The sequence below is a fragment of the Sporolactobacillus vineae DSM 21990 = SL153 genome (assembly GCF_000377985.1).
Classification (GTDB): Bacteria; Bacillota; Bacilli; order Bacillales; family Sporolactobacillaceae; genus Sporolactobacillus; species Sporolactobacillus vineae.
This window is the reverse complement of record NZ_KB899043.1, coordinates 56916-172258: the sequence shown is the minus strand read 5'-3', so window position 1 is coordinate 172258 and position 115343 is coordinate 56916. Positions and strand designations below refer to the sequence as shown.

At 51.7% G+C, this 115343-nt stretch carries 119 protein-coding genes, 1 tRNA gene, 1 other RNA gene, 1 pseudogene and 1 other annotated feature (2 of these 123 cut by a window edge); of the genes and pseudogenes, 91 read left to right on the top strand and 31 right to left on the bottom strand.

Annotation, left to right across the window (positions count from 1 at the left end):
- From D889_RS0103085 to D889_RS0103065, 5 genes are all read right to left on the bottom strand, one after another.
- Positions 1–406, bottom strand: the 5' portion of a protein-coding gene (locus D889_RS0103085) for a DUF2975 domain-containing protein (protein WP_010630366.1). 56 nt of this gene lie to the left of the window's left edge; the window shows 406 of its 462 coding nt (coding positions 1–406); it begins with the start codon at positions 404–406; the stop codon falls past the left edge of the window.
- 229 nt (positions 407–635) lie between these two features.
- Positions 636–737 carry a YjcZ family sporulation protein gene (locus D889_RS15350; RefSeq protein WP_018962131.1) on the bottom strand — a complete coding sequence of 34 codons (102 nt, stop codon included), beginning with the start codon at positions 735–737 and terminating at the stop codon, positions 636–638.
- A gap of 111 nt (positions 738–848) precedes the next feature.
- On the bottom strand, positions 849–1523 hold the full coding sequence (locus D889_RS0103075) for an SOS response-associated peptidase (protein WP_010630365.1): 675 nt from the start codon (positions 1521–1523) through the stop codon (positions 849–851).
- A gap of 36 nt (positions 1524–1559) precedes the next feature.
- Positions 1560–1796 carry a hypothetical protein gene (locus D889_RS0103070; RefSeq protein WP_010630364.1) on the bottom strand — a complete coding sequence of 79 codons (237 nt, stop codon included), beginning with the start codon at positions 1794–1796 and terminating at the stop codon, positions 1560–1562.
- A 170-nt stretch (positions 1797–1966) separates the two neighbouring features.
- Positions 1967–2356, bottom strand: coding sequence for a hypothetical protein (locus D889_RS0103065; RefSeq protein ID WP_010630363.1), 390 nt, complete (start codon positions 2354–2356; stop codon positions 1967–1969).
- A 185-nt stretch (positions 2357–2541) separates the two neighbouring features.
- Here D889_RS0103065 and D889_RS0103060 point away from each other — a divergent pair, with 185 nt between their 5' ends.
- Positions 2542–2832 (top strand): hypothetical protein, encoded by a 291-nt coding sequence (locus tag D889_RS0103060; RefSeq protein ID WP_010630362.1) that lies wholly within the window; start codon positions 2542–2544, stop codon positions 2830–2832.
- Positions 2833–2954: 122 nt separating this feature from the next.
- Here D889_RS0103060 and abc-f read toward each other — a convergent pair whose 3' ends face one another.
- A complete protein-coding gene (gene abc-f / locus D889_RS0103055) occupies positions 2955–4469 on the bottom strand; it encodes a ribosomal protection-like ABC-F family protein (RefSeq protein ID WP_018962130.1) in 1515 nt (504 codons plus the stop codon).
- Between the two features lie 567 nt (positions 4470–5036).
- On the opposite strand from abc-f, the gene D889_RS0103050 reads away from it, so the two are divergent.
- Positions 5037–5456, top strand: coding sequence for a hypothetical protein (locus D889_RS0103050; protein WP_141629361.1), 420 nt, complete (start codon positions 5037–5039; stop codon positions 5454–5456).
- Between the two features lie 259 nt (positions 5457–5715).
- On the opposite strand, the gene D889_RS15345 is transcribed toward D889_RS0103050, so the two are convergent.
- The 3 genes from D889_RS15345 to D889_RS0103035 all read right to left on the bottom strand — a co-directional run bounded on the left by D889_RS15345 (position 5716) and on the right by D889_RS0103035 (position 7187).
- Positions 5716–6105, bottom strand: a complete 390-nt coding sequence (locus tag D889_RS15345) for a YmaF family protein (protein ID WP_081498648.1) — start codon at positions 6103–6105, stop codon at positions 5716–5718.
- A gap of 231 nt (positions 6106–6336) precedes the next feature.
- Positions 6337–6410, bottom strand: a tRNA-Arg gene (locus D889_RS0103040).
- A gap of 120 nt (positions 6411–6530) precedes the next feature.
- The gene (locus tag D889_RS0103035) at positions 6531–7187 is read right to left on the bottom strand and encodes a TIGR01906 family membrane protein (protein WP_010630358.1); all 657 of its coding nucleotides are present in this window, start codon (positions 7185–7187) and stop codon (positions 6531–6533) included.
- A gap of 243 nt (positions 7188–7430) precedes the next feature.
- Here D889_RS0103035 and D889_RS0103030 point away from each other — a divergent pair, with 243 nt between their 5' ends.
- The gene (locus D889_RS0103030) at positions 7431–8594 is read left to right on the top strand and encodes an iron-containing alcohol dehydrogenase (RefSeq protein WP_010630357.1); all 1164 of its coding nucleotides are present in this window, start codon (positions 7431–7433) and stop codon (positions 8592–8594) included.
- 249 nt (positions 8595–8843) lie between these two features.
- Positions 8844–9338 carry a hypothetical protein gene (locus D889_RS0103020; RefSeq protein WP_010630356.1) on the top strand — a complete coding sequence of 165 codons (495 nt, stop codon included), beginning with the start codon at positions 8844–8846 and terminating at the stop codon, positions 9336–9338.
- A gap of 10 nt (positions 9339–9348) precedes the next feature.
- On the opposite strand, the gene D889_RS0103015 is transcribed toward D889_RS0103020, so the two are convergent.
- Positions 9349–9696 carry a YolD-like family protein gene (locus tag D889_RS0103015; RefSeq protein ID WP_010630355.1) on the bottom strand — a complete coding sequence of 116 codons (348 nt, stop codon included), beginning with the start codon at positions 9694–9696 and terminating at the stop codon, positions 9349–9351.
- Positions 9693–10919, bottom strand: a complete 1227-nt coding sequence (locus tag D889_RS0103010; protein ID WP_010630354.1) for a DNA polymerase IV — start codon at positions 10917–10919, stop codon at positions 9693–9695. Before D889_RS0103010 ends, D889_RS0103015 begins: the two co-directional genes overlap by 4 nt.
- Before the next feature lie 215 nt (positions 10920–11134).
- On the opposite strand from D889_RS0103010, the gene D889_RS0103005 reads away from it, so the two are divergent.
- The 3 genes from D889_RS0103005 (at position 11135) to clpX (ending at position 15360) form a co-directional block, all read left to right on the top strand.
- On the top strand, positions 11135–12157 hold the full coding sequence (locus D889_RS0103005; protein ID WP_010630353.1) for a tetratricopeptide repeat protein: 1023 nt from the start codon (positions 11135–11137) through the stop codon (positions 12155–12157).
- 213 nt (positions 12158–12370) lie between these two features.
- Positions 12371–13726, top strand: a complete 1356-nt coding sequence (gene tig, locus D889_RS0103000) for a trigger factor (RefSeq protein WP_010630352.1) — start codon at positions 12371–12373, stop codon at positions 13724–13726.
- 359 nt (positions 13727–14085) lie between these two features.
- A complete protein-coding gene (clpX, locus tag D889_RS0102995; protein WP_010630351.1) occupies positions 14086–15360 on the top strand; it encodes an ATP-dependent protease ATP-binding subunit ClpX in 1275 nt (424 codons plus the stop codon).
- 112 nt (positions 15361–15472) lie between these two features.
- On the opposite strand, the gene D889_RS0102990 is transcribed toward clpX, so the two are convergent.
- Positions 15473–15718: a hypothetical protein gene (locus D889_RS0102990; protein WP_010630350.1), complete on the bottom strand. Its 246-nt coding sequence runs from the start codon at positions 15716–15718 to the stop codon at positions 15473–15475.
- 343 nt (positions 15719–16061) lie between these two features.
- Between D889_RS0102990 and lonB the strand changes: the two genes are divergently transcribed.
- The 7 genes from lonB to D889_RS0102945 all read left to right on the top strand — a co-directional run bounded on the left by lonB (position 16062) and on the right by D889_RS0102945 (position 24440).
- Complete coding sequence (lonB, locus tag D889_RS0102980; RefSeq protein ID WP_010630348.1) at positions 16062–17780, top strand: ATP-dependent protease LonB; 1719 nt, start codon at positions 16062–16064, stop codon at positions 17778–17780.
- A gap of 164 nt (positions 17781–17944) precedes the next feature.
- A complete protein-coding gene (yihA, locus tag D889_RS0102975) occupies positions 17945–18583 on the top strand; it encodes a ribosome biogenesis GTP-binding protein YihA/YsxC (RefSeq protein WP_010630347.1) in 639 nt (212 codons plus the stop codon).
- Between the two features lie 159 nt (positions 18584–18742).
- Positions 18743–20041, top strand: coding sequence for a glutamate-1-semialdehyde 2,1-aminomutase (gene hemL / locus D889_RS0102970; protein WP_010630346.1), 1299 nt, complete (start codon positions 18743–18745; stop codon positions 20039–20041).
- 129 nt (positions 20042–20170) lie between these two features.
- Positions 20171–20857, top strand: a complete 687-nt coding sequence (locus tag D889_RS0102965; protein WP_010630345.1) for a DUF421 domain-containing protein — start codon at positions 20171–20173, stop codon at positions 20855–20857.
- A gap of 145 nt (positions 20858–21002) precedes the next feature.
- Positions 21003–22466, top strand: coding sequence for a LysM peptidoglycan-binding domain-containing protein (locus tag D889_RS0102955; protein ID WP_018962126.1), 1464 nt, complete (start codon positions 21003–21005; stop codon positions 22464–22466).
- Complete coding sequence (locus D889_RS0102950; RefSeq protein ID WP_010630343.1) at positions 22459–23376, top strand: hypothetical protein; 918 nt, start codon at positions 22459–22461, stop codon at positions 23374–23376. Before D889_RS0102955 ends, D889_RS0102950 begins: the two co-directional genes overlap by 8 nt.
- A 23-nt stretch (positions 23377–23399) precedes the next feature.
- Positions 23400–24440 (top strand): protein kinase family protein, encoded by a 1041-nt coding sequence (locus D889_RS0102945; protein ID WP_010630342.1) that lies wholly within the window; start codon positions 23400–23402, stop codon positions 24438–24440.
- Positions 24441–24442: 2 nt separating this feature from the next.
- On the opposite strand, the gene D889_RS0102940 is transcribed toward D889_RS0102945, so the two are convergent.
- Complete coding sequence (locus D889_RS0102940) at positions 24443–24625, bottom strand: hypothetical protein (RefSeq protein ID WP_010630341.1); 183 nt, start codon at positions 24623–24625, stop codon at positions 24443–24445.
- 175 nt (positions 24626–24800) lie between these two features.
- Positions 24801–25056, top strand: a binding site (T-box leader).
- Positions 25057–25180: 124 nt separating this feature from the next.
- On the opposite strand from D889_RS0102940, the gene D889_RS0102930 reads away from it, so the two are divergent.
- The 18 genes from D889_RS0102930 (at position 25181) to obgE (ending at position 43527) form a co-directional block, all read left to right on the top strand.
- Positions 25181–27817 carry a valine--tRNA ligase gene (locus tag D889_RS0102930; RefSeq protein ID WP_010630340.1) on the top strand — a complete coding sequence of 879 codons (2637 nt, stop codon included), beginning with the start codon at positions 25181–25183 and terminating at the stop codon, positions 27815–27817.
- A 96-nt stretch (positions 27818–27913) separates the two neighbouring features.
- Positions 27914–29236, top strand: a complete 1323-nt coding sequence (locus D889_RS0102925; protein ID WP_010630339.1) for a bifunctional folylpolyglutamate synthase/dihydrofolate synthase — start codon at positions 27914–27916, stop codon at positions 29234–29236.
- Positions 29237–29432: 196 nt separating this feature from the next.
- Positions 29433–31127: a sensor domain-containing diguanylate cyclase gene (locus D889_RS0102920; protein WP_010630338.1), complete on the top strand. Its 1695-nt coding sequence runs from the start codon at positions 29433–29435 to the stop codon at positions 31125–31127.
- Positions 31128–31251: 124 nt separating this feature from the next.
- Positions 31252–32280: a hypothetical protein gene (locus tag D889_RS0102915; protein ID WP_010630337.1), complete on the top strand. Its 1029-nt coding sequence runs from the start codon at positions 31252–31254 to the stop codon at positions 32278–32280.
- Between the two features lie 201 nt (positions 32281–32481).
- Complete coding sequence (radC, locus tag D889_RS0102910; protein ID WP_010630336.1) at positions 32482–33168, top strand: RadC family protein; 687 nt, start codon at positions 32482–32484, stop codon at positions 33166–33168.
- Between the two features lie 110 nt (positions 33169–33278).
- Positions 33279–34322, top strand: coding sequence for a rod shape-determining protein (locus tag D889_RS0102905; RefSeq protein WP_010630335.1), 1044 nt, complete (start codon positions 33279–33281; stop codon positions 34320–34322).
- 39 nt (positions 34323–34361) lie between these two features.
- Entirely contained in the window at positions 34362–35225 is an 864-nt protein-coding gene (mreC, locus tag D889_RS0102900) for a rod shape-determining protein MreC (protein WP_010630334.1), read from the top strand.
- A 13-nt stretch (positions 35226–35238) separates the two neighbouring features.
- The gene (mreD, locus tag D889_RS0102895; RefSeq protein WP_238537522.1) at positions 35239–35745 is read left to right on the top strand and encodes a rod shape-determining protein MreD; all 507 of its coding nucleotides are present in this window, start codon (positions 35239–35241) and stop codon (positions 35743–35745) included.
- Between the two features lie 119 nt (positions 35746–35864).
- Complete coding sequence (gene minC, locus D889_RS0102890) at positions 35865–36557, top strand: septum site-determining protein MinC (protein ID WP_010630332.1); 693 nt, start codon at positions 35865–35867, stop codon at positions 36555–36557.
- A gap of 27 nt (positions 36558–36584) precedes the next feature.
- On the top strand, positions 36585–37382 hold the full coding sequence (gene minD / locus D889_RS0102885; RefSeq protein ID WP_010630331.1) for a septum site-determining protein MinD: 798 nt from the start codon (positions 36585–36587) through the stop codon (positions 37380–37382).
- A gap of 147 nt (positions 37383–37529) precedes the next feature.
- Entirely contained in the window at positions 37530–38315 is a 786-nt protein-coding gene (locus tag D889_RS0102880; protein WP_010630330.1) for a M23 family metallopeptidase, read from the top strand.
- Positions 38308–39174 (top strand): M50 family metallopeptidase, encoded by an 867-nt coding sequence (locus D889_RS0102875; protein WP_010630329.1) that lies wholly within the window; start codon positions 38308–38310, stop codon positions 39172–39174. Before D889_RS0102880 ends, D889_RS0102875 begins: the two co-directional genes overlap by 8 nt.
- 58 nt (positions 39175–39232) lie before the next feature.
- On the top strand, positions 39233–40375 hold the full coding sequence (locus D889_RS0102870) for a ribonuclease E/G (RefSeq protein WP_010630328.1): 1143 nt from the start codon (positions 39233–39235) through the stop codon (positions 40373–40375).
- 177 nt (positions 40376–40552) lie between these two features.
- Positions 40553–40861: a 50S ribosomal protein L21 gene (gene rplU, locus D889_RS0102865; RefSeq protein ID WP_010630327.1), complete on the top strand. Its 309-nt coding sequence runs from the start codon at positions 40553–40555 to the stop codon at positions 40859–40861.
- Positions 40862–40872: 11 nt separating this feature from the next.
- Positions 40873–41229 (top strand): ribosomal-processing cysteine protease Prp, encoded by a 357-nt coding sequence (locus D889_RS0102860; RefSeq protein ID WP_010630326.1) that lies wholly within the window; start codon positions 40873–40875, stop codon positions 41227–41229.
- Positions 41216–41512, top strand: a complete 297-nt coding sequence (gene rpmA, locus D889_RS0102855; RefSeq protein WP_010630325.1) for a 50S ribosomal protein L27 — start codon at positions 41216–41218, stop codon at positions 41510–41512. The genes D889_RS0102860 and rpmA overlap by 14 nt, the downstream gene beginning before the upstream one ends.
- A 195-nt stretch (positions 41513–41707) precedes the next feature.
- A complete protein-coding gene (locus D889_RS0102850; protein ID WP_010630324.1) occupies positions 41708–42256 on the top strand; it encodes a Spo0B C-terminal domain-containing protein in 549 nt (182 codons plus the stop codon).
- Positions 42241–43527, top strand: coding sequence for a GTPase ObgE (gene obgE, locus D889_RS0102845; RefSeq protein WP_010630323.1), 1287 nt, complete (start codon positions 42241–42243; stop codon positions 43525–43527). Before D889_RS0102850 ends, obgE begins: the two co-directional genes overlap by 16 nt.
- Before the next feature lie 63 nt (positions 43528–43590).
- Here the strand turns inward: obgE and D889_RS0102840 are convergent, their stop codons facing one another.
- Positions 43591–44127: a transcription repressor NadR gene (locus tag D889_RS0102840; RefSeq protein ID WP_026038960.1), complete on the bottom strand. Its 537-nt coding sequence runs from the start codon at positions 44125–44127 to the stop codon at positions 43591–43593.
- Between the two features lie 213 nt (positions 44128–44340).
- Here D889_RS0102840 and D889_RS0102835 point away from each other — a divergent pair, with 213 nt between their 5' ends.
- The 9 genes from D889_RS0102835 to yajC all read left to right on the top strand — a co-directional run bounded on the left by D889_RS0102835 (position 44341) and on the right by yajC (position 51862).
- Positions 44341–45678: a LysM peptidoglycan-binding domain-containing protein gene (locus D889_RS0102835; protein WP_010630321.1), complete on the top strand. Its 1338-nt coding sequence runs from the start codon at positions 44341–44343 to the stop codon at positions 45676–45678.
- 99 nt (positions 45679–45777) lie between these two features.
- On the top strand, positions 45778–46341 hold the full coding sequence (locus tag D889_RS0102830; RefSeq protein WP_010630320.1) for a YhcN/YlaJ family sporulation lipoprotein: 564 nt from the start codon (positions 45778–45780) through the stop codon (positions 46339–46341).
- Positions 46342–46532: 191 nt separating this feature from the next.
- Positions 46533–47258 carry a YebC/PmpR family DNA-binding transcriptional regulator gene (locus tag D889_RS0102825; protein ID WP_010630319.1) on the top strand — a complete coding sequence of 242 codons (726 nt, stop codon included), beginning with the start codon at positions 46533–46535 and terminating at the stop codon, positions 47256–47258.
- A gap of 216 nt (positions 47259–47474) precedes the next feature.
- Positions 47475–48065, top strand: a complete 591-nt coding sequence (gene ruvA, locus D889_RS0102820) for a Holliday junction branch migration protein RuvA (RefSeq protein ID WP_010630318.1) — start codon at positions 47475–47477, stop codon at positions 48063–48065.
- Positions 48058–49083, top strand: coding sequence for a Holliday junction branch migration DNA helicase RuvB (gene ruvB, locus D889_RS0102815; protein WP_018962124.1), 1026 nt, complete (start codon positions 48058–48060; stop codon positions 49081–49083). Before ruvA ends, ruvB begins: the two co-directional genes overlap by 8 nt.
- A gap of 30 nt (positions 49084–49113) precedes the next feature.
- Positions 49114–49290 carry a DUF2905 domain-containing protein gene (locus D889_RS0102810; RefSeq protein WP_428834898.1) on the top strand — a complete coding sequence of 59 codons (177 nt, stop codon included), beginning with the start codon at positions 49114–49116 and terminating at the stop codon, positions 49288–49290.
- Positions 49291–49313: 23 nt separating this feature from the next.
- Positions 49314–50360, top strand: a complete 1047-nt coding sequence (gene queA, locus D889_RS0102805) for a tRNA preQ1(34) S-adenosylmethionine ribosyltransferase-isomerase QueA (RefSeq protein WP_010630315.1) — start codon at positions 49314–49316, stop codon at positions 50358–50360.
- The gene (gene tgt / locus D889_RS0102800; protein ID WP_010630314.1) at positions 50360–51502 is read left to right on the top strand and encodes a tRNA guanosine(34) transglycosylase Tgt; all 1143 of its coding nucleotides are present in this window, start codon (positions 50360–50362) and stop codon (positions 51500–51502) included. The genes queA and tgt overlap by 1 nt, the downstream gene beginning before the upstream one ends.
- A gap of 21 nt (positions 51503–51523) precedes the next feature.
- Positions 51524–51862 carry a preprotein translocase subunit YajC gene (yajC, locus tag D889_RS0102795; protein ID WP_010630313.1) on the top strand — a complete coding sequence of 113 codons (339 nt, stop codon included), beginning with the start codon at positions 51524–51526 and terminating at the stop codon, positions 51860–51862.
- Between the two features lie 82 nt (positions 51863–51944).
- On the opposite strand, the gene D889_RS0102790 is transcribed toward yajC, so the two are convergent.
- Entirely contained in the window at positions 51945–52328 is a 384-nt protein-coding gene (locus D889_RS0102790; protein WP_010630312.1) for a TIGR04086 family membrane protein, read from the bottom strand.
- A gap of 162 nt (positions 52329–52490) precedes the next feature.
- On the opposite strand from D889_RS0102790, the gene D889_RS0102785 reads away from it, so the two are divergent.
- Entirely contained in the window at positions 52491–53024 is a 534-nt protein-coding gene (locus tag D889_RS0102785) for a YetF domain-containing protein (protein WP_010630311.1), read from the top strand.
- On the opposite strand, the gene spoVB is transcribed toward D889_RS0102785, so the two are convergent.
- Positions 53025–54581, bottom strand: a complete 1557-nt coding sequence (spoVB, locus tag D889_RS0102780) for a stage V sporulation protein B (protein ID WP_010630310.1) — start codon at positions 54579–54581, stop codon at positions 53025–53027. It abuts the gene before it with no gap.
- Positions 54582–54854: 273 nt separating this feature from the next.
- On the opposite strand from spoVB, the gene D889_RS0102775 reads away from it, so the two are divergent.
- The 10 genes and pseudogenes from D889_RS0102775 (at position 54855) to ssrS (ending at position 67351) form a co-directional block, all read left to right on the top strand.
- A complete protein-coding gene (locus D889_RS0102775; RefSeq protein ID WP_010630309.1) occupies positions 54855–55142 on the top strand; it encodes a post-transcriptional regulator in 288 nt (95 codons plus the stop codon).
- 102 nt (positions 55143–55244) lie between these two features.
- Positions 55245–57486, top strand: a pseudogene (gene secD, locus D889_RS15170) (protein translocase subunit SecD).
- A 33-nt stretch (positions 57487–57519) separates the two neighbouring features.
- Positions 57520–57870 carry a lipopolysaccharide assembly protein LapA domain-containing protein gene (locus tag D889_RS0102765; protein WP_010630306.1) on the top strand — a complete coding sequence of 117 codons (351 nt, stop codon included), beginning with the start codon at positions 57520–57522 and terminating at the stop codon, positions 57868–57870.
- A gap of 48 nt (positions 57871–57918) precedes the next feature.
- Complete coding sequence (gene recJ / locus D889_RS0102760) at positions 57919–60285, top strand: single-stranded-DNA-specific exonuclease RecJ (protein WP_010630305.1); 2367 nt, start codon at positions 57919–57921, stop codon at positions 60283–60285.
- Entirely contained in the window at positions 60263–60775 is a 513-nt protein-coding gene (locus D889_RS0102755; RefSeq protein ID WP_010630304.1) for an adenine phosphoribosyltransferase, read from the top strand. Before recJ ends, D889_RS0102755 begins: the two co-directional genes overlap by 23 nt.
- A gap of 159 nt (positions 60776–60934) precedes the next feature.
- A complete protein-coding gene (locus tag D889_RS0102750; RefSeq protein ID WP_010630303.1) occupies positions 60935–63109 on the top strand; it encodes a RelA/SpoT family protein in 2175 nt (724 codons plus the stop codon).
- Positions 63110–63129: 20 nt separating this feature from the next.
- A complete protein-coding gene (gene dtd, locus D889_RS0102745) occupies positions 63130–63588 on the top strand; it encodes a D-aminoacyl-tRNA deacylase (RefSeq protein WP_010630302.1) in 459 nt (152 codons plus the stop codon).
- 439 nt (positions 63589–64027) lie between these two features.
- A complete protein-coding gene (hisS, locus tag D889_RS0102740; protein WP_026038958.1) occupies positions 64028–65296 on the top strand; it encodes a histidine--tRNA ligase in 1269 nt (422 codons plus the stop codon).
- An 18-nt stretch (positions 65297–65314) separates the two neighbouring features.
- Positions 65315–67087: an aspartate--tRNA ligase gene (gene aspS, locus D889_RS0102735; protein WP_010630299.1), complete on the top strand. Its 1773-nt coding sequence runs from the start codon at positions 65315–65317 to the stop codon at positions 67085–67087.
- A gap of 78 nt (positions 67088–67165) precedes the next feature.
- Positions 67166–67351, top strand: a non-coding RNA gene (gene ssrS / locus D889_RS15340) — 6S RNA.
- A 193-nt stretch (positions 67352–67544) separates the two neighbouring features.
- Here the strand turns inward: ssrS and D889_RS0102730 are convergent.
- Genes D889_RS0102730 through D889_RS0102695 form a run of 8 tightly spaced genes read right to left on the bottom strand, consistent with a single transcriptional unit; the run spans position 67545 to position 74956 of the window.
- Positions 67545–68294 (bottom strand): hypothetical protein, encoded by a 750-nt coding sequence (locus D889_RS0102730; RefSeq protein ID WP_238537520.1) that lies wholly within the window; start codon positions 68292–68294, stop codon positions 67545–67547.
- 2 nt (positions 68295–68296) lie between these two features.
- Entirely contained in the window at positions 68297–68854 is a 558-nt protein-coding gene (locus tag D889_RS0102725) for a hypothetical protein (protein ID WP_010630297.1), read from the bottom strand.
- On the bottom strand, positions 68851–69801 hold the full coding sequence (gene pilM / locus D889_RS0102720) for a type IV pilus biogenesis protein PilM (protein ID WP_010630296.1): 951 nt from the start codon (positions 69799–69801) through the stop codon (positions 68851–68853). Before pilM ends, D889_RS0102725 begins: the two co-directional genes overlap by 4 nt.
- Positions 69802–69819: 18 nt before the next feature.
- Entirely contained in the window at positions 69820–70575 is a 756-nt protein-coding gene (locus tag D889_RS0102715) for a prepilin peptidase (RefSeq protein ID WP_026038957.1), read from the bottom strand.
- Between the two features lie 5 nt (positions 70576–70580).
- The gene (locus tag D889_RS0102710; RefSeq protein WP_010630294.1) at positions 70581–70994 is read right to left on the bottom strand and encodes a prepilin-type N-terminal cleavage/methylation domain-containing protein; all 414 of its coding nucleotides are present in this window, start codon (positions 70992–70994) and stop codon (positions 70581–70583) included.
- 14 nt (positions 70995–71008) lie between these two features.
- Entirely contained in the window at positions 71009–72220 is a 1212-nt protein-coding gene (locus D889_RS0102705; RefSeq protein WP_010630293.1) for a type II secretion system F family protein, read from the bottom strand.
- A 6-nt stretch (positions 72221–72226) separates the two neighbouring features.
- Positions 72227–73261: a type IV pilus twitching motility protein PilT gene (locus D889_RS0102700; RefSeq protein WP_010630292.1), complete on the bottom strand. Its 1035-nt coding sequence runs from the start codon at positions 73259–73261 to the stop codon at positions 72227–72229.
- Between the two features lie 30 nt (positions 73262–73291).
- On the bottom strand, positions 73292–74956 hold the full coding sequence (locus tag D889_RS0102695; protein ID WP_010630291.1) for a GspE/PulE family protein: 1665 nt from the start codon (positions 74954–74956) through the stop codon (positions 73292–73294).
- Between the two features lie 106 nt (positions 74957–75062).
- Between D889_RS0102695 and D889_RS0102690 the strand changes: the two genes are divergently transcribed.
- From D889_RS0102690 to D889_RS0102680, 3 genes are read left to right on the top strand one after another with little or no spacing between them, the layout of a single operon-like run.
- The gene (locus D889_RS0102690; protein ID WP_248676826.1) at positions 75063–75473 is read left to right on the top strand and encodes a type IV pilus modification PilV family protein; all 411 of its coding nucleotides are present in this window, start codon (positions 75063–75065) and stop codon (positions 75471–75473) included.
- 13 nt (positions 75474–75486) lie between these two features.
- Positions 75487–75948 (top strand): type II secretion system protein, encoded by a 462-nt coding sequence (locus tag D889_RS0102685; protein WP_010630289.1) that lies wholly within the window; start codon positions 75487–75489, stop codon positions 75946–75948.
- A complete protein-coding gene (locus tag D889_RS0102680; RefSeq protein ID WP_010630288.1) occupies positions 75945–77147 on the top strand; it encodes a bactofilin family protein in 1203 nt (400 codons plus the stop codon). Before D889_RS0102685 ends, D889_RS0102680 begins: the two co-directional genes overlap by 4 nt.
- 132 nt (positions 77148–77279) lie before the next feature.
- Here the strand turns inward: D889_RS0102680 and D889_RS0102675 are convergent, their stop codons facing one another.
- Positions 77280–77981 carry an RsfA family transcriptional regulator gene (locus D889_RS0102675; protein WP_010630287.1) on the bottom strand — a complete coding sequence of 234 codons (702 nt, stop codon included), beginning with the start codon at positions 77979–77981 and terminating at the stop codon, positions 77280–77282.
- 150 nt (positions 77982–78131) lie between these two features.
- On the bottom strand, positions 78132–79469 hold the full coding sequence (locus tag D889_RS0102670; protein ID WP_010630286.1) for a replication-associated recombination protein A: 1338 nt from the start codon (positions 79467–79469) through the stop codon (positions 78132–78134).
- A gap of 263 nt (positions 79470–79732) precedes the next feature.
- On the opposite strand from D889_RS0102670, the gene cymR reads away from it, so the two are divergent.
- The 23 genes from cymR (at position 79733) to D889_RS15550 (ending at position 100782) form a co-directional block, all read left to right on the top strand.
- Entirely contained in the window at positions 79733–80155 is a 423-nt protein-coding gene (gene cymR, locus D889_RS0102665; protein WP_010630285.1) for a cysteine metabolism transcriptional regulator CymR, read from the top strand.
- A gap of 154 nt (positions 80156–80309) precedes the next feature.
- Positions 80310–81476 (top strand): cysteine desulfurase family protein, encoded by a 1167-nt coding sequence (locus D889_RS0102660; protein WP_010630284.1) that lies wholly within the window; start codon positions 80310–80312, stop codon positions 81474–81476.
- Positions 81473–82606, top strand: coding sequence for a tRNA 2-thiouridine(34) synthase MnmA (gene mnmA, locus D889_RS0102655; RefSeq protein WP_010630283.1), 1134 nt, complete (start codon positions 81473–81475; stop codon positions 82604–82606). The genes D889_RS0102660 and mnmA overlap by 4 nt, the downstream gene beginning before the upstream one ends.
- Positions 82607–82636: 30 nt before the next feature.
- On the top strand, positions 82637–83314 hold the full coding sequence (locus tag D889_RS0102650; RefSeq protein WP_010630282.1) for a tetratricopeptide repeat protein: 678 nt from the start codon (positions 82637–82639) through the stop codon (positions 83312–83314).
- Between the two features lie 43 nt (positions 83315–83357).
- Entirely contained in the window at positions 83358–85673 is a 2316-nt protein-coding gene (recD2, locus tag D889_RS0102645) for an SF1B family DNA helicase RecD2 (protein ID WP_010630281.1), read from the top strand.
- Positions 85674–85887: 214 nt separating this feature from the next.
- Complete coding sequence (locus D889_RS0102640; RefSeq protein ID WP_010630280.1) at positions 85888–86085, top strand: hypothetical protein; 198 nt, start codon at positions 85888–85890, stop codon at positions 86083–86085.
- Positions 86086–86161: 76 nt separating this feature from the next.
- Positions 86162–87223 (top strand): AI-2E family transporter, encoded by a 1062-nt coding sequence (locus tag D889_RS0102635; protein WP_010630279.1) that lies wholly within the window; start codon positions 86162–86164, stop codon positions 87221–87223.
- Between the two features lie 215 nt (positions 87224–87438).
- Positions 87439–90081: an alanine--tRNA ligase gene (alaS, locus tag D889_RS0102630; protein WP_010630278.1), complete on the top strand. Its 2643-nt coding sequence runs from the start codon at positions 87439–87441 to the stop codon at positions 90079–90081.
- A gap of 76 nt (positions 90082–90157) precedes the next feature.
- Positions 90158–90418 carry an IreB family regulatory phosphoprotein gene (locus tag D889_RS0102625; RefSeq protein ID WP_018962122.1) on the top strand — a complete coding sequence of 87 codons (261 nt, stop codon included), beginning with the start codon at positions 90158–90160 and terminating at the stop codon, positions 90416–90418.
- Entirely contained in the window at positions 90415–90858 is a 444-nt protein-coding gene (gene ruvX / locus D889_RS0102620; protein WP_010630276.1) for a Holliday junction resolvase RuvX, read from the top strand. Before D889_RS0102625 ends, ruvX begins: the two co-directional genes overlap by 4 nt.
- Positions 90845–91159, top strand: coding sequence for a DUF1292 domain-containing protein (locus tag D889_RS0102615; protein WP_010630275.1), 315 nt, complete (start codon positions 90845–90847; stop codon positions 91157–91159). The genes ruvX and D889_RS0102615 overlap by 14 nt, the downstream gene beginning before the upstream one ends.
- A 128-nt stretch (positions 91160–91287) precedes the next feature.
- Entirely contained in the window at positions 91288–92379 is a 1092-nt protein-coding gene (gene mltG / locus D889_RS0102610) for an endolytic transglycosylase MltG (protein ID WP_010630274.1), read from the top strand.
- A complete protein-coding gene (locus tag D889_RS0102605; protein ID WP_010630273.1) occupies positions 92361–93098 on the top strand; it encodes an O-methyltransferase in 738 nt (245 codons plus the stop codon). The genes mltG and D889_RS0102605 overlap by 19 nt, the downstream gene beginning before the upstream one ends.
- The gene (udk, locus tag D889_RS0102600; RefSeq protein ID WP_010630272.1) at positions 93095–93730 is read left to right on the top strand and encodes a uridine kinase; all 636 of its coding nucleotides are present in this window, start codon (positions 93095–93097) and stop codon (positions 93728–93730) included. Before D889_RS0102605 ends, udk begins: the two co-directional genes overlap by 4 nt.
- A 57-nt stretch (positions 93731–93787) precedes the next feature.
- Entirely contained in the window at positions 93788–94258 is a 471-nt protein-coding gene (gene greA / locus D889_RS0102595) for a transcription elongation factor GreA (protein WP_010630271.1), read from the top strand.
- Between the two features lie 269 nt (positions 94259–94527).
- Positions 94528–95115 (top strand): YrrS family protein, encoded by a 588-nt coding sequence (locus D889_RS0102585; RefSeq protein WP_010630270.1) that lies wholly within the window; start codon positions 94528–94530, stop codon positions 95113–95115.
- Between the two features lie 352 nt (positions 95116–95467).
- Positions 95468–96112, top strand: coding sequence for a class I SAM-dependent DNA methyltransferase (locus D889_RS0102575; RefSeq protein WP_010630268.1), 645 nt, complete (start codon positions 95468–95470; stop codon positions 96110–96112).
- Positions 96113–96138: 26 nt separating this feature from the next.
- Complete coding sequence (gene mtnN, locus D889_RS0102570) at positions 96139–96885, top strand: 5'-methylthioadenosine/S-adenosylhomocysteine nucleosidase (RefSeq protein ID WP_010630267.1); 747 nt, start codon at positions 96139–96141, stop codon at positions 96883–96885.
- Between the two features lie 121 nt (positions 96886–97006).
- Positions 97007–97921 (top strand): PLP-dependent cysteine synthase family protein, encoded by a 915-nt coding sequence (locus D889_RS0102565; protein ID WP_010630266.1) that lies wholly within the window; start codon positions 97007–97009, stop codon positions 97919–97921.
- 27 nt (positions 97922–97948) lie between these two features.
- Positions 97949–99085 carry a bifunctional cystathionine gamma-lyase/homocysteine desulfhydrase gene (locus tag D889_RS0102560; protein WP_010630265.1) on the top strand — a complete coding sequence of 379 codons (1137 nt, stop codon included), beginning with the start codon at positions 97949–97951 and terminating at the stop codon, positions 99083–99085.
- Between the two features lie 150 nt (positions 99086–99235).
- On the top strand, positions 99236–99460 hold the full coding sequence (locus D889_RS0102555; protein ID WP_010630264.1) for a YrhC family protein: 225 nt from the start codon (positions 99236–99238) through the stop codon (positions 99458–99460).
- 59 nt (positions 99461–99519) lie between these two features.
- Entirely contained in the window at positions 99520–100308 is a 789-nt protein-coding gene (locus D889_RS0102550) for an SDR family oxidoreductase (protein WP_010630263.1), read from the top strand.
- A gap of 333 nt (positions 100309–100641) precedes the next feature.
- A complete protein-coding gene (locus D889_RS15550; RefSeq protein ID WP_018962118.1) occupies positions 100642–100782 on the top strand; it encodes a hypothetical protein in 141 nt (46 codons plus the stop codon).
- A 136-nt stretch (positions 100783–100918) separates the two neighbouring features.
- On the opposite strand, the gene D889_RS0102535 is transcribed toward D889_RS15550, so the two are convergent.
- Both D889_RS0102535 and sigK read right to left on the bottom strand, forming a co-directional pair.
- Positions 100919–101209 (bottom strand): acylphosphatase, encoded by a 291-nt coding sequence (locus D889_RS0102535; RefSeq protein WP_010630262.1) that lies wholly within the window; start codon positions 101207–101209, stop codon positions 100919–100921.
- A gap of 109 nt (positions 101210–101318) precedes the next feature.
- Positions 101319–102014, bottom strand: a complete 696-nt coding sequence (gene sigK / locus D889_RS0102530; protein ID WP_010630261.1) for an RNA polymerase sporulation sigma factor SigK — start codon at positions 102012–102014, stop codon at positions 101319–101321.
- 203 nt (positions 102015–102217) lie between these two features.
- Here sigK and D889_RS15335 point away from each other — a divergent pair, with 203 nt between their 5' ends.
- A complete protein-coding gene (locus D889_RS15335) occupies positions 102218–102310 on the top strand; it encodes a YjcZ family sporulation protein (protein ID WP_018962117.1) in 93 nt (30 codons plus the stop codon).
- Positions 102311–102444: 134 nt separating this feature from the next.
- On the opposite strand, the gene D889_RS14825 is transcribed toward D889_RS15335, so the two are convergent.
- Positions 102445–102585: a sporulation histidine kinase inhibitor Sda gene (locus D889_RS14825; RefSeq protein ID WP_141629360.1), complete on the bottom strand. Its 141-nt coding sequence runs from the start codon at positions 102583–102585 to the stop codon at positions 102445–102447.
- 379 nt (positions 102586–102964) lie between these two features.
- Here D889_RS14825 and D889_RS0102515 point away from each other — a divergent pair, with 379 nt between their 5' ends.
- From D889_RS0102515 to rsfS, 6 genes are all read left to right on the top strand, one after another.
- On the top strand, positions 102965–103480 hold the full coding sequence (locus tag D889_RS0102515; protein WP_010630259.1) for a YqeG family HAD IIIA-type phosphatase: 516 nt from the start codon (positions 102965–102967) through the stop codon (positions 103478–103480).
- Positions 103481–103483: 3 nt separating this feature from the next.
- Complete coding sequence (gene yqeH, locus D889_RS0102510) at positions 103484–104584, top strand: ribosome biogenesis GTPase YqeH (RefSeq protein WP_010630258.1); 1101 nt, start codon at positions 103484–103486, stop codon at positions 104582–104584.
- A gap of 62 nt (positions 104585–104646) precedes the next feature.
- On the top strand, positions 104647–104982 hold the full coding sequence (yhbY, locus tag D889_RS0102505) for a ribosome assembly RNA-binding protein YhbY (RefSeq protein ID WP_345938772.1): 336 nt from the start codon (positions 104647–104649) through the stop codon (positions 104980–104982).
- Complete coding sequence (locus D889_RS0102500) at positions 104979–105557, top strand: nicotinate-nucleotide adenylyltransferase (RefSeq protein WP_010630256.1); 579 nt, start codon at positions 104979–104981, stop codon at positions 105555–105557. The genes yhbY and D889_RS0102500 overlap by 4 nt, the downstream gene beginning before the upstream one ends.
- Entirely contained in the window at positions 105547–106125 is a 579-nt protein-coding gene (gene yqeK / locus D889_RS0102495; RefSeq protein WP_010630255.1) for a bis(5'-nucleosyl)-tetraphosphatase (symmetrical) YqeK, read from the top strand. The genes D889_RS0102500 and yqeK overlap by 11 nt, the downstream gene beginning before the upstream one ends.
- Positions 106122–106475: a ribosome silencing factor gene (rsfS, locus tag D889_RS0102490; RefSeq protein ID WP_010630254.1), complete on the top strand. Its 354-nt coding sequence runs from the start codon at positions 106122–106124 to the stop codon at positions 106473–106475. Before yqeK ends, rsfS begins: the two co-directional genes overlap by 4 nt.
- A 94-nt stretch (positions 106476–106569) precedes the next feature.
- On the opposite strand, the gene comER is transcribed toward rsfS, so the two are convergent.
- Positions 106570–107397: a late competence protein ComER gene (gene comER, locus D889_RS0102485; RefSeq protein ID WP_010630253.1), complete on the bottom strand. Its 828-nt coding sequence runs from the start codon at positions 107395–107397 to the stop codon at positions 106570–106572.
- A 140-nt stretch (positions 107398–107537) separates the two neighbouring features.
- On the opposite strand from comER, the gene D889_RS0102480 reads away from it, so the two are divergent.
- The 3 genes from D889_RS0102480 (at position 107538) to holA (ending at position 111904) form a co-directional block, all read left to right on the top strand.
- Entirely contained in the window at positions 107538–108197 is a 660-nt protein-coding gene (locus D889_RS0102480; RefSeq protein WP_010630252.1) for a helix-hairpin-helix domain-containing protein, read from the top strand.
- Between the two features lie 18 nt (positions 108198–108215).
- Positions 108216–110573, top strand: a complete 2358-nt coding sequence (locus D889_RS0102475; protein WP_010630251.1) for a DNA internalization-related competence protein ComEC/Rec2 — start codon at positions 108216–108218, stop codon at positions 110571–110573.
- Between the two features lie 296 nt (positions 110574–110869).
- Entirely contained in the window at positions 110870–111904 is a 1035-nt protein-coding gene (gene holA, locus D889_RS0102470) for a DNA polymerase III subunit delta (protein ID WP_010630250.1), read from the top strand.
- 85 nt (positions 111905–111989) lie between these two features.
- Here the strand turns inward: holA and rpsT are convergent, their stop codons facing one another.
- Positions 111990–112256, bottom strand: coding sequence for a 30S ribosomal protein S20 (gene rpsT, locus D889_RS0102465; protein ID WP_010632236.1), 267 nt, complete (start codon positions 112254–112256; stop codon positions 111990–111992).
- A gap of 221 nt (positions 112257–112477) precedes the next feature.
- Between rpsT and gpr the strand changes: the two genes are divergently transcribed.
- The 3 genes from gpr to lepA form a co-directional block, all read left to right on the top strand.
- A complete protein-coding gene (gene gpr / locus D889_RS0102460) occupies positions 112478–113557 on the top strand; it encodes a GPR endopeptidase (RefSeq protein WP_010632235.1) in 1080 nt (359 codons plus the stop codon).
- Between the two features lie 90 nt (positions 113558–113647).
- Positions 113648–113977 carry a hypothetical protein gene (locus D889_RS0102455; protein WP_010632234.1) on the top strand — a complete coding sequence of 110 codons (330 nt, stop codon included), beginning with the start codon at positions 113648–113650 and terminating at the stop codon, positions 113975–113977.
- A 122-nt stretch (positions 113978–114099) separates the two neighbouring features.
- A protein-coding gene (lepA, locus tag D889_RS0102450; RefSeq protein WP_010632233.1) for a translation elongation factor 4 crosses the window boundary here: on the top strand, positions 114100–115343 show its 5' portion. It continues 580 nt past the right edge of the window; 1244 of the gene's 1824 nt are visible here — the first part of the coding sequence; the start codon lies at positions 114100–114102; its stop codon lies off the right edge, out of view.

Below are 115343 nucleotides of genomic sequence, written 5' to 3'. Positions count from 1 at the left end.
CAAGGATGATCGAAAAAAATCCGGCAATGACAAAGACCATGACGAGAATGACAGTCAGAAAGGAATTAAAAAAAATCATCTTGACGATATAGCCGGCGGCAATCAGGAACGATGCCACGGCTATTTTTCTGAGACTATGGACATTATCCCACTGGAACGGGTCATGTCGGTTCAGTGTCCGGAAAATCCGGATCAGTTCATAAACAATCGTCAATGCAAATAAACCGGTAATCGCAAAGAAGGCCAGCAGAAACGCATAGTTCTCTGACGATTCGTAGGGCAGTACGTTCATGTACCATTTAACCGACCAGGGCAGGCTGACAAAAATGACGGCGCCCCCGAGCAAAATCAGATGCAGCAGCCCGTTGACGAGTCCGGAAAGCCCGTTTTGATCCAATATCTTCATCTGCACTCACCTCTCCATTAAATTCCAGAAAGAGTATACCATATTATATATCGAAAAACAGTATAAAATTATCGATAAACGATAAATAAATATTGATTAGCAGAAAAATAAGTTCGTTATTCGGATCGTGGAGCAATTACGGACGGACGAAAAAGGCACCCGGGTGCGCGGGTGCCTTGATTCTGGAGGAGGTACTGAAGGTTTCAGGCGGCAGAGCGGATGTGTTCGCTTAATAAATGAAAGCCGTACCGACAATAATCAGGAGAATGAACAGAACGACAATCAGTGCAAAGCTGTTCCCGTGGCTGTAGCCACCACCATCATAGCTCAAAAGTGACACCTCCTCGTTGCGTGATACGGTATTATATGGCCGTAAGAGGGTCGATGAACGGGACAAATCACTCAATTCGCCATAACTTAGCCAACATAGCAGGTAACAGGCTCAGATACGGTCGATCAAATGGGCGTCATCGTGACGCGGTGAATTGACATCCCTGGAGACCTCATAGGCTTCCATTTCTTTACTGGCATACGGCTTCAGAAAGAGGCTCAGCTGCTCGCTTTGCTGAACGGACGGATCAATCCATTTCTGTTCATCTTCTTTTCTGAGTATTACCGGCATCCGGTTGTGAATCGGGGCCATCAGCGCATTGGCATCCGTTGTGATAATCGCAGCCGAATGGGTGACTCCGCCCTCAGGGGACCGCCATGCTTCCCAGAGTCCGGCCATGGCAAACAAGTCGCCGCTTTTCAGTTTAAAACGAAAGGGCCGCTTGTTTTTTGGATTGTCATGGGTCCATTCATAGAAACTGTCGGCGATAATCAGACAGCGATGTTTTCGGAATGCTTTTTGAAAGCTGGGTTTGTCGGCGACCGACTCGGCCCGTGCATTGATCAGTTTGTAGCCGATTTTCGGATCTTTTGCCCAGGGCGGAATCAGTCCCCATTTTAAATCGCCGAGCCGATTCTGCGAGCCGTCACTGACTACGGCCATGATCTTCTGGCCGGGAGCGACATTGTAGCTCTGCCGGAATTCGAATTTCGGTGCACTGCGCTTAATAGCGAACCGATAAATGACGTATTCATAAGGGGCGATAATTGTGAACCTGCCGCACACTGCACTCACCTCGGATTGCAAGAGTCATTTCCATGATCAAAAAATGATATCCACTTCAGCATTTTTCCAGATATCGGCGAGCCGCTTTCCTTGAATCCGGTGCTGCGTGAAAAGGGCTTCACCGGATTGATAATCCATCCATAAGCCGTGATGGGTGATTTCTTTAGCGTTGCCCAGATGGGTGATCGAATACGTCTCGCCCTGATAGGTGAAGTCCAGTTCTCTGCCCTGGTCGATCAGTTGAATTGCCTGGTTGACCGATATATCGTTCACATTACTCACCGTCTCTTTCAGACTGCATTGATGCAGCGTCTTACACTTTAAATTGTATAAGAGACAGACCGGATGTCAACTGTCCGGAAGTTCAGCTGAGTCCGGGCATACAGACAAAGCGTGTATGAACGGTCCATACACGCTTCGTCCGATTTGGCTGCCATACCCGGTTAAATCCAGAAGAACGGAAAAATAAATGGTGAGAAGAAGGGCGGGGCGAAAAAAGGAAAAGGGAACCGAAAGGGCGTGAATCGAAAAAATCCGGGAAAACGCCCAAACTGCCGGCTGTCGTCATCTCTCGGTAAGGCATTTTTTTCAACAATAAGCAGAGTGACCGCTTCATGATCTGCACCGAGAATGATCCCCTCAATAATCCTTCCGTCCTTTAAATGACCGGTAACATAATGATTCTGGTATTTTTCAGCCAATGCTTTGAGCTGTCTGTGATCCGGAAGCATTGCCGGGTTCCCCTGCATCGCATTGTTCACCGGATGGTTCGCCGCATTATTCGGCGCACGGTACGATTCGTCGTTATCATACTGATAGGCATCCTGATCCATTACTGCATTCCTCCCTTGCAAGAACAGGGTATTCAACCAGGGAGGAATGCGTTCCCTTCTCCGGACGTAAAGGTTCCGGGCGGAAAGGCAGTCCAAAGGTAGCCGGTCAGGCTGTCGGTGAATATGCTGTAGAGAGAAACATACCAGTCGGCCATGGATCATGATTCATAGTGAGGCGATGAACCATGAAAATCGGGGAATGGGTCCATACGAAATATTTGGGGAAACATCATTGCATCGGATTTATTACGGCTTTGTATCCCGGCTTTCAGCGCTGTAAACTGCGGGTGACGCAGTGTGACCGATATCCGGGTATGAAGTGGCTTGAAATTTCTTATGATGATGTGATCGGCGAGAAGGGCTATCGCTTCTCCCCGGGCGAGATCGACAGCATGATCGATCTGGCGCTGGCCACCCGTGACAGAAACTGGTTCGAGAATCTGATGGTCCTGCGCTCTGTCCGGGGGCGATCCTGAAAGCTGATAAAAAATCCACGTGAAGCCAATGACAGCGATACCGCCGGTCATTGATCCGTGGATTGTTTTTTGATGGAAATTTTGATTACCGGCGTTCCGGATGAAGTGAAACAATAACCGCTTTACGGCACGGGATCAAGAACGATATTCCGCGTAGCGACGGTATTAATAAAATCAAGGTCATGGTCGACGATGAGCATCGTCGGCCGGACCTCAGAGATGACCTGCCGGATCTGCTCACGGGTGATGACGTCCAGATAATTCAGCGGTTCATCCCAGATATACAGCTGTGCCGGCTCACAGAGCGATCGGGCCAGAGCCAGTTTCCGCTTCTGTCCCATACTCATCTTTTCGATCCGGTCATGGAACAGATCGCGTTCAAAACCCAGTTTCCTCAAGATCGTCAGCAGCAGCGTATAGGGTACATGACGTTCCTCAACGAAGTTTTCAATCGTCCCTGAGAGGCCGGCAAAATTCTGCGGTAAATAAGAGAACCGCACGCCGCGGTGCACCCGGGCAACACCGCTGCGGATCAACGGGCTTTGCCGGTGATCAAGGAGTGCGCGAATCAATGTTGATTTTCCTGCACCGTTGACCCCGGTCAGTGCGATCCGCTCACCGGTTTTCAACGTGAAACTCAAAGGGCGGTTCAGTGCCTGCCCGTTCTGCTCAAGCACGAGATCTTCAACGGTGATCAGCGTCTGTCCGGTTCTTGCCGGTTGATAGGGCAAGGTTAACGGCGCCCTATCATCAACATTGTTCAGCAGTTTTCGCTTGTCGCTGATGGCTTTATGGCTGCGCTTTTCCAGCGATACCGAGCGTTTCATGACTTTTGCCGCCCGGTGTCCGACAAAACCGCGATCGATATCACTGTGATCGCTGCGTCCGGTCCCTGCGTATTTTCCGCGCTCGGCGTTTCTCGACCACTGTTCCTTCTGACGCGACGCCTTTTCCAGACGCTTGATTTCAGACTTCAATTCCGCGTTTTCCCGCTGTTCCAGCGCGTCCTGACGGGCTTTCGCGGTAAACCATGTGTCAAAATTTCCGTTATAGACCGAGATGCCGGCGCGATCAAGTGAGATGACGTGGTCGATGATCTGATTCAGAAAGTGCCGGTCATGACTGACTACGATGAATCCCTTCTTCTGCCGCAGATAGCCGGCCACACGATTACGCCCGGTCTGGTCCAGATGGTTTGTGGGTTCATCAATCAGCTGAAAGTGCCGGTCATCGATAAACAGCGCGGCCAGCAGGATCTTCGTCTGTTCGCCGGGGCTCAGCGCGTTAAACGGGCGGTACAGTACACCGGCGTCCATGTCCAGACGCGTCAGTTCCCGTTCAGCCTTCCAGACTTCATTTTCAGCAACCTGACCTGTATCGATTAAGACGTTCCGTGTCATTTGCGCCGGATCCTGAATCGGCAGCGGAAAATAGGAGAATTTCAGATTCGTTTCGATCATCCCAGAATAAGTCAGCTGGTGCTGCAAGAGTCGAAGCAGCGTGGTCTTCCCGCGGCCATTGCGGCCGATCAGGCCGAGCCGCCAGCTTTCATCAATCTGCAGGGTGACATCGTCAAAAAGCGGTTTTTCCATTGTCTCATAGCGAAAAGTTAAGTGACGTATTTGAATGGTTCCCATGTTCTCACCTCATATTTATTTGATGAGGCCGGAAAGGGCTGCTTCATGAAAGCGGTAATGAGCGTACAAAAAAGCAGGCACCGAATCGGCGTCTGCCGGCCATACATATGGGAAGACTCAATACTGAAGAAATGCTGAAGCAAAACCTCAGCCTCCCCGTACTGGAACCTTGTATGGATTGAAAAATGACAGCAAACCGTTCATGAAGACAGCCGGAAGAAGAAATTGTCCTGCATTCCGGCCTGTATTCAATTAATGACGGTTTGCTTTTTTCAACCCCATACACATCCCTTCCGTTTATTCTGATTTCATTATACGCAAGGAACCGGAAGAAGGGCAAATGGAACACGTACAGCGTGTGGAGCCCCGCATTAAGTCCGGTGAATCCATGACCCCAATGTTCCTGCACCGCAGACATGTCCCCTTCCGACTGATATACTGAATCTGGCTGATATATTCTCAGATCGGCTGATAAATCCTGAAATCGGCTGATATTCACGGATTGACGGCGTGTGATCGGCCTTTTACAATAATAAGGCAAAAAACATGGGAGAGATGGGTCAGAAAATGAAGAAAGATCATCAGGAAGTGCTGAAACAGGATACATTTTTAAGTTCGCTGGTCATGCTGGCGAACAGCGGTATGGAGACCGGGATCACACTGAATGTGAGCGGTACGGTGATTTCCGGTATGCTCATTTCCGGCGAGACTTATTTTAAAGAACTGGCGGCTCAATTTGCCTCATTACCGCAGACCGAATTCATTGAAACATTAATCCGCACATTAAACACGAACGCCGACCGTTTTAAAAAGAGCATTGAAGCGGACAGAAAGAATCAGACGATCAGGCCGCCGCACTATCTTCACCTTAGAGATTGCTGCTTTCTGAACACGGATCGCAAGAATTCTACCCAAAGACAATTATGGCGAGGACTGCTCACCAGTGTTGATGGGTTCTCAGTCGGAGTTGCCGAAACAGATCGATAAAGTCTCTGACTTCATTCATACACATTTCTAAGTTTCACACGCCTTTTTAAGTAAAAATTAAGCATGACCGATTAGTATCATGGATGAAGCTTAATCACAGCTTTCTCCTGATGCGGTGCTTAGGACCGCATATCTTGAATTTTTCAGGCAAGCCTCCCCTTTGAGCCTCTTCAACGTCACGACTTCCATGCCTGAATCCGTGAAGGATGGGAACAGGTAAAAGAAAAGAAATGGTGAAAAAGAATCCCATTTCAAGATGTCATCGCCTATTTAAATTTCTTGAGGTATTTCCGGAATAGTGATGAGAGTGAGGGTTGGCGCCGCTAATAGTAGTCGTACCCCTAAACTCGTGGTAATGACCTCCGCCTGGAATTGGAATGGCTGGACCTGTTACACCTCTAATCTCATGACGGTGACCATCGTCGACAGAAGTAAAAGTAAAATACCTATGTGTATGAGGAATCCCGCTCGGAGCCGGTTCGGTCGTGCCGGCATAATGGTGAGCGTGCCCGATCTCAAAAGAGGTGACCCCGCGAAATTCGTGAACATGAACTTGCCGGCCATCCCAACTCGTTATAAAAAGTTGATGAGAATGAAGTGGGTCTGAATCATCAGATTGGAACACGAAACCAGTAACAGGGATATCCATTTATTACGCCTCATTTTCACGTGGGATTTTGAAACAGTAATTCATATTCAAAAGGAATCGATCTAGAACAGTGCCAAAAATTTAATCAGATGCTAAAAAGGGCATCCATTTTTTATAAAAAAGAGCAGAAAAATAATATTCTGCCCCATTTCTGCTCCACGATCATCTTATTTATCATTAATATAATCTGTAAATATAATAAAAAGCCTTGAACACCAAGGCTTTTCGCTATGCCCAAGCAGGGATTCGAACCCTGGACCCACGGCTTAGAAGGCCGTTGCTCTATCCAGCTGAGCTACTTGGACAATTGATTCTATCGATCTCAAATGACGACCTTTATATTTTAGAGGTTCAGTTTTCTCCTGTCAATGCCTGTAAGGGGCAAAAGATAAGCGGAACGGTTGCGGAAACTTCGAAAAACCGTCTTAATCAGCAGTTTTCCTGCTCTGTCCGGATAACTTTTTAAAGGAAACAATCAGGATAATCATTCCGATGATGATCAGTCCCAGCGCAAGCAGAAAGGCGTGCATGAAAAAGGTCTCCGGCAGGATCGTGATGACGGGATCGGTTGCCGCATCGAAGATCCAGTAATTATTCCGGAAAAAGATTTTATGAAAAAGAATAAACGAATCGTTAAAGTCGAGCAGAAAGGCGATCAGCGGTACCGCTGTGAACAGGCCCATAGCGGTCGCGGCGATTTTTAAAAAGTAATAGTCTTTGTTCCTGAACTTGTAAATGATTCCGGTGATACTGATGATACCGGCCACGGCAAACAGAAGATCAACGAAGACAAACAGCCTTTTGACGTCTTCAAAATGAATGCGCCCGTGAACGGAGTAGGTGAGGGATGGCAGGTGAAAGGTCTGGGGCAGCGGGTTGAGTAAGTACTGGATCATGTAGTTGTAATTTTCAATAATCCGTGAGTAGCTGAGACCGGTTTGCGCCGTGAGCTTCAGGTAGCGAACGTCAAAATAGTAAAGCGGTGTGAACAGCAGCGTCAGCAGGACGGACAGAGCAATCACGAACAAGGCGAGCGACAGGGCAATGACGAGCTGAACGATGTGATAGCGGGAAAAGTTCAATCAGGACACATCCAATGCTTGGTATTTGGCCTTCAGGACAATATATTTATCATATCAGACAGGGTGGGAAACAGGCAGGAAACTGCCTTCTTTTTTATGAATCCTCTTGAACTTATCTGTTGATTTCCGCTGCAGGCGCCTGGCTGTGACCGATTGCGTGCAAAGCGGAACGGCTCAAGTCTATAATGGCAGTGGAAAGACCTTTCTTTCAAAAGCAGGAATCTATAAACGGGGTGATCTGTTTTGGACAAGTTTACGTTTCATAATCCGACAAAACTGATTTTCGGGAAAGGACAGCTGGAACAGCTGAAAAATGAGATCCCGAAATATGGACGAAGGGTGCTGCTGGTCTATGGCGGCGGCAGCATCAAACGGACCGGTCTCTATGATCAGGTGCGCGGGATTCTTGACGGGCTGCATGCCGAAGTTTCCGAACTGTCCGGAGTAGAACCCAATCCGCGCCTGACCACCGTGAAACGCGGAATCGACATCGTGGCCACAAAGGACATTCAGTTTCTTCTGGCTGTCGGCGGCGGTAGTGTTATCGATTGCACGAAAGCGATCGCCGTCGGCGCCAGATTTGACGGCGATCCGTGGGATCTCGTGACACGTAAGAAACCCGTGCACGACGCATTGCCCTTCGGTGTTGTCCTGACGCTGGCGGCAACCGGTTCGGAAATGAATCCGAACTCGGTCATTACGAACTGGGATACGCATGAGAAGTACGGCTGGAACAGTCCCTATTCTTACCCGGCCTTTTCGATTCTTGACCCGACATTCACTTTCTCTGTGCCGAAGAATCAGACGATCTACGGTATGGTCGATATGATGGCTCATGTATTTGAACACTATTTCCATCCGACCCCGCATACGCCGCTTCAGGACCGGCTCTGTGAGTCGATTCTGAAAACCGTGATCGAAACGGCACCGAAACTGGTCAATGATCTGCATAATTACGATCTGCGTGAGACGATTCTCTACTGCGGGACAATGGCGCTGAACGGTATGGTTTCAATGGGTTTCAACGGCGACTGGGCATCGCATAATATCGAGCACGCTGTTTCCGCCGTCTATGATATTCCGCACGGCGGCGGTCTGGCCATCCTGTTCCCAAACTGGATGAAGCACAATCTGGATGTCAATGTCGGCCGGTTTAAGCAAATGGCTGTCCGTGTTTTTGATGTCGATCCGAAAGGAAAATCGGATCGTGATGCGGCCCTTGAAGGGATCGAAGCATTGCGCCGTTTCTGGACGAGCATCGGGGCACCGAGCCGGCTGGCCGACTATGACATTGACGACAGCAAGCTGGATTTAATTGCCGACCGTGCGATGGCCCGGGGCGAATTCGGCCAGTTCAAGAAACTGAACAAAGAGGATACACTGGCGATTCTCCGCGCTTCCCTCTGATCTTTTGCCCGGGAAAAAGGGATATCATTCCTGATTCCGAGTCAGAATACATGTACCCGGCGTTTCCCGTTACGAGGACCGGAAGCGCCGGGATGTCTTTCCAGGACAATGAAAGCGGCTGCCCATCACGGGCGGCCGCTTTTAAATATATCCAAAAAATACCTGATTTCGGTATGGAAAAACGGATAATCAGGATACTAATGGCAGTTGCAGCCAGTAAAACATAACCGAATGAGGTGTCACTAACTCATGAATAGCATCGTCAAAAATCTCGATCTGTTTTCCCGGGGCATCTGGTTTCCCATTACAGCCGCCTGTTTTCTGATCCTGTTCGTCCTGTTCATGAAGAAAAAGTATCTGAATTGGACACAAATCTATGTCACCTATGGCATCATCGGTCTTACCGCCTGGATGCTGGATACGCTGACCGGCGTTTTTCTGGATCTGTATGATGTCGGGAAACCGAGCATTGGTCTGGCGGATTTTATCGCCTTTGCTTTCATCCCTTCATCTTTGTCGGTCATTTTTCTGAATTTCCGGACGAAAAGAAACAAGTGGCTGCTGACTGCGCTGTTTACACTGATCTCTCTGATCATCTACTGGGTCAGCGAGTGGGCCGGCTATTTCAAGGATAAAGGATGGAACAGTATCTATTCACTGATTGCATTTATCCTGGTTTATACACTTCTCCTGCCGCTGCACGGATGGATCATACGTCGGCCGGACCGTGAGAATAGATTCTGACGGAACGGATTCAGTCGGCCTGTACGGCGATGAGATCCCGGAACGCTATCTTCCAGGAAATGCCGGGCGGGTCACAGATCCGCAGAGGTTCGCCCGGTATGTCGGGCAGGGAAAGGTGTCCATGCACCGCCCGGATGAATCCGTCTTTATAATAGCGGACTGTGACCGCCCGCCCTTCTTCTGCGGCAATGCGCAGCATCCGGTTGATCTCTGCCATTTCCTGTTCGTCAAGCTGCGGCCGGTCCGTTTTCTGAAGCGTGTGCAGATGCTGACGCAACGCCTGGACATGTTCGGGAAGGATCATCCGGCTGGACTCCCAGCGCATATTCGACCCTTTCGTCAGTTTATTTGCTGTCATTTGAAATGACCTCCGATCTTGGCGGACCGCGTCCAGAGCTGACTGGAGGTTCGGAGCAGCGGCCCGCGGAATATGGCTGTTTTCCCGTACTTGCGTGAGATCGCGTCAACAGCGGCACTCAGTTTCTCCTTTTCTTCCAGTCGTCCGAACAGATCGAGCTGACAATTGTCTGCAGGCTGCAGAGCCGTCAGAGCTACTGAAGCGCTGCGCACCGGCAGCCGGTCCCAGCTCTCCATAAACAGCCGTTCGGCGGCCCGGTAGATATCCAGACCGAAGCTGGTGCAAAAGGGCAGTGTTGTCTGCCGCTGAAATCCGGTGTGGCGGTCGAAACTGCCGGATATGCCGACGGAAACGACACTGCCGGCATAGTTTTTGGCCCGTGCCCGGGCGGCGACTTCTTCGCTCAGTTCGAGCAGAACGCCGCGGATATCGGCCGCATCGGCAAAATCATAGGGCAGTGTCATGTGGTGGCCGACTGCTTTCTGCGTCCTGAATGTACTGCCGGAAACCGGAGAAGTATCCATTCCATGTGCCGTCATCCACAGCAGTTCGCCGTTGATGCCCCATCGCCTGCGAAGCTGTTCCGGCGGATAGTGGGCCAGATGGCCGATTTTTCGGATCCCCATGCCGATCAGATGCTGCTCCATCCGGTGGCCCACACCGAACAATTCACCGACCGGCAGCGGCCAGAGTTTGTTTTCAATGTTTTTCTGATTAAGTTCGGCGATGCCACTCATATTTTTTTTACCAAAATGATCGCAGGCCATTTTGGCAAGGACTTTATTCGGTCCCATGCCGATCCGGGCGCGGATGTGTGTCGTATTCATGATCTCATCCTGGATAGCGCGGGCCAGTGCGGCCGGTGACGCATAGAAATGCAGGCTCCCGGTCACATCAATAAATTGTTCGTCGATCGAATAGGGTTCCACCTGATCTGTATAGTGTTCCAGAATCCGGGTGATCTGCAGGGACACGTCAATATAATGCTGCATCCGCGGCCGGATAATGACCGCCTGCGGGCATTTGATTCGTGCCCGGCCGAGCGGCTCCGCCGTAGATACACCCTGGCTTTTGGCAATGCGGCAGGCGGCCAGCACGATGCCGCTGCGCTGTTCCGGATCGCCGGCAACAATCAGCGGCCGGTCCCTGAATTCCGGATGATCCGCCTTCTCACAGGATGCGTAGAAGGTTTCCATATCGACAAGAAAAATCATGCGGTTCATCGCCCGTCACCTCTCAGCTTATTCTGATCTTATTATACACGAATATATGTTCGATATCACATGATCATCAAAACAGGAAACACATGCGTTCTGTCCGCTCAATCAGGGAAACAGGAGACGGAGAACCTGCGGCACGGAGGAATACGGCGATGCATTGCGAACGCGGGGTGAAACTGATATTCTAATCACAAAGACACATGGACGGGAATGGGAAAATGAAAAAAAGAGAAAAAAAGCCGGTTCCCGGCAACAAGATCATTTTGTTCCCCGATCTGGAGGCGCGGCTGCTGGACAAGGCAACGGGGCTGGTTACGGAGAAAAAATATAAGGAAGCCCGGTCTCTGTTTGGAAAAATGCTTGAACTGGACAGGGAGAACATGAAGGGTTTGTATGGATGGGCAGTCTGTTCGGTGGAACTAGGGGACTATTCGCTCGCCGAGGAGGCGGTGCGTCAGCTGCTGTCAATAAACACGCCTTATTACAATGATGTCTTTCGTCTCTATCTGACCATTCTGATCGAGAAAAAAGATTACCGTCAGGCACTCAGTGAAATTCGTCGTGCGAGCGGACGCAAGGGCCTTCCACCTGAATCCAGGGCATTTCTGCGCCAGATGAAGAAATTCTGTGAGCTGCGGCTGCGCGAACCATCGCGGGAAACCGGAAACCGGGCCGAACCGGAGCAGACTGCTTCGAGAGCGGACTGGAAGAGACTGGAGGCGGCGGATCCGAAGCAGCAGCTGCTGCTCATTCATGATGTCGGAGACCGGCTGACGAAGCGGGATCTGCCTCAGGTTGAGGCTTTCCTTCTTGATGAGCGCCAGAATCCGGAAATCAAGACGATGCTGCTTTGTGCCGTCAGGGAGAAACAACTGGCCGGCCAGATTGATGTCCGGAAGTTTGGCAAAGTGTATCATGTCGTCTTCGACAGTGAGTTCCTGCATAAAGGATTTACCGACCGGGTGGAACGGCAGATCCGGCAGGTTCTCAATTCACAGAACCCGACGCTGGCCGACCTGGCAGTCGATATGGAGCGCTTCTTTATGATGACCGTCTATCCGAAACCAATGGTCCCTTCATCGGTCAGTGTCTGGGCGGCAGCGTTTTCGGCACAGGCAGCGCATGCCGGCCAGATGAGTGAACAGGCAGAAGACATGCCGGAACTTTTTGATGTCCGCACCGACGCGTTCGAAGCAGCCTGTCGGGAGATTGCTGCCGTTACTGACGACGAAATACGCTGAATTTTTCCGGGATTCGTGTCTGATTTGCCTGATATGCCGACAATTTAAGGCAAACTGGTTTTTTCAGTATAATTCTTATGCTATAATAACAGAGCTGCATTATTTTAATGTACGTGAGAAAGACATTCCGGTCGCTGAAGGCAGGGCACAGCAGTCTGCTATCAGCAGCCGGCAGCTATAAAGTATGAAGATAGATGTTGGAGGTAAGCATAAATGACTGTAAAAGCAAGCTGGGAAAAGAAAGAAGGCAGTGAAGGCACACTGACTTTTGAAGTGGATGCCGACAGTTTCAATACGGCACTGGACAAGGCCTTCAGGAAAGTTGTCAAAAAGGTCAATGTACCTGGATTTCGTAAGGGCCGTGTGCCGCGTATTCTGTTTGAACAGCGTTTCGGCGTAGAAGCGCTGTATGAGGATGCCGTTGACTTTGTGCTTCCGGATGCATATTCCGAAGCCATTGATCAGACAGGCATCGAACCGGTGGATCGTCCTAAAGTCGATGTCAAGGAAATCGGCAAGGGAAAGAAGCTCGTGCTGACGGCCGACGTAACGGTTAAGCCTGAGGTAAAACTCGGTGCATATAAGGGGCTTGAAGTCGAAGAAAAGAGTACGGAAGTCACCGATGCCGATGTCGATCACGAAATCAAACATCTGCAGGAACGCTATGCCGAACTGGTCGTTAAGGACGACGGACAGGTTGAAAAAGGCGACACGGTTGTTCTCGATTTTGACGGCTATGTCGACGGCAAACAGTTTGAAGGCGGTAAAGCCGACAACTATTCGCTGGAAATCGGCTCCGGCTCGTTCATTCCGGGCTTTGAGGATCAGCTGATCGGCTTGAAGGTCAATGAGGAAAAGGACGTTGTCGTCACTTTCCCGAAGGACTATCATGCGGAAGACCTGAAGGGAAAAGAAGCAACCTTTAAAGTTAAGATCCATGAGATCAAGCAGAAGCAGCTTCCGGCACTCGATGATGAGTTTGCCAAGGATACCGACGAAGATGTTGAAACATTTGACGCACTGAAAGAAAAGATCAAGGCCCGTCTGATCGAACATAAGGAAGCCGACGCCAAATCAAGCAAGCGCGAGAGCGTAGTTGAGCAGGCTTCTGCGAATGCAGAAATCAATATTCCTGAAGTCATGGTTTCCAATGAACAGGACAACATGGTTAAAGAATTTGAACAGCGTCTGCAGCAGCAGGGTCTCAATCTCGAAACGTACAGCAAGCTGACCGGTACGGATCAGAGCGCGCTTCGTGATCAGATGAAGGACGATGCGGAGAAACGCGTTCGTACCAACCTGACACTCGAGGCCGTTGCCAATGCGGAGAACATTGAAGTATCGGAAGACGAGATTAATGAAGAACTGAAGAAAATGGCTGATTCTTACAAGATCAAGGTGGATCAGCTGAAAAAGGCGCTTGGCAGCACCACGCTGGTCGAAGGAGACCTGAGACTGCGCAAGGCACTGGACTTCCTTGTCGATAACAGCAAGCCGAAAGCTGCAGAGAAGCCTTCAGAAAAAGCAGATTCTGAAAAGAAAGAAACAGCTGCCGACGATAAAAAATAAGGTTCGGTGTTAGACTACTGAACCGTACAGGCGGGCAGACACCGATCAGTGCCTGTCCGCCTGCGGTGTTTAAAGGGACACGGATATGGCCGGTCCCGTGATACATAAATGTACGGAGTAAGGCATATAGCTTATCGGCAGACTTCTTTTATGTTACAATGCCTACATAAACATGGAGACAGGCGTGTAACTGTTGATTTGCGTACACGGAAACAGGAGTGTCATGTTCCTGTCTGACTGAGGGAAAGATAATGGAGAACTGAGGCAACCGTCCGCGTCAGCGATCAGCCTGAGAATGAGTAAATGCTTCGTTCTTGCCCGGTAAAGTGTCGGACGATAGAATGAATAGGGGTGAAAACATGTTTAAATTTAACGAAGAAAAAGGACAGCTTAAATGTTCGTTCTGCGGAAAAACCCAGGATCAGGTTCGCAAGCTCGTTGCCGGACCTGGTGTTTATATTTGCGACGAATGTATTGAATTATGTACAGAGATTGTAGAGGAAGAACTGGGAACGGATGAAGAAGTCGAATTTAAGGATATTCCGAAACCTCAGGAAATCTGTTCCATTCTTGACGATTATGTGATCGGTCAGGACGAAGCGAAAAAGAATCTGTCCGTTGCCGTTTATAATCACTATAAAAGAATCAATACCAAGCAGAAACCGGATGATGTCGAGCTCTCCAAGAGCAACATTATGATGCTCGGGCCGACAGGCAGCGGGAAAACTTTGCTGGCCCAGACACTGGCACGGATTCTGAATGTGCCGTTTGCCATTGCCGATGCCACGTCGCTGACCGAAGCCGGATATGTCGGTGAAGATGTGGAAAACATTCTGCTGAAGCTGATTCAGGCGGCAGACTACGATGTTGAGAAAGCAGAAAAAGGGATTATCTACATCGATGAAATCGACAAGATTGCCCGTAAATCGGAAAACCCGTCAATTACCCGTGATGTTTCCGGTGAAGGTGTCCAGCAGGCACTGCTGAAAATTCTTGAAGGCACGGTAGCCAGCGTTCCGCCGCAGGGGGGACGCAAGCATCCGCATCAGGAATTCATTCAGATTGATACGACGAATATTCTGTTTATCTGCGGCGGTGCATTTGACGGCATTGAGCAGATTATCAAGCGCCGGCTCGGCAAGCAGGTGATCGGTTTCGGTGCTGGGATCAAATCTCAGGAAATCGACCGGGACAACGCATTGAAGAATGTCCTTCCGGAAGACTTGCTGAAGTTCGGCCTGATCCCGGAATTTATCGGCCGTCTTCCGGTCATTACGACCCTGAAGCAGCTTGATGAAGATGCACTCGTGGATATTCTGACCAAACCGAAAAACGCGCTGATCAAACAGTATAAAAAGCTGATGGAACTGGACGACGTCACGCTGGAATTTACGGATGACGCACTGCGTGCCATTGCCAAGCTGGCGATTGCCCGCAAGACCGGTGCCCGCGGGCTGCGTTCCATTATTGAAAGCATGACGCTCGATCTGATGTATGAGATCCCGTCCCGTGACGACATTGAAAAGTGCATTATTACCAAGGCAACCGTTGAGGGTAAGGAACAGCCGACGCTGCAGTTGAGTGACGGCACGACGGTCATCAAAAATGGCGAGACGCCAAAGGAAAGTGCATAACGCTCCTGATTTTCAGAACCAGAAAATAAAATGTAGTATTAAAAGGCCTCCGGCGAAGCAATAACTTCACCGGAGGCTTTTTTTAAGTTAATCGTCAGGGGGCTTCACTTACTTAAATACCATGGTTCAGCTGCGCCTGTTTCCGCGGTCTCCAGGAACGCATGTACTGCGCAACGAAGTAGGAACCCAGTACGAACAGCACAGCAAGAATCTGAGCCGTGATGCCTTCCACATTCGGGAAAATAGCGAACCACAGGCCGATCCAGTCCGGAATCGGCAGGGCAATCTCCGTTGTTGCAAGCCATCCTGCCAGCTGCATCTCCTGTACTTCCTCGCCGACCATGACGATCAGGACCATTCCCAGGAGGATTCCGGTGAGCACCAGCATCTTTTTGTAAGGGAGCTTGCGCTGGGCGACAAAGTTCAGCGCCGCAACGATCAGCGTGAGCGTTTAACGTATAAATGGACGGTCATGAAAGTACCTCCTGCAGTAATGATGATATTGATAATCATTTCCAATTAAAAATTCTGGACCGTGTTCATAAAATTGTCAATCTATTTTTTGGAAGCACATTCATTTTTTTCTCATGTTATTTCATTGCAGGTATAGTTTATTCCGAGATCCGCTTGGAAATACTGCCCAGTAAACAGGAGACCGGAGGCTGCGGCGCCGGATCTCAGCAGAGAGGCAGGTAATCCGGGTGAGCTGGATGTTTCTACTGATCATTACTCAGATTTTTTTTGGCGCGATTATTGGTTTGTATTTCTGGAATTTATTGCGCGGTCAGCATGTGCAGCGCGTGTCGATCGACAGAGAATCGAAAAAGGAACTGGATCGTCTGGCCAGAATGCGCGGCATGTCGCTTACAGAGCCCCTTTCCGAACGGATACGTCCGAGAATACTGGAGGATGTCATTGGCCAGCAAGAAGGGATTCAGGCACTCAAAGCAGCACTCTGCGGAACAAATCCGCAGCATGTGATTATCTACGGACCACCGGGAATCGGTAAGACCGCTGCGGCACGGCTTGTGCTTGAAGAGGCAAAACAGAATCCTGATTCACCGTTCAGAAAAGATGCTCCGTTTGTCGAAATTGACGGCGCAACGGCACGCTTTGACGAGCGGGGTATTGCCGATCCGCTGATCGGATCGGTGCACGACCCGATTTACCAGGGGGCCGGTTCGATGGGCCAGGCAGGGATTCCGCAGCCGAAGGAAGGTGCCGTGACGCATGCGAATGGAGGCGTGCTCTTCATTGATGAAATCGGAGAACTGCATCCGATTCAGCTGAACAAATTGCTGAAGGTACTTGAAGATCGTAAAGTGTTTCTGGAGAGCGCCTACTATAACGAAGAAAACCGTCAGATTCCGGCCTATATCCATGAAATTTTCCAGCAAGGGCTTCCGGCCGACTTTCGGCTGATCGGAGCGACGACCCGGCGCCCGGAAGAGATTCCGCCGGCAATACGTTCGCGCTGTCTCGAGATCTTTTTTAACGATCTGAGCCGGGCGGATGTCCGAAAAATTGCCGCACGTGCTGCGGAGAAACTTAATCTGAAGGTGCCTGAAGTCTGTTTCGAAAAGATTTCCGATTATACGAAAAACGGTCGTGAGGCGGTGAACATGATGCAGATTGCCGCGGGAATGGCCGTCTTCCGCCATGGCGACGCCGGAAAGATCAGTCTGGCGGAAATCGAATGGGTGATCCGGGCCAGCCGGATGACGCCGAAACCGGTCCGGAGAGTTCCGGCGAGACCGCAGATCGGCAGAGCCAGCGGGCTGGCTGTTTATGGTCCGGGTCAGGGGGCGCTGCTTGAAATTGAAGCGGTGGCGGTAAAGACGCGCCGTGAAGGAAGCCTGACGATTACCGGTATTGCTGAAGAGGAAACGATGAGTACCTCCGGACGGTCGGTGACGCGAAAAAGCATGGCGCGCGGATCGGTTGAAAATGTGCTGACGGTGCTGAACAGCCTCGGTTTTGCCACTTACAGGTACCATCTCCATGTCAATTTTCCCGGCGGGGCGCTCGTCGATGGTCCGTCGGCGGGAATATCGATGGCTGTTGCCATTTGTTCGGCCATCCTTCGCCGCCCGGTCTGCCCGGATCTGGCACTTACCGGAGAACTTGGGCTCTACGGGCAGGTTAAACCGGTCGGCGGAATCATGGCTAAAGTAGCGGCGGCATCGGAAGCCGGTGCCGGCCGGGTCATGATTCCCCGCGAGAATATGCAGGAGGCATTGAAAGAGCTGAAAAAGGTCGAGATAATCCCGGTGGATTCGTTCCGTGAAGTTCTGGACCGGGCATTATTGCCGGCAGAAAAGTTCCCGCGGGAAAACAGCCAAAGCGCTTATCCGGCACTTGCCGACAGGCCATTTTCCGCACACCCGGCCGGGCAGGCGGAACGAAAAGAAGGATCGTAAAAGAGAGACCTGTTTCATCAGCGGCCGGCGCAGACCGGCTGCTTTTTTTCCCTGAAAGGAGGCAGTATATCATTAGACACCGGCGGCATCTTAAGATAGAATGGTGATTACATGAGCAGGTTAAAATGGCGTATGGTGTCGAGATACGCCGGGGAGAACAGATGATGAAAATTAATCAGGCTGAATATATCATCAGTGCAGTCGGCCCGGGACAGTACCCGAAGGACGGGCTGCCGGAAATCGCTCTGGCCGGACGCTCCAATGTCGGAAAATCTTCGTTTATCAATAAAATGCTGGGGAGAAGAAATCTTGTCCGGACATCGGAAAAGCCTGGGAAAACGCAAAAACTGAATTATTTCAAAATCAACCGGTCGTTCTATTTTGTCGATGTACCGGGGTATGGCTATGCGAAAGTTTCAAAACAGGACAAGGCTGCCTGGGGACGTATGCTGGAGGCGTATTTTTCCGAACGTGAGATGCTGAGTGCGGTGGTTCATGTGGTCGATCTGCGGCATCCGCCGTCCAAAGACGATGTGACGATGCATGACTACCTGGCTTACTTCAATCATCCGGTGATTACCATCGCGACGAAAGCGGATAAGATAAAGAAGGGCCAATATCAGAAAAACCGGCAGATCATCGCCCGTGATCTCAAACTGAGCCCTGACGATCCGCTGATTCTGTTTTCGTCCGTCACCGGGATGGGAAAAGATGAAGCGTGGAAGGCGCTTGAGCCTTATCTGAAAGTATCGCGCACAGGATCCGCAGTGGAACACATCTCCGGATCAGCGGACCCCGATTAATCTCCGGCCGGAAGTTTTTGTCATTTGCAGACAGGGAAAAGACGGAAACCTGCGTATCCGTCTTTTTTGGTTGTGCCGAATCAGCCGGCGTCCTTAGCAAAAACAACCGCCGAGTTTAACAGAGAAAAATCAAAAAGAGCAACAGGAAGAAGGAGAAACATGGATTTCAGCAAATCAATTGCTGCGTTTGCAGAAGCAAAAAAAGTGATGCCGGGCGGCGTAAGCAGTCCGGTCCGGGCCTTCCCGTCGGTCGACCTGAACCCGATCTATATGGACCATGGGAAGGGTTCTAAAATTTATGATCTGGACGGCAATGAATTTATTGACTATGTGCTGAGCTGGGGACCGCTGATTCTCGGTCACGCCGATGAAAAGGTCATCGAATTTCTCAAGGAGACAGCAGAGAAGGGCACCAGTTTCGGCGCCTCCCACGTACTCGAAACAAAGCTTGCCGAACTTGTGGTCGACCGTGTCCCGTCCGTCGATGTCGTCCGGTTTGTCAATTCAGGGACAGAAGCGACGATGAGCGCGATCCGGCTCGCCCGCGGCTACACAGGCCGGGATAAAATTCTGAAGTTTGAAGGCAGTTATCACGGCAGTTCGGATTCGCTTCTTATTAAAGCCGGATCCGGTGTGGCGACTCTGGGACTGCCCGACAGCCCGGGTGTTCCGGCACAGCTTGCCAAAGATACACTGACGGTACCTTATAACGATGCTGATAAAGTGGCTGATGTATTCCGTCAGTACGGGCACGACATCGCCTGCATTATTGTCGAACCTGTCGCCGGAAATATGGGCGTTGTACCGCCTGTACCCGGTTTTCTCGAAGCGTTGCGCAGGATCACCAAAGCCTATGGTTCGCTGTTTATTTTTGATGAGGTCATGACCGGCTTCCGTGTCGCTTATCACTGTGCCCAGGGCTACTTTGGTGTGACACCCGATCTGACGACGCTCGGCAAGGTCATCGGCGGTGGTCTTCCGGTCGGTGCGTACGGCGGCCGCCGGGATATCATGAAGCTGATTGCTCCTGAAGGCCCGGTGTATCAAGCCGGTACGCTTTCCGGCAATCCGCTGGCCATGGCGGCAGGCTATATGACACTGTCGCAGCTGACCCCGGAGGATTATCCGGAGTTCCGGAAAAAAGCGGACCGTCTGGCTGAAGGTTACATGAATGCTGCCCGCAACTACCATATTCCTCTGACGGTGAACCAGGCCGGGGCGATGATGGGTTTCTTCTTCACCGATCAGAAAGTCACAAACTTCAAACGGGCCAAGTCGTCGGACTTGAACCACTTCAGAAAATATTTTGCCGCAATGATCGAGCAAGGTGTTTCACTGCCGCCGTCTCAGTTTGAAGGTGTCTTTTTATCCACAAAACATTCGGATGAAGATATTGAAAAGACAATTCAGGCTGCGGAGCATGCCTTCCGGCAGATTGCCGAATCGGAAAAAAGATGAAACGATTCAAATAATGGCGACTCTCTGCATCAGCAGAGGGGCGTTTTTTAGTCTGTCCGATTCATAATTTTTCGGCCGCAAGTCATACTAAAAGAGGCTTGACATTCTGGTTTCTGAAGGTGACGGAACATGCATTTTATACACATCGCCACGGAACTGATCATCGGTTTTGCCGCACTGTTTCTCCTGACGAAAATTCTGGGAAAGGCAACACTTTCCCAGGTCACTGCCTTCGATTTTATTTCGGCCATCGTTCTTGGTGAGTTCGTCGGAAATGCGCTTTATGATAAGGAGACAGGTGTCCCTTCGATCCTGTTCGCCATTGGGTTGTGGGGGCTGATGATCTATTTGGTGGAATGGTGCACGCAGAAGTTCAAGGCGACCCGAGGCTTTCTGGAAGGAAAACCGGCGATTGTGATCCACAACGGGCATCTTGAGCGGGAGACGATGAAGAAGGAGAAGCTTGATCTGAATATGCTTCAGAATCTTCTGCGCCAGAAGGATTGCTTTTCGATCCGGGAGGCAGCATTCGCGGTACTTGAAACAGACGGAACGATCAGTGTGATGAAAAAGTCAGGTTATGCGGCGCCGACGAATGAAGCCATACAGCAACCGCAAAAGCCGGTTTATTTACCGGTTACGATCATTCTCGACGGTGAAGTGGACTGGGAGAACCTGAAACGGGCAGGTCTTAATGAAGCCTGGCTGCAAAGCGAGCTGAAAAGCCATGGCGTAAAACGGGCCGAAGATGTTTTCTACATGGAATGGAAACCGGATGAGGGGACATTTCTTGAAAAACTTGATCAGTCGTCCTGACCCGTGTCTGTTCTTATAATTTGACAGGAAGGAAACCCGGAAGCTGAAAAGCTTCTTTTTTTGTCTGTTCTGAAACCAGGGTGTCCGCATAAACTGGCGACAGCCGCATAGACCTTTATTAAGAATGGATGAGAGGGTGGAAAGCATGTCTCAAACTTCGGATGATCGACTGCAGTTTTCAATAAATGAATCGGTGTGGCTGAAGGACGACGCACCGGCCGAAGAAATTCTGTCAATGGCTCTGGAGCCGGACATCACGGTGGAAGAGAACCGGAACGATGTGACAATCCGCGGCTATCTTCGGCTGAGCGGGGAATACAGGCCGGGAGCACCTTCGCAAACACCGGATCAATTCCAGCCGGCACCCTTCCGGAAGATTGATGAAATTATCGAGACAAACGAGGGGACCGCTGTTCTGGAACATCATTTCCCGATTGATATCACCATTCCGTCGGATCGTGTGCCGGATTTGGAGAATCTGTACGTGACGATCGAATCATTTGATTACGAACTGACCGGTCAGCGGCATATTCAGCTGCAGGCGGATATCGCCATTACCGGACTGGACAATACGGTGTCCGAACGTAAAGAGAAACCGGCTGCTAAAGCAAAGCCGGCGGAGAAGGCTGTCCCGCCCGCGGCACCGCCGAAACCGGTTAAAGCAGAAAAAGCTGCTCCCGCGGCACCGCCGAAACCGTTTAAAGCAGAAAAAGCTGCTCCCGCGGCACCGCCGAAACCGATTAAAGCAGAAAAAGCTGCTCCCGCGGCACCGCCGAAACCGGTTAAAGCAGAAAAAGCTGCTCCTGCGGCACCGCCGAAACCGATTAAAGCAGAAAAGTCGGCGCCTGCAGAAAAATTGAAACCGGCCAAGGAAGAAAAGAAAGCGCCTGTGAAAAAAGCGGAGAAAGCAGCGGTAAAGCAGGAAAGTGCGCAACCGGCACCGCCGGCCAAATCCGCGGTTGAAGCACCGACAGCGGCACAAAAGGGTAAGGAAGCGGTGAAACCGGCCAAAGCGGAAAAAGCCCAGACAAGTCCCGCCCAGGAAGCGCCGCAGCCATCCGCTCCTGTTGGGAAAGCAGGGAAAAAAGCAGCTGCGAAAGCATCCAAAATCAAACGGTCTGACACACCGGAAGAAGATCCGGCATTCCAATTCCAGGGTGAATTTCCGGAAATGCCGACCGACCGTCCGTTTCACGACGACGATGACGAACCTGCAGAGTTCCAGTACGAAGCTTTCCGGAAACCGGAAGCACCGGAAGCAGGCGAAACGTCGCCGCTGATTGCTTTTTCGGAACGCAGCGAACAAGCGTCACAGGTTTCCGGACAGGAATCTTCTGAACCGTCTCCGGAACCTGCAGCGGAAGAAACAGAAAAAGTAGCCGGCAGTCAGTATTTGACAAAAGTTCTGTCCGGAGAGGAATCCGAACAGCGCACCGCGGTGAAGATCTGCATCGTCCAGTCCGGAGATTCGCTGGAAAGCATCTCTGAACGCTATCATGTTCCGGTGACGAGCCTGCTGCGGAAAAATGAGCTTGCTTCAGCCAATATCGCTGCCGGAGAGATCCTCTACATTCCCCGGACGAACAAAAAAGGCATCAGGGATGAATGAGGAAACCGCTTTACTGATGTCGGTACTGAGCCGGAACTATCACTTCCGTGAGATCCTGGTGACGCACTGGGATCCCGTTCTGATTGAAACGAACCGCGGAATGAAACGTCTTCGGTTCTGGTCGGATGAACGTCTTCTCAGAAACCATATTGACTGGCGGAAGCAATTATCCGGAGGTACCTTTTTCGTTGACCGGATGTACGTGACGGTCTCGGGAAGCCCATTTGTGCGTTTTGGCCGGTATGCAATAACCTGTCATGATGCACCCGCGGAGCCCGCTTTGGTGCAAGGTTATGAACCGCTCTGGAGCGAAGTGGTCGATGCCCTGCTCCTGAAGAGCCAGGGCGAAAGCAGACAGCCGATGGAACAGCCGGCACAGGAACGGCTGGCATCGATGCTCCGCCGGATGGAGCGGACGTCTGCTCTGAATCCGGGCGAAGGAGAAAAATTGCTCCGGCTTTGCTATCCTGAAGCGGAGGCGCGTGCAGCGCGCTGTGATGAACTGCGGTTTGCCCGGAGCCGTCACGGAAAAGTTTTCATGCTTCCTTCAGATTTCCGGCTGTATCCCAGCAAGAAACTGCTGGAAACGCTGTTTGTCGAATTCGGACAGTCAGAACGGGTCAGTGGTTATCCGCAACTGGCCGATTTTTTTATAGAATCAATGGACAATGAAGGTGACGCTGTTGTCAGACGGCTCTTTATGGATCTGATACAATCACCGCATGCCGAACGGGAAACAGCAGATCTTCTGCAAGCCGCCTGGTATGAGCCCGGAGAATGGCTGTCACTTGCTGAAGCGTCACTCCGCAGCCAGCTGACTCCGGAGGCGATTAAGGTGTTCAAGAAAAACTGGGATCAAAAAACAAGGATAATCAGCCTCTTTCAATCGGTTTCTTCCGGAACAGGCTGAAGCGGCAGGGCAGGTGACCGGCGATGGACAGCAGCAATAGTCGAATCAGGCGGTTTCTTTTTCAGTATGATCTTTTTCCGTACCGGATCGATGATCAGAACGGACTGATCCGGATCACCGCGTCAGGCGGTGTATTCGCGTTGAAAGAAAAGAAGCTCGATGAGGAGCAGCGCATAAGCCTTACCAGGGCGTATCGTCTCGCCCGAAGTCTGACGATTGATGCGGTATGCCCGCTCCCGTCAAAATACGGTGATCTGTTTCTCCATGATGGTGAAAGTGACTGTTATTTGATGCCGTGGATCGAGGAGACGGTTCCGGAGTCCGACCTTACGGAACGCTACCGCCGCTTGTTTGTGAAAGCTGGTCAGCTGCACCGTCAGACGATGAAAGGTAAAGAGGATCCGGCAGCTTTATTCCGGACGGCCGGTCAGCTGGCCGGCGTGCGGAAGGCAGAATGGGAGCAGTTTCTGAGCGGGGCGGAGCATCATGTCTATCCTTCTCCCTTTGAACAGGTGGTTCTGAACACAGCGCCGGGTTACCTCACGCCCATGGAACAGAGCGGTGTGTTTTTTTTCGGCGGACCGGAGAAAGATGAAGCTGGACACATCACAGGTCTGCGCCGGGCGCTGTGCCATGGCCGGCTGAACCCGCTCCACCTGCTGGCTGCCGGAGAGCAAAGCTATCTGACCAATTTTGAAAATTGCCATGAAGACTTCTTCATTATCGAAACCGCTGCCCTGTTCGACCAGGCCAATGTCATGCTGCCGGCTGACAGAGGTTTGTGGCACAGCCTGATCCGTTCTTATGTCACGGCTTGTCCGCTGACGGACCAGGAAGATGCGTTTCTTTTTCACTATCTGCTGACACCGGCGGTACCGGTCGACCTGTTCCGCGAATATGTCACAAATCACGGAAAAAGTGAATTATGGTTTATACGGAAATGGAACCGGTTTACAAAAGCGCGGGGCAATCTGCTCAGCTGCCTCAGTGACTATGTAAATGAAAAAAGGCGAAAAAAAGAAGCGAAAGAGCAGGGTGAAAAGGCCGGGACGAAAGCCGATTAGGTTCAGAACCATTTCTTCAGAAAGGCGATATAGACAAAGAACAGGAGGGCACAAAGAAGAACATCGAAAGTAGTCGGAATAAAAATTGTCCGGATCAGCTGAAAGCAGGCCAGCGGCAGCACAATAATGCTCAGGCCTTCCCGGCACTTTTTCATAAATGGGCTAAATTTTCCTTTTTTGAACATAAGAGGAGCTCCTTTCAGTCCGGATAAGTTTGATTCGGCAATCGATCCGGGTTGCCCTTTTTTTACTCTATGCCGGGTTTCAGCCGCCTGTGCACCGGGGACAGAAAAGAAAACCGGACCTTGACGGCGATCCTGATCAACGGGTATAATAACATTTAATCCATTTATTTAAACAGATAATGCAAAGACCGGGAGTAGTATGCCTCTTTATGCCGGAGAAAGCTGCGGATGATCTGCCGCTTTCGTAAGAGAGGGGAATTGTTGCGCTGAGAGATTCCCCAGGCTGCCGGAGCAGAAGTTGCCCGCAAGCAGAATTTCTGAAAAGCTGCCGCTGAGTAGGAAATTACGGGAGTCCCGTTATCCAGATTGAGTCTGCGTCTGATGATTGACGCAAATTAAGGTGGTACCACGGAGCTTTCTTCGTCCTTTCGATGAAGAAGGCTCTTTCTATTTGTAAGGCTCTGTGACGCCTGAATGTCGCGATTATTGCTCTGTGAATCGGAGCGAAGGACGGCAGACCGGGCCGGAAGAGCCATTATGAAGGGGCGTTTAGTTATGGCACAGGAAGAAATGGCCAAGAAATACGATCCGAGCAAGACCGAGGCCAAATGGTATCAAACGTGGCGGGAGAAAGGGTTTTTCAAAGCAGTCAGCGATCCGGCGAAAAAACCTTATTCGATCGTTATTCCGCCGCCGAATGTCACGGGCAAGCTGCATCTCGGGCATGCCTGGGACACAACCATGCAGGATCTGTTAATCCGTTTCAAACGGATGCAGGGTTACGACACTTTATATTTACCGGGAATGGATCATGCCGGCATTGCGACGCAGGCTAAAGTCGATGCCAAACTTCGTCAGGAAGGAAAATCCCGTTATGACCTCGGGCGTGAAAAATTCCTTGAGGTCGCCTGGGAATGGAAGAAGAAGTATGCCGACTATATCCGGAAACAATGGGCAAAGCTTGGCCTTTCCCTCGACTATTCACGGGAACGGTTCACTCTGGACGACGGCCTGTCGAAAGCGGTCCGCAAGGTGTTTGTCAGCCTGTACAACAAGGGCCTGATCTATCGCGGCGCCTACATCATCAACTGGGATCCGCAGGCGCGGACGGCATTGTCGGACATTGAAGTCATCTACAAGATGATTCCGGGACATCTGTGGCATGTCAATTATCCGCTGTCTGACGGTTCCGGATCGATTCAGATTGCCACGACCCGTCCGGAGACCATGCTCGGCGATACGGCGATTGCGGTTCATCCGGATGATGAACGGTACAAGGGTGTGGTTGGCAAAACAGCGATTCTGCCGCTGGTCGGCCGGGAGATCCCGATCATTGCCGACAGTTACGTCGACCGGTCATTTGGTACCGGTGCCGTGAAGATTACGCCGGCACATGATCCGAACGACTTCGCAGTCGGCAACCGTCATCATCTGCCGCGGATCCTGGTCATTGATGAAGCAGGCAAAATGAATGAAAATGCCGGAAAATATCAAGGCCTGGACCGTGATGAATGCCGGAAGCAGATTGTCAAAGATCTGGAAGCGGACGGCTCGCTGGCCTATGTGGAGGATCATGAACACGCGGTTGGCCATTCTGAACGGACCGGTGTCGTTGTCGAACCGATTCTGTCCACACAGTGGTTTGTTAAAATGAAGCCGCTCGCTGAGGCCTCGCTGAAAATGCAGCAGACCGATGATAAAGTCAACTTCATTCCGGAACGTTTTGAAGGGACATACAGACACTGGATGGAGAATATCCGCGACTGGTGTGTCTCACGTCAGCTCTGGTGGGGCCACCGCATTCCCGCCTGGTATCACAAGAAGACCGGTGAAGTTTATGTCGGCATGGAAGCTCCGAAGGACATCGAGAACTGGAAACAGGACGAGGATGTTCTGGACACCTGGTTCAGTTCGGCACTGTGGCCGTTTTCGACGTTGGGCTGGCCGGATGAACAGTCCGCTGATTTCAAACGCTATTTTCCGACGAATGCGCTGGTTACCGGTTATGACATCATCTTTTTCTGGGTAGCGCGGATGATGTTCCAGTCCACAGAATTCACTGGAAAGAGTCCGTTCCGTGATGTTCTGATTCATGGCCTTGTCCGTGACGAACAAGGGCGCAAGATGAGTAAATCGCTCGGGAACGGTATTGATCCGATGGATGTCATCGATAAATATGGCGCCGATGCCCTTCGGTATACCCTGGCCACGGGTACGACACCGGGGCAGGATCTGACCTTTCAGTGGACCAAAGTGGAAGCCAACTGGAACTTTGCCAATAAGATCTGGAACGCTTCCCGGTTCACCATCATGAATCTGGACGGCTTTACGCTCGGCGATCTGGATCTTTCGGGGAAGAAATCGCTGGCCGACCGCTGGATCCTCGCCCGGCTGAACGAGACGATCCGTAAAGTCACCGAACTGTATGAGAGCTACGACTTCGGTGAAGCCGGACACCATCTGTATCAGTTTGTCTGGGATGATTTTTGCGACTGGTATATTGAGATGGCCAAACTGCCTCTGTATGGAGAGGACGAAGCAGCCAAAACGGCGACAAAATCGGTATTAACCTATGTGCTCGATAAAATTGTCAAACTGCTTCATCCGATCATGCCGTTCATCACCGAAGAGATATGGCAGCACCTGCCGCATCAGGGCGAGACGATTATGCACAGCGACTGGCCGCAGCCGGTCGCAGAATGGGATGATCCGGAAACAGAGAAGGAAATGACGGTGCTGCAGAGCATCATTCGCTCGGTCCGCAACATTCGCGCCGGGAAGAACGTGGCTCCGAAAAAACCGGTTGCCCTGCTGATCAAGACGGAATCCGATGAAGTCACCGACCGGCTGAACCGGAACAAATTTTATCTGGAGAAGTTCTGTAATCCTTCTTCGCTGGAGATCGGTCCGGATGTCGAAGCTCCGGAAAAGGCAATCTCTGCCGTTGTCACCGGGGCGGACGTCTTCCTGCCGCTTGCCGGACTGATCAATCTTGATGAAGAGATCGGCCGGCTCGACAAGGAGCTGGAAAAGATGAATGCGGAAGTGACACGGGTTCAGAAAAAACTCAGCAATTCACGATTCGTCGGAAAAGCGCCTGAAGCGATTGTCCGGAAAGAACGGGAGAAAGAACGGGACTATCTGCAGAAACGCGATAAAATTCAGAAAAGAATTGCTGAATTAAAAGCCTGACTGTGGACAAACAGGTTTTGCTGACCCACAATAACGGTGACTGGTTTAAAATCAGCCGCCGTTTTATTTTGACGAACCGGGGGATGAACAGAAGAAATGTTTACAAAAATAGACGAAACGCTCCAGTGGATTCACGGCCTGATTCCGCACGGGATGAAACCGGGCACCCAGAGGATGGAATGGATGCTGGCCCGGATCGGCAATCCCGAACATCGCATCCGTGCCGTGCACGTCGGCGGAACGAACGGCAAGGGTTCGACAGTCAGCTATCTGCGCCATATCTATCAGCAGGCGGGGCTGAAAGTCGGCACCTTCATTTCACCGTATATTACTTCCTTCAATGAACGGATCATGATCAACGGCGTGCCGATCAGTGATGAAGATCTCATTAAAGCGGCGAATATCGTCTATCCGCTGACGAAAGCCGTGGAAGCGGAAACTGATCTCGGCCTTCCTGCAGAATTTGAGACGGTCACCATGCTGAGTTTTGTGTATTTCGGGAAAATGAATCCGTGCGACCTTGTGATCTATGAGGTCGGACTCGGCGGCCGTCTGGATTCAACAAATGTCATTCACCCGCTGGTATCGGTGATTACCAACGTCGCGATGGATCACATGAAACAGCTCGGGAATACGATTACCAGCATTGCCCGCGAGAAGGCGGGAATCATTAAAAACGGCGTCGGCATCATCACGACGGCCGAACATCCTGACGCGCTTAAGGTGATCCGTGAACAGGCAAAAGCAAAACAGTCCAATCTGTACGTTTTCGGCAGTGAGTTCACCGTGACGGCGACAGGTCATGATGCCGATGGCGAGCATTTTAATTTTGATGCCACCTATCTGCATGAAAAAGATCTGATCCTACAGATGAGAGGGGTGCATCAGCTGAAGAATGCCGCGGCCGCACTGATGACCGTTGACTATCTGGACACCTTCTTCGGCATTCACGCTGAAGATCAGGAAATCCGTAACGGTCTGAGGGACACCGCCTGGCCGGGCAGATTTGAACAAATGTCGGACAAACCGAGAATTATTATTGATGGTGCACACAATGTCCAGGGCACTGAAGCGCTCGTGGAGACCGTGCATCGCTATTATCCCGGCCGGGCCATTCATGTTCTGTATGCTGCGCTGAAAGACAAACAGTATGAGAAGATGGTGCAGCTGATCGAGACCGTTGCCTCTGAAATTACACTGACGACGATTCCATTTCCGCGTGCGGCCGGCAGCCGTCTGCTGTATGATGCATCCCGCCACCCGCTTAAAAGAGAGGATCCGGACTGGAAGCATGCGCTGAACGTGATGATTAACGGCACAGGCGATCAGGAAGTTTTGCTGATCTGCGGGTCGCTTTACTTCATTTCACTGGTTCGCGCCGAACTGCTCAGCCGGAGAAAAGCAGCACAGAGCCATTGACAGGAACGTAAGAGGGAAACTATGATCGGGCGGTTCTGCAGCGCGGGAAGGCTGGGCTGCACCGTCCGGCCTGCCTGAGACTTTTTTGAAATTTTGAAAAATGCTTTTCTTCATATAGGGTTCTTGTTACAATGAAACTAGTCAAATAGTATGATTTTTACAACAAATCCGGTGCGGCGGAGGAGGGGGTGTGAGATTGAGCAAAACCAGAAAAAGAGCGGTCTGGCTCGTGTGGCTGGTTATTGTGTCGATTTCACTGCCACTGATGTATCTGGCCGATCCGCCGAAAAGTGACTCGTTCTCCACAATTGTTGCCGTCTGCGCGGTCTTTATGATTACAGCCCTGTTCAATTTCCGTGTCAAGGGCACAGATATCATCGTTCTTCAGGGAATCGGCCTGGCTGCCTTTCTCATTTTCGGGTTGTTTGTCGAAGCCCTGATGACACAGTTCGGCATCATGGTTTATCTGGCTTCCCAGCGCCTCGGGAAAAGCGATCTTTACCGGATTCCGTTAAATTCAGTGATGTTTCTTGCGGTTTCGGCATCGGCTGCCGGGGTTTATTATGGCCTTGGCGGCAAGACAGAAATGATGGGTTCGCACCTCTTCTCGCTCAACCTTGTACAGGTATTCGGCTTTTATCTTGCCGCCTATCTGGTGAATGAGATTTTCATTTTTTCCATCCGCCGCTGGCTGTTTCAGGAACCGGTAAGCAATAAATGGTTTGACAAGGATATGATCTGGGAAGCAGTCATCACGATCATGATGATGCCGCTTGGGATCGCTTTCTATACGATGTATGCGACAAGAGGGCTGACCGGTATGTTTATGATCGCCGTGCCGATGGTCGCATTGTCGATTATTATCCGGCTGATTAATACGAGTCAGGATCTTGTCCAGTTTTTGCAGAAAGTCAACCATCTGGGCCAGAAACTGACGGAAGAACTGTCACGTAATCATGTCGTTGATCTGCTCACCAGAAAAGTACCGGAGATGCTCCCGGTAGATTATCTTTATATCGTCAGTTACCGGTTACCGGATAAACCAAAAGTCATTCATCTTTATCGAAAATCGGAGTCCGACAATTTTATTCCTTTTCAGCAGGAGGCGGATATCAGTCCGTCTGTATATAGAGAAGGCAAGTCGGTCATCGGTCTGAGAAGTAAGGAGAGCTATCCATTCCTGCAGGCGATCTCCGACGGTCAGGCCAAATCCTTCCTGTCCGTGCCGATGATGTATCACGGGCAGGTGACAGGCGTCCTAACCGTTGCTTCTCACCAATCCAAGGCCTATGCCAAATCAAATCGGATCGGCATGGAAATTGTCGGCGATTTTCTGGCGATTGCCCTCGAAAACGCCAGAAACTTTGAAATCCGAAAAAAACAGAGCGAACATGACCCGCTGACGGATCTGTACAATTACCGTTTTTTGATGAAAACGCTCGATCAATTGTATGACGACCTGTCCGTTGATGTATTCAGTGTAATCATGATGGATATCGATGACTTCAAACTGATCAACGACTCTTTTGGCCATCAGAACGGTAATGCCGTACTGGTCGGTGTGGCAAACCGACTGCGCAGCACGGTTAAAGATCTTGGCATTATTTCCCGGTTCGGCGGTGAAGAGTTTACGGTAGTTTTGCCGAAAATCAACAGAAATGTCGGATTTGCTGTTGCCGAGTCGATCCGCCAGGCTGTGGCAGATGATCCCTTTCTCGTTTATATCGAGGAAGAACGCAGATACAGGCAGATTCATATTACCATCAGTATTGGCGTCTCCACGGCACGGTTGGACGGGTCGAGCCCGTCGGAACTGCTCACGAATGCCGATCATGCCATGTATATCGGTGCCAAGAGAAAAGGAAAAAACAAAGTTGCCCGTTATATCTGAGTGATACAACTGAAAATAAACACGAAAAAAAGTTGGGACAGGACGACAGAAGTCTTGTCCCTTTTCAGTAGGGTTATGTTATCCTGCAACGAAAGAGTCCTGCAATGAAAACGGGAGGGCCGTCATGGATAACAAGAAGAGCCATAAGACGGGCACGATCATTCGCTTTAATGGTGCGAAATATAATCTGGACGAATGGACGGCACGTGAGGAAGCCGCCGAGAAGGAGCGTCAGCTGGACTGGCAGCATGCCTTTTCCGATCATGGTGAGGAAAAAAGGAGCACGGAGCGAATCGATCCATCCCTGCCGGACCGAAGAAAAAAGGCACAGCCAACAATGGGCAAGCTGAAGCAGACTGCCGGACGAAATGCCGGTTTTACAGGGGCCGTCCGGCGTTTCAAAAGGTACTGGCTGCCCGGCGCAGCTGCCCTGGTTGTCGGTCTGGCTATCGGGCTGAGTCTGCTCAGTGTCTTTTCAGGAACAAATAGCGTTGCCGGTTCTGTCTGGCCCAGGAGCCCTGCTGCTTCCCCCGTTTCTGCCGGAAGCATTGCGATTCAGGCGGGCAGCCTGTCTCAGACGTTCACCGTCATTCAGACCGGCGTTTTCTCTACCCGAAAGCTGGCAGACGTTGCTGTAACAGGTCTGAAACAACAGGGCTTTGCGGCCGTTGCAGCAGGGGAAAAACCGGTTTCTGTCCTGATCGGTACTTCTGTATCAGCGCAGAGCGCGGATGATTTGCTGAACAAATACCGGAGCCGCCACCTTCCTGTCTATAAAAAGCAGATCCGGATCGGACCGAAGTCAGGCAAGAAACTCCTGAAGGGACCGTCTGCTGCATATGCCGAGAAAGCGAACCTTCTGCTCAAAGATCTTTACCAGGCGTCCGACCGGCTGGCATCGGGGAACAGGAACGCACAACAGAATCTTTTCAGTCAGGTTCAGGGCAGCCGTGCGGCTCTGAGACAGATTAATGTCTCCGGACTGAAAACGGCAGACTTGAACCGGCTGACCTTATTTGATCAGGATGCCGATCATGCGGTCCGAATCCTGGAATCGACATTGAAAAACGGCAGAGAGACAGATTTCACGGCGCTTCAGCAATCTCTTCTGGAACTTATCGCCGCTTATCAGGATCTGGTGCTCCATCTCTGAAATGAAAATATTTCATCTGCTTTCATCTTTTATATTGTCATAAATGCTGAAATATCGTCGAAAATAATAGATGACTCGTGATTCGTGCTTTTTTTTGCAATTTTCTCCTGATGCAGAACAATTTCCCGGCAGTTATGGTTAAGATGCACGTATTTATCCGGACTGCGGAGCGTGACTGAGTTCCTGATGGAGGGAATCAAAATGGGCGATCAAATCATGATGAGGGATGTACCGCAAGAAGACAGACCGAGGGAAAGACTGCTCCGTTACGGCAGACAGGCATTGTCCGACCGTGAACTGGTGGCTGTTATTCTTGGCTCCGGGAGTCGCAATGAATCCGTGCTTGAGCTGTCCGGACGGCTGCTCAGCCATTTTGAGGGCTTTGAGTTCCTCAGGGAGGCCAGCATAGAGGAACTCAGAAAAATTAAGGGCATCGGCACCGCCAAAGCAGTCCGGATTCAGGCGTGTATCGAATTCGGCAGCCGGGTGGCCGGTCAGCGTCGCGATCATCGCTACACGGTCCGTTCACCGGAAGACGGTGCTGATTTTGTAATGGAGGAAATGCGTCTGTTACATCAGGAGCACTTTGTCGCTGTTTTCCTGAATACGAAGAACCAGGTGATCCATAAGTCAACAATTTTCATCGGCAGCCTTAATGCGTCGATTGTCCACCCGCGTGAGGTCTTTAAGGAAGCCGTGCGCCGGTCGGCAGCATCCATGATCTGCTTTCATAATCATCCGAGCGGCGATCCTTCGCCGAGTCAGGAAGATATTGATGTAACGAAGCGGCTGGTGGCCTGCGGGAAAATGATCGGAGTGGATGTACTGGACCATATTGTGATCGGTGACCGAAAATTCGTCAGTCTGAAGCAAAAAGGATTGATGTAGCGATCTGAACCAGAGGTTTGTCTTCTGGTTAGGGTTAGGTCTATAATTTTTATCCTAAGTAAGATATAATTAATTTTATGAGTTCTGAGAACTGAAGGGAGATTACATAGATGTTTGGCGGATTTTCAAGAGATATGGGGATTGACCTCGGAACAGCGAACACGCTGGTATATGTAAAAGGAAAAGGTGTTGTGCTCCGGGAGCCGTCTGTTGTCGCCCTGCACACAGATTCAGGTCTGGTTGAAGCGGTGGGCACCCCTGCAAAGGATATGATCGGCAGAACACCGGGCAACATCGTCGCCGTTCGTCCGATGAAAGACGGTGTGATCGCCGATTTCGATACAACTGCGACGATGATGAAATATTTTATTAATGAAGCGCAGAAACAGCGCTCTATTTTCTCACGGAAACCAAATATCATGGTTTGTGTGCCTTCAGGCATTACCGCCGTTGAGAAGAGGGCCGTTGAGGATGCAACCAAACAGGCCGGTGCCCGTGAAGCCTACACGATCGAGGAACCATTTGCCGCAGCAGTCGGAGCCAATCTTCCTGTATGGGAACCGACAGGCAGCATGGTTGTCGATATCGGCGGCGGGACAACCGAAGTCGCCATCATTTCACTGGGCGGAATTGTCACCAGCCAGTCGATCCGGATTGCCGGTGACGATATGGACGAAGCTATTGTACAATATATTAAGAAAAACTATAATCTGATGATCGGCGAACGAACCGCGGAGACACTGAAAATCGAAATTGGTTCTGCCGGCGAAGACGAAACGGTTCAGAGCAAGACAATGGACATTCGCGGCCGTGATTTACTGACCGGACTGCCGAAAACGATTGAAGTCACCGGCAAGGAGGTCGCCACGTCCCTGAAGGATACGGTCGGGCAGATTGTTGAAGCCGTTAAAGTAACGCTGGAACAGACGCCTCCGGAACTGGCTGCCGATATCATGGACCGCGGTATCGTTCTGACCGGCGGCGGTGCGCTGCTGAATAATCTTGACCACTTACTGAGCGATGAGACAAAGATGCCGGTCATCGTCGCCGAAAATCCGCTTGACTGTGTGGCGATCGGGACAGGCCGGTCACTGGAAAATATCCATCTGTTTCGCTCAAAATCGCGTTTAAGCGCCGCTGCGAACCGGAAGTAACTAAATAAAGAAATTGTGACGGATTAAGCAGGTGTGTTTATGCCTTCATTTTTTTCAAATAAAAAGTTAATTGTACTGCTTTCAAGTCTGATTATCCTGATCGCTCTGATCAGCTATTCATTGAGACAGGGAGACCGTTCCAGCTGGATTCAGCAGTTCACCGGCGACACTGTCGGCCTGTTTCAGAATATCGTTAATGTTCCCGCCCAGTATACGGCGGGTTTCTTTCAGAACGTCAGTGATATCAGGAACGCCTATTCGGAAAATAAGAAGCTGAAAGCCAATCTTGAAGACTATGCCCGGGTCCAGCAGCAGAATGAGGATCTGACACAGCGGAATAATCAGCTGCGGCAGATGCTGAACATCGGAAAGGATCCGGTGCTTGCATCATACAAAAAGTATCCGGCGTCCGTAATCAGCCGTTCAGCCGATCAGTGGAATCAGCAGCTGACCGTGAATAAGGGACGCATTAACGGAATAAAAGCAGGGATGCCGGTGATCACTTCTTCGGGACTGATCGGAAGCATCTCAAAAACCGGTAATTTCACCAGCCAGGTGTCCCTGATCTCCAACCAACAGAATGTCAATCAGATTTCGGCGATGATTCTGACTAAAAAGTCGAAAATCTACGGTATGATCGAGGGCTACAACGCACATAAGGGCGTATTGCTCTTTCAGAAAATCCCGATTAAGGCCAATCTGAAAAACGGCCAGGTTGTGACAACTTCCGGACTTAGCGGAATGTATCCCCCGGGTCTCCTGATTGGAAAGATTACTTCGGTATCGACGGATCCCTACGGCTTGACTAAGGCTGCCGAAGTCAAACCTTTTGTCAGTCTGAACGACATCAACTATGTGATGATCATCCAGAAAAGCAGTACGGCTGCCGGAAACGGGGGCTGAGCGATTGAAACAGGTGAAGCTGTTTTTTATTCTGTTTCTTCTTTTTCTTATCGAAGGGACGGTCCTGCCGCATGTGCTTCCCCTGCAGACCGGTGACCATTTTGAAATTGTCCCGGCATTTGTGATGGTTGCCGTGCTGCTGATCGCTTTTTTTGCCAATGTCCGCTGGGGCATGCGGTATGCCATTCTTTTTGGCCTGCTCAACGATATTGTCAACACCTCGGTGATTGGTGTCTATGCGTTTAGCATGGGGCTGTCTCTGTATCTAACCTATCTGTTGTCTAAATGGGTCAATCTGAACCTGATGACAGCTCTCGCGCTTTCTGCTTTCGGCGTTCTGCTCTGCCAGATCGAGGTGTATCTGATTTACCTGATGATCGGCGTGACGACCCAGCCGGTGACGGCATTCCTGATCTGGCGGTTACCGCCGACACTTGTACTGAACATCATATTCACATTGATCTTCTATTTTCCGTTCTGGCATTTTCTGTCCGGTATGGATGAAGAGGACGTCCGGTAACGGCAACTTCCTGTGGCGTTCTCCGGCAGATTTATTTTATTTCTTTTCAAATCTGCCGGTTCGGAGCAGGATTTAGCGCGTCGCTTATTGAATAAAAGTGATTGAGGTGAATCATTTCCATGTCTCTCAACCGGCCGCTCGTCACATTGATGGGAAAAAAAGATGGCTTTGTTCTGGTTCTTGACGATACGTGCGCTTTTGATGCACTGCTCGAAGAACTGAAGCAAAAGCTGTCGCAAAATCAGACACGGTATCGTGAAGGTCCGACCATTACGGTTAAAGTTCAGGCAGGTGACCGTTACCTTAAACCGGAACAGCGTGATGAGCTGACACGTGTGATCTCTTCTTTTCACCATCTTAAGGTGGCGGCAATTGAATCAAATGTCATGACACAGAAAGAATTTGAAGAAAAACGCGTCCGGGAGCAGCTCGTGTCGGTCAACCGGGTGATCCGGTCCGGTCAGGTCCTGTCCATTCAAGGGAACCTGCTCCTGATTGGCGACGTGAATCCCGGCGGTACCGTTACGGCAACCGGGAATATTTATGTTTTTGGCGCACTGCGCGGCATCGCCTGTGCCGGTACCGGAGACAGCAATCCGCAGGCTGTGATCGCCGCATCGATCATGGAGCCTACCCAGCTCCGGATCGGCGACCGGATCAGCAGGACCGATGAAAGCCAGCTGGATGAGTTAAGAAACGATCATTTTCTGGAATGTGCCTATGTCGATCCTGATGTTGATAAAATTGTTATTGATAAGCTGCACCAGATCCAGCAGAAACAGATTATACCGGTCATGAATGCAGATATGTAAATTCTATTGATCAGAGGGGTGTCATCTATGGGGGAAGCTATCGTCGTAACTTCTGGCAAGGGCGGTGTCGGTAAAACGACAACGTCGGCGAATATCGGTACAGTTCTGGCGCTTCAGGGAAAAAAGGTCTGCCTGGTCGATACGGATATCGGATTGCGTAATCTGGATGTCGTCATGGGACTGGAAAACCGGATCATCTATGACCTGGTCGATGTGGCTGAAGGACGATGCAAACTGAATCAGGCGCTCGTAAAAGACAAGCGTTTTGATTCCCTCACTCTGCTGCCCGCTGCACAAACGACCGATAAAATGGCTGTGAAACCGGAACAGATGAAAAAAATGGTTGATGCACTTAAAGAAGACTATGATTACGTGATCATTGATTGTCCGGCCGGTATTGAACGCGGTTTCAGAAATGCCGTGGCCGGTGCGGATCACGCCATTGTCGTGACCACACCGGAAATCTCCTCTGTTCGTGATGCCGACCGAATTATCGGACTGCTCGAACAGGAGAAGCAGCTGACCCCGCCGCGTCTGATTATTAACCGGATCCGTCAGCATATGATGAAAAACGGCGGTATGCTGGAAATCGATGAAATCATGAATATTCTGGCCATTGACCTTCTTGGCATCGTGCTCGATGATGATGAGGTCATTTCTTCGTCAAATAAAGGTCAGCCGGTGGCGATGGATCCTAATTCCAAAGCGGCACAGGCGTATCGTAATATCGGACGGCGGATTCTCGGAGAAACCGTACCGCTGATGGCGATTGAAGAAAAGCCCGGTTTGATTCAAAAAATAAAAACATTGCTTCGCATGCGGTAAGCGAAATCAGGAACGTCGCAGAAGGGACAGGCCTTCCGGCGTTTTTTTTTACGCTTTTTTACGTTATTCCGCCTTTGCTGCCGATTTCATATTTGCGGCTCATCCGCATAAGATCCTTATAAAAGGACAAGCGGACGGAGGTGCGCGATGAATAAACTGGAAGCATTGCGGCAAAGGCACAAAGAAAGGAAAAGCAAGATGATTGAATCTGCCGGACAGCCTCGCCCTTTTCAGGAACCGGACAGGTATTCACAGACGTACAACCGTCCGTTCGGTCCGGAATATCGGGATGCCGGCCAACCGAAACAGCCGGAGAAAAATCGACCGATGCGCAGCCTGGCTATTCGCCTGACACTGGCAATCATTCTGTTCGGGGCCGCTTTCTGGGCAGAGAACGGCCATAGTCCGGCAATGCAGCCGGTTCGCCAGTCACTGGTCACGGCCATGACACAGGAATTTCAATTCACAGCGGTTTCTTCCTGGTATGAGCAACATTTCGGCAACCCGATGGCCTTTTTACCGGGGCTCGGCAATACCGGGAACAGTACTTCCGGCACCCGGAATACGTCAGGAACCGGCTCTTCCAGTTTTGCCGCGCCGGTCAGCGGGCAGGTAGCCACACCTTACAGCAGCCGGACACGCGGCGTTACGGTCAAAGCACCTTCCCACTCGGAAGTTAAGGCCTTCAGGGACGGGCTGGTCGTGTTTGTCGGGAACAAAAAAGGGACAGGCCGCACGGTGATTATCCAGCACAAGGGAAACGATGAATCCTGGTACGGGAAGCTGGATCAGGTGGATGTGAAAATTTATGATGAAGTGAAACAGGGACAGAAAATAGGCACCACTTCAGCTGGAAAGGGAGGCACATTCTACTTTGCACTGAAAAAAGGGCAGAAATTTATTGACCCTATTCAGGTGATGTCCTTTGATTAGCCTTCTGTTTACGAAGTTTCGTATCCATCCCTTATTCTGGCTGATCATTGCGGCAGGTATGGCGACCGGCCATCTTTGGGAAGCAGCGATCGCTTTTTTCATTGTACTGATCCATGAATGCGGACATGCCGCCATGGCACTGCATTTCGGATGGATCGTGAAGAAAATTGAGCTGCTTCCCTTCGGCGGTGTGGCAGAATTAGATGAAAACGGAGATGACTCGTTCCGGCGGGAGAGCGCAGTGATTCTTGCCGGACCACTGATGAACGTTGTCCTGGCACTGATCGGTCCGTTTCTGGTTCTGCTTCCTTTCTGGGGAACGGCGCAGCAGGAGATTTTTCGCAATCAGAATCTGGCAATTCTGCTGTTCAATCTGCTCCCCGCCTGGCCGCTCGACGGCGGGAGGCTGCTCCATCTGGTTCTTCAGCAGTTCTATCCATTTAGACAGGCCTATCGATATATTCTCATTTTTTCCTGGGTTGTGTTAATTCTCTTCAGTGCGCTGATGCTCTGGCTCTTTTCCTTTTCGGCAAGTTTTGTTGTCGTTGCACTGTTTCTCACAGTTGTCATCTTTAAAGAATGGCGGGCCATTCCGCTGCACTTTATTCGCTTCCTGCTCGCGCTGAGCCGCAGGACGCATCCGGCGGCAAGGATCCGTAATCTGTATCTTCGTCCGGAGACGCGTCTCGTCACTGTTTTTTCCATGTTTTACCGGAACAGTGAGCATCACATTTTTATTACAGGAAGCCGGGACGGGCCGCTCGAGGGCCGGCGCCTGGTCACAGACTATCTTCTGGGACGCCATCCGGGACCGCTGCTGGGAGACTGCCGGGATCGTCCGGCCGACCGATTCATCTGATTGCACCGCCCGGCCTGGTTTGCGATAATGGTCTCAGTGTAAAGGGCGGGGTGGTCAGATGCAGGATCAGGGACCGGTCATTGTGGTGGACGGCAAAGGGAACAGCACGCGCGCTGCCTACCTTGAGGACGGGGAAGTAAAGTCTTTTTATCTGTCGGCAGGTGTGCACCGGATCGGCGATATCTATAAAGCACGAATCGGCAGCGACCGAATGCGCGGGATCGGCTGGTTTTTGAAACTTGGTGACCATGAGACGGGATTCTTACCGAAAAGTGAGCGTCTCTCTGAAAATGTGCCTGCCTCCGGGAACGATTGCCTCGTTCAGATTCAGAAGGAAGCGCGGGCCGGAAAACCGGCACAGGTAACCAGACAGATCCAGATCGTCGGCCGCGGACTGATCTATCTCCCTAACGGCGGCTATACCGCCGTTTCCCGTCGGATTGACGCGGGGACGCGGGAGACGCTGCGCCGGCTGGCATCAGACTGGTGCACCGGTGCGGAAGGTGTGATCATCCGCACGTCGGCCGTTAAAATGACGGCGGCGCGTCTGGAACGTGAACTGAAGACATGCCGGGATCAGTGGAAAAAAATACAGGAATGTGCGCTGCGGGCGGCCGGACCGGGACGGCTCTGGCGGCAATTTTCGTTTATTGAATCCATCCTTAATGAAAATCACTTCCCTTGCGGATGCACGGTTTATAGTAATATCCCGGTTGACGGCCCCCCGCTCCCCGCAGATGTCCGTTTTATCTGCCGGCCCGGTGAAGCGCTCTTCTCAAGCTGGAACCTGGATGCCGCGTTTAAGGAAGCACAAGGCGCCAGAGTCCCCGTCCGGGGCGGCGGCTACCTTAATATCGAACACATGGAAACGCTGACCGCCATCGATGTGAACTCAGGCTCGGCGGCATCCGGCAGCGATTGGGAAAAGACCGCTCTGAAGATCAACCGGGAAGCAGCCGGGGAAATTGCCCGACAAATCCGACTCAGGGGAACCGGAGGCATGATCGTCATTGATTTCATCCGGCTGAAAAATCTTGAAGACAGGGAAACGATTCTGGACGCGCTGAAAGCAGCTTTTGCCGAGGATCCGTCTGCCATCCGTCTTTATGGCTTTTCTCCGATGGGACTCGTTGAACTGACGCGAAAGCGGCAACGGACAGGGCTGAACAGATTGTCGGCGGGTTATCGATCCGGGTATTGACAGAAAACAGCATAATGCGGTAAAATAAAACTCGTTATTGTATGAACAGATACAGACATGGAGCCTCTCGCTCCAACCGCTCAGAACAGGGCGGAAACAGACACTTATCCGTTTCCGAAAATGCCGGAGGGCTGCCCGTACTGGCGAGTCTGAGTTCTATTAAGGAGGTGCATCAGAATGTATGCTATTATCGAAACAGGCGGCAAACAGCTGAAGGTTGAGGAAGGAAAGACGATCTTTGTCGAAAAGCTTGCTGCTGAAGCCGGTGAAACGGTCACTTTTGACAAAGTTCTCTTCGTTGGCGGTGACGACGCAAAGGTCGGCACACCGACTGTTGACGGTGCTACGGTAACCGGCAAGGTCGTTGAACAGGGACGCGCAAAGAAGATCATCGTGTTCAAGTTCAAGAGAAGAAAGAACTATCGCCGGAAGCAGGGTCACAGACAGCCGTTCACAAAGGTCACCATTGAAAAAATCAACGCCTGAGGGGATCGGTTATGATCTCCTTAAGGGTGGCACGGTGTCCGGACGGGAATATCTGCGGGTTTGAAATGAAGGGCCATGCAAACAGCGGACCCTACGGATCAGACCTTGTCTGTGCCGGAGCGTCAGCCGTATCATTCGGCGCACTGAATGCGATTGAACAGCTGACCGCTGTGGCGCCTGAAGTCCGGCAGTCACCTGACGGTGGGCGGCTCAGCTGCCGCCTGCCGAAAAAGGACAGTGCCGGTGATCTCGGTAGGGCCCGGCTGATTCTGGAAGCTATGCTTGTATCGATGCAAACAATCGAACAGTCATATGGTCAATATATTCATATTTATGATGAAGGGGGTACCGGACATGTTGAAGCTTGATCTTCAGTATTTCTCATCCAAAAAAGGTGTCGGCAGTACAAAGAACGGCCGTGATTCCATTTCCAAGCGTCTCGGCGCGAAGAGAGCAGACGGACAGCTGGTAACTGGCGGTTCGATTCTGTACCGTCAGCGCGGCACGAAGATTTATCCCGGAACGAATGTCGGCCGCGGCGGCGATGATACACTGTTCGCAACGACAGACGGTGTTGTCAAGTTTGAAAAATTCGGCCATGACCGTAAAAGAGTCAGTGTTTATCCGGTCGAAGCTGCACAGGAAGCCTGATTCGCTGATTCCGGCGAAGCCTTAACGGCTTTTTCAGATGCTTTTTCGAAGAGAACAGCCAGTGGTTTTTTGCAGATGCAGGAGACCCCGGCTGTTTTTTTGTTTTGACGATCAGTGATGAGAGACGGATCACTAATCGGGTAACGCTTTCTGATATACTGAATGTACCCAATGCCATAAGCGGGAGGGTCATCAATGTCATTCAATGAAGCGGACGGGCTGAAACTGATCAGTTCGGCAAGACATGCCCTGCTCAATGATTTGCAGCTGATCAAGGGCTACCTTTTTCTGAAGCGGACTGAAAAAGCAAATGAACTGATGGATCAACTGACGGACAGGCTGAGAGTACAGGCACAATTGTCTCATTTGCAGATACCGGAGTGCGCTTTCTATCTGATCACCTATAGTTGGGCGGCACATCCGTTCCGATTTTCAGTCGGTGTCGATGGCGGGGAGACAGATCTCTCAGCAAGAGATCATCAGCTTGTCCGATTCTTTGAACACTTCTTTGATATTCTGGAGAAATTTGCGTCAGACACAGGAACAAACAGAGCAATGGTCACATTTCATCTGAATACTCCTGCGTTTAGCGTGACGGAACGGTTCGAAGGGACGCTGACAGATGCGAAACAGGCTCGTGAACGGATGGCTGCCTCGTATCGAACGCTCCCCTGTGTCGAACACTATGAAGCAGATGACTCAGTGCCCAATAAAGTGAGGTGGCAATATTGTTTGTCGATTTAGTAAAGATCTATGTTAAAGGCGGTGACGGCGGCAACGGCATGGTTGCTTTCCGGCGCGAAAAATACGTACCCGACGGCGGCCCTGCAGGCGGCGACGGCGGGAAGGGCGGCGATGTGATCTTTCAAGTCAATGAAGGACTCAGAACGCTGATGGACTTCCGCTATAAACGTCACTTTAAGGGAGACAAAGGTGAAAACGGCCGGCCAAAGAACCAGCACGGCAAAAATGCCTCTCCGCTGGTCGTTCAGGTTCCGCCGGGTACGCTGGTTAAAGAAGCGGAAACCGGCAAAGTGATTGCCGACCTGACCCAAAACGGCCAGCGCGCGGTAATCGCTGCCGGGGGACGCGGCGGCAGAGGAAATTCACGTTTTTCGACGGCTGCCAATCCGGCACCTTATATCTCCGAAAATGGAGAACCGGGCCAGGAACGCGAAATTCAGCTGGAACTGAAGCTGCTTGCCGATGCCGGCATGGTCGGGTTCCCAAGTGTCGGTAAATCGACTCTGCTTGCCGCCGTGACTTCGGCAAAGCCGAAAATTGCGGCCTATCACTTCACAACGCTCGTCCCGAATCTTGGCGTGGTTGCGGTTGATGAGGGTGAAAGTTTTGTTCTCGCCGATCTTCCCGGCCTGATCGAGGGGGCAAGCCAGGGTGCGGGTCTGGGTTACCAGTTCCTCAGGCACATCGAACGGACACGGGTGATCGTTCACATCGTGGATATGTCGGGAAGCGAAGGCCGCGACCCTTATGAAGACTACCTGAAAATTAATGAGGAACTGAAGAATTATCAGCTTCGGCTGAGCGAGCGGCCGCAGATCGTGGTCGCGAGTAAAATGGATTTGCCCGGGGCACAGGAAAACCTCGACGTGTTCCGGAAAAAAGCGGGTGCGGATGTTCCGGTCTTTCCGGTGTCGGCAGTCACCCATGAAGGACTGAAACCGCTGGTCGCTCAGATTAATGAGCGACTAAAAAACACACCGTATTTTCCGCTCGATCCGGTTGAAGAGCGTTCAGACGACAAAGCAGTGTATCGTTTTGAAGATGCAGAGGAAACCTTCCACATTACCCGGGGAAGCGACGGCGTGTTTGAAGTTTCCGGTCCGAAGGTTGAGCTGCTGTTTAAAATGACCAACTTCCATCATGATGAAGCCGTCCGGCGCTTTGCCCGCCAGCTGCGCAGCATGGGCGTCGATGAGGCGCTTCGGAAACGCGGCGTTGCCGACGGTGACACGGTAAGAGTCATGGACTTTGAATTTGAATACACCACCTGAGCGCATCATAACAAAAAAGAAATGCAAGTATTTTCAGGTTTAAAAAATTGAGAAAAGAGCAGGTCAGAGTAAATAGCCTGCTCTTTTTAATGCCTTCATGGCATTGTCAATCTGTACTTCAGAAGGTGCCTCAAGCAGATGCAGATGGATCCCGCCGGTCAGCGACGAAAGCAGTGCGGCACCGGTTGTTTTCAGCCGGGTGATAAAATGAGCGACATCGGAACGGCTGCGGATCATCAGTGAACCGGTCATCTCCCCATAGAGCGGATGTTCGACGGTGACGTTAACGACTGTCACACCGCAGTCGACAATCAGATTCAGCTCATGTTCTGTTTCTTCGATCGTATGGCGGCATGCGATCGTCCGTGTTTTCCATTCAGGGCTGTTCTTACCAATGAACAGATAGCCCCGAGACGTCGCGATGATCGGAACATTCTTCGCTTTGATCAGTGAAATGTCCTGAACGATGACCTGGCGGCTGACATGCATCTGTTCGGCCAGCTCACTTCCGGTAATCGGATCGCTGGCTCCCTGCAGATGCTCCAGAATCAGCCGGCGCCGGTCCTTTGCGCGAATAGGTTTTACTCCGTTTTTTTCCATTGACGACACTCCGACAATTTTTGTGTTCCGAACGAATCGGACCCGCTTGATTTTGTTTTTATTATAGTCAAATCCTGGCGATGTTGCACGTATGCCGCGAATCCGGCGATGCGGATGCACCGTTCCGCCCGGGTAAAAACTGTCCCTGTTTCCATCTTCAGTGACAAAACGCCCAGAACAGCCATATATATATTAACGACATTCACAGGAGGGATGGATACCGTGAAATTATATGTGGTTCAAAGCGGCGATTCAGTCGCCGGAATTGCCGGAAAGCATCATATGTCAGTTCCTGAATTCAGAGCACTGAACGACGGGATTCTTGATGAAAAGCTGGTTCAGGGAATGAAAGTCAGGGTGTCCGCAGCAGCTCAGCCTCTGAAAGTGCAGCGTTCGGAAAAGATCAAACAGCAGGCGCCTGAAGCGGCAGCACCTGTGACCGAGGTGAAAGTTCCGGAGGTAAAGGCTCCTGAAGTTAAGATGCCGAAACCGCAGATACCCAATCCGCAGCCGGCAGCTGCTGAAACCAAACAGCCCGCGCTTCAGGAACCCGCGCCGCAGGAAAAAGCAGGCGAGTATAACACTATTTTCTACCCTGCCGTCAGTACGTTGCCCAATCTGGCGGGTGCTGCCAAACCGCCTCAGCCGCAGCCTTACGGGGCGCAGTTCCACAGTCCTGCAGCTTCGGCACCACAGTGGCCGGCGCCAGGTTATTCGCCCGCACCGGCGATGCATCCGACTCAGACAATAAATCCTTACGCCAATTACTCCGGGCATCCGGCGGCTCCGGCAAAAGTCAATTATCCGAACAATCCGGGATTCTACGCGCCGTCAGGCTTTACGCCGATGCCGCCGGCTCAGCACTATTTTCCGCAGGCTCCCGTTCATGTGAATCCTTATCCGGCCTATAGTCCAGCCCAGATGGCGCCGGCAGCAGCGGTGAATCATCCACCGGCTGCAGTCAGTCCTGCTCAGGCCCCGGTTTCCGGTGCTGCGGCCGCAAATCCTGCCCCGGCAGCACCGGTGTCGCCGGCCGCAACCGGAAAAACCGGTAAGAAGAATGAATCGGCCGTTAAACCTGCCAAGAAGGCATCCTATCCGTTTCTTCCCGCAGGGTCGATTCATCTCAACGCGCCAGTGGGTGCACAGGGCAACGCCCCGGCCGCGCCAGTTTCTCCGTGGCCGCAGTCCGCAACTTCTCCGGCAGCCAATGTTCCGGTGAAACCAGCAGCCAATGCTCCGGTGAAACCGGCGAACAAGGCGGCGGCGATGCCGGGGATGAAGCCGGCGGCGAATAAAGGGAGCGCCGTCGCACCCGAAAATATCGGCGGTTATCCGCAACCTTTCATCCCGGAAAAGCAGGCGGGAAAACCATGCGGATGCGGGGGACCGGCGCCTTATTCGTATCCCTACTCGCCCTTCGGTACATCGCCGCAGATCGGCTACTATGGCGGCAACCGGCCGCCGGAAGAAATTCCGTACTCGGCGCTTTCACCGGCGACGCCGCCTATTTATCAACCGGCAGGGAGAAACAATCAGGCAGGTCGTTAAGTGGACCATTTTTGCTAATATTTACTGGCGGAAACAAAATATTAACAAGGGTAAAATCCCTTTTTCGCACAAAGAATAAAGGCGAAAGGGGGATTTTCATTGAAAAGAGCTGTGCTTGCACTAAGTGCTGTCCTGACATTCGGGAGTATTCTTCCCGGCTGCGGGTATGGAAATGCGGCCTATAACAATCCGAACCCGCCGCGCAATGTTTCGTATCAGCCTAATCCGAACATGACCAATCCGGGTAATCCGTATGTACCGAACAACGTCACCAACGAGAATTACCGGGTGGCCGGTCAGAACAACTATCGCAGCGACCGGCGTCTGGTAAAGAAAATTGCTGATCTGGCGAATGGCGTTCCCGGGGTCAGCCGGGCCTATACGGTCGTCAATGCAAATAATGTCGCTGTCGGCGTTGTTCCGGAAAAAGGACAGAAGAACTTGCAGACTTTGAGGAAAAAGGTGACCGATACGGTTAAACCTGAAGCCGGTAACCGGACCGTCTACGTGACCACAGACAGACGGTATCTCGGAAGGGTGCAGACGGCAGCCGCAAACTTTAATGCCGGTAAGGGTCTGAGAGAAGTTCGTACAGATATTACCGGGATTATTGATGATCTGGCGAATGCTTTGAAGCGTCCGTTCCAGAATAACAGTAAGTAATCCAAACTTTTTTAAAGAACGGTAAAAGAGCAGAAATTCAATTTTCTGCTCTTTTTTTCAATGGTGAAAATAGGTATAATAAAAACGGTATTCCGTTTTGGACCGTCTGCGGTTCATCTGCCAAGAGCAGGCATTCAGCCGGACGCGGAACCCCGGCAGCCGTAACGGTTCTTGAAGAGAGGAGAAGAATGATGTCAGGACATTCTAAATGGAACAACATACAACATAAAAAAAATGCAATGGACGCCATCCGTGGAAAGATCTTCATGAAGCTCTCCAAGGATATTTTTCTTGAGGCGAGACATGGCGGCGGAGATCCGGATATGAACGCGGGTCTGCGCCACGCCATTGAGAAAGCGAAATCAGCCAATATGCCCAATGACAATATTTCCCGGGCAATCAAGAAGGCAACAGGCGATCTTGACGGGGTCACTTATGATGAAATTACTTATGAAGGCTACGGCCCCGGCGGTGTTGCCGTGATGGTCGATGTTCTGACGGATAACAGAAACCGGTCGGCATCGGAAATCCGGCATGCGTTCACCAAAAGCGGCGGCAATCTCGGCGAATCCGGCAGTGTTGCCTTTATGTTTGATAAACAGGGCCTGATCGAAATCGAGAAAAAAGACGGTCTTGACGAAGACCAGGTGATGATGGACGCCATTGACGCCGGTGCTGATGATCTCCGCACCGGGGAGGACCGCTTTATCATTACTACAGATCCGGATTCGTTTGACGCTGTGAAGGATGCACTGGAGAAAAAGGGCTATGAGATCGACCGGGGTGAAGTCGCCATGGTGCCGAAGACGAAAACGTCACTGAGCGGTGACGATCTGGAAAAAATGGAGAATCTGATGGACACACTGGAAAATAATGATGATGTCCAGGACGTTTACAGCAACCTGGAAGAAGCCTGAACCAAGCTTTGATACCGTTTCAGAAAGTGGACACATGACCAGGTGCGCCCGACAACAAGTAGATCTGAACCAACCAGGGACATGAAAATAATGTCCCTTTTCTATTGCACGGCTATCCGGCAGGTAACAGGCAAATTTTGTGAAGTCCATCAGGCTTGTGCTATGATGTGAAGAGAATCCTTGAAATATCGGTTTGTCCGAAATGGAGTCAGGATCGTGTACGATTATCTGCGTGGGGAACTGACCTATCTTTCCGGGAACGGTATCGTTGTGGAACTAGGGGGGGTCGGCTACAGTATTGTCTGCGCCAATCCGTTCAGTTATCAGCCGCTGCTTCACCGGGAGACAAAAATCTATCTGTATCAATATGTCCGTGAGGATGCAATCATCCTGTACGGCTTTAAAACGCGGGAAGAGCGGGAACTTTTCATCCGCCTGCTATCCGTTTCGGGAATCGGCCCCAAAAATGCGCTCGCTGTTCTGGCTTCCGGAGAGCCGGATGAAGTCATTCAGGCGATCGAGTCGGAGGACAGCAAGTATCTGACGCGCTTTCCCGGCATCGGCAAGAAAACGGCAGGACAGATTATCCTGGATCTGAAAGGAAAAATGGCAGACTTTTCGGTTGACGGCCGGGCCTCTGCAGATACAGTTGCAGGAAATGCGACACTTGATGAGGCTGTGGATGCACTGAAGATGCTGGGCTATTCTGAAAAAGAAATCAACCGGGTCGTGCCTGAACTGAAAAAGAAGAATCTGACAGCGGAGCTGTATGTGAAGGACGCGCTTCGCCTGCTGACACATGCATGATAAGGAGGCGGCGGAATTGACAGATGACCGGCTGCTTTCCAGTGAATCGATTCAGGAAGATCAGGGACTGGAACAGGCGATCCGTCCCGATGATCTGGAACATTACATCGGGCAGGAAGAGATTAAAAACAATCTAAGAATCTTTATTGCAGCGGCAAAAGAGCGCAAGGAACCGCTGGATCACGTTCTGCTCTATGGTCCGCCGGGGCTTGGCAAGACGACACTGGCGAGAATTATCGCTCATGAAATGGGTGCGGCGATCCGGACCACGTCCGGACCTGCACTCGAGCGGCCGGGGGACCTGGCGGCGGTGCTGTCCTCCCTTGGCCCCGGTGATGTGCTGTTCATCGATGAAATTCATCGGCTCAGCCGTCATGTGGAGGAAGTGCTCTACCCGGCCATGGAGGATTTCTGCATGGATATTGTGATCGGCAAGGACGACACGGCACACTCGGTGCGCCTGAACCTGCCGCCGTTCACGCTTGTCGGCGCCACCACGCGGGCCGGCTATCTTTCGCCTCCGCTCCGGGACCGGTTCGGCGTGATCAGCCGGCTGCAGTTTTACAGCCCAGCAGAGCTCGCCCAGATTGTATCGCGCACCGCATCTGTGCTGAATGTGGTCATCAGGGAGGATGCGTGTCACGAGATTGCACGCCGGTCGAGAGGGACGCCGCGGATCGCCAATCGCCTGTTGAAACGAATCCGCGACTTTGCCCAGATTGAGTCTGACGGTGTCATCACGAAAGAAGTTGCCGGAACCGGGCTGGACCGGCTTCAGGTGGATGATGCCGGACTGGACCGGGTCGACCACCAGCTGATCGAGGGGATGATCCGGAAATTCGGAGGGGGTCCGGTCGGCCTGGATACGCTGGCTGCGGCGATCGGGGAAGAGCGCCATACAATTGAAGACGTTCATGAACCCTATCTTCTCCAGAGCGGATTTATCCAGCGAACGCCCCGCGGCAGAATTGTCACGGATCTGGCTTATCATCACTTTCATATGAAAAGAAAGGAATGAAGCGCTGTGGGTGATATCGGGAAATGGCTGATGACCGCCGGGATCGTCCTCTTCCTTGCCGGACTGTGCTGGCCGCTGATCGGCCGTCTTCCCGGCGATCTCTTTATAAAAAAGGGTAATGTCACCTTTTTCTTTCCTGTCGTTACTTGTCTTGTTATCAGCGGTGTTCTGTCTCTGGTCTTATATCTCATCAATCATCTACGGTAAACGAAAGAGAGTGTCAGTGAACTATGGAAGTATCTGATTTTGATTATGATCTGCCTAAAGAATTGATTGCTCAGACACCGCTTAAGAATCGTGCGGCATCCCGTCTGATGGTGCTGAATCCGAATACGGGTCTGATGGCCCATCATCATCATTTCAGTGATATCATCGACTACCTGAATCCCGGCGATTGTCTGGTGCTCAACGACACCCGGGTGCTCCCGGCGCGTCTGATCGGGTATAAAGAGGAAACCGGGGCGAAAATTGAACTGCTGCTTCTGAAACGAACGGAAGGCGATTCCTGGGAATGCCTGGCCAAGCCGGCCAAGCGTGTGCATGCCGGTGAGCATATTCAGTTCGGTGACGGCAGGCTGGAAGCAACCTGCAGTGAAGAACTGGATGAAGGGCGCAGAGTGGTGACGTTCAAGTATGAAGGCATTTTCTATGAAGTTCTGGAAGCCCTTGGGAAAATGCCGCTGCCACCCTATATCAAGAAACAGCTGGATGATCCGGACATGTACCAGACCGTTTATGCCAAACATAACGGTTCGGCTGCCGCTCCGACGGCAGGGCTGCATTTTACCAGGGAACTGCTTAAGGATATCGAGAAAAAAGGCGTTCATCTCGTCTTTCTGACGCTGCACGTCGGGCTTGGCACTTTCCGTCCGGTGAAAGCGGACAAAGTGGAAGACCATACGATGCATTCGGAATTCTACCAGTTATCGAAAGAAGCGGCGGATACGCTGACAAAAGCCAGGGCTGAAGGGCATCGGGTCATCGCCTGCGGCACGACGGTCATTCGCACGCTGGAGACGATCACGGCGAAGTTCGACGGCGCGTATCGGGAAGCTTCCGGATGGACGGATATTTTTATCTATCCCGGATTCAGATACAGAGCGATCGACGCGATGATCACGAATTTTCATTTGCCTAAATCGACACTGATCATGCTGGTCGCCGCCTTTACCGGTCGCGACTTTATTCTGAAAGCGTATCGGGAGGCAGTGAAGGAGAAGTACCGTTTCTTCAGCTTCGGCGATGCGATGTTCATTGAGGAAGGAATTAAACATTAATGACTGCTGCCGTAACCTATGAATTACTAAAAACCGAGAAAGACACCGGAGCCCGTCTCGGCCGCCTGCATACACCCCACGGTACCTTCGACACACCGATGTTCATGCCGGTCGGCACCCAGGCGACGGTGAAGACGATGAGCCCGCGCGAGCTGAAGGAGATCGGCGCCGGTGTGATCTTGAGCAATACGTATCATCTCTGGCTCCGGCCCGGCGAGGATATTGTCCGTGAGGCCGGCGGGCTGCACCATTTTATGAACTGGGACCGCGGAATTCTGACCGATTCCGGCGGCTTCCAGGTATTCAGCCTGAGCAAACTCCGGGAGATCACCGAAGAAGGCGTTCACTTTCGCAATCATCTGAACGGCGCCAAGATGTTCCTGACTCCGGAAAAATCGGTCGGTATCCAGAATGCACTCGGCTCGGATATCATGATGTCTTTCGACGAGTGTCCGCCGTATCCGGCATCCTACGAATACATGAAGAACTCTGTAGCACGGACAAGCCGCTGGGCGGAACGCTGCCTGAAGGCCAATGCCGATCCGGAGCACCAGGCGCTGTTCGGCATCGTTCAGGGCGGAACATTCAAAGAATTACGGAAAAAGTCGGCTGAGGATCTGACGTCGCTCGATTTTCCCGGCTATTCCATCGGCGGGCTGTCTGTGGGTGAACCGAAACAGGCGATGAATGAGATGCTGGCGTATACGACACCTCTTTTACCGGCGGGCAAGCCACGCTATCTGATGGGTGTCGGCTCTCCGGACTCGCTGATCGACGGCGTCATCCGCGGGATCGATATGTTCGACTGCGTGCTGCCGACACGGATTGCCCGCAACGGTACATGCATGACCTCCAGGGGGCGGCTGGTGATCAAAAACGCTGCCTATGCGCGGGATTTCGGACCGATTGATGCGCAGTGCGGCTGCGCCGTCTGCCGGAATTACTCCCGTGCGTATATTCGGCATCTGATCAAAGCAAACGAGACGTTCGGATTTCGCTTAACTACTTACCATAACCTTTATTTTTTGATAAACTTAATGAAGCATGTCCGTTCTGCCATTCAGGAGGACCGGCTGCTTGATTTCAGGGAAGCGTTTTTTGAAGCCTATGGCTTTAATCAACCGAATGCAAAAAATTTCTAATTATGTCCAAGGGGGATCATCATGGGAAACGGTGTTACAGGTTTGCTGATACCACTGCTTATTTTTGTGGCGATTTTTTATTTCCTGATTCTGCGTCCGCAGCAGAAGAGGAACAAGGAAACCAAGGAAATGCAGTCTTCGCTGTCGCGCGGCGATAAGATCGTAACAATCGGCGGCCTTGAAGGCACGGTTGAATCGTTCGATGACCGCAGCGTTGTCCTGAGAAGCAGCTCAAGCAAACTTTCGTTCGAACGCAGTGCGATTCGTGCGATCGTTAAAAAGTCCGGAGCACCGGCTTCTGCGCCGGAAACCAGGAAAGAATCAGGCAAGGACAAATCAGCGGACAAAGCTGAAAAATAAGTAAGAACAAAAAAACAGCCGTGTATGGCTGCTTTTTTTATGAGCGTATTTTGGGTGTTTAAGCGTAGTCTTTAAAAAGTGTTCAGTATCTGTGCTTTCCGGAGAACAGGTTGACGCCGGCGATACCACCGAGCGCTGCGGCAACGATATTGGTCAGAAAAAAAAGAAGCGGCATCATCCCGGGTGACTGATTTAAACCGAGGTACTGAAAACAGAGACTGAACAGGCCGAAGAACAGTCCGGTCAGACCTCCGGCCAGAAAGCCGCGCTGTTTGAGCTTGGATCCGGCAATCGCTCCGCCAATAAACAGGGCAACCATCGAGATAACAATTGGAAGAAAGCTGTTTCCGGATTCTGAGAAAGAGGTAAACCGCAGCAGAGAAGCAAGTAATAAAGCGGCAGCAAGAATGATCAGCAAAGATGCAACCATGCCGTATGCGATGGCTGCCAGCCAGTGACGCGTCATAAAGGACACCTCCGATAACAGGATCAGTGAAAAGCCGGTCGTCCGGGCTCTTGTACCAGTGTATTCGGACGGACTGTTTTCATGACTGCAAAGTCGCCGCGCCGGGTACATGGATTTGCCGGAGCCGTTCATAATATAAAGAGGAAACAAGGAGGACTTAGCATGGAGACGGCAACAGCAAGGATCATTTTCATTCTGATATGTCTGGGTATCGGCTTCCGAAATCTGTCCGGCACGAAGCTGGCCGACCGGACACCCGCCGACCTGATTGCCGTTCTGATGGCGTCCGGCACGGGCACGATGGCCGTTATTCAGCCGGAGATCCCGTTTCAGGTTTACCTTGTTCCGCTCGTCACGTTGATTCTTGCTTATCGGCTCGTCCTGCTGACCGGCCGCTTACCGGAGCCGGAAAAGAAGCTTACACCCGCCGCTTCAGAAGGTGCGGAAGTATCCTTTCAGGCCGCCCGTCTGCCCGGAACAGGCGGCGGCCCGACAGGCCCTCCGCCAATGGCTCTGCCGTTGATTGAGAACGGAAAAATCAGAATGGACAACCTGAACAAGCTGAACCGTACTCAATTATGGCTGCGCCGGGAACTGCGCCATTTCGGCTACCGCGATCTGCGGCAGATTCGCTATCTGACCATTGACCGGTCCGGAAATTTTTTTATGGATCTGGATGATGACTTCCGAAAGTGATCAGCGGATCCACCTGCCGATCACCGGTAAATTCGCCAGCATCTCCTTTTGAATCATCCCAAGGATCAGGGCGAGCAGGCTATAAAACAGAGTGACGGCGGAAATCAGAAACAGCGTCCGCGGCAGGAAAGCCCATCCCGGGAAGAAGGTTTTCAGCATCAGCCGGGCAAAAATGCCGGACATGGCGATAAGCAGTGTAGTCCGGGCATAATCCTTCAGAATCAGTGAAAAACCGATCGTCCGGAACATGACGGCGGCATGAAGCACGGTGACAACGAGAACGTTGATGCAGATGGCCAGGGCCGTTCCGGTAATCCCCAGTTCCGGGCGGCTGGTGAGCAGAAACAGCAGCACAATCTTGATAATCGCGCCGATGAAGGTGTTGATCATTGCTGCCCGTGCGAGATTGAGCGCCTGCAGTACCGCGTGCATCGGAGCCTGAAAATAGAAGACGATGAAGAACGGTGCCATGACATACAGGAAGCGGGCTGACTCAGGGGCATCATAGATCAGATCCATCAGTTCGCGTCCGAATGAGCAGGTCACGACGATGGACAGGCCTCCGGTCAGCATGGCGATGCGCAGTGCCTGATTCAGCCGGTAATGGATCATCCCGTATGATTTCCGGGCGAAAGCTTCGCTGATCGCCGGAACGAGCGATACATGAAGCGCGTGCGTGATGAAGCTTGGCAAAAGCAGCAGTGTCATTGCATATCCGGTCAGCTGGCCGTACATAATTGCCGAATCTTTGATCGAGAAACCGGCGATCAGCAAGCTGTGCGAGACGATCATCGGTTCAAAGAAATTGCCAAGCGAGGCAATCAGGCGGCTGCCCATTGTCGGCAGTCCGATGCTCAGCAGATCACTGAGGATCTGGCGCCTTCCGGCAGACTCTGATGTTTTTTCCCGCTGTTTCAGCCGGTGGCCGCTCTCTTTTTTAAAAACGTGCAGCATGTAGATGAGCGAGGCGCATTCTCCCGCCGAACCGGCGGCCATGGCACCGGCAGCGGCATAAGCCACACCATAGGGCATCAGGAGATTTGCCAGTGTGGCGACAAGCGAGATCCGCACGACTTGTTCGACGATGCCGGACCAGGCGTACGGTTTCATATTGCGGATCCCCTGAAAATAACCGCGGAGCACCGAACTGACGGCAACGATCGGAATCACCGGCGTCACGGCGAGGAGCGGATAGACCACACGTGTGTCGGCATACATAAATCGGGACAGAAAAGGTATCAGGATCAGCATCGCCACGGTCAGGATAATGCTGATCAGGGTGACAATGGACAGAGAAAGCGAGAGAATCAGCCGGACCCGCCGGCGATCACCGAATGTTTCTGATTCGGCGACGAGCTTGGAAATAGCGACCGGAAGACCGAGCTCGGTCAGCGTGACCACCAGCAGCATCGCCGGGAACGCCATCATGAACAGACCGACGCCTTCATCTCCGATCACCCGGGCAAGGACCATGCCGTTAATCATCCCGAGAATTCGTGTGACCAGCCCTGCGGTCATTAAGATAAACGATCCCTTGAGAAATGACTGACGTGGCATGGGTTTGTCCCCTTTTTCCGATCCGCCGGAGCCGGGTGCTCTGAACGGATGCGCGATTCGGCACGGTTCATCCGATGCGCCCCCTTTGTTAAGGGTGAGCCCGGAGGAAGCCCAGGATAAAACAATGCCGGTCGCAGGATTATATGCAGTGTAGGGGGACGGGCATGACTGCACGTTTCGGTTTCGGCCGCGTAAAAGCATCAGGGATCGCAGAATTTGTGTTTCGTATTAACGTTGAGGTATGCTATGATATGGTTTATGGGAGGAATAGACATGCCGGAATCCTTTGATGATCTTGAGAAGTGGCGGAATCAGATTGCCCCTTTTCTGAATAGCAAACTTGATGAATTTCATCTGCTCGGAGTCAGTCATCTGTCCCTTGATGAATTTTGGGAATTTGCCAAGGAAGCCATCGAAAGAAGTAAAGAAGAACGGCCGGAACGCATTCATGAAATTGTGGCCGCTGTCATGTCTTTATCCGTGAACGATTATATGAACAAACTGCGTAGGGATCTCTTTAAAGAGGGGACACCCGTTGTTGACCGTTCGCTTTTTCATTGAATCGCTCCCCGTCAGCCTATTTCAACCGAAGAAAAGTGAGTCAGTCTGCGAAGGTGCGGAAGGCCGTGCCGCAAGAGACAGAGAAGGGAGCAAGTTGAAGTCATGAGAAAAAAAGGACGCCTTTTTTCCTTTTTTGCAATTCTGATTGTTTCAGCAGTTATTTTAGGCCTGGTCACCATGCCCATCATACATAACGTGAAACTCGGGCTTGATCTGAAAGGCGGATTCGAGGTGCTGTACCAGGTCAAACCTCTGAAAGCCGGGCAGAAAATTGACGCCAATACGATGAGCAACGCTGTGGCGGCGCTGAACAAGCGAATCAATGTACTCGGCGTCAGCGAGCCGAATATTTCGATTCAGAACGGGAACCGGATTGACGTCCAGCTGCCCGGTGTTAAAGATGAAAAACGGGCGCGGCAGCTGCTGTCGACTACAGCAAACCTGACGTTCCGTGATTATAAGGACCGTCTGATGCTGGACGGGTCCGACCTGCAGCCCGGGAAAGCCAAAGTGGCTTTTGACGAACTGAATCACCCGATGGTCACGCTGCAGCTGAAGAGCGCGAGCAAGTTTGCCAATGTCACCCGGAAGATCCTGAATGAGGCACCGAACAATGTCATGGTCATCTGGATGGACTATCAGAAGGGCGACTCCTTCCAGAAAGAAGCCAATAAGACGAACCACAAGTTCATTTCGGCACCGAGTGTTCAAAGCGTCCTGAACACAAACGATGTTCAGATCACCGGCAATTTTACGATGCAGGAAGCCAATACACTGCGCGATCTGCTGAATTCAGGTTCCCTGCCAGTGAAAATGACTGAGGTATACTCCACTTCGGTCGGGGCACAGTTCGGGCAGAACTCGATGACGGATACACTGTTTGCCGGGGCCATCGGTGTGGCAGCCATTCTTCTGTTCATGCTGCTGTTCTACCGGCTTGGCGGGCTGGTTGCCGATATCACGCTGGCCTATTATATTTTTATCGTTATGGGCGTTTTCGTCGGTCTGCAGGCGGTCCTTACGCTGCCTGGCATTGCGGCGCTGATCCTTGGCATCGGCATGGCGGTCGATGCGAACATAATTACTCTGGAACGAATAAAAGATGAGATCCGCAGCGGCAAGTCGATCCTTTCGGCATTCCGCGCCGGGAGTAAACGGGCATTGCCGACGGTCGTCGATGCCAACCTGACGACGATCATTGCCGCCGGCGTGCTGTTCGCCTTCGGGGTCAGCTCGGTTAAAGGATTCGCCGTTATGCTGCTGATCAGCAACATCGTCACCTTCATCGCATCGGTTTACGGACAGAGGCTCTTCCTCGGGCTGCTCGTCCACAGCGGTGTGCTGAATGACAAACCGGAGCTGTTCGGCGTCAGAAGGAGTGATATCCGTGGTAACTAAGAGTGATATGAATTACAAACATTACAATAAATTTTACAGCCATCTGGATTTCATGAAGTACCGGAACGTGTTCTTTATCTTCTCCAGTGCGCTGATCGTGCTCGGCATTATATCTCTGTTCGTCTTCCGGATGAATCTGGGCATCGATTTTTCCAGCGGGACGCGAGTGGATATCCAGAGCAGCCAGCCGCTGTCCTCTCAGCATGTGACTCAGGCATTTACGGATCTGGGGTACAAACCGGACACAGTTGTTCTGTCAGGTAATAAAAATCATATTGCGACCGTCCGGCTGAACAGGGAACTGAATCAGCAGCAGATCGCACAGCTGAAGAATGATATTCAGACGAAGTACCATGTGAATCCGAATGTTAGCACGGTATCTCCGCAGGTCGGGCGTGATCTGGCACGAAACGGCCTGTTTGCATTGATCATTGCTTCCATATTTATCATCATTTACGTCTGGATCCGGTTTGAGTTCCTGCAGGGACTGACCGCCGTTCTGGCTCTGATTCACGACGCGTTCTTTATCGTGACCGTATTCAGTCTTTTTCATATTGAGGTGAACGTATTGTTCATCTCTGCCGTTCTGACGATTGTCGGCTATTCGATCAACGATACGATTGTTACTTTCGATCGTGTCCGTGAGAATATCAAACTCAGCAGAAAACGGCTGTCGACCCTTCAGGAACTGGGCGATGTGGTCAACGTCAGCATTCGTGAGACGCTGACGCGTTCGATCAATACCGTCCTGACCGTGCTCTTCCCGGTTATTTTCCTGTTGATTTTCGGCAGTGATTCAATCAAAACGTTTACGATTGCACTTCTGGTCGGACTGCTCTGCGGTGTTTATTCATCGATCTGTATTGCTTGTCCGCTCTGGGCTGTCATGAAGGCTCATTACCTGGCAGGAAGGAAAGTCCGGAGAACGGTCAGGACCCAGGGCTGACAACAGGCGTATGGAAAAAAGGAGCGGAAAGTAATGAGAAAACAGTGGAATCTGCTTCTCGGATTAATCTTCATCTTGATTGTTGTTCTGTTGTCGGTGGCTAATGTGGACAGTGTCGCTTTTAATTTTCTGCTCGGCACAGCGAAGCTGCCACTAATCGTCGTGATCATTATCTCTGTTCTGATCGGTGTGATTCTGACCGGTTCATTTACCTATCTGAAAATCTACCGGCAGCAGCACCGGATCCGGCGGCTGGAACGCGAGCTGGAACAGGTGTCGGATCTTCAGCCCGGGCAGGCAGATCACGCATCCGGCGAACAATCGGCAGCAAGGGAAGAAGAAACACGGTCCTCGCGAAGAAGGCATACACGTTTCAGAAAGTGATCGTCCGCCTGCGTGAGAGAGTGACAGATGAAGGAGGCGCAGAGACGGATGCTGGCTTCACAACAGCATTGGATCTTAAAACATGTTAATAAGGAGACCGTGCAGCAGCTGGCGAAAGCGACAGGACTTTCCGAACTGACGGCACAGTTACTGGTTCTGCGCGGGGTGGATAACCCGGAACACGCAGACCTTTTTCTGCATCCGGAAAAAACCGGCTATTATGACCCTCTCCGAATGCTGGGTATGGACAAAACGGTAAAACGGATCAGAAAGGCGATCAGCAGAGGCGATTCCATCCGGATTTTCGGGGATTACGATGCGGACGGCGTCACGGCAACCGCGCTTTTGTATCTGGGCCTTAAGGCGTGCGGTGCAGAAGTATCTGTCTTCATTCCCAATCGGTTCAAAGACGGGTACGGACCAAACCGTCGGGCTGTCGAGAAGGCAGGGGAGGACGGTATTTCCCTGATTATCACCGTGGATTCCGGCATTGCCGCGTATGAGGCGGCAGAAACGGCCGGACAGCTGGGTATGGATTACATCATCACCGATCATCATGAGCCGCCGTCCGTTCTGCCGGAGGCTTATTCGATTGTGAATCCAAAACAGGCGGGTTGCCGTTATCCTTTTAAAGGATTGTCCGGAGCAGGCATTGCCCTGAAACTCGTACAGGCATTCTGTCCTGAGCCCCTGTTCGATGCCGACTGGCCGGCTCTGGCGGCGATCGGCACCATTGCCGATCTTGTTCCGCTCAGAGATGAAAACCGGCTGATTGCTTCAAAGGGACTGGAATTAATGAATCAGGGGTCACTTGCCGGTATTAACGCGCTGATCGAGAGTGCCGGACATCACGGCCCGGTCGACAGTGATACGGTCGGCTTTCAGCTGGCGCCAAGACTCAATGCGGCAGGCCGGTTGAAGGACGCAGAGCCGGCGCTCCGGCTCCTGCTCACAGATGACCGCGAGGAAGCCCGCCTGCTGGCTGATGAGCTGGAGAAGCTGAATCAGAAGCGAAAAGCACTTGTGGATGAGGTGGCGTCTGCTGCGGAACAGCAGGCGGCGGCTTACATTGAGCGCGGCGACCGGGCACTTGTTCTTTCCGGCGAGCACTGGCATCAGGGCGTGATCGGCATCGCCGCTTCACGATTAGTTGAAAAATATGCCCGGCCGGTCATCATTCTGAGTGTCAACGGCGAAACGGGAAAGGCCAAGGGTTCCGGCCGCAGTATTCCAGGCTTTGACCTGTACCATGGTCTGACGGACAGTGCTGCCCATCTGGAACAATTCGGCGGCCACAAGATGGCGGCCGGGCTGTCGCTTTCTGCAGCTGAGATTGATGCGTTCCGGACCGATTTCGTTCATGTTGCCGGCGAACGGATTGATGATGCGGCGATGGTTCCCGAATGTGTGATCGACGGCCGGTGTACGCCGGACGAGATAACCACAGGAGTCATCGACGAGATGGCCCGGCTGGCACCGTTCGGGACGGATAACCCGCACCCGCTTTTCCAGATGGATCCGGTCGCCCTGGATAAGGTCGTTCCGGTCGGCCGGGATCATGCGCATTTAAGAATGATCTTTAAGGGCCGGAAGGTGAATCTTGACGGGATCGGCTTCCGGCTCGGGGAGCTGGCTGCCCAGATTTCAACGGCCGACCGGATCGGCACCGTCGGAGAATTCCAGATTAACGAATGGAACGGATTCCGTAAACCGCAATTTATGATTGAGGATCTGCGCGTGACCGGGCCGCAGGTCTTCGACTGGCGTTCCGGTCAGCAAATCGGCGAAAAACTGTCGGATTTGCCGGACGGCAGCTACTCATTACTGGCTTTTCACGAAGAGCGTGCGGCCAATGTCGGGGCGGAACTGTCGCCAATAATTTTTCATCCGGAGATCCGGATTGCCACACCGTCGCTGATCTTGCTGGATCTTCCGGAAACCAGGGATCAGCTTGCCGGCTTACTCAGAGAAAATCCGGAAATCAGCAGAATCTATGCTGTTTTTGCTCATCGCCGGGATCACTTCTTTAATGCGTTCCCGCCGAGACAGCATTTTGTCTGGTATTACACGCTGATCCGGCGGCAGCGCCGGTTTCAGATCCAACAGATGGCCAGCCGGATCAGTAGATTCAAAGGCTGGTCGGAACGTACGGTTTTTTTTATGACGAAGGTGTTTTTTGAATTGGGTTTTGTTAAAATAGATAAAGGTGTCCTGACTGCGAATCCTGCGCCGGATAAAGCGTTACTGACCGAGTCGGATACATATCGTAAAGAAAAAAATCTGCTGGAGCTTGAAGACTTCTTTTGTTACTCGCCGATTTCAAAACTAAGAGCGTGGTTTGTTGAAACCATGACGGGCGGGAAACAGTCGGACCGGCCGGAGGGGAACATAGATGGAGTACGCGAAATACATTAAATCAATACCTGATTTTCCGGAAAAAGGAATTAATTTCAGAGATATCACATCACTTCTTCAGGAGGGTCCTGTGTATCGTGCGGCGATTGATGAGCTCGCGGCGTTTGCCAGGGAACGCGGTGCAGAAGTCGTGGTTGGTCCTGAAGCCCGCGGCTTTGTCATCGGCGGGCCTGTTGCCTACGCGCTCGGTCTCGGCTTTGTCCCGGTCCGCAAGCCGGGGAAATTGCCGCGTGCAGTAGAGACAGTCACTTTTGAGAAAGAATATGGTAAGGATGAACTGTGTCTGCACAAAGATGCGATTAAACCCGGACAGCGTGTGTTTGTAACCGATGATCTGCTGGCAACCGGCGGGACGATTGATGCGACGATCAAACTGGTCAGAAACCTTGGCGGCGTCATTGCCGGTGTCGGTTTTCTCATTGATCTGGCCGCACTGAACGGCAAGAAATATTTGAAAGACTATGATGTGCTGTCATTGATTCATTACTGAATGATTTTGTGAGGAGTGCCTGCGTGCAGGCACTCTTTTTCACACTTTTTCCCGATTTGACCTTCAGGAAAATGAAAAACTTTACAATAACTATGGAATTCCGGATAATGATCAGTAACAGATGATCGAAAAATCAGTGTTTTACAGGTGATGATACCAATGACGATGGATGAACTGATTGCAAAAGCATCCACCTATCTCGATGAAAAAGATATAGAGCTGATTAAAAAGGCTTATGAATATGCGAAAAAAGCGCATGCCGGACAGCTGCGCAAATCGGGCGAACCGTATATCACGCATCCGGTAGAAGTGGCCGGGATTCTGGTCAATCTGAAGATGGACGTGACGACGATTATGAGCGGATTCCTACACGACGTCGTCGAGGATACACCGGTAACGCTCGATGATGTCCGGAATGAATTCGGCGATAACGTCGCGATGCTCGTAGACGGGGTTACGAAACTGCGGCATTTCGAATATTCGTCGAAAGAAGACCAGCAGGCGGAAAATCACCGAAAAATGTTCGTCGCCATGGCCCGCGATCTGCGCTGCGTGATTGTCAAACTGGCCGACCGGTTGCACAATATGCGTACGCTGAAATATATGACCAAAGAGAAACAGATCCAGAAAGCCAATGAAACGATGGAAATCTTTGCGCCGCTCGCCAACCGACTTGGTATTTCGGCGATTAAATGGGAACTTGAAGACATCTCGCTGCGATATCTCAATCCGCAGCAGTACTATAAAATTGTCAATCTGATGAAGCAAAAGCGTGAAGAACGCGAAGCCTACATTGCTCAGGTCGTCGAAGATCTGAAGAAATATGTCAAGTCCGTGCACATTAAAGCGGAAATCTCCGGTCGGCCGAAACATATCTACAGTATCTATCGCAAAATGGTGAATCAGCATAAACAGTTTAATGAGATCTACGATCTGTTCGCCGTGCGGATCATCGTGGAAAGCATCAAGGACTGCTATGCCATCCTCGGGATTATCCATACGCACTGGAAGCCGATGCCCGGCCGTTTCAAAGATTATATTGCCATGCCGAAAGCGAATATGTATCAGTCGCTGCACACGACCGTGATCGGGCCGAAGGGAGATCCTCTGGAAGTCCAGGTCAGGACGGAAGAAATGCATGACGTGGCGGAATACGGCATCGCCGCCCACTGGGCCTATAAAGAGGGTAAAACGAAAAATATCAATAACAAATTTGAGGATAAGCTGACGTGGTTCCGTGAAATTCTCGAGTATCAGAAAGAAACCGATGATGCCCGGGAATTCATGGAGTCGCTGAAAATGGATCTGTTCTCCGATACGGTGTTTGTGTTCACACCTAAAGGCGATGTGATCGAGCTGCCGGTCGGATCGGTGCCGATTGATTTTGCCTACCGCATCCACACTGAAATCGGCAATAAGACGGTTGGTGCCCGCGTCAACGGTAAGATGGTCCCGCTCGATTATAAACTGAAGACCGGCGATATTGTTGAAGTTGTCACGTCGAAACATTCCTACGGGCCAAGCCGAGACTGGCTGAAAATCGCCAAGAGTTCGGCGGTCAAGAACAAAATCAGGCAGTGGTTTAAGCGCCAGGAACGCCAGGAGAACGTCGCCAAGGGCCGCGAGATGATTGAGAAGGAACTGCGTAATCAGGGCGCCAGTCTTAAGGACAATCTGACCGACGAGAAAATTGTTGCAGTGGTGAAAAAGTATAACTTTTCCCATGAAAATGAGCTGTTTGCTGCGGTTGGCTATAACGGGATACCGGCCCGTCAGGTCGTTAACCGTCTGACTGAGGACGACAGTGCGCAGAAGGACCAGGAACAGCAGCAGGATACCGGCGCCCCGACGCAGGAACTGAAGCCGATGCCGAGCCGTCGCAAGACATCGCTGGGCATTCAGGTCAAGGGTGTCGACAACTTGCTGGTCCGTCTGGCACGCTGCTGCAACCCGGTGCCGGGTGATCAGATTGTCGGCTACGTCACACGCGGACGGGGAGTGACCGTTCACCGCAAGGACTGTCCGAATATCCAAAATGAAGAGAAGCAGCGGCTGATGGAAGTCGAATGGGAGAACAATGAATCGAAGGCCAAAGAATACAACGTCGACATTGAAATCCAGGCGTACGACCGGAGCGGACTGCTCAATGACGTGCTGAAATGCGTGGCCGACACGCACACGCCGATTAACGGCATCAACGGCCGGACCGATAAGAACAAAGTGGCATCGATCAGCATGACGATTGCGATTACGAATATCGACCATCTGCATCGGGTCGTCGACCGGATCAAGCGGATTCCGGATATCTATTCGGTCCGCCGTGTCATGCAATAACCGTCAGGGGTGAAGGATTTATGAGAGTTGTACTGCAGCGGGTCAGGCAAGCCGCCGTCACGATTCACGATGAAGTTGTCGGCCGGATTAACGGCGGACTGCTCCTGCTCGTGGGCATCCGGACGGGTGATACAGAAGCAGACGTCGCTTACGTCGCCGACAAGGTGGCTGTGCTGCGTATTTTTGAGGATGAAAACGGGAAAATGAACCGTTCGATTCAGGACGCCGGCGGAGCCATTCTGTCTGTTTCCCAGTTTACGCTCTATGGGGATGTGGCGCATGGCCGGCGGCCGAGTTTCATCACCGCCGCCCGTCCGGAAACAGCCGAACCGCTCTATGAAGCATTCAATGAACGGCTCAGAGCCGCCGGGCTTGAAGTCGCTACCGGCCGGTTCGGGGCGGATATGCAGGTATCGCTGGTCAATGACGGACCGGTGACGCTGATTATCGAAAGCAAGGGCGAAGCAGAGCTACGCTGATCCCGGATTCGGCACCCAATAAGACTTGACATTTTCTGTGAATCATGTACGATAGAAAGACAAACCTATGAAGGAGAAAAACTGCAGTCTTGCCGCAAACGAAAGAGAGGACTGTCGTCGGCTGAGAGCATGTCCGCACCGGCTTCTGCAGGAAGACACTCCTGAGGCGTTTTTCTGAAATTAGTATTGAGACTAGGAAAAAACGTCAGCCGGGCGTTAACCGGTCTATGAGGAAGCTTCAGCAGAAGTTTCGAATCAAGGGTGGCACCACGAAGCAGATTCGTCCCTTGTCCGTCGGATTTATTTATCCGCGGACAGGGGATTTTTATTTTGGCTGATGTCCCGGACCGGCTGCCGGTTTCATTGTACGAAAGCGGCGGGCAGCCCGGATAAAACCATTTATTCAGATTACAGAGAGCATCAGAAGGAGGAAACAGTTTTGTTTATTCAGATCCCGAGAGGTACGTACGACGTGCTTCCTGATCAATCACCAGTCTGGCAGAAGATCGAAGAAACCGCCAGAGCAGTCTGCGATCTGTTTAATTATAAAGAGATCCGCACACCATTATTTGAATCAACCGATCTTTTTCAGCGTGGTGTCGGTGATACGACCGATATCGTGCAGAAAGAAATGTATAACTTCAAGGACCGGGGTGACCGGAATCTGACCCTGAGGCCGGAAGGAACGGCCTCCGTTGTCCGGTCGTTTGTCGAACATAAATTATACGGTCTTCCGGATCAGCCGACCAAACTGTATTACATCGGTCCGATGTTCCGCTACGAGCGGCCGCAGTCCGGACGGACACGCCAGTTTACCCAGTTCGGGGTAGAAGCACTCGGCTCCGCCGATCCGTCGATTGACGCCGAAGTGATCGCCCTGGCGCTGACATTTTATCAGCGGCTCGGTTTGAAACATCTTAAACTCGTTCTGAACAGTCTCGGCGATCCGGAAACCCGGGCAGCGCACCGCAAAGCGCTGATCGCCCACTTTAAGCCTTCGATCGGCGAGTTCTGCGAAGATTGCCAGCGGCGGCTCGAGAAAAATCCGCTGCGCATTCTTGACTGCAAGAAGGACCATGATCATCCGCTGATGGCGACCGCCCCGTCGATCATCGATTATCTGACGGATTCGGCGGCGGCCTATTTTGAAAACGTGAAGGCGATGCTTGATGAGATGGGGATCACCTATGAACTGGATCCCACTCTTGTCCGCGGCCTTGACTATTACAACCACACCACTTTTGAAATCATGGGTTCGAGTAAGGGCGCGATCAGCACACTGGCCGGCGGCGGCCGCTATAACGGGCTGGTCAGCGAACTCGGCGGTCCGGAAACGGCCGGTGTCGGCTTCGCACTGAGTATTGAACGGCTGCTGCTGGCGCTCGATGTTGAAGACATTTCACTTGTCGGCCCGGCTTCGCTCGATTGTTATCTGGCGGCGATCGGCGGGCACGCTGAGGCAAAGGTGCCCGCACTGCTTAATGAACTGAGAAAAGCCGGGCTGCGCGCCGATAAGGATTATATGGACCGCAAAGTCAAGGCTCAGTTTCGTCAGGCCGACCGCGAGCATGCCAAATTTGTTGTCGTCATTGGCGACGACGAGTTGGCGCATCAGGAAGCATCGGTCAAGAAAATGGCTGACGGCTCGCAGGAAACGGTTTCCTTTTCAAAATTGCCGGATTATATAAAATCAAAATTAACTGATTAATGAGGTGAATCAGATATCATGTATCGTAATGCGAATTGCGGCGAACTGACGGCCGAACTGGCCGGGAAAACCGTTACGCTGGCCGGTTGGGTTCAGAAACGCAGAGATCTGGGCGGCGTCATTTTCATCGATTTGCGGGATCGTTCCGGATTTGTGCAGATTGTGTTTAATCCGAAAGTGTCCCAGGACGCCTGGAACAAGGCGGACAAAGTACGGAGCGAATACTGTCTGTCTGTAACCGGGGTTGTCTCCAAACGTGATCCGGAAGCAATCAATCCGAAGATCAAGACCGGCGATATCGAAGTCATGATCAGCGATATCAAGGTACTGAACAAGTCGAAGACACCGCCGTTTCCGATTGAAGACGGTATTGAAGCGTCTGAGGACGTCCGGCTTAAATATCGTTATCTTGACCTGAGACGGCCGGAAATGCTGAAAAACTTTATCCTCCGTAACAAGGTCAAACATACGCTGCGTCAATTTTTAGACGACCGCGGTTTTCTTGATATCGAAACGCCGATCCTGACGAAGAGTACTCCGGAAGGCGCCCGTGACTATCTGGTGCCGTCCCGTGTCCACCCGGGCGAATTCTATGCGCTGCCGCAGTCGCCGCAGCTGTTCAAACAGCTGCTGATGGCTTCGGGCATGGAGAAATATTATCAGATTGCCCGCTGCTTCCGTGATGAGGACCTGCGTGCCGACCGCCAGCCTGAATTCACCCAGGTCGACATTGAAATGAGTTTCTTCGAACTGAAGCCGTTTCAGGACATGATCGAAGCGATGCTCGTCGATCTGATGAAGAAGGTCAAGGGGATCGATATTCCGCGGCCATTCAAACGACTGAGCTATGCCGAAGCAATGGATCAGTACGGCAGCGACAAACCGGATACCCGTTTCGGGATGAAACTGATCGATATCACCGACATCGCCGCTGACAGTACGCTGCGTGTGTTCAAGGAAGTTCAGGAAAAAGGCGGACAGGTCAAAGCGATCAATGCCAAGGGACAGGCACCGCATTTCTCCCGGAAACAGGTTGATGAAGACTTGCGCCACGTCGTTTCGCCGTATGGCGCCAAGGGTCTCGCCTGGCTGAAAGTTGAAGAGGGCGGCATGAAGGGACCGATTGCCAAATTCTTTGACGAGGCACTCACAAAGCGAATCATGGACCGGACGAATGCTGAAACCGGCGACCTGCTGCTGTTCGTTGCCGATAAGAAGAAAATCGTTGCTGACAGTCTCGGTGCGCTGCGCCTCCATCTCGGCAAACTGCTCGGACTGATCGATGAGTCGGCATTCAATTTCCTCTGGGTGACTCAGTTCCCGCTGCTTTCTTACAGCGAAGAGGAGCATCGCTATGTGGCGGAGCACCATCCGTTCACGATGCCGGTACTTGAAGATCTCGACCGGATTGAAACCGATCCCGGCAGTGTACGGGCTCAGTCTTATGATATGGTGCTGAACGGTTTTGAACTGGGGAGCGGGTCCGAACGTATCTGCAATCACGAGATGCAGGAAAAAATGTTCAAGGTGCTGGGCTTTACGAAAGAACGCGCGGAGAAGCAGTTCGGCTTCCTGATGCAGGCGTTTGAGTACGGCACACCGCCGCATGGCGGCATGGCGCTTGGCATCGACCGGATTGTCATGCTGCTCGCCGGTGCGTCGAGCATCCGGGATACGATCGCCTTCCCGAAAACCGCCAGCGCGACCGACCTGCTGACCCATGCGCCGAGCGCAGTCAGCGACCAGCAGCTGGCCGAGCTCCATCTGGACGTTGCTACGCTGCTGAAGTAATCAGACGCCGGAACGGTAAAATGCGGCGCTTGATAAGCGTTTACAGCTGTGGTATCATAAAACCATGAAATAAATGAATCCGTCCTGGAGTGTTAGTCGAACGTCGATATGTTTTGACCGAACATTTATTTGAAATGGGAGTCCGTTGTTTTCACTCGTCACGCATGCCCGCACAAGGGACCCGTAAACTGTGAAACAGGGCACCCACCTGCTCACGAGCGGGTTTCAAAGCTGCGGCTTCACAACGGCACGTTCGGGACATTCATTATTATTTATTTAACAATAAAAGCCGGAACCAAGAGAAAATCCTGGTTCCGGCTTTTCATTTTTTTATTATATGAGAAAAATATGCTCCCGGACGACTTAGCAGCCGGGAACATAGGCCTGATTTGATCATAAAATATAGTTTGGCATGATTTTCATCCGCATCGCCGGATTAGGCCGGACTATTAAAGATTTATTTCTTTGCAGAATAGAGCGTCATCGTCAGTGTTGCTGTATATTGCGGCTGATCCGGCACGGCGGAGGAAGAATCGGAAGTACCGGATGAATCCGTGCCGGAGCTGGATAAACTGCCTGAAGATCCGGATGTGTCCGAACTTCCCTGCTGCAGAGTGGACGAGTCTGAAGACGCAGCTGATTGGGTATCCGGATTCTGCTGCCAGTTCAGCTGGTCGATGGTCAGCAGCCGCTTCCGTGATTCCAGATAGCCGATGTAGGTCAGTAGAGGCAGTTCACGGTCCGCATTTAATGTGAGCGTATAAGTGTTTGCCGTCAGCAAGTTTTGCAAGGCTCGTTCCGTTTTACGTGACGATTTTTTTGCTTTATTGTTTCCGGTGTTTGAAGACGTGTCCGATGATTGCTGCACCTTTTCAATAGAGGCCACAGTAACACCAAGATCACCTGCTTCTTCCTGAATGGATGTAAAGAACTTTTCAATATCCGGATGGAGAGGAAGAATCGATCGATTGACTTTCCGGCCGAGTGCTTCCTCTCTCTGAATTTGCTTTTTGCGTGCCTCCAGGTCCTTCTTGTTCTGGAGGATCGCTTTCTGGTTTGACACCACCGTTTGTTTGTACATCCGGATCGTTGACTGGGTATAAGCAATATTCTGCTCAACCGGCAGGATTTTCAACAGGTAGAACAGGGTGAATCCGACGCAGATGACGGTCGCACCGATCAGACTGCAGATAAATGTTTTGTTCATGATCATTGACCCTTTTTCTGATTGATTGGCACTGAAAAATTCGTATTCATCGTCAGGGTGATTTGATAACCGCCTGAAGAAGAGGTTGTCGTCGGGACCGGCTTTTCTGCCTGGGTCAGGACGACGGATGTAAATCCCCTTTTTCTCAGACTGGAGACAAAGGGATCAATCTCCGCAAAACGGTTCAGTTGGCACTGCAAGGTCATTTTTCCGTTACTTTGATAATTGATACTGGTAACGGAGCCGCCGGCGGGAAGCAGCCGGCGTATTTCTGCCCAGGATGCGAAGACGGAATTTCGTTCGGTCAGGATCATCTGTACTGCGTCGGCCGGCGTCGGTTTGGTGCTGAGCTTCGGCTGACTGAGATCCAATTTTTTTGTTGCCTTCGCTTTCCAGACGGCTTGTTCCTTCTGCAGACTGTTCTGTTCACTGTTCAGATGCCAGCCATAGATAATCAGTGCAAGAAAGAGGAGCAGACAGAGGCCGCCGATGATCGAGAGCGTCCAGACCAGTTTCCGCGACACTTTCTGTTCATAGGGGAGCAGATTGATATCGATCATTCAGCAGCCCCCTTCATGGCCATGCCGATGGCCGGGATAAAAGCCGGATCGAGGTCCTCCGGGCCGTTCGTCCGCTCGGGATCGATGACGATCAGTTTTACCGGAACAGATTGGAATTGCTGGAGTGCCTTTTTGAATTTTTCAGCAGTGTTTATCGTTCCCAGCAGCTGGATTTCCGAGACGGCCTGGCTGCCCTTTTGCAGATTGTACTGATAAAAATTCAGCATCCGGTCAGTTTCGGTCGCCGCATGGCGCAGCAGTTCATGGTCCGGAAGCATGCTCTCGGAATCCTTAAGGCTGATCTGACGGATGAACAGGGGCGTGTCCTCGTGAAAGACAGCGACATTCAGAACATCTTTTTCAAGCTGAGCATACATCCGGTTTTCTGCAGGCTTCCCAGGGGTGAAGTGCTGTACCCAGCGATCCACCCCGAGGGCACTGAATTCGGCACTGACCGGTTCCAGACCGGCGGCTCGCAGTACTTTCTGATAACGCCGGACGGTCATTTCCGGTGCAGCGAACAGCAGGACGTGTGTTCCGGTGGCGCTGCGGTCCAGCACATGAAAGTCGAAGACGGCACGCTCGAACGGCAGCTGAATCTTGTGACCGATCTCAATGAAAAAATAGTTCTGCAGTTCGGCGTCGGACAGGATGCCCGGCAGATCAAACTGCCGGAGGACGAGCTGCGAATCGGGAACAGCGAAAAAAGTCCGTTTGTGCCGGACTTTCAAGGTATGCACCATATTTTTGAGCACGTCGGTGAATGCCTGCTCATCCTTGATCCTGCCGCTGGCCACAATACCCGGCTGCAGCCGCTCCTTCCAGCACTGGAGGCGGGAAAGATCATCCACGCTGCCCCTGAAACGTACCATGCGGACGGCATAGTCGGAGAAGGTCAGACCAACGCTGACAGGACTTTGGAACAGGTGTATTTCTTTATTCAGCAAAAGACATCATTCCCGAAATTAATATAGAAGGCTCAAGTAAAACGAAATCATCTGCTCGCCGAAGAAATACGCGGTCAGAACGCCGAGCATAATAAACGGAGCAAACGGGATCGGCTGGCGCCGTTTGACCAGACCGAGCATCATCGCGATGATGCCGAAGAACGCCCCGAAGAACGCCGACAGCATGAAGCCGAGCAGGACGATCTTCGTTCCGGTAAACAGGCCGATCAGGGCGAAGAGCTTCACGTCACCGCCGCCCATCCCGCCGCGGCTGATCAGGGCGATCGCCGCCAGCAGAAGAAAACCGGACGCCGCGCCGAGCAGCGAATCCCACCACGGCTGCAAGGGCACAATCACTCTGAACAGGATAAAAATGGGCAGAAACCAGAGCAGCACTTTATCCGGGATGATCATTTTTGCCAGATCGCTGACAAGGACAATGATCAGCAGCGAGATGAGCAGCCAGCCGGCAAGCATTGCTCCGACGGATGTTGCCCTAAGGAAGCTGAATAAAAACAGCAGTCCCGTGGTCAACTCGATGATCGGATAGACCGGTGAAATCTTTGACCCGCATGTCCGGCATTTACCCTTTAAAAAAATATAGGAGAAGACCGGAACAAGATCGCGAATAGTCAAACGCCGCCCGCACGACGGACAGTGCGAAGGCGGCGTGATAATCGACTGACCTTCAGGAACCCGAAGGCCAACAACATTGTAGAAAGAACCTAATATAAACCCTAAAATTAGGAAATAAATGGAAAATATAGTATGCATGGCAACTATCTATTCGATTTATTCACAAGATCTTGTTCAGTAGCGGGATTATTTATGCCTGATATTGAATTAGCCTTATGTCCTGATATGGAATATACTCCATTTGATGACGTAACTTTTATATTTGAACTAGTATCAGATGTATGCCCGATATATTTAGAAAGGTCACTTAATGAGAGTCCTCCATCTTTACCTGATCCATTTTCAACACCATTTTCAGCATCATATAGTTTTGCAGCATGAATAATGTTAAGTGCATCTTGTATGTTTGCTTGTTCTCTTTGTGAGGAAAGAACATTAGTAATTATAGGGACAGCTATTGCAGCAATTATTGCTAATATAACGATGACTGCGAGCAATTCAACCAAGGTAAAACCCTTCTTATTATTTCGAGAATTTCTCTGAAGCTTTTTAAGCATTCAATCTCCTCCAATTAGTTAAAGTTTTGATAAAGTTGAAACATTGGTATAACGATAGATAGTACAATTAAACCCACAACAACTGCTAGAAAAAGAATAGTGGCAGGTTCAATTAATGCTTTTAGTCGTTCATTCGCCTGCGCGACATCGTTCTCAAAATAACCGGCGACGTGATTCAGCATCTGATCGAGCATACCGGTTTTTTCGCCGATCGCCGTCATATGATAGACAATCGATGGAAAAATCTTTTCCCGACTGAACGCTTCAGACAATGGCGTGCCGAAATCAAGAGCTTCGGCAACATTATGTATCGCCCGGCGGATGGCCAGATTAGAGGTTATCTTTTCCACCGACTGAAGCGCGTCGATCACCGGTACGGAACTCGAGATGAGCAGAGCGAACATCCAGAGCAGTCGTGAAAGTTCACTTTTATAGACCAAAGGTCCTATTAAAGGCAACCTGATTATAGCATAATCGATCCTCAGTTTACTAGATTTATTTTTTAAGGAAACAATCACCAGAACAACAGCGGCCAGTATCAAAAGGATCAGCACCGGCCAGCAGGCACGGACCCAGTCGCTGGCGGCGAGCGTTGCCCGGGTAATCAGCGGAAGTCCGGCGTGAATGCTTGTGAACATCGACCGGAACATCGGAATGATGCTGGTGAGCAGGAAAATGACGACAGCGAGCGACAGGCACAGCACGAAGACCGGGTAGACCATGGCTGTGGTCAACTTCTGCCGGGATTTGTGCAGCCTTTCATAGTAAATTGCCAGATGGTCGAGACTTTCTTCCAGGCGGCCACTGCCTTCACCGGCGCGGATCATGTGGATGATCATCGGGCTGAACACTTTGCCCCGGTTTTCAAAAGCCTGGGAAAGCGTGCGTCCTTCTTTAAGATCGGCGGCCATCTGCTCGATCACGGCGCGAAACGACCGGTTCTTTTCCTCCTGATCGGCCAGAATGTCGAGGGCTTCGGAGACAGTGACGCCGGCTTTGATGATCGTCGCAAATTGTCTGAGAAACACCACCTTGTCGGCAAGTTTGATCGACGAACCGAGCGACAGCGGCTTATTCCAGAGGGTCTCAGTATGCTCGTGAACCGAGCGGATGGCCAGGCCTTTCCGGGCAACCTGAATCAGTGCTTCCTGCCGGTTTTCCGCCGTCAGCCGACCTTTTTTGGCCTTGCCCAGGGTATCCGTTCCGATGTAGTCAAATAGGGGCATTGTCTTTTATCCTCTCAGGAGATAGTTTTCAACCGATTCACCGGCGATTTCCCGACGCGCGAGCATGTCCTGGATGCATGAAGCCATCGTCTGCATGCCCTGGGCGCGGTTGACCTGGATGACACTCGGAATCTGGTAAATCTTCTTTTCACGGATCAGATGGCTGACCGCCTTGTTGTTGATCATCAGTTCCGTGGCCACGCGGCGGCCGGAATAGTCCGGTGTCGGGAAAAGGCGCTGGGAAACCACAGCGACCAGTTCGGCAGCCAGCTGGATCCGGATCTGGCCCTGCTGCTCTGCAGGAAATACATCGATAATCCGGTCAACCGTCGAAACAGCGTCATTTGTATGAAGGGTCGCCAGCACAAGATGTCCGGTTTCGGCAGCGGTCAGCGCTGTCCGGATCGTTTCGAGATCGCGCATTTCGCCGACAAGAATCACATCAGGGTCCTCACGGAGTGCCGCGCGGAGGCCGAGTGCGAACGACTTCGTGTCGTTGCCGATCTCCCGCTGCTGAATGATACATTGATCATGCCTGTGCAGGTACTCGATCGGATCCTCAAGTGTGATGATATGACGGCGGAGATGTTTATTCATATTATCCACGAGCGCAGCGAGGGTCGTCGACTTGCCGCTTCCGGTCGGACCGGTAACCAGGAAAAGGCCGTGCGGACGCTCACAGAGGGAAGCGAGAATGTCCGGAAGCCGCAGCGAGGCGAGATCCGGCACTTTCTGGGCGATCACCCGAAAGGCAAGGCTGAAACAGGAACGCTGTTTGAAGGCATTGACACGGAAACGGGACAGTTTCGGGATACTGTAGGAAAAGTCGAGTTCTCCGTCGGCATCGAGCTTCGTCAGCTGATCGGCAGATAAAATCTCCTGCACCATCCCATTCGTGTCTTCCGGCCTGAGCACCGATGCGTCGAGTGCGATCAGTTCACCGTTAATTCGGACGGTCGGCGGGATGCCGACGGAAATGTGAAGGTCGGACGCATTCCGCTCGCAGGCAGTGCGTAAATATTGAATCAATTCATCATTCATCGTCACAGGCTTCTTTCCTGAAAAATAGTTTCAGCTGATGACTTTCAGCAGTTCTTCAACCGTTGTAATGCCCTGGCTCACTTTGGTCAGCCCGTTTTCGAGCATATTCCGGCCGCCGGCGTCGTGCACCAGATTCCGGATGTCTCTAAAATCATGATGGCTGATCAGCCGTTCTGAGATGACTTCATTGATTTCGAGCATCTCATGGACAGCTGTGCGGCCGAGATAGCCGGTCTGATGGCAGGACTTGCAGCCGGAACCTTTGATCAGCCGATCCGGACAGGGCATGCCGGCTTTGGCAAACAGGCCCTTTTCAATCGATGTTGCGGCCGCCGGACGGGCGCAGTCGCGGCAGACCCGCCGTACCAGACGCTGGGCAACCACCCCGGTTAATGAGGCGGCGACTAGGAACGGATCGACACCCATGTCGATCAGCCGGTAGATGGTCGTCGGCACGTCGTTCGTGTGGAGCGTAGAAAGCACAAGATGCCCGGTCAGGCTGGCACGGATGGCAATTTCCGCAGTCTCGGTATCACGGATTTCGCCGACCATAATGATGTTGGGGTCCTGGCGCAGAATCGCCCGCAGCCCCCTGGCAAAGGTCAGCCCGACCGGAGCGTTAGTCTGTATCTGATTGATGCCTTCGAGCTGATATTCGACGGGGTCTTCAATCGTGATGATATTCTGCTCCTCGCTGTTCAGCTCATTCAGCGCCGCATAGAGCGTCGATGTCTTTCCGGATCCGGTCGGCCCGGTGATCAGAATCAGTCCGGTCGGCCGGGCAATCATTTTCCGGAAAAGGGTTTCCTGTTCTTTTGTAAAGCCGACGTTGGGAATCTTCAGCAGCAGATTGTCGGTGTTGAGCAGCCGGAGCACGACGCGTTCACCGAACAATGTCGGAAGCGTGGAGACGCGCAGATCGAAGCGCTGCTTGCCGACGGTGACGGTGACCCGCCCGTCCTGCGGCAGCCTTTTCTCGGTGATATCCAATTGGCTCATCACTTTGATTCGGGTGACCAGTACGCTGAGCACTTCTCTGGGCAGCGTGCGGAATGTCCGCAGCGCGCCGTCCACGCGGAAGCGGATCACAACGCTGGATTCACGGGGATCGATGTGAATGTCGCTGGCCCGTTCTTCAACAGCGCCTGTCAGGATTTTGTTGATGATCCGAATAATCGGCGTATCGGTCTCGACAGACAGACCCGCCGATTCCTCAGCCGGCCGGATATTCATCGAGGTCATCAGTTCGCTGACGGAATCTTCTTCGTTATACAGCCTGTTTATCGTGCGCGTGATCTCACTGGGCAGGGCCAGGGACACCGTCACCTGGAAACCGGTCATCATCTGCAGATCGTCAATGGCAAACAGGTCGAGCGGATTGGCCATGGCCACATAAAGCTGACCGTCCTTCTTTTTATAAGGAATGAGTTCATTTCGCCGGGCAAAGTCCTGATCGATCAGTTCTGCGGCGCTCTGGTCGATGACGATGCCGGCCAGATGGACCTGAGGAATCGACAATTGATCGGATAAGGCGTCAGTTAACTGCTGCTCGGAAATATACCCCCGTTCGATCAATGCTGCGCCCAGTTTCTGACCCGGGTTTTTCTGTTCCAGTGTGGTTTTCAGCTGTTCTTCATTAATCAGGCCGGCGGAGATCAGTAAATCGCCCAGCCGTCTGTGTGTCCGCTGCTGCATAGAGCATCTCCTGATTCGATTGTTTCGGTAAAAAACGAGTCTTTCAATCTTTTACCGTTCCGTATAAAATAGGTAATGAAATTCAAAGAAGAAGGGACCGGGACTAATGTATCATAGGCAGGAGGGCATGACGCTCATCGAAGTGATCCTATCGATTACCCTGTTAAGTCTGGTGATCCTTACCTTTGCTTATGTATTCATCCAGAGTCAGGCGGCGACGACGGACAACGGAACGAAGCAGACTGCCCTGCAGCTGGCACAGAAATATTTATCCGGTGTGCTGAGCGGAAACAGCCTTCCGGCCCCTTCAGCTTCGCAGCCTGCTCCGCCGTCTTCACCGCAAAATGTTAAACAATACCGGTATGAAGGCAGTGACACAGTCGGAAATGCCTCCTATGAAACGTTCGCCTTCGTTCTGAACAAAGATGAGGATCAGAATCAGCCCGTTGTCATACGGACTTTCTATGGTGCAAAATATGTCGAACTTTACAACTATTATACGACAAATGATAAATGAGAGATACCGGAAAATGGAAGGCAGTCAGAGGGGGTTCACACTGGTTGAGCTGCTGGCTGTTCTGACGCTGGCCACCGTCTGTTTTTCCCTGATTTTCAGTATCTGGCTTTCCGGACAGAAATCGGCAAATCATACGATGGCCGAAAATGATCTGCAGAGCGATGCCAATCTCGTTCAGAAGCGACTGACTGAAGCGTTCTATGATAAAAATCAAAAGCCGTTTACGCTTTCTCTTAATGATGGCCGGGTTGAACTGAACGATGACGAATCAGGCGAAACCCAGACGATTTCTGATGCCGAACTTGTCTACTCGGGAACACCTGTTTCCGTAGAAGTAAACCAGAACACAAAAAATCTCGCTCTGGATTATACAATCAAACCAAAGAATACCGCAGAAGACGGAGACTTGAGCTTTCATCTTGACACAACACTCCATTATCCATGGAGCGATGGCGGGAGCGGAGACAGCCAATGAACGGGATCAGAAAAACATGTAGAAAAGAAAATGGCTCAACGCTCGTAGTCGTTCTCCTTGTCATGGCCGTTTTTTCGGTAATGGGCCTCATGCTTATCGGCGTCACGCTTGCCCACTCCCGGCAAATCGGCCAGTCTACCGCTAAAATTCAGGCAACAAATGCGGCGGAGATGGGACTTAAGGAATATCAATTGAAATTGAACAAGTGGTATCAAACACTCAATACCAGTGAAAATTCGAGTTCATTTGATGAATTGAAGACTCAGATCATGAATATCAGCGTTCCGAAACGTACCCTGAATCTCTCAAACAATCCGACATATGAAATAATCAATAAAAAAGAAATTCAGAGTACAGATCATCAGTTTGTGATTAAGATTGTTTCGCAGGGGTCCGCTCAAAATGAGACAAGAACCATTTCCCAAGATGAAATTATTCAGATGAATGATCAATTTCAGCGAAATGAAGAACATCAGGGACTGTCTCTTCCTTATATGAATGGAAGTGTGATTGTCAATCCGGGCCACTGGGGTATCCAAGGGAAGGGCAAAAAAGACAATATTCATATTTATGATCATACGGGAAATGAAACTGACCCCACGGAGGAAACAGTTGACTTGAGCGGTGTCGAAAATGCTTTCATCCGAATGCCTATGGCGACGCAAGATGACAGCGGCACTCCGGTTGTAGGGAACACAATTTCCGGAGATATTTATGGAAATTCGAACGACATGGATTTTTCAGGGAACAAAACATTTGAAAACAATGTTTACATTAACGGGGATGTAACGATTTCAGGGAATATTGTTTTTAAGGGGAATGTACATATTGAGGGCAGTCTGACTGTAAAGGGAGATATTCAGGTAGACGGCAATCTCTATGTTAAGGGTAATCTTGCATATGGCAATGGCAATCAATACACAGGCTATGTATTTGTCGGTGGAGAAATGAGCAGAAGGGATAATAGCGGAGATGGTAATATAGTATTTGAACGGACTGTGTATGTAAACGGTGATTTCAACCCGAAAGATGGGAATAAGTCGAAACTCTATTTTAATAGAGGTGTTGTTATCGATGGTCAGGCATCGCCACAGACAAGTGCCCATGGAGACATTTATTTTTATCCCCAAGTGAACGATTTGAGCAATTCTGCCAAACCAGTTTTACAACCGGTGGCTGCGAATACGATATATCAATGAAATATGAATCAGAGTTGGAAGTAAATTAAAAGCTGGAAAATAGGATAAATAAAAACACGGACAAGTGCGCTTAAATATCGCTCATATCCGTGTCAGCAATTCAAAAAATCTGATGTTGTAGTTTAATTACTATTACTTCGCCACTTTCTCAAGATTGCCGTTCTGATCCATCTTGAATGTTGCCCCTTGCTCGGCGCTCTGGTCCTGAAAGGCAACCATCCGGCGGGCACGGTCCATGATGCCGATCAGTGCCTGATAGTCGTCCTCCACGGTCTGCTGGCGGTTCTGAAGGGAAGCAACTTCTTTCTCCAGTTCGTCAACTTTGTTTTGCAGACGGCTATTCTCCGCTTTCAGATGCTTGTTTTCCTGTTCCAGTCTGGAACCCGATGATGTTCCGCTTTCCAGTTTTCTTAGATAAGTAATAATTTCCGGAAGGCCGAATGAGGCAGATCCGGTGTTCTGAACCGGTCCGGCGGTTTCCCGGGGAGCAGTTTCCGGCGTCGCTTCTGCCGGGCCTGCTTCAGGGATGTCCATCTCAGCAAACTCCATAACCGGAACTGCCGGTCCGGCGACCGGCCGCACCGGACGGGTCTGCCGCTCGGCACGCTTCTTCTGCTTGCGCTGCTTCTTGGCAATCTCTATTGCCTGCTCATATTTTCTGCGGACGATCGCATTCCAGCGGAAACCGCAGGCCGCACCGGTCCGGTTCAGCCGGTCACCGACTTCTTCAAATGCATCAAGCTGGGTGCTGCCTTCACGGATATGGCGCAGCACGGTTTCCGCGAGCAGCAGGTCGTCCTCATGCGACCAGGCGTCTTGTCTCACTTTTGTCATGATATTCTCTCCTTCTGGCAATCATGCTGACAGGAACTTAGGTGACTTCTTCGAAAAGCTCCCTTTTTTATCAATATACGAGAAGGATAGACAAACGAGAGTTGTTTTATACACCCGGCAAGGGATCTTCTGAGATTGAAAGAGCGCCGGTTATTTACCGGCCTGATCACGCTGAGCGAAATAGTCCAGCCGCTTTTGGACGGTGCGTTCATAACCGCGCGGCGACGGGTGATAGAATGTTTTATCCTGTAAATGCGGCGGCAGATAGGCCTGCGGGACATAGCCGCCCTCGAAATCATGCGGGTACAGGTAGCCTTTTCCATGGCCCAGTTTTGCCGCCCCTTTATAATGGGCATCGCGAAGATGCATCGGCACTTCGCCGGTTCGGTCATGTTTTACGGCGTCCAGAGCCTGGTCGATGCCGACAACGGCTGCGTTGCTTTTCGGCGCGGTAGCGACATAGAGCGCGGCCTCGGCAAGCGGGATCCGTGCTTCCGGAAGGCCGATAAACGTCACTGCGGTAACGGCCGCATTGGCCACAAGAATCGCGTTCGGATCGGCAAGTCCGACGTCTTCTGCCGCATGGATGAAGATGCGCCGGGCGATGAATTTCGGATCTTCGCCGGCAGCAATCATTTTGGCAAGCCAATAGAGCGTGGCATTCGGGTCGGAACCGCGCATACTTTTGATAAATGCCGACACCGTGTCGTAGTGGTTATCGCCCTTTTTATCATAGTGAAGCACTTTTTTCTGGATTGATTCTTCAGCAACTTCAAGATTGATATGAATGACACCGTTCTTGTCCGGATCGGTCGTCAGTGCGGCGAGTTCCAGTGCCTGCAGCGCAGACCGGCTGTCACCGCTGGCCACCCGGACGAGGTGGTCAAGCGCATCGGCGTCGAGCCTGATCTTTTCGCTGCCATACCCCCGTTCTTTATCGTGCAGGGCGTTCAACAGGATCCTGCGGATATCGTCTTCTGTGAGCGGTACAAACCGGAACAGTCTGGATCGTGACAGCAGTGCCGGATTGATCTCGAACATCGGGCTTTCGGTTGTCGCCCCGATCAGAATAATAATGCCTTTTTCAACGGAGGGCAGCAGGGCGTCCTGCTGGCTTTTGCTGAAGCGGTGGATTTCATCAATAAAAAGGATCGTCTTCTGCCGGTCGAATTTCAGCCGTTCTTCAGCGCCGGAGATGACTTTTCTCAGATCGCCGACGCCTGCCGTGACCGCGTTCAGCTGCTCGAAATAAGCAGAAGTGGACTTGGCAATAATATGTGCCAGTGTCGTTTTGCCTGTTCCGGGGGGGCCGAAGAAGATCATCGGTGTCAGCTTGTCTGCCTGGATCGCCCGCCGGAGCAGCCGGTTCTTGCCGACAATTTGCTCCTGGCCGACAAATTCGTCCAGCGTCTGCGGGCGCATTCGGTCTGCCAGAGGCCGGTTCTTCATTCCGGCAGAAGAGTCGTCAGGTAAGTCAAAAAGGTCCATTTCGGTCATCCCTTTGTCATTGCAGTCAATTTTCAGAAATGCCGGTTTCTTGCGTGCAAGCCGGGCAGATTTCGTTTATAATAACTTAGAGTCTGTGTTTATTTTACCATATCTGGTGTGATGAACCGCATGGCAGACGGCAGGCGTTCGTCTTCGCCGCATTGTTTTTTTGTGATTCCTGCGCTCATCCCCTTACATAATATCATCTCATCTGTTTCTTTCAGGACAAATGAGTTCTTTGGACATACATAAGGAGGATTACCATGAAAATTTCGACGAAGGGACGCTACGGCCTGACAATCATGATGGCTTTGGCAAAAAATGAAGGAAAGGGACCATTGTCTCTGAAAGCCATCGCCAGTGAACATAATCTGTCCGAACACTATCTGGAGCAGCTGATTGCACCGCTGCGCAATGCCGGCCTGGTCAGCAGTATCCGCGGCGCGTACGGCGGCTATATTCTGACCAAGTCTCCAAGCGAGATTACGGCTGCTGACGTCATCCGCGTGCTTGAAGGCCCGATTCAGCCTGTGGAAGTCATGGAAGACGACGACCCGGCCAAACGTGAACTGTGGGTGAAAATCAGAGATGCCGTCCGCAATGTGCTTCAGGGAACCACACTGGACGACCTGATCCATTACGACAGCGATCCGCAGGTCCAGGATCCGGACATGTTTTATATTTAATGAAGAAGCCGTGCTGACCGTTGCAGAGAGCAAGTACCTAAAACGAGAAGCAGCAGACGTGATGAACAGAGCCTATGAAAAAACCGTCCGGCCCGGTTCATGAGTTTCGCGTGAACGGGGTTTCGGCGGCAGAGAAATAAAGGAGTGAACAGGCATGGATCCTGTCTATCTCGACTATGCAGCCTCAACGCCGATTGATCCGGACGTGCTGGATGTGATGGTGGATACGTATAAAAATGTCATCGGCAATCCGTCCAGCATCCATTCCTTCGGCAGACAGGCGCGCAAAGTCATCGATGATGCACGCCATACGATCGCAAAATATATTGGTGCGCGCAGTCGCGAAATCGTCTTTACGAGCGGCGGCACAGAAGGCGACAATATGGCCATCATCGGTGCTGCGCTGGCAAATCAGAAATACGGAAAACATATCATTACGACAAAAATAGAACATCACGGGGTTTTCAGAACCTGTGAATATCTTGAAAATCAGGGATTTGACGTCGATTATCTGGATGTTGACCGGACAGGGCGGATTTCCCTTGATCAGCTAAAGGAAAAACTGCGGGAAGATACGATTCTCGTCACGATCATGTTCGGCAACAACGAAGTCGGCACGATTCAGCCGATTCGGGAGATCGCGCACCTTCTGGCCGGCCGGCGGACCCTGTTTCACACAGATGCGGTTCAGGCATTCGGCACCGTGGATATGGATGTCAAAGATACGCCGATCGATCTGTTATCGATGACCGGACATAAAATCGGCGGGCCGAAGGGAATCGGTTTTCTCTATATTCGTGACGGGGTCCATATCGCATCCTTCACGCACGGCGGCGATCAGGAGCGGAAGCGGCGTGCCGGGACGCAGAATGTTCCGGCCATTGCCGGACTCGGCAAAGCTGTCGGTCTGGTGGCTGATGACCTGTCCGACCGGATTGCGGACTGCCTGAAGGTACGGAAGACGCTGCTTCAGACACTTGACCGTTCGGATGTGGATTACCGGATTAACGGCAATCCGGAGCATTTTCTGCCCCAGATACTGAATCTGTATTTCCCCGGGACCCATGTTGAGACGCTGCTGACGAAACTGGACCTGGAAGGCGTCGCCGTGTCAAGCGGCTCGGCCTGCACAGCGGGTTCCGTGGAACCGTCTCACGTGCTGACCGCGATGTTCGGCGAAGGCGCTCCTGAGACGCAGAGCTCGATCCGGATCAGTTTCGGTGCCGGCAGCACGCCTGAGAATGTGGCTGAAGCAGGAACCATTATTGCACGTTCGGTCAGGGAACTGACTGAAACAGGAAGGGCGGGTGAAAGGCTTTGACCCAATCCCCCGGTCATACGCGGGTCGTTGTCGGCATGTCCGGCGGCGTGGATTCTACGGTAGCAGCCCTCCTGCTCAAGCAGCAGGGCTATGATGTTGTCGGTATTTTTATGAAAAACTGGGACGACACCGACGAGAACGGTGTCTGCACGGCAACGGAAGATTATGATGATGTTGTGCGGGTATCCAATCAGATCGGCATTCCCTACTATGCGGTGAATTTTGAAAAACAGTACTGGGACCGTGTCTTCACCTACTTTCTTGACGAATACAAAGCAGGCCGGACACCCAACCCGGATGTCATGTGTAATAAAGAGATCAAATTCAAAGCGTTTCTGGATCATGCGATGGCGCTCGGTGCCGACTATGTCGCAACCGGCCATTATGCTCGCGTGGAGAAGCGCGACGGGAAGACGTGGATGATCCGGGCTCAGGACCAGAACAAGGACCAGACCTATTTCCTGAATCAGCTGTCACAGGAGCAGATTTCAAAGGTGATGTTTCCGCTCGGCGATCTTGAGAAGCCTGAAGTACGGGAAATCGCCCGCGACCATCACCTGGCAACGGCCGATAAGAAAGACAGCACGGGCATTTGTTTCATCGGAGAGCGTAATTTCAAAGACTTCCTCAGCCACTATCTGCCGGCCAATCCCGGCGAGATCCGGACGGTCGACGGCCGGCTGATGGGCCGTCATGACGGCCTGATGTACTATACGAACGGCCAGCGTCAGGGGCTGGGTATCGGCGGTCCCGGCGGTCCGTGGTTTGTCTGCGGCAAAGATGTGGAGAAAAATATTCTGTATATTGCTGAGGGAAAGCACCATCCTGCACTCTATTCCCAGGGCCTGATTGCTGAAAAGGTCAACTGGATCAGCGGCGAACCGGAAGAGAAAGTGTTCCATTGCACCGCCAAATTCCGTTATCGTCAGAAGGACCGCCCGGTGACCGTGCACATTCTTCCTGATCACCGGATTGAAGTGGTTTTCGATGAACTGGAATGGGCAGTCACACCGGGCCAGTCTGTCGTGCTTTACGATTTCGATGCCTGCCTCGGCGGCGGGACGATCAGCACGGTACTCAACCAGGGAACGGATGCAGAACTTGATTTTGTCGACTCGGCTCAGATCTGAGAGCCGGGTCTTTTTCAGAGGTGAATCATTGTGAAACCGATTATGGAGAAAGTCGCGGAACTGCTGGAGAAGAAAAAATTCAGTGAAGCTGCCCGGATACTGGATCAGTCGATCACTGAGGAACCGAAGAATCCGGAGGGCTATACGAATTTCGGCAATCTTTTGATCGCCGTCGGCCAGCCGGAGAAGGCACTCGCCTTTTTTAAACGTGCACTTGAACTGGATCCGGGGGATGCTTCAGCCTTTTTTGGTTACGGCAATGCGCTGTTCGAAACAGGAAACGAGAAAGAGGCGCTAGATGCATTCGGCTCGGCACAGAAAGCAGGGCTTGAAAATGGTGATCTGTACTATATGATCGGCCGGTCTGCCCTGAATATCGGCCGTTCCGGACAGGCTCTGGCCGCGTTTCAGCGTGCGGTGGAACTGAATGGATCGGATGTTGAGGCGAGATTCCAGTATGGACTCGCCCTGGCCCGCTTCGGCCAGATTAACGGCGCAGCAAAGCAGTTCCATCAAGTCCTTGAAGCTGAGCCGGAGCATGCCGACGCCTGCTATAACCTTGGCGTTGTGGCCACGCTCCGGGGCAACACCGGAGAAGCACAGACTTTTTTTCAAAAAGCACTTAAACGAAATCCGAAGCATCTGCTGGCAGCGAACGGGCTGAAAGAGCTCAAACGGCAGTCTTCATCCGCAGATCATCAGGAATGACTGCCGGGGCAGCGGTCATTCTGCAGGATTAGGGGTGGGAAGCATGACGGAACAGGCATCGATGCACCTGTTTACTGAGGAACGCCCTTCAATTAAGGGAGAGCCGGAAAGGATCGTTTTCCAGAATGCGGAGAATGGTTATACTGTGGCAATCGTCCACATCAGCGAAACCGATGAACCGATCGACGAAAATGAGATCACGGTGATCGGCTATTTTCCTGCCATCCATCTGCAGGAAAGCTATCAATTCTTCGGCAAGTTAAAGACACATCCGAAATATGGCCGGCAATACGAGGTTGACAGTTACCACAAACTGCTGCCGCAGTCGCATGCAGGCATGGTCCAGTATCTGTCTGGGGATCTCTTCCCCGGCATCGGAAAGAAAACCGCAGAAACGATTGTCGCGACCATTGGCGACAATGCGATCACGAAGATCCTGAATGATCCGTCCTGTCTCGATCAGGTGCCCAGACTGCCGAAGGACAAATCGTCATTCATTGCCGATACCCTGATGAAAAATGAAGGTCTGGAAAAAATACTGATCGGGCTGTCGGACTTCGGCTTCGGATCGCAGCTGGCGATGAAGATCTATCAGACTTACGGGGATGAAACACTGGAGACAATCCGCGACAATCCTTATCAGTTGATTGAAGACATTGACGGGATCGGGTTTCAGCGGGCCGATGAGCTGGCCGCAACTCTGGGCATCACAGGCAACAACCCGGCACGAATCCGGGCCGCTGTCCTTTACTGGCTGGATGAACAGGCGATGAATGACGGCCATGTCTTCATGCATTATGATGAAACCGTGAAGGCCGCGGAAAAATTACTGGCGACGCCGGAATCTGTAGTCGGTGAAGATGATCTGGTCCGGGAAATCGATGCGCTTGAAGAGGACGGAAAGCTTGTCCGTGAGGAAGAAGACGTTTATCTGCCGGAACTCTATTATGCGGAAAAGGGGATCGTCACCGGTGTCCAGAAGCTGATCGAGCAGGATACCTCCAATGACGAATTTTCCGAAACCGAGTTTCTGGAAGCATTGGGAAAAGTCGAAGAGAAGCTGGATATGCACTATGCTGAAAGTCAGCAGAAAGCGATCCGCCAGGCGATCCGTTCTCCCCTGATGATCCTGACCGGCGGACCGGGCACCGGAAAGACAACGGTCATCCACGGGATTGTCGAAGTGTTTGCCGAACTGAACGGCCTGTCGCTGGAGCCGAAAGATTACGACGAGGATCATCCGTATCCGGTGCTGCTCGTCGCACCGACGGGACGGGCGGCCAAACGGATGAAGGAATCAACCGGGCTTCCGGCGGTAACGATTCATCGCCTGCTCGGCTGGACCGGCGGCTCGAACTACGCCCATGATGAGGATGATCCGGTTGAAGGGCAATTGCTTGTCGTTGATGAGATGTCGATGGTCGATATCTGGCTGGCCAATCAGCTGTTAAAATCATTGCCGGAACAGATCAAAGTGGTCATCGTCGGCGATGAAGATCAGCTGCCCTCAGTCGGTCCCGGGCAGGTGCTGGCGGATCTACTCAGTTCCGGCAGTATTCCGGTGGTCCGGCTGACGGATATTTTCCGGCAGGCAAAAGGTTCGTCAATCATTGAACTGGCCCATCAGATTAAAGATGACTCGGTGACCGACATCAGGCAGCCGCGGGACGACCGCCGCTTTTTCAGCTGCAGCCAGGCACAGGTTTCCGATGTGGTCTGCCAGATTGCTGCCGGAGCCCGGAAAAAAGGGTACAGTCCGAAAGACATCCAGGTACTGGCCCCGATCTATCGGGGGAATGCCGGGATTGAGAAAATGAACCGCGCTCTGCAGGAACTTTTCAACCCTGCTTCCGATCAGAAGCGGGAGCTGTCTTTCGGCGACCACGTGCTGCGTATCCATGACAAAGTTCTGCAGCTGGTCAATAACCCTGACGATCAGGTTTATAACGGCGACATCGGTGAGATTGCCGCGATCCTGAAAGCAAAGGAAACAACGGATAAGGAAGACACCGTCGTTGTGTCGTTCGACGGGACGGAAGTCAAGTACCTCAGGCACGACCTGAACCAGCTGACACTGGCCTACTGCTGCTCGATTCATAAAGCTCAGGGCAGTGAATTTCCGATTGTCATTCTGCCGGTTGTTCGCGGCTATCACCGGATGCTCAAGCGCAATCTGATCTATACGGCCGTCACCCGCAGCAAAGATTTTCTGATGCTCTGCGGCGATGAGCAGGCTTTCCGCCAGGCTGTGGATACGAGCGACAGCAACGGCCGCCATTCCAATCTCGCCCGTAAGCTTCAGGAACGGCTGCGCGCAGAAGACCGTGCTGCTTCTTCAGCCGATAACACCCCGCAATAAACTTTTTCCCGCTCGATGCTCATAATAGAAAAAATAATGTTGTTTTTGCCACTCCATTGATTTCAAGCAAAGGGCAAGCGACTCCTGCAGGTACAGCGAGCCTTTTTTTTATTTTTTCAATGACAGGTATATAACGCTCCTTTTTTGGACATGGATGCGAGTAACCCAATGAATGCATCATCCGATGACGACGATGCAGTGGAGGTGAAAACAGATGAAATGCCCTAACTGCGGGAACAAGAATATCGGCAAACTCGGGATCAATCAGTATTACTGCTGGAACTGTTTTATTGAACTGACCCTGACTGACGGGAAACTGTCGCTCAGCCAGATCGAAGAGGACGGCAGTCTGACGACACTGAATGACTTGTTTAAAGAATCGGAACGTGAAGCCAAGGCGAACGGTTTCTGACCATCTTTCGATCATCGATCCTTCTGCCTGATGAATTCGGCGGATAGTGGGCAACATGAAGCATGGAGGGATGACCATGCGGAAGTGGCCCGCTTTGCAATGGATGAAAATACTCTTGATTATTTTGCTGCTGTTTCTGAACGGCTACCTGTTTTACCGGCTGATTCCGCTGCTCAGTGTGCTGCTGCTTTTTATCCTGCGGGTTCTGCTTCCGTTTGCGGCGGCCGGAGTGGTGGCTTATCTGCTTCATCCGCTGGTCAACCGGCTGATCCGGGCCGGATTTAACCGCTCCGTGGCGATTCTGGCGATCTATGTGGTCTTCTTCGGACTTGTCGGTTTTGCTGTAGTTAAGGGAGGGCCGGTCTTCATTCACGAAATCAGTGGATTGAACAGGGAATTTTCGAAATATGAGCAAATCTATCAGACGCAGGTCGATCATGTTTACGGCGTGACACCGGAGGCGGTTCATGATCAGGTCAACAAAGCACTGGCCCGGATCCGTGAGAATCTGGGGCATATTTCCGACCGGATCATGGACTGGTGTTCAGGTGTCATTCAGTCGCTGTTTACCCTGATCATTATTCCGTTCCTTGCGTTCTACTTTCTTAAAGATGCCGACCGGATTCAGCGGGGCGCCCTGCACCTTGTTCCGAAAAGATGGCGCGCGCAGACCGCATCGCTGCTGGCGGAAATGGACCACTCTATCGGTGAATATATCCGGGGGCAGCTGACAGTCTGCGCCGTTCTGGCCGTCATGGCATCGATCGGCCTCTGGCTGCTGAAGGTGCCGTACCCGATCGTCTTCGGGCTCTTTATCGGAGCGACGGACCTGATTCCCTACTTTGGTCCGCTGATCGGGGCGGCGCCGGCGCTCCTGATGGCCGCGACTCAGTCTGCCTATCAAGTGGTCGGTGTGATCATCATGATTCTGATCATCCAGTTCCTGGAGGGCAACGTGATTGAACCATTGATTGTCGGAAAAAGTGCCGATATCCACCCCCTTTACATCATGCTTTCGCTGGGTATCGGCGGTGAGATTGCAGGCATTGTCGGAATGCTGCTGGCGATTCCTGCGTTTATTGTGATCCGGACCTGTTTCCGGCACTTGCAACAGAAACGTCATCTGATTGACAAATAAGGGAAATGTCATCTATAATAGCGGCAGAATAATGAAAACGAGACGAAGAGAACCGGTTTAGCGGTTTTCTTCCCGACGGCCACGGCTGTCCTGCTTTTCATGCGGCATGGAAGATAGGTTCAGACGGGAAGCTTTCGTCCTTTCATGATGATGGGATGAGGGCTTTTTTAATTCGCCGCCTTTGGTTTTTGATTATTGGAGTGGGGGTTCAAGTGATGAAACAACTCAGTTCATCTGAGGTCAGACAGATGTTTTTGGACTTTTTCAAGGGAAAGGGGCATACCGTCGAACCGAGCGCTTCGCTGATACCGGTCGATGATCCTTCTCTTCTCTGGATCAACAGCGGTGTGGCTACGCTGAAAAAGTATTTTGACGGCCGGATCGTGCCGAAAAACCCGCGGATCTGCAACGCGCAGAAAGCGATCCGCACGAATGATATTGAGAACGTCGGCTATACGGCCCGCCATCATACATTCTTTGAAATGCTGGGGAACTTTTCTGTCGGCGACTATTTTAAAAAAGAAGCCATCACCTGGGCCTGGGAATTTCTGACGAGTCCGGACTGGATCGGATTTGATCCGGACAGGCTGTCGGTAACCATCTATCCGAAAGATGAAGATGCCTATCAGCTGTGGCATGAGAAGATTGGACTGCCGGATGACCGGATTATCAAACTGGAGCATAACTTCTGGGATATCGGCGAAGGCCCGAGCGGCCCGAACACAGAAATTTTTTATGACCGCGGCGCAGCGTTCGGCAATGATCCGGACGATCCGGAACTGTATCCCGGGGGAGAGAACGAGCGCTATCTCGAAGTCTGGAATCTCGTTTTTTCGCAGTTCAATCATAATCCGGACGGGACGCACACTCCGCTGCCGAAGAAGAATATTGATACCGGCATGGGACTGGAACGTATGGTCAGCGTGATTCAGCACGCAGAGACGAACTTCGATACCGACCTGTTTCTGCCGATCATTCATAAAATAGAAGAGATTTCCGGGGTAAAATATAAAAAAGGCGGGAAAAACATCCCGTTTAAAGTGATTGCGGATCATGCCCGAGCGGTTTCTTTTGCGATCGGCGACGGCGCGCTGCCTTCAAATGAGGGGCGCGGTTATGTCCTGCGCCGTCTGATCCGGCGTGCCGCCCGTTATGCGATGGATATCGGGATCGAAAAGCCGTTCCTTTATGAACTGGTGCCGGTAGTCGCTGCGATCATGAAGGACTATTACAAAGAAGTCAGCGACCGGACACCATTTATTCAAAAAATTATCCGCAGCGAAGAAGAACGCTTTCAGGTCACCATCCATGACGGCATGGCGATCCTTAAAGGGAAGATCGAACAGGCAAAAGCGGAGAAAAAATCGCAGCTCGCCGGTGCCGATGTCTTCAAACTGTATGATACTTATGGATTCCCCGTTGAGCTGACTGAGGAATACGCACATCAGCAGGGCCTTGGGATCGACCAGGAAGGCTTTGAAACCGAGCTTCAGAAGCAACGCGACCGTGCGAGAGCGGCACGACACAATGATAAATCGATGCAGGTTCAGAGCAGTACGCTTCGCGATATCACGGCATCCAGTCAGTTCGTCGGCTATGACCGGTTTGTCCTCGATGATGCGAAGGTGATTGCTCTGGTTAAGGAAAATGCGCCGGTCGACAGTGCTTCGGAAGGCGATCATGTGGAACTGATGCTCGACCGGACCCCGTTCTATGCGGAAATGGGCGGTCAGGTGGCGGACACCGGGTCGATCAGCAGCGAGGCTGTCCGGCTGCGTGTAACAGACGTGCAGACGGCGCCAAACGGGCAAAATCTTCACTCCTGCATCGTGGAAAACGGTGAGATCCATATCGGCGACCGGGTCAGCGCGTCGGTTGATAAGGCCGCCCGTCTGTCGATCCAGAAGAATCATACGGCAACGCATTTGCTTGACCAGGCGCTGAAGGATATACTGGGTGGGCATGTCAATCAGGCCGGCTCCTATGTATCGGCCGACCGGCTGCGATTCGATTTCACCCATTATACTCAGGTGACTGAAAAGGAGCTTGAGGAAGTGGAACGGATCATTAACGAGAAAATATGGGAACAGCTGCCGGTCACAACTAAAGAAATGCCGATAGATGAAGCAAAGAAGACCGGTGCGGTGGCCTTGTTCGGAGAAAAATACGGGAAAATGGTCCGCGTGGTCAGTGCCGGTGATTACAGCCGTGAACTGTGCGGCGGCTGTCATGTCGGGAATACCGCTGAACTGGGTTTATTCACGATCGTTTCAGAAAGCGGCATTGGCGCAGGGACGCGCCGCATCGAAGCGCTGACCGGCCGGAAGGCTTATGAGTGGATGCACCGGAACAAAGCAGAACTCAGATCCGTTGCGGCTCAGGCAAAAACAACAGTGGAATTGCTGCCGGACCGTATCACGACGCTTCAGAAGCAGATTCATGATCTCGAACGGGATAATGAAGCACTGATGGCGAAACTCGGCAATGCGAAAGCCAGGGAACTGGAACAGTCTGTCCGGAAAGCCGGGGATGTGCAGTATATTGCTGCTAAAGTCGACAACGTCGATATGAACCGACTGAGAACCATGGCGGACGATCTGAAGAATCATTTCCAGTCGCTGATTGTCGTCCTGGCTGCTGTTGAGGAAGGCAAAGTTCTGCTCGTTTCCGGTGTCACCGGAGATCTGGTGAAAAAGGGCTTCAACGCCGGGCAGATCATCAAGAAGGTTGCCGGACTATGCGGCGGCGGCGGCGGCGGCCGTCCGGATATGGCTCAGGCAGGCGGCCGTTTTCCTGAAAAAGTCCCGGACGCGCTGGCCTCTGTCGCCGGGCTGATCGAAAGCGTCGCGGCGCACTGAACGGATGTAAAAGCCGGATTGGCTTCTGTGTTGGTTAACATCAGCAAGAAATTCCAGCTTTAACAGGGGATGATGGATGATGGACAAGACGATGATGTTTAATTTTGGCGGGCCGGACAGGCATAATGTACATGATGTGCTGTTCAAAGTGTATGACGCGCTTGAAGAAAAGGGCTATAATCCAATCAATCAGATTGTCGGTTATCTGATCTCAGGCGACCCGGCCTATATTCCGAGACATAAGGATGCCCGAAAACTGATCCGCCGGATTGAACGTGATGAGATTATTGAGGAACTGGTTACGTATTACCTGAAGAAGAAGTGGGACAAAGAATGAGGATCATGGGCCTTGATTTCGGCTCCGTCACCGTCGGCGTAGCGGTCAGCGACCCGCTTGGCCTGACCGCTCAGGGAATTGAAACCGTCCATTACGTACAGCATAAAAAGAACCTGCTTTTCGACCGGCTGGGCGAACTGATTCACCAGTATGAAGTCGAAAGTCTCGTGGTCGGCCTTCCCCGGGATTTGATCGGTACAGAATCACAACGGGCAGAAGCATCAAGAGGCTTTGCGAAGAGTATGAAGAAGAAATTCCATCTTCCGGTGATGTTGTGGGATGAGCGCCTGACCACAGTTGCGGCGGAACGCATTCTGATCGATGCCGATCTGAGCCGGAAGAAAAGGAAAAAGGTCATTGATAAAGAAGCTGCAGTTCTGATTCTGCAAAGCTATCTTGATAAAAAAGGATTGGAGCAAAAAAGCGATGAGCGAGCATAACCATTACCCGATCTTTACACCGAGCAGTGAAGAAGAGGACCGGATCGTCATTCCCGATCCCGACGGCGGAGAAGATTTGTTTGACGTCCTTTTCTATTTTGATGTTCCGGAAACGGACAAGTCCTACGTCGTTGTCACAGCTGCTGATCAAAACGGCGAAGAAGAGGACGATGATGGTGAAGAAGTCTTTGCCTTCCGCTACGAAGGGGAAGGCGATGATTTCAAACTGTTCCCGATTGACACCGATGAAGAGTGGGACATGGTGGAAGAAATGATCAACACATTCAGTGAAGAAGAGTAATATCTGGGCCCTTGCCGTTAACAAGGGCTTTCCTATTGCCTTGACAAGACCTGCGCCGGACCGGGCGGTAGCCTTTCCGGGGAAGTGTATAATGGATGAGGTACTTATGAGGAGAGGAGCAATTCTTTTTGACGAGGTTAAAGAAAAGATGGCGTCTGGCTCTGATCATTGCCGGATGCCTGGTGATACTCGTCGCGCTTTCCGCGTGGGGGTTTGCCGCCTATTATGAGAATTTGCTGCGTCCGGTTGATTCGCGAAGCACTCAGGAAGTTACGGTGAAGATTCCTTCCGGTGCCTCGGTATCCGATATTGCCCGGCTGCTGGAAAAGAAAGGACTGGTAAAAAAAGCGTGGGCTCTTGAATTCTATGTTCGCTGGAATCATCTGAACAATTATCATTCGGGAACCTATGCGTTCAGCCGCAAAATGTCTGTCGGTGAAATCATGGAGCTCCTGAAAAAGGGCGAGCATCCTGAGCTGATCCTGCTGATCGATGTCCGACAGGGAATGTGGGTCAGTGAAGTGGCGAATCAAATGTCGCGGGTATCGGGTATCAGCAAAAAAGAACTGCTCAGCGATCTGCGAAGCCGTTCTTATGTACAGAAGCACTACATGCCGGCCTATCCGTTCCTGACCCGTGCCATACTGACCAAGGGCATTGATTATCCGCTGGAGGGCTACCTGGCTCCCGGCGTATACCGGTTTAAAGCCGGGAAAAAACCGCTGACCCTCGATCAGATGGTCCGTCCGATGCTCGATGAGACCGGCAGCGAACTTAAAAAGAATGCTGCTGCAATTAAGAAAAGCCCGCTCGGCTCAGTTCACCGGATCCTGACAATGGCATCACTGGTCGAGCAGGAGGCACCCAATGCTGCGGACCGCAGGAAAATTTCCGGCGTTTTCAACAACAGACTGAAATTAAACATGAAGCTGCAGACAGATCCTTCAGTAGCGTACGGCCGGCAGCGGAGGATCACCAATTATTCAAAACATGATCTGACAACGGACACGCCGTACAACACCTACACCCGGAAAGGGCTCACTGTCGGACCGATCGGCAGTCCCGCACCGGATGCGCTCGATGCGGTTTTGCATCCGGTTAAGTCGGACAACCTGTTTTTCTATGCACGTCCGAACGGGAAAGTCTATTATTCGAAGACGTATGCCCAGCATCAGAAAATCATCCGGAAATACGGTCATGAATGGGCAAGCAAATCGTGACGCAGCAGGATGATCAGGTTAAGGAAAGGAAGACGAACTTGAGTACTGATTTTGAGAAGCTCGCTGTGTACGCAGCTCATTTTACGCAACCGGAGAATCAGCTGCTTAAGGGGATGGAGGAGAAGGCCCGCCGGATCTATATTCCGATCATGCATCCGTCTTCTATGGCCCTGCTTCAGCAGCTGATCCGCTGGACCCGGGCCGCGAAGATTCTCGAACTGGGCACAGCCATCGGCTACTCGGCAATCCGGATGAAGATCGCGGCGGGGAAGGACGCAGAAATTTTTTCAGTGGAACGGGATCCGGAGATGATCCGGGAAGCCGGGGAAAATATTCGGACAGCCGGTTTCAGCGGATCTATTCATATCGTTACCGGCGATGCGACCGATCATCTGGCAGACGTTCGCGAGCATGCTCCTTTCGATCTGATCCTGATTGATGCAGCCAAGGCGCAGTATGAACACTTGTTTCTAGAGTATGCGCAGATGCTCCGGCCCGGCGGCATTATTGTGACAGATAATGTCTTTTTCCATGGTCTTGTCACTAATATTCCCGGTGTGCGTAAGAAGCAGCTGCGCCGGCTGGTTGAAAAGGTCGATGATTTCAATCACTTTCTCTCGGAACAGGCGAATTTTCAGACTGTTTTTCTGACGGTCGGCGACGGCCTGGCGATCAGCACGAAGAAGGAAGCTTCTGAATCTGCGGAGGGATGGGAATGAAAAAGAAGAAGCCGATTGTTATTGGCGTCGCCGGGGGGTCCGGATCCGGGAAGACGACCGTAACCCGGGAAATTTACAGATGTTTCCCGGACAAAACAATCGCCGTCATTCAGCAGGACTCCTATTACAAAGACCAGTCGGAGAAACCTTTTGAGGAACGTCTCCTGACTAATTACGACCATCCCCTGGCTTTCGATACGGATTTGCTGATTGACCAGATCAAGCAGCTGCTTGAGTTCCAGCCGATAAAAAAACCAGTGTATGACTATACAGTACATACGAGATCTGATAAAATTGTACCCGTTGAACCAAAGGATGTCATCATTCTGGAGGGCATTCTGATCCTGGAAGACAGCCGTCTCAGGGATCTCATGGACATCAAGGTATTCGTCGATACAGATGCGGATCTCCGCATTATCCGCCGGCTGCTCCGCGACACACGCGAGCGTGGCCGCAGCGTCGAATCGGTTATCAACCAGTACCTGACGGCAGTGCGCCCGATGCATCTTCAGTTTGTTGAACCGACCAAGCGCTATGCGGATATTATTATTCCCGAAGGCGGAAAAAACACGGTCGCGATCGATTTGATGGCAACTAAGATTCGCGCCGTTCTGAACAGTAAAAAAGGGTAATCAGAAGGTCCGCGTATCTTCCGGATTTGGAATTATCTTAGAGGAGTGTGTTTGTAAATGGCTGAGAAGCTTCATTACATGACGGCTGAAGGCAAGGCAAAACTGGAACAGGAACTGAACTACCTGAAAACCGAAAAGCGCAAAGAAGTCGTTGAGCGTATCAAGATCGCCCGTGGTTTCGGCGACCTTTCGGAAAACTCCGAGTACGATGCGGCGAAAGACGAACAGGCTTTTGTCGAATCACGGATTCAGCAACTGGAACAAATGATCCGCAACTCGGTCATCATTGAAGATGATGAGTCGACCGATGTCGTCAAAATCGGGAAATCAGTTACTTTCAAGGAACTTCCCGATGGCGATGAAGAAACCTATCAGATCGTCGGCAGTGCGGAATCGGATCCTTTTGCCGGGAAGATTTCAAATGATTCGCCAATGGCCAAGGGACTGATCGGCCTGTCCGTCGGCGAAGAAGTCAGCGTCAGCACACCGGGCGGCGACATTCGTGTCAAGATTCTCAATGTGAAATAAACTTGTTTTCTTTTCGAACAGGGAGTGCTGTCCGGAATGCAAAAATGCATCCGGGTTCATTAAATGTGTCCGGAATAGTTGAACAGTTCAGGCATAATGTAGAAAATCAGGAAAACACCGGTTTGTGGCCGTTCACCGACATGACCGGCTTTAGATCCCGAAAAATATAAAAAGATCCGGAAATAAGCAGCACGCCCGCGGCAGTTTCTCTTTTTAAAACAGAAATTCTGAGGGTTCATGAAAGGCATAACGTACAGGAGGACAGGAGAATGAGAAACCACAGGGGAAATGGTGCCTCATCCCGCATGGAACAGCGGAGAAATAAAGCAGATCACGTCCTGAACTGGATGATCGGCATTATTTCGCTGCTGATTCTGGCAATCGGATGTATCATTCTTATTGTCGTGTTCAATACATCGAACCAACCGGCTGCTGCGCCGAAGTCAGGCGCATCGTCATCCCAGACGGCTTCATCAGATTCGTCGTCACAACAGAGCCAGAGCAGCAGTTCATCTTCCTCCGATGCTCAGAGCAGCCAGTCGTCGTCTTCGTCGGATCAGGTTTCCAACGACAGCAGTGCCTCGTCATCGTCGTCATCGTCGACGCCTGCGGATTCCAGCCATCAGACGTCTTATGATATCGGCACTCCGGACTGGAATGCGCAGGTGAAAGCAATTTCCGATGCCACCGGAATCGGTGTGGACGGCATGACCGTTCACTGGCTCGGCAACGGAGGTTCGCCGAACAGTTCGCTGGCGAGAGTTTCACCAAAGAGTGATCAGGGTTCTGTCTTTGTCGTCCATCTGACTTACAGCAACGGTAAATGGCAGGCGGATCACGTTCAGAAGCCGCAGTAAATGAACACGATTGCAGCAGAGCCATCCTGACGGGTGGTTCTTTTTTTTTAGGTGAATGACTGCGGCATGTTTAAGCAGTTCCCGAACGTACAAGTGGCAGCCGGAACGGTTTATCGGTCTTCAGAGTAAGTTTTACGGTCTTCATCGCGAGATTTTCGGCCTTCGTCAGGAGTTTTACGGTCTTCAGGGGGAGTGTTTCGGTCCTGAGCTGTTTTGGAAAGTGCTCCATAAGACACAATACAGTAATAAAAGATTGCTCATCATCAGAAAAAGTGGTAAATTGATACCGTTAATCCAATTAAACATACTATGATTGTATGGATTGATCAAAAAATTCTGGAGTGATCAAGTTATGGGGCGCGAATTCATACATGCATTTGATCAGTGGGCGGACAGCTATGACCAGTCTGTGGCAGGGAAAGATCCTGAATACAGAGAGGTTTTTTATAATTATGACAAGATTCTCTCGGAGGTTGCGGAACAGGGGCGCGGTACCGTGCTTGAATTCGGCCCGGGGACCGGTAATCTGAGTCGAAAACTGCTTGCACGGGGCCTGAAAGTCTATGGCATCGAACCGTCGAAGAACATGCGGAAAATTGCTGCCGAAAAAGTTCCGGAAATGGTGCTCGCCGATGGTGATTTTCTAAGCTTCAGGGTACCTGAAGTACCCGTGGACACAATTACCAGTTCCTATGCCTTTCATCACCTGACGCACGCGGAGAAGGAACTGGCCATTCGAAATTATGCTTCATTGCTCGCAGAAAATGGTAGAATAGTCTTTGCAGATACTTTATTCGACAGCGAATTTGCCAGACAGCAGATTCAGCACGAAGCAAAAGAGAATGGTTATCTCAATTTGCTGAAAGACCTGCAGACCGAGTATTACCCCCTCAGAAAGGAACTTTACGGACTGTTCCGTAAATATGGCTTTATTCCTTATTTCAGGCAGATGAATAAATATGTCTGGCTGATTGTGGCGGATAAGAAAAAGGCCTGATGATCATGTACGGAAGGAATTGAATCATGAAAGTAGGAATAATCGGCGCCATGGAAGAGGAAGTGGCGATACTCAGAAATAAACTCGAAGAAAGAGAAGAGACGGAAACCGCTCATTCTCATTTTTACTCCGGCAGGATTAACGGTATCGAAACGGTGCTGCTGCAGTCGGGGATCGGGAAAGTCAACGCAGCGCTTGGGACCACGCTGATGATCGATCGCTATCATCCGGATGTTGTGATTAACACCGGTTCGGCGGGAGGGACGGATCTTTCCTTGACTATCGGCGACGTGGTGATCTCTTCAGGAGTGGTTCACCATGATGTCGATGCGACCGCTTTTGGTTATAAGAACGGACAGGTTCCGGGCATGCCGGCAGTTTACCGGCCGGATCCTGACCTGTCGCAACTGGCAAAGCGTTGTGCTGAACGTGCACTGAGCGGTCACAGGATCGTATCAGGAATGATTGGAACCGGGGATTCATTCATGAATGACCCGGAACGGATACGGCGAATCAAGGCGTGGTTTCCCGACCTGAAAGCTTTGGAAATGGAAGGCGCGGCCATCGCACAGGTTTGTTATCAGTTCGGAACGCCCTTCCTGATCATCCGGGCTTTGTCCGATATTGCGGGCAAAGAGTCAGGGATCACATTTGATCAGTTTCTGAAAACGGCGGCTGGAAATTCTGCCGGATTTTTACTCGATCTGTTAAAGGAGCTCAAACACCGTGACAGCACTAAAGACCAGAATGAAGAACGGCACAGAAATAAATAATTTTTCGGAATTTACTTCAGAAAAAAACAAAATGGATCAGATCGCCCCATATAGTTCGGCTTATTGTTGTTGGTCCATGCAGCCGTTACGAACAAGTTCAAACCAAATGGGGTGAAATAAAGTGACCATCTATCGGAATGTTCATGAACTGGTCGGCAATACGCCGCTGGTTGAACTGACATCTTTTAAAATACCTGAAGGCGTGCGCCTGTTTGCAAAATGCGAATACCTCAATCCGGGCGGGAGTGTCAAGGATCGTCTCGGCGAGAACTTTGTTGCTAAAGCATTTGCTTCCGGCAAGCTGAAGCCGGGCGGTACACTGATCGAGCCGACAGCCGGCAATACCGGGATCGGTATCGCTCTGGCAGCGATCGGCAAGGGCATTCACGTGATTTTCTGCGTCCCTGAGAAATTCAGTGCGGAAAAACAGATCCTGATGCGGGCGCTCGGCGCAAAAGTAGTTCATACGCAGACGGAACGGGGCATGGAAGGGGCAATCGCCAGGGCCCGGCAGCTCGTTGCTGAGATCCCCGGCAGTTATTGCCCGAATCAGTTTGCTAATCCTGATAATCCGGGTACGTATGCCGAAACACTGGGTCCCGAGATCTGGAAAGATCTTGACGGCAATGTCAGTGTTTTTGTTGCCGGTGCCGGGACGGGCGGTACTTTCACAGGTACGGCAGAATTTCTGAAGCAGAAGAATCCGGCTGTCAAAACCGTCGTCGTCGAACCAGTCGGATCCATTCTGAACGGGGGAAAATCGGCACCGCACCGGACAGAAGGCATCGGAATGGAATTTATTCCTGACTTTGTCAAGACGGATCTTTTCGACGCAATTCATACGGTAAGCGACGATGATGCTTTTCGGCGGCTTCGTGAAGTGGCCGCTCAGGAAGGGCTGCTCGTCGGCAGTTCATCAGGAGCAGCGCTTCATGCAGCACTCCTTGAAGCGGCCGAAGCAGCACCGGGGAGCAACATCGTTGCAGTGTTTCCGGATTCAAGCGAACGCTATCTTAGTGAACATATTTATGGTTGAAAAGCAGAACCAGAGGGAGAGAATGTTGTGAAGCCAAAGACGAAAGTCATTCATGCAGGAATTTTCGGAGATAAATATACAGGCAGTGTCACGGTACCGATCTACCAGACCAGTACCTATAAACAGGAGGCTGTCGGCAAGACCAAGGGCTATGATTACTCACGGACGGCTAATCCGACCCGTCATGCTCTGGAAGTGCTGATTAATGAACTGGAATTCGGCAAGGGCGGATTTGCCTTCGGTTCCGGAATGGCGGCCATTTCATCCGTACTTATGCTGCTGAACAGCGGCGACCATATCGTGATTACCGATGACGTTTATGGCGGTACATTCAGAGTCATCGACAAGGTATTTAAACGGCTTGGACTCTCGGCGTCATTTGTCGATACCAGTGATCTGGCAAAGACGGAAGCCGCGATTACGGATCAAACGCGGGCGATCTATCTGGAAACGCCGACCAATCCGCTGCTGAAAATCACCGATATTCAGAAGACGGCAGAACTGGCCCATAAGCACGGCCTCCTGCTGATCGTTGACAATACCTTTGCGACACCATACTGGCAGCATCCATTGCAGCTCGGTGCCGACATCGTGCTGCACAGTGCGACAAAGTATATCGGCGGGCACAGCGATGTGGTCGCCGGCCTGGTTGCGGTGAACTCTGAGGAACTGGCAGAACGGGTCGGCTTTATTCAGAATTCTGTCGGTGCAGTCCCCGGACCGCAGGATGCCTGGCTGCTCATCCGCGGCGTCAAAACGCTGGCACTCCGGATGGAACAGATTGAAAGCAATGCCCGGAAGATCGCGTCATTCCTTGATGCCCATCCGAAAGTTGAGAGGGTTTACTATCCTGGCCTGAAGAATCATCCGGGACATGAACTTGCCGCCCGTCAGGCAGACGGATTCGGCGGCATGATTTCCTTCGACGTCGGGAGCAGCGAGGCTGCCGACCGGCTGCTTGCCCGGACAAAGTATTTCACACTTGCGGAAAGTCTCGGCGCAGTCGAGAGCCTGATCTCTGTTCCGGCAAAGATGACCCATGCGTCAATTCCCAAACCGCGTCGGGATAAACTCGGGATTACGGACGGCCTGATTCGTATTTCCGTCGGCATTGAAGACGGAGACGATCTGGTTGCCGATCTGAAACAGGCGATTGAGGACTGACCAATTAGATACGCAGTATTCGGACACCGTTTTCCGGTGCCCGTTTTTTTTAATTTTCTCCAATTCCTGATGCGGCCGTATTACCAGAACTTGCCCTGTCAATTCCATCGTTATCCATGTTACAGTTTAAGACGACTGGGGGATGGTATGATGACAGAATACGAGAAAAAGATTCTTGACGGAATCGCCGACTGCAGAAGGACAGGACTGATCTGCCTGTCTGCCGGTGCATTTTTATACGTCGGTTCCTTATTACCGCAATATCATGAACCGGCCGATCTCCTCGTTTTGCAGATCTCGAGTTTCCTGTTCCTGATCAGTTCCGGACTGTTTTACTGGAGAACTGTCATTCTGCGGCAAAAACTGCATCAGTAAATTTTTCTCCTTCTTTCTGCTATGATATAAGGACGAACAAGCAGAAAGAGGTGTCAGACATGGATCTTGGTTTGAAAGGAAAACGGGCGCTGGTGCTGGCCTCAAGCAAAGGGCTTGGATTTGCCGTGGCTAAGCAGTTCGTCCTGGAGGGTGCGGAGGTTATTCTGACCAGCCGCAGTACAGAACATCTGAAAGCGGCGGATGCAGAACTTGATCAGCTGGTGAACGGGAATGTAACCTACTATCCGGCCGATGTTTCAAAGAAAGACGACCTCAATGCACTCGTTGAATTTGTTGATCTGCATTTCGGTGCTCTGGATATCTTAGTGAATAATGCCGGCGGACCACCGAGCGGCCCTTTTATGTCGCTGACAGACCGTCAGTGGCAGCAGGCTTTCGAACTCAATCTGCTTAGTTATGTCCGGATGATCCGTGCAGCCGTTCCTTTAATGGAAAAGGCCGGCGGAGGGCGGATCCTGAACATTGCTTCGTCATCGATTAAAAGACCGATTGCCAGTCTTGTACTGTCCAATACATTCCGGCTTGGGATTGTCGGTCTGACCAAGACGCTTTCTGAAGAGCTGGCAGACCAGGGGATCCTGATCAATACGCTGGCGCCCGGGCGCATTCTGACCGACAGGGTGAAGGAACTGAACAGGAAGCAGAGCGAGCGTACTGGCCTAACGGAAGAGGAAATCCGGCGGGCTTCCGAAGCTGAAATTCCGCTGCATCGCTACGGACGGCCGGAGGAGTTCGGCAAGGTTGCCGCTTTCCTGGTCTCTGAGGCAAGTACGTATGTGACCGGTGAGTCACTGCTTGTTGATGGCGGACTAGTACGAAGCATTTAAAAATTGCGACAATCAGTAAAAGGGTTTACTTTCGCGATGCCATGCCATACAATAGCTTTTGCGTCAGGATGAACCGTGAACGAAGCAACCATCCTGCTGGTCCCATGAAGGGCTTGCCGGCAGGATAAAACACACGAATACATGATGAACGAGCGCAAAAAAGTGATCAGTGACCGCGGACCGGAAGATAGAATTCATGGCCTGCGGTTCTTTGCGCCGCAATCAGATGATTCAGAAACGATTTCAGACAGAAGAAGAACAAGGGGTCGTTGCGGTTTTCCTGATTCACACCTTTCATTGCAAAATGTGAGGAAATCAGAGGAGGATTCTGAAATGGCAGCGAAACGTGTTTTTTCATTGATTGGCATGAGAAGGAAACAGACGGCGGCAAGTCGTGTTGAGAACGCCGAAAGGATTAATCGTCTTCAGGATGAGATGATCACACGGCGCATGCGCTACGGAAAATACTTTTAATGCTTCGGCAAACAGGCGGACGGAAACCCGAAAAGTTCCCGTCCGCCTGTTTGTTAGTTTGCTTTTAAATTGTTGGCTATGTTAACGTAATTTGTTGTTTTTCGCTCCGGACGCGCGCTTTCCGCGGGCGATCCGCTCACTCGACGATCTCAAACGACTCATACACAACCGGACTCTTTTCCGGAGTGACGTCAAGCTTCTGAACACGTGAGAAACGGTTCCCCTTTCGGACGGCATGGATAAAGGCATCCAGATTCGGCCCCGATCCGGAAGCACTGATTTCCACAGTGCCGTCATCCCGGTTACGTACCCAGCCGACTATATGGAATTCTCTTGCTGTCTGTAAGGTGAAAAACCGGAAGCCCACGGCCTGAACACGACCGCTGACGATCATATGAACGCGTTCATCATTTTTTCTGCCTGTCATTGATTCATCCGCTCCCTGTCGGTAAATCCCTTCTCCCTTAGTCTACCATTCGGGAGAAGTTCAGGGAACCGAAATGCTGACCGGCGGGCGGAGAGACTGATAAACAGGGTCAGCGTCCCGCTTTCCGATAGATCTCATGATAGAGTTTCATCAATGCCCGTTTTTCGATCCGGGAGACATAGCTTCGCGAGATATCAAGCTTTTCGGCGATCTCGCGCTGCGTGAGATCATTTCGGCTGCCCAGTCCGTAGCGATCAATAATCACTTCCTTTTCCCGGTCATCGAGAACATCCAGTGCCGAACGGATTTTCCCGGTGTCCATTTTCAGTGCAATCTCATCGACGATATCCTTGTTCCCGGATTTGAGAATGTCAATCAATGAGATAGCATTTCCTTCTTTATCCTGGCCGATCGGATCATTCAGCGACACATCTTTCCTGGTTTTTTTCAGTGTCCTGAAGTACATTAAGATTTCATTTTCGACACATCTTGCCGCAAAGGTGGCCAGTTTGGTTCCTCTGCCGGGCGAATAGTTTTCAACGGCTTTGATCAGGCCGATTGTGCCGATTGAGATCAAATCATCGGTCTCTTCGCTGGCATTATTAAACTTCTTGACGATGTGCGCCACAAGTCGAAGATTATGTTCAATCAGTTTATTCCGGGCGTCCTGATCGCCCTGTGCCATACGCGCCAGGCATTCTTGCTCTTCCTGAGCGGAGAGCGGCTGGGGGAATGCATTATTCTTAACGTAGGAGACGAGGAGCAGGACTTGTTTAAATAAAAAAGCGAGTCCGGCAGACAACATGACCAGTCACTCCTTCCTGAAATCCCTGATCGTTTTACTGTTTCCTAGCATATGGGCGAATATCCTGTCCCGTGCCTGTCTCATGTCCGGCGAGGGAATATCGGTCCTCACCGGCTTTCGTGCGGGGAATAGGTGACCGCCCAGTCAGCACGTTTGCCAGTGAATAGACTATAGGGAAGCTTAGTTGAAGGAGTTGAAGAGGCATGGGCTATTCATGCGGCTATGGTTCAGGATTCGCGTTGATTGTCGTCCTGTTCATTCTGCTGATTATCGTTGGTGCGACCTGGGTTTATTAAGCTCCTGAAAAAAATAAAAAAGAAGGGCCTGCCCGGTGCAGGTCCTTTCTGTGTCGGAGAAACAGTCGCTTCCGCCTGTTCCCGATATCATCAAGATTTGACTCAGCCGCCTTTCGATAGAAACAGAACGGCTGTTAATTTAACTGATGCTCAGGAATCTTTATCCGCCGACGCTTCATTTCCTGCCTGATGAGTCCGATAAAGGCTGTGCTCAAATGATATTTTAATGCCTTTTCATAAGATTCAATCAGCAGGCTGTCACTCAGATTTTCCATCTTTCCCCCGTTTCCGGCCGCCACCTCTCACATTCCTTATGTTCTTCATCCTTTCCTTCACTCTATCATGATGATCGAACGGGGACAATTGCCGGATTATCCACAGCCGGAGGTGGACAATCTGTGAATGAATTGTTAATAAATTATAAAATGTGTGTCTCTTTGCCTGAGACAATGTGGATAATCTTATCCACAGCCGGAGGCGACGTCGGCTGCTGTCGAAAAATATTGTCAACGCTAGCCGGAAAGATGGTCTATTTTTACAATCCGATGTACACTGAATCAATAAGTATGAACGGCGGGTGAGAAATTGCCCGGATGACTTGGTAAAATCAGCAACATGTGGGAAAATGGTATCAGAAGTCGAGGTGCAGAATGATTGCTGAAAAATTTTTTGCCAGATGCACATGTTGAAAGCGTTTTTCAGATTCAGCCGGAGAAGCTGAAGGAGAAGGGCATTAAAGGAGTCATTACGGATCTGGACAACACGCTGGTTGCCTGGAACAAGGCAGATATGACGCCTGAGCTGCTGCAGTGGTTCAATCAGCTGCGCGATGCGGGCATTTCCGTGATGATCCTTTCAAATAATAGTAAAAAGCGTGTCCGTAAATTCACAGGCACATCGGAGGTTCCGTACATCTTCCGTGCACTCAAACCGGCGGGATACGGATTCCGGCGGGCGATGCATGAGATGGGACTGAAAAAGGATGATCTGATCGTCGTTGGCGATCAGATCGTCACGGATATATATGGCGGCAATCGCCTCGGTATGCATACGATGCTTGTCGTTCCGATCGACAGGAATGACGCGCCGGCAACAAAATTGAACCGGATGATTGAACGATTTCTCCTTTCGAGAATGAGACGGCGCGGCTGGATGAAATGGGAGGATTAACTATTGGAATCGGTTTATTGTAACGGATGCGGGATAAAAATTCAGACAGAGGATGAAGGGGCACCGGGTTATGCACCGGCGTCCGCACTCCGGCATGATCCGGTCATCTGCCGCCGCTGTTTTCGTCTGCAGCATTATAACGAAGTTCAGGATGTGCCGATGACCGGCGACGATTTTCTGAAATTACTTTCGCAGATTTCCGGCAGAAAGGGACTGGTCGTTTATCTGGTGGATATCTTCGATTTTTCCGGAAGCTGGGTTCCCGGTCTACAGCGCTTTGTGGGCAACAATCCGGTTTTGATGGTCGGGAATAAACTGGATCTGCTTCCAAAATCGACAAACCCGAATAAACTGACCAGCTGGCTGCGCCGTTCTGCGAAGGAGCTGGGGCTGCGTCCGCTTGACGTTCTGCTGATGAGTGCCGAGAAGAACATGGGCATCGATCAGGTCATCGAAGAGATGAACGATTACCGAAAAGGCAAGGATATTTATGTCGTCGGCGTGACCAATGTCGGCAAATCGACGTTTATCAATCACCTGATTCGCGCGGTCGGCCAGCAGGAAGGGACGATCACCACGTCTCATTTTCCGGGAACGACGCTGGATTTTATCGGCATCCCGCTTGATGACGGGCAGATGCTCTATGATACGCCGGGGATCGTTAATCTGCATCAGGCGGCACATTTCATCAGTGAGAAGGATTACCGTCAGGTGATGCCGACAAGGGAAATCAAACCGGTCGTTTTTCAGCTGAATGAAGGACAGACTCTTTTCCTCGGCGGGATGGGGCGCATCGATTATATCGGCCCTGGCCGGCGTTCGCTGATCGTTTATACGTCCAACCGTCTGACCGTACACCGGACCCGTACGGATCATGCGGACGACCTCTTCCACCGTCAGTACGGCCAGCTCCTGTCACCGCCGAGCCGGACCAGAGGATTGCCGGAGCTTAAAAGTTACGATTTTCGCACCGACGGGCTGAATACGGACATCGTCTTTTCCGGCCTCGGCTGGGTGACGGTTAAGGGCCGCGGGGCACAGATTCATGTCTTCGCGCCGGAAAGCATCAGCGTCTCCCGGAGGACATCGATCATCAAGGGTTGACGATCCGCAGCCGGTCATGAAACGATATGTTAGAATGAGAGCAGTTGTAAAAAAGTGTATGCATGTGCAGATGGAGGACTTACGGAAATATGCTGAGTAAGAGACAACTTATGGATTTGCGAAGAGAGGCACAGACATTAAAACCGGTTTTTCAAATCGGGAAATCCGGGCTGGGCGCCCAGCTGATTCGTGAACTGGATGCCCTTCTGGAGAAACGTGAGCTGATTAAGGTGTCCCTGCTGCGGAATACGGATGAAACAGCGAAGGATGCCGGTGAACGGATTGCCGCCGAAACAGGTGCGGAACTCGTCCAGGTCATCGGCCACACCCTGATTCTGTTCAGAAAGAAGAAGAATAAAGACGACCGTCCGGGAAAGACGGAGAAGCCGGTTTCATGAAAAAAATCGGACTGATGGGCGGCACATTTGATCCGCCGCATCAGATGCATCTGCTGATTGCTCAGGAAGCACTGGAAGCGTGCCGTCTCGATGAGGTCTGGTTTCTGCCCACCTATGACCCGCCGCATATTCAGGGAAAAGTCGCACAGACTTCAGCAGACGACCGGGTACAGATGGTCAGACGGGCGATCAGCGGCAACAGCCGTTTCCGGATTTCACTGGTCGAGGTTGAGCGCGGCGGCAAATCTTATACGGTGGAAACGGTACGGGAACTGACAAGAAGATTTCCCGATGACCGGTTTTATTTTATTCTTGGTGCGGATATGGTTGATGATCTGCCAAACTGGCATGGCATTGAGGAACTCTGCCGGATGACGTCGTTTATTGCGTTCAGGCGGCCGGGATTCCCCGCTGAGAATCCGGCGCATGCCGATGTGGCCTATATCAATATGCCGCTGATCGACATCTCATCGAGTCTCATTCGCGACCGGCTTCAGGAAGGGCGTTCGTGCCGCTATTTTATGCCGGACGCAGTGATTGACTATATTAAGGGGAGACATCTCTATGAAGATTGACGAAGCGGAGGAAACGATTCGGGCATTGCTCCCGGAAAAAAGGTTCAGACATTCCGTCGGCGTTTCGGAAACGGCCGGTCGGCTGGCGGAAAAATATGGCGGTGATGTGAAGAAAGCCAGGCTCGCGGGTATGCTGCACGACATCGCCAAGTATTTCCCGGATGATCAGCTGGCAGCGGTCATCCGCCGGCGCAGGGATATCCCGGATAATTTTCTCGAGTTTTCCGACAAGCTCTGGCATGCTCCGGTCGGCGCGGTTTATGCCGAGGAGAAACTCGGGATTACCGATCGTGAAATTCTTGACGCCATGACCTTCCATACGACCGGAAGAAAGAAAATGACCCTGCTGGACAAGATCATTTTCCTCGCCGATTATATTGAACCCGGACGTGATTTTCCCGGCGTGGACGAGGTCCGGAAGGCCGCCGAAAGCGATCTGGATGAAGCGGTGTATCAGGAACTGCAGCGGACGATTATGCATCTGCTGGAAAAAAGAAAGAGTGTTTATCCGGAGACATTTGAGGCATATAATAATTTAATAAATCAAATCAATGAGGTGACTGGATGACGAGTGAGGAATGGGTCAGATATCTGGCTGAAGCTGCTGATGACAAGAAGGCACAGGATCTGGTGATGCTGAAAATGACGGGCATTTCGATCATCGCGGATTACTTTATTATTTGTCACGGCGATTCAGAAAAACAGGTACAGGCTATTTCGACGGCGCTGAAAATGGCATGTGAAGCCAGGGGCGTTCCTGTGCGCCGGATGGAAGGATTTGACCGGGGACGCTGGGTGCTCATTGATATGGGCGATGTTGTTGCCCATGTGTTTCACCGGGATGAACGAAATTATTATCAACTGGAAAAATTATGGGGTGACGCCCCTGTCTATAGTCTTGAGAAAAAGCCGCTGTAATCAGCGGCTTTTTCTTTAGACACAGAACTGCCTTATTTACATGCAGGAGTTCTGCAAACAGACGGGGAAATGTAAAAGTATGATTCTTTTGTACTCAGTCGATCCGGTCAAAGGACGGATCAATTGCCTGATGATCCTCCACAAATTTTTTTTGCGTCGCTTCGAAAAGATGTTCAAACAGAGCTCCGTATTCCTTATCCAGAACAGACAGACCCGCCCCGGTGACGCCCCCTTTAACCGTTACTTTCTCTCTGAGTTTCGGCAGTGTATAGGTTTCTTCTTCGAGTAACTTTCCAAACCCGATCGTCATTTGTGTCGCAAGTTCCGTTGCTGTTTTTCGTGAAATCTGTGTCACCCGGGTCGCATCGAGAATCATTTTTTCAAGAAAAAATGAAAGGAAAGCAGGCCCGCAGCTGGACAGATCAGAGGCAATACGAATGTAAGCTTCGTCGATTTCAATCGGATGGGAAAAGTTACCCAGCAAATGCCACAGTTTATATTTTTGAAAATCAGTCAGCGTCGTTCCGAAAGTAACCAGCGTGTTTCCGGCCAGTGTCTGATTAACGATGCTTGGGACGGCACGTGCGGTGTGACAGGGAATGATTTTTTCAAGCTGGTCAATGCGCACGGGACTGGTGACGGAAACGGCGAGCTGCTCCGGATGCCAGAACCCGTTAAGGGACTGCAGCAGCGGAAACAGCTGCAGCGGCTTCACGCAGAGGAATACGGTGTCCGACCGGCGCACCGCCTGCTCTGCCGAGGCGCATACTCTAAGGCCGGGATAGCGGGCGGCGAGTTCCCGCGCTTTGGATTCTGTCCGGTTGAACACCGAGATGGCTTTCGGCCGGGCTGCTTTGCTTCTGACCAGAGCGCCGGCCAGCATCGATCCGATGTTCCCCGTTCCTATCACGCCGATCCTCATGACTGCTTCACCTCAATACATTTGGCTTCCTCATTGGAATCTATGCGAATTCCTGACTGTTTATGCAGACTGATGAGCCTGCAGACCACGGCTTGCGTGCATCCTCGAACACGAAACTACTTAAGAAAAGAAGTGACCTGATGGAACGATGGCTGAGCAACCGTAAACTTTGGGCCGTTGCAATCATTGTGCTTATTGCTGTGATTCTGCTGATGGTCTACAAAAATAACCAGGCTGCAGAGCGGAAGGCAGCCGCGGAGAAAACGGCGTCTTATTTCAAAAAGAGTGCAAGCCCGAGCAGCGCTGCTGAAAGTGACGTGAAAACCGTTCGTCTTCCGGCAAAACTGATCGTCGATATGAAGGGGGCGGTCAGAAGGCCAGGCATCTATACGATGACTGCCGGTGACCGCGTCAGCGATGCCGTGGCCCGAGCAGGCGGCCTAACCGTTAAGGCTGACGAAAACAGAATCAATCTGGCGCAGAAGGTAGCCGATGAGATGGTGATCTTTGTTCCGGAAAAGGGCAAGAAGGATCCGCCGCAGATTTCCGGTTCTCCCGGAACGACGGCATCGCCGCAGGGCGCATCATCGGCCGGGCCAGCTGGCGAACAGATCAATATTAATTCAGCGGACGAACAGGCACTTCAGAATCTGACCGGGATCGGACCGGCAAAAGCAAAAGCGATTATTCAATATCGGGAGCAGCATGGGCCGTTTAAATCGGTTGATGATCTGAATAACGTCTCCGGTATCGGGGACAAGTCGCTTGAAAAAATCAAACCGGACGCGACCGTACGGTGAGGACAATACTTTTTTTCAGTGAGCAGGATTGCGGGGCTGCTGAGCCTGATACGCCTCAGTAGCGCACTGACAGGGAAGTGGCATCTTCCTGCACTGTGTGCCTGCCTGTCCGCCTGGTTTGCTTCATCAAATGCTTTAGTGCCCGTGTGCCTTGTCCTTGTTTATCTCACTTATCTGGCCGCAGCCAGACAGTACCCGCTGTTTCTGATCCTGGTGACGGTCTTTCTTGCCGTTGCCGCTGACGACCACTTCTTTATTCAGAACACATCCGGGCTTTCTCCGCAGACGACCGTCATCACGGGGAAAATCACGGATATTCCCGTCTTTGACGGGGACCGGCTGCGCTTTACGCTTCGGACCGAAAGCGGTGAGCGTATTCAAGTACTGGTTCGCCTGCGAAAAGCTGCAGATAAAAACAGGCTGATGAAGGCGTTGAAGCCCGGTCTTTTCAGCCGCCTTGAAGGGAAACTGGTACAACCTCCGGAACCGACCAATTTTCATGCTTTCGACTATCGTGACTATCTGAAAAAACAGCAGATTTTCTGGCAGTTTCAGGCAGAGGGTATTCAGGATTATGCAGACGCCGATCCGGATCTGCTTGACCGGCTGAACCGTATGCGGATGGATCAGCTGAACCGGATCGACCGAACATTTACACCGCAGAGTGCCGGGATGATCAAAGCGCTGGTCTTCGGCGATGATCAGGCGATGGATCCGGATCTGATTGATGCATACAGGCTGTTCGGGCTCGTTCATCTTCTTGTCGTTTCCGGCATGCACATTACAGTTATTTTCGGTTTTCTCTATTTCGTGCTGCGCCGGGCCGGTGTGGTTAAAGAATATGCCCTCTTCAGCCTTCTGCTGCTGATTCCCGTGTATGTTCTCCTGACCGGAGCGCAGCCTTCTGCCGTTCGCTCAGGGCTGACTGCCGCCCTAATGTTTATCGGGGCGATCATTGGCCGGAATCGCCTGAGCATGACCGATATGCTCTCCTTTTCCTGCCTGATCATGGTTTTTGCGCATCCGCCGACCGTTTACGACCTGGGCTTTCAGCTCTCCTTTGCCGTGACCTTTGCTGTGATTCTCGCCGCACCGGAAGTGATGAGGCGGCACAAATCTCCGGTGATGCGTCTTCTGATGCTGTCGATGATCTGCGAAATGGCGGCGTTCCCGATTGCCGTATACCATTTTTATCAGTTGTCCGTTGTCGGCTTTTTCCTGAGCATTTTCTTCGTGCCTTTCTTAACCCTTATGATCATGCCGCTGGCTTTTGCCGCCTATCTGACAAGTCTGTTTTTCCCATCTGCTCCGCTGCTGATGTCACCGGTGCTGGATCTGCTGCTGCGCTTTCCGCATCAGATGCTGCGCGCGCTGTTCCGCCATCCGTTTCTCCAGCTCAATTACGGTGCCATGGCGGAATGGATGCTGGCCGCAGCGATCATTATTCTTGCACTGGCACTGATTGTCTGGGAAACCGTCGACAGGCACTGGACGGTGTTTCTGCCGCTTCTCGCATTTCTGTCCATTTACGGACTGGTCTTTCTGTCCGATTTGATCGATCCTTATGGTTCAGTCACCTTTCTCGATGTCGGACAGGGCGACAGCATCCTGATTCGTCTGCCGCACCGGCAAGGGTCTGTATTGATCGACAGCGGCGGCACGCTGCCTTTTCCCAGACAGGCCTGGCAGACACCGAAGCGCTCGTTTGATGTCGGACGCGATGTCGTGCTCCATGAATTGCGTGCAGCACGTATCGATCAGCTTGATGCTGTGGTGATGACCCACAAGGATTACGACCACGTGGGCGGAATGAAACAGGTGCTTGCCGGTGTCTCGGTAAAGAAGCTGGTCGTCAGCGCCTATTTTGACCCCGATCCGGATGATCTGAAATTATTCCGGGAAGCGGTTCAGAACGGAGCAAGGATGACGGTGCTGGGAGCGGGGCAAACTTTGCCGGTTGGCTCCGCGGATTTTGACATCTTGTCTCCGATCGGCCGGGCTGAGGACACCAATGGAAACTCCATCGTGATCCGGACCTTTCTCGGCGGCAGCCACTGGCTGTTTACCGGCGATCTTCCCGTTACCGGTGAACAAAAGATCCTGAGCCGGCGAATACCGGTTCAGGCGGACGTGCTGAAGCTCGGGCATCACGGCAGCCGGACATCGACGTCGGCGCGCTGGCTGGAAGCCGTAAAGCCGTCGGTTGCGATTGTCTCTGCCGGGAAAAACAACCGTTACGGGCATCCGCACGAAGAAATCATTCAGCGGCTGAAAAAATATCGTGTGCAGACGATCCGCACCGATCAGTCGGGCGCGATTCGATTCCTGTTCACGGACCATCGGATTGACCGGATTGAAACGGCTGTCCGGGAATGACTTTTTCCATCATTTGCTCTGCCCTGACAAGAGTTGTCACCGATAAGTCGCGGCGACATAGGATAAAATAGATAAAGAACGAACATCGCTGAACCGGTGCTGTCCTAGGCTTCACCGGTCCGGCGTTCATATAGAGCAGGGGCGGCCGGATGATGCCGTCCTGTTTTTTTTGTCCGGTTAAGAACCGGGCCGTCGTTTAAGGCAGACAGGTCTTGCCAAAGAAGTTCAGGCACGATAAAGTGAAAGAGGTACTGAGGGGAACATTTCGGAATCATTGTTTTGACTGTTCAAAAGGGATGAGCACACTGGCATTCAGAAAATCAGCAGATCTTTCCATAAAAAAACCGCTTGCGCCCGTATTTCTTTTATATGGTTCGCAGGATTATCTGATTCGCTTCATGATGAAGCAGATTATTCAGGCAGCATTGCCGGAGGAAGAGCGGGAGTTTAACCTGTCACGGTACGATATGCTGGAAGCGCCGGTGCAGGAAGCGATTGAAGAGGCAGAAACGGTTCCGTTTATGGGCAGCAAGAAAGTCGTGCTGATCGAGAACCCTTATTTTCTGACCGCGGAGAAAGTCAAGGCGAAACAGGATCATCATCTGCCCTCGCTGAAAAGCTACCTGGACAACCCGTCACCCGATACGGTAGTTGTGCTCGTTGCACCATATGAGAAACTGGACCGGCGGAAAAGTCTTGTTAAGACGCTTGAGAAAAAGGCGAAGGTCTATGAACTGTCGTACGTCTCCGATGCAACGCTGTACGGGCTGATGGAAACAATTGCACTGAAATACGGAGCAACCTATACGCGGGGCGGCCACGAACAGCTGGTTGCCTCCGCCGGGCAGAATCTGGCACGGCTTGCCGGTGAGGTTGAAAAATGTGCTCTGTACTGCGGCAAGGAGCGGCCGATCGACCGCGAAGCCGTTCTTGAGATCGGCTCCCGGTCACTTGAAACCAATGTCTTTCTGCTCGTAAACAATGTGATGGAAAGACGGACGGTTGATGCACTTCACCTGCTTCATGAACTTGTTGCGATGAAAGAAGAACCGCTGAAACTTCTCGCCCTGCTGGAACGGCAATTTCGGATGGTCTATCAGGTGGCCGCTTACCGTGATGCGGGTTACACGCAGAAAGCGATTGCCGCCAAGATCAATGCCCATCCTTATGCTGTCAAAATGGCGGCGGAGCAGGCGGGCATGTTCAGCACCGAGGCGATGGAACAGGTTCTGGCACGGTGCGCAGAAACGGACGATCGGATCAAAACCGGCCGGACAGACAAGCTTCTGGGGCTGGAGCTGTTGATCCGCCGCATTTCATCTGCAGCGTGAATCAGGCGCATCGGATGGCGCTTCGAAAGGGGTAAAAAAAAACAGAGCCACCGGAATTCCGGTGACCCTGTTTTTTTTTACCCCTTCAGGCATTCAGATCGTTTAATTTCCTGGACAGCCGTGATTTTTCATGAGCTGCTTTATTTTTGTGAATCAGGCCCTTGTTTGCCGCTTTGTCAACTTTCTTGGTTGCTTCAAGAAAAGCAGCTTTAGCAGCATCAATGTCTTTTTCACCGACTTTTTCATTGAACGACTTGATTGCCGTGCGTACCGCCGACTTGTAGGCAACATTGTGCTGACGGTTCGCTTCGCTTGTTTTCACACGCTTGATTGCAGATTTAATGTTTGGCATTTCATTCACCTCCAGATTCCTGAATTCCCGGCCAGTCATAAATAAAAGGCTGCAGGAACGTCATGGGTTCCGGATGTTGCAGCCAATTGCATAAGCAGAGATCATTCTGACAAACTGTATTGTATCAAAGCAGGCAGTCTTTTGCAATCGATGAATGAAATTTGTCATGTCGAACAGGCTAGGAATATGAGCCTTTTTAATAACAGGGAGGGATCGGTCAGATGGCAGACGGACCGGAATTAATCAATTATGGGATCCGCACGGACCTCGCGATTGAATCAAGCGGCGGGGAAGCGGCGAAACCAGGGGTTATTCGTGAGGAAAAAGCGGAGAACGGCGTCCATATTACCTGGATGAAAATCGATTCCGAAGCGGCGAAGCGGATGAATAAAAAAGCGGGATCCTATCTGACTTTTGAAGCCAGGGAGCTGCGCGGCGGCGATACGGAAGCAGAAGAGAAGACGGAGAAGATCTTTGCCCGTTACTTTGCCCGTTTCGTCGAGGATCTTGGCATTCCGGCTGAAGCCAGCTGCCTGATCGTCGGACTGGGCAACTGGAAGGTTACGCCTGATGCGCTTGGGCCGAGTGTCGTTGATAACGTGCTGGTGACCAAGCACATGTTCGATCTTCAGCCGCAGAATGTTCAGCCGGGCTACCGCCCGGTCAGTGCGATCACGCCGGGTGTGATGGGCGTCACCGGCATCGAAACGAGTGATATCATTCTTGGCGTGATCGAGAAAACAAAGCCGGACTTTCTGATTGCCATCGATGCACTGGCTGCCCGTTCGATGGAGCGGGTGAACACGACGATCCAGGTCGCCGACAGCGGGATCCATCCAGGGTCGGGAATCGGCAACAACCGCAAGGAACTGAGCCGCGACACGCTGGGCATTCCGGTCATTGCCGTCGGCGTGCCGACGGTGGTCGATGCGGTGACGATTACCAGCGATGTCCTCGATCTCCTGCTCCGCCACCTGCAGCGGGAAATGAGCGATAATAGCCCTTCAAAGTCGCTGGTTCCTTCATGGATTCCTTTCGGTGAGAAAGTCGACTATAAGAAATGGCAGCTGCCGAGCAAGGAAAATCGGGCCGCTTTCCTCGGTATGGTCGGAACGCTGGATGAACAGGAAAAGGCACAGCTGATCGAGGAGGCACTCGGCGCTTCAGGAACAAAGTTAATGGTGACCCCGAAAGAGGTTGATTTTTTCATCGAGAAAATGGGCAATGTGCTCGCTCAGGGGCTGAACGCGGCGCTGCACAAGCAGGTGGATCAGTCAAATACAGGCCACTTTACCCATTAATGCAGGAAGAAAAATCGAGGTTCAGCACATGAACCTGAATACTCCTGCATAGGAATAAAAAAGGACAGGCTATATCAGGGGGTGGCATGGATGCTGAAACGCTGGACGATTGAGATCGCCGTTATTTTTTGCCTTTTGCTGGTCAGTGTGGTGTATGGTACCGTAATCGTCCGCGATGCGCAGTCCCCGCAGACACAAGTGAATCTGCCGGCGCAAAAGCTGATTATTCCGCCGCAGGCGCAGACGGCGACAGCGGATGCGCCCGTTGCCCAGAGCAGCCGGCCGGAAGCGTCGCCGCAGGCAGCCCCGGGGATCAGCCGGGCCGGGAATTCATTTTCATCGGTTATTTCACATTTTTTCCTGACGTGCATCCGTTCAATTGCCGGACTTGTCGACAGTGTGATTCAACTGCTCTTTTAATCCTATCCTTTAATACGGGAATTCAGGACACGCGCCGGACCTGCTGCCGGCGTTGGAACCCCGCGTGCCGGCGGATATGATATAATCGAATCGGAATAGGGTTAACGGCAGGAGGAACATGCATGAAGGGCAGCAGGAACGACAGACAGTCGCACATCCGTAATTTTTCAATTATCGCACATATTGACCACGGAAAGTCGACGCTTGCCGACCGCATTCTCGAAGCGACACAGGCGCTGGCCAAACGGGAAATGAAGGCGCAGACGCTCGATGAGATGGATCTGGAGCGGGAGCGCGGCATCACGATTAAGCTGAACGCTGTTGAACTGAATTATAAGGCGCCGAATGGCGAGGATTATATTTTCCATCTGATCGACACCCCCGGGCATGTCGACTTTTCTTATGAAGTTTCTCGGAGCCTGGCTGCGTGCGAAGGGGCGCTTCTGGTTGTCGACGCGGTACAGGGCGTCCAGGCGCAGACACTGGCGAATGTATACCTTGCGCTGGAGAACAACCTGGAGATCATTCCGGTGATTAACAAGATCGATCTGCCCAATGCCGATCCGGACCGTGTCAAGAAGGAAATTGAGGACGTCATCGGCCTGGACGCGTCGGACGCCGTGCTCGCTTCGGCCAAGACGGGGCTCGGCACCGATGAAGTGCTGAAGCAGATCATTGAAAAAATCCCGGCACCCTCAGGAGATCCGGATGCACCGCTGCGGGCGCTGATTTTCGATTCCCTCTATGATTCCTATCGCGGGGTCGTCGTTTACATAAGGGTCATTGACGGGACTGTCCGGGTCGGCGATACGATCAAACTGATGGACAATAATAAAACATTTGAAGTGCTTGAGGTCGGAGTATCCACGCCGAAAATTGAGACGCGGGATGCCCTGTCAGTCGGTGATGTTGGATTTCTGACTGCTTCGATTAAATCGGTTCACGACACACGGGTCGGCGATACGATTACGCTCGCCGACCGGCCGGCAGCGGCACCGCTTCCCGGGTACCGCAAAATGAACCCAATGGTTTACTGTGGTCTCTATCCGATCGATTCGGCGAAGTATGACGATCTGCGCGAGGCACTCGGCCGCCTGGAACTGAACGACGCCGCCCTGCAGTATGAACCGGAGACCTCCGAGGCGCTCGGCTTCGGTTTTCGCTGCGGGTTCCTCGGACTGCTGCACATGGATATCGTCCAGGAACGGCTGGAGCGTGAATTCAACATTGACCTGATCGCGACCGCGCCCAGTGTCATTTATAAAGTGAAAAAGACAGACGGCACGACGGTTGAGGTCGGGAATCCGTCCGAGATGCCGGAGCGGAAGTACATTGATACGATCGCCGAACCTTATGTCCGGGCAAC

What these genes read in the sequence shown, in the direction of transcription:
- hemL (WP_010630346.1), top strand. Translation starts at nt 18,743, where the DNA reads ATGGATTTCAGCAAATCAATTGCTGCGTTTGCAGAAGCAAAAAAAGTG.
- recD2 (WP_010630281.1), top strand. Translation starts at nt 83,358, where the DNA reads ATGACGGAACAGGCATCGATGCACCTGTTTACTGAGGAACGCCCTTCA.
- D889_RS0102860 (WP_010630326.1), top strand. Translation starts at nt 40,873, where the DNA reads ATGATCTCCTTAAGGGTGGCACGGTGTCCGGACGGGAATATCTGCGGG.
- D889_RS0102625 (WP_018962122.1), top strand. Translation starts at nt 90,158, where the DNA reads ATGATGGACAAGACGATGATGTTTAATTTTGGCGGGCCGGACAGGCAT.
- D889_RS0102840 (WP_026038960.1), bottom strand. Translation starts at nt 44,127, where the DNA reads ATGGAAAAAAACGGAGTAAAACCTATTCGCGCAAAGGACCGGCGCCGG.
- spoVB (WP_010630310.1), bottom strand. Translation starts at nt 54,581, where the DNA reads ATGCCACGTCAGTCATTTCTCAAGGGATCGTTTATCTTAATGACCGCA.
- D889_RS0103060 (WP_010630362.1), top strand. Translation starts at nt 2,542, where the DNA reads ATGAAAATCGGGGAATGGGTCCATACGAAATATTTGGGGAAACATCAT.
- D889_RS0102705 (WP_010630293.1), bottom strand. Translation starts at nt 72,220, where the DNA reads ATGCCCCTATTTGACTACATCGGAACGGATACCCTGGGCAAGGCCAAA.
- D889_RS0102675 (WP_010630287.1), bottom strand. Translation starts at nt 77,981, where the DNA reads ATGACAAAAGTGAGACAAGACGCCTGGTCGCATGAGGACGACCTGCTG.
- recJ (WP_010630305.1), top strand. Translation starts at nt 57,919, where the DNA reads ATGCTGGCTTCACAACAGCATTGGATCTTAAAACATGTTAATAAGGAG.
- D889_RS0102715 (WP_026038957.1), bottom strand. Translation starts at nt 70,575, where the DNA reads ATGCATACTATATTTTCCATTTATTTCCTAATTTTAGGGTTTATATTA.
- minC (WP_010630332.1), top strand. Translation starts at nt 35,865, where the DNA reads ATGTCTCTCAACCGGCCGCTCGTCACATTGATGGGAAAAAAAGATGGC.
- D889_RS0102615 (WP_010630275.1), top strand. Translation starts at nt 90,845, where the DNA reads ATGAGCGAGCATAACCATTACCCGATCTTTACACCGAGCAGTGAAGAA.
- mtnN (WP_010630267.1), top strand. Translation starts at nt 96,139, where the DNA reads ATGAAAGTAGGAATAATCGGCGCCATGGAAGAGGAAGTGGCGATACTC.
- rplU (WP_010630327.1), top strand. Translation starts at nt 40,553, where the DNA reads ATGTATGCTATTATCGAAACAGGCGGCAAACAGCTGAAGGTTGAGGAA.
- udk (WP_010630272.1), top strand. Translation starts at nt 93,095, where the DNA reads ATGAAAAAGAAGAAGCCGATTGTTATTGGCGTCGCCGGGGGGTCCGGA.
- ruvX (WP_010630276.1), top strand. Translation starts at nt 90,415, where the DNA reads ATGAGGATCATGGGCCTTGATTTCGGCTCCGTCACCGTCGGCGTAGCG.
- D889_RS0102640 (WP_010630280.1), top strand. Translation starts at nt 85,888, where the DNA reads ATGAAATGCCCTAACTGCGGGAACAAGAATATCGGCAAACTCGGGATC.
- D889_RS0102480 (WP_010630252.1), top strand. Translation starts at nt 107,538, where the DNA reads ATGGAACGATGGCTGAGCAACCGTAAACTTTGGGCCGTTGCAATCATT.
- rpmA (WP_010630325.1), top strand. Translation starts at nt 41,216, where the DNA reads ATGTTGAAGCTTGATCTTCAGTATTTCTCATCCAAAAAAGGTGTCGGC.
- D889_RS0102835 (WP_010630321.1), top strand. Translation starts at nt 44,341, where the DNA reads ATGGATACCGTGAAATTATATGTGGTTCAAAGCGGCGATTCAGTCGCC.
- D889_RS0102905 (WP_010630335.1), top strand. Translation starts at nt 33,279, where the DNA reads ATGTTTGGCGGATTTTCAAGAGATATGGGGATTGACCTCGGAACAGCG.
- D889_RS15550 (WP_018962118.1), top strand. Translation starts at nt 100,642, where the DNA reads ATGGCAGCGAAACGTGTTTTTTCATTGATTGGCATGAGAAGGAAACAG.
- D889_RS0103065 (WP_010630363.1), bottom strand. Translation starts at nt 2,356, where the DNA reads ATGGATCAGGATGCCTATCAGTATGATAACGACGAATCGTACCGTGCG.
- D889_RS0102455 (WP_010632234.1), top strand. Translation starts at nt 113,648, where the DNA reads ATGCTGAAACGCTGGACGATTGAGATCGCCGTTATTTTTTGCCTTTTG.
- D889_RS14825 (WP_141629360.1), bottom strand. Translation starts at nt 102,585, where the DNA reads ATGGAAAATCTGAGTGACAGCCTGCTGATTGAATCTTATGAAAAGGCA.
- D889_RS0102990 (WP_010630350.1), bottom strand. Translation starts at nt 15,718, where the DNA reads ATGGTCCTGATCGTCATGGTCGGCGAGGAAGTACAGGAGATGCAGCTG.
- cymR (WP_010630285.1), top strand. Translation starts at nt 79,733, where the DNA reads ATGAAAATTTCGACGAAGGGACGCTACGGCCTGACAATCATGATGGCT.
- queA (WP_010630315.1), top strand. Translation starts at nt 49,314, where the DNA reads ATGGAAGTATCTGATTTTGATTATGATCTGCCTAAAGAATTGATTGCT.
- D889_RS0102940 (WP_010630341.1), bottom strand. Translation starts at nt 24,625, where the DNA reads ATGTTCAAAAAAGGAAAATTTAGCCCATTTATGAAAAAGTGCCGGGAA.
- D889_RS0102915 (WP_010630337.1), top strand. Translation starts at nt 31,252, where the DNA reads ATGGATAACAAGAAGAGCCATAAGACGGGCACGATCATTCGCTTTAAT.
- alaS (WP_010630278.1), top strand. Translation starts at nt 87,439, where the DNA reads ATGAAACAACTCAGTTCATCTGAGGTCAGACAGATGTTTTTGGACTTT.
- yajC (WP_010630313.1), top strand. Translation starts at nt 51,524, where the DNA reads ATGGGAAACGGTGTTACAGGTTTGCTGATACCACTGCTTATTTTTGTG.
- D889_RS0102925 (WP_010630339.1), top strand. Translation starts at nt 27,914, where the DNA reads ATGTTTACAAAAATAGACGAAACGCTCCAGTGGATTCACGGCCTGATT.
- D889_RS0102765 (WP_010630306.1), top strand. Translation starts at nt 57,520, where the DNA reads ATGAGAAAACAGTGGAATCTGCTTCTCGGATTAATCTTCATCTTGATT.
- rsfS (WP_010630254.1), top strand. Translation starts at nt 106,122, where the DNA reads ATGACGAGTGAGGAATGGGTCAGATATCTGGCTGAAGCTGCTGATGAC.
- abc-f (WP_018962130.1), bottom strand. Translation starts at nt 4,469, where the DNA reads ATGGGAACCATTCAAATACGTCACTTAACTTTTCGCTATGAGACAATG.
- D889_RS0102690 (WP_248676826.1), top strand. Translation starts at nt 75,063, where the DNA reads ATGTATCATAGGCAGGAGGGCATGACGCTCATCGAAGTGATCCTATCG.
- clpX (WP_010630351.1), top strand. Translation starts at nt 14,086, where the DNA reads ATGTTTAAATTTAACGAAGAAAAAGGACAGCTTAAATGTTCGTTCTGC.
- D889_RS0102550 (WP_010630263.1), top strand. Translation starts at nt 99,520, where the DNA reads ATGGATCTTGGTTTGAAAGGAAAACGGGCGCTGGTGCTGGCCTCAAGC.
- D889_RS0102725 (WP_010630297.1), bottom strand. Translation starts at nt 68,854, where the DNA reads ATGATCGATATCAATCTGCTCCCCTATGAACAGAAAGTGTCGCGGAAA.
- tig (WP_010630352.1), top strand. Translation starts at nt 12,371, where the DNA reads ATGACTGTAAAAGCAAGCTGGGAAAAGAAAGAAGGCAGTGAAGGCACA.
- D889_RS0102500 (WP_010630256.1), top strand. Translation starts at nt 104,979, where the DNA reads ATGAAAAAAATCGGACTGATGGGCGGCACATTTGATCCGCCGCATCAG.
- radC (WP_010630336.1), top strand. Translation starts at nt 32,482, where the DNA reads ATGGGCGATCAAATCATGATGAGGGATGTACCGCAAGAAGACAGACCG.
- D889_RS0103010 (WP_010630354.1), bottom strand. Translation starts at nt 10,919, where the DNA reads ATGAACCGCATGATTTTTCTTGTCGATATGGAAACCTTCTACGCATCC.
- D889_RS0103015 (WP_010630355.1), bottom strand. Translation starts at nt 9,696, where the DNA reads ATGACAGCAAATAAACTGACGAAAGGGTCGAATATGCGCTGGGAGTCC.
- yhbY (WP_345938772.1), top strand. Translation starts at nt 104,647, where the DNA reads ATGTGCAGATGGAGGACTTACGGAAATATGCTGAGTAAGAGACAACTT.
- D889_RS15335 (WP_018962117.1), top strand. Translation starts at nt 102,218, where the DNA reads ATGGGCTATTCATGCGGCTATGGTTCAGGATTCGCGTTGATTGTCGTC.
- D889_RS0102575 (WP_010630268.1), top strand. Translation starts at nt 95,468, where the DNA reads ATGGGGCGCGAATTCATACATGCATTTGATCAGTGGGCGGACAGCTAT.
- D889_RS0102880 (WP_010630330.1), top strand. Translation starts at nt 37,530, where the DNA reads ATGAATAAACTGGAAGCATTGCGGCAAAGGCACAAAGAAAGGAAAAGC.
- D889_RS0102635 (WP_010630279.1), top strand. Translation starts at nt 86,162, where the DNA reads ATGCGGAAGTGGCCCGCTTTGCAATGGATGAAAATACTCTTGATTATT.
- aspS (WP_010630299.1), top strand. Translation starts at nt 65,315, where the DNA reads ATGTATCGTAATGCGAATTGCGGCGAACTGACGGCCGAACTGGCCGGG.
- D889_RS0102950 (WP_010630343.1), top strand. Translation starts at nt 22,459, where the DNA reads ATGAATGAGGAAACCGCTTTACTGATGTCGGTACTGAGCCGGAACTAT.
- minD (WP_010630331.1), top strand. Translation starts at nt 36,585, where the DNA reads ATGGGGGAAGCTATCGTCGTAACTTCTGGCAAGGGCGGTGTCGGTAAA.
- D889_RS0102660 (WP_010630284.1), top strand. Translation starts at nt 80,310, where the DNA reads ATGGATCCTGTCTATCTCGACTATGCAGCCTCAACGCCGATTGATCCG.
- D889_RS0103020 (WP_010630356.1), top strand. Translation starts at nt 8,844, where the DNA reads ATGAATAGCATCGTCAAAAATCTCGATCTGTTTTCCCGGGGCATCTGG.
- holA (WP_010630250.1), top strand. Translation starts at nt 110,870, where the DNA reads ATGAGCACACTGGCATTCAGAAAATCAGCAGATCTTTCCATAAAAAAA.
- D889_RS0102605 (WP_010630273.1), top strand. Translation starts at nt 92,361, where the DNA reads ATGGGCAAGCAAATCGTGACGCAGCAGGATGATCAGGTTAAGGAAAGG.
- dtd (WP_010630302.1), top strand. Translation starts at nt 63,130, where the DNA reads ATGAGAGTTGTACTGCAGCGGGTCAGGCAAGCCGCCGTCACGATTCAC.
- D889_RS0102710 (WP_010630294.1), bottom strand. Translation starts at nt 70,994, where the DNA reads ATGCTTAAAAAGCTTCAGAGAAATTCTCGAAATAATAAGAAGGGTTTT.
- D889_RS0102790 (WP_010630312.1), bottom strand. Translation starts at nt 52,328, where the DNA reads ATGACGCGTCACTGGCTGGCAGCCATCGCATACGGCATGGTTGCATCT.
- D889_RS0102785 (WP_010630311.1), top strand. Translation starts at nt 52,491, where the DNA reads ATGGAGACGGCAACAGCAAGGATCATTTTCATTCTGATATGTCTGGGT.
- gpr (WP_010632235.1), top strand. Translation starts at nt 112,478, where the DNA reads ATGGCAGACGGACCGGAATTAATCAATTATGGGATCCGCACGGACCTC.
- D889_RS0102810 (WP_428834898.1), top strand. Translation starts at nt 49,114, where the DNA reads ATGACCGCCGGGATCGTCCTCTTCCTTGCCGGACTGTGCTGGCCGCTG.
- D889_RS0102685 (WP_010630289.1), top strand. Translation starts at nt 75,487, where the DNA reads ATGGAAGGCAGTCAGAGGGGGTTCACACTGGTTGAGCTGCTGGCTGTT.
- D889_RS0102535 (WP_010630262.1), bottom strand. Translation starts at nt 101,209, where the DNA reads ATGACAGGCAGAAAAAATGATGAACGCGTTCATATGATCGTCAGCGGT.
- sigK (WP_010630261.1), bottom strand. Translation starts at nt 102,014, where the DNA reads ATGTTGTCTGCCGGACTCGCTTTTTTATTTAAACAAGTCCTGCTCCTC.
- D889_RS0102700 (WP_010630292.1), bottom strand. Translation starts at nt 73,261, where the DNA reads ATGAATGATGAATTGATTCAATATTTACGCACTGCCTGCGAGCGGAAT.
- ruvB (WP_018962124.1), top strand. Translation starts at nt 48,058, where the DNA reads ATGCATGATAAGGAGGCGGCGGAATTGACAGATGACCGGCTGCTTTCC.
- D889_RS0102755 (WP_010630304.1), top strand. Translation starts at nt 60,263, where the DNA reads ATGGAGTACGCGAAATACATTAAATCAATACCTGATTTTCCGGAAAAA.
- D889_RS0102930 (WP_010630340.1), top strand. Translation starts at nt 25,181, where the DNA reads ATGGCACAGGAAGAAATGGCCAAGAAATACGATCCGAGCAAGACCGAG.
- D889_RS0102850 (WP_010630324.1), top strand. Translation starts at nt 41,708, where the DNA reads ATGTCATTCAATGAAGCGGACGGGCTGAAACTGATCAGTTCGGCAAGA.
- D889_RS0102965 (WP_010630345.1), top strand. Translation starts at nt 20,171, where the DNA reads ATGCATTTTATACACATCGCCACGGAACTGATCATCGGTTTTGCCGCA.
- D889_RS0102695 (WP_010630291.1), bottom strand. Translation starts at nt 74,956, where the DNA reads ATGCAGCAGCGGACACACAGACGGCTGGGCGATTTACTGATCTCCGCC.
- greA (WP_010630271.1), top strand. Translation starts at nt 93,788, where the DNA reads ATGGCTGAGAAGCTTCATTACATGACGGCTGAAGGCAAGGCAAAACTG.
- D889_RS0102750 (WP_010630303.1), top strand. Translation starts at nt 60,935, where the DNA reads ATGACGATGGATGAACTGATTGCAAAAGCATCCACCTATCTCGATGAA.
- D889_RS0102825 (WP_010630319.1), top strand. Translation starts at nt 46,533, where the DNA reads ATGTCAGGACATTCTAAATGGAACAACATACAACATAAAAAAAATGCA.
- mreC (WP_010630334.1), top strand. Translation starts at nt 34,362, where the DNA reads ATGCCTTCATTTTTTTCAAATAAAAAGTTAATTGTACTGCTTTCAAGT.
- D889_RS0103005 (WP_010630353.1), top strand. Translation starts at nt 11,135, where the DNA reads ATGAAAAAAAGAGAAAAAAAGCCGGTTCCCGGCAACAAGATCATTTTG.
- D889_RS0102870 (WP_010630328.1), top strand. Translation starts at nt 39,233, where the DNA reads ATGCAGGATCAGGGACCGGTCATTGTGGTGGACGGCAAAGGGAACAGC.
- D889_RS15345 (WP_081498648.1), bottom strand. Translation starts at nt 6,105, where the DNA reads ATGGATATCCCTGTTACTGGTTTCGTGTTCCAATCTGATGATTCAGAC.
- D889_RS0102775 (WP_010630309.1), top strand. Translation starts at nt 54,855, where the DNA reads ATGCCGGAATCCTTTGATGATCTTGAGAAGTGGCGGAATCAGATTGCC.
- D889_RS0102730 (WP_238537520.1), bottom strand. Translation starts at nt 68,294, where the DNA reads ATGAACAAAACATTTATCTGCAGTCTGATCGGTGCGACCGTCATCTGC.
- D889_RS0102945 (WP_010630342.1), top strand. Translation starts at nt 23,400, where the DNA reads ATGGACAGCAGCAATAGTCGAATCAGGCGGTTTCTTTTTCAGTATGAT.
- D889_RS0102670 (WP_010630286.1), bottom strand. Translation starts at nt 79,469, where the DNA reads ATGGACCTTTTTGACTTACCTGACGACTCTTCTGCCGGAATGAAGAAC.
- comER (WP_010630253.1), bottom strand. Translation starts at nt 107,397, where the DNA reads ATGAGGATCGGCGTGATAGGAACGGGGAACATCGGATCGATGCTGGCC.
- D889_RS0102585 (WP_010630270.1), top strand. Translation starts at nt 94,528, where the DNA reads ATGAGAAACCACAGGGGAAATGGTGCCTCATCCCGCATGGAACAGCGG.
- D889_RS0102680 (WP_010630288.1), top strand. Translation starts at nt 75,945, where the DNA reads ATGAACGGGATCAGAAAAACATGTAGAAAAGAAAATGGCTCAACGCTC.
- tgt (WP_010630314.1), top strand. Translation starts at nt 50,360, where the DNA reads ATGACTGCTGCCGTAACCTATGAATTACTAAAAACCGAGAAAGACACC.
- D889_RS0103050 (WP_141629361.1), top strand. Translation starts at nt 5,037, where the DNA reads ATGAAGAAAGATCATCAGGAAGTGCTGAAACAGGATACATTTTTAAGT.
- yihA (WP_010630347.1), top strand. Translation starts at nt 17,945, where the DNA reads ATGAAAATTAATCAGGCTGAATATATCATCAGTGCAGTCGGCCCGGGA.
- rpsT (WP_010632236.1), bottom strand. Translation starts at nt 112,256, where the DNA reads ATGCCAAACATTAAATCTGCAATCAAGCGTGTGAAAACAAGCGAAGCG.
- D889_RS0102555 (WP_010630264.1), top strand. Translation starts at nt 99,236, where the DNA reads ATGACAGAATACGAGAAAAAGATTCTTGACGGAATCGCCGACTGCAGA.
- D889_RS0102955 (WP_018962126.1), top strand. Translation starts at nt 21,003, where the DNA reads ATGTCTCAAACTTCGGATGATCGACTGCAGTTTTCAATAAATGAATCG.
- yqeK (WP_010630255.1), top strand. Translation starts at nt 105,547, where the DNA reads ATGAAGATTGACGAAGCGGAGGAAACGATTCGGGCATTGCTCCCGGAA.